The following is a 112,836-nucleotide window of genomic DNA, read 5'->3' as shown; positions in this document are numbered from 1 at the left end:
GCGCAGCAGCACAATCTGCCGGTTACCTCGGATTTCGAAGCCGTCCGCCTGCTCCGCCTGAAAGGGATTGATCCCTTCAAGCGTTCCAACATGCTGGAACTGGTGGTCCCACAGAACAAGGCCCGGCCAGAGGGCGCTCCGGACCCCGGCGCGATCCAGCTGCCGCAGACCGTGCCCGCCGCCAAGACGACCCTACCCTCGACCGAGCTGAGCCCGGCAGAGCGTCGCAACAAAGAAATCCAGGAAATCCAGCGCGATATCGCCAAGCGGCGGCGGCGCAAGCTGTGGCTGCTCTTGGGGCGGCTCAGCTTTTTCGTGATGCTGCCGACGCTGATCACCGGATACTATTTCTATGCCGTGGCAACGCCGATGTATTCGGCCAAGTCCGAATTTCTGGTGCTCAAGGCCGACAGCGCCGGGTCGATGAGCGGTCTGCTGTCGGGCACGCAATTTGCCACCAGCCAGGATTCCACTGCGGTACAAAGCTTCCTGCAATCCAAGGAAGCCATGCTGCGGCTGGATGAAGAAGTCGGCTTCAAGGCGCATTTCACCCAGGACTGGATCGACCCGATCCAACGTCTGGACCCAGCCGCAAGCAACGAACAGGCTTACAAGATCTACTCGCGCAACGTCAAAATCGGCTATGATCCGACCGAGGGCGTGATCCGGATGGAAGTCACCGCGGCTGATCCGGTGGTCTCTGCGGAATTCTCGGACCGGCTGATCTCCTATGCGCAGGAAAAGGTAAACCACCTGTCCGAACAGAAACGATCCGATCAGGTGGGCGAGGCAGAGGCCGCGCTCGAACTGGCGGAGACGAAACGCCGTCAGGCTCAGGAACATCTGGTGCGGCTGCAGCAAAAAGGCGCGGTTCTGGATCCCGAAGGCGTGATCCTGTCACTGCGCTCGCAGATCTCCACCTTTGAGGTCCAGCTGCAGGAGAAGGAGCTGGAACTGGCCGCCCTGATGGACAACACCCGCCCCAACCAGGCCAAGGTGGCCGGTGCAGAGGCTGATATCTCCCGTCTGGAGGCGTTGATTCAGCGGCTCAACGACCGGATGACCGATGCCGCTGCTGGCGAAAACTCGCTCGCCAGCCTCAGCGTGCAGATCCAGATGGCTCAGGCTGATCTCGCAACCCGCGATCTGATGCTGCAATCGGCCTTGCAGCAAGTGGAAACCACCCGCATGGAGGCCAACCGCCAGGTCCGTTACCTGACCACCGCGGTTGAACCGGTTCCCAGCGAGGAACCATCCTATCCGCGAAAGTTCGAAAATACAATTTTGGCTTTCCTGATCTTTTCCGGTATTTACCTGATGTGCTCGCTTACAGCATCCATTCTCCGGGAACAGGTATCCTCTTAACGCTATGAAACACATCAAAATCGCCGGGCTGACGATCGGCAATGACTGTCCTCTGACAGTGATTGCCGGTCCTTGCCAACTGGAAACCGCCGACCACGCCCGCATGATCGCAGGCAAAATGAAAGAGGCCTGCGCGGCCGCCGGGGCGCAATATGTGTTCAAGGCCTCCTACGACAAGGCCAACCGGACCTCTTTGTCCGGCAAGCGCGGCCTTGGCCTCGACGAGGGGCTGAAGGTTCTCAGCGATATCCGCCGTGAATTCGACGTGCCCGTGCTGACCGATGTGCACACCGAGGAACAATGCGCCGTTGCCGCCGAAGCCGTGGATATCCTGCAGATTCCCGCCTTCCTGTGCCGTCAGACCGATATGCTGCTGGCAGCGGGCAAGACCGGCAAGGCCGTCAACATCAAGAAGGGGCAGTTTCTGGCACCCTGGGACATGGCCAATGTGGTGGCCAAGGTGGAAAGCACCGGAAATGAGAACATCCTGCTGACTGAACGGGGCGCCTCCTTTGGCTACAACGCGCTGGTGGCGGATATGCGCTCGCTACCGATCATGGCGCAGACCGGCTATCCCGTGGTGATGGATGCCACCCATGCGGTGCAGCAACCCGGTGGACAGGGCGGCTCTACGGGGGGCAAGCGTGAATTCGCCCCTGTCATGGCCCGGGCTGCCGTTTCCCTAGGCATCGGTGCGGTTTTCATCGAGACCCACGAAGATCCCGATAGCGCCCCCTCGGATGGCCCCAATATGATCTATCTCGACCAGATGCCGAAACTGATCGAGACGTTGATGGCCTTTGACCAGCTCGCCAAGGCAAACCCGATTTCGATTTGATGCCCGAAAGTGAATTTAATGACTAAACCGATCTCCCCCGTCACCCCGAACACCTGGTCCTTCCTGCGCGATCCGATGATCACGCCGACCGGTTTTCGCGAATATGACGCCCGCTGGAAATACCCCGAGGAAATCAACCTGCCCGGCATGACGGCCCTTGGCCTTGGCCTTGGCACCCAGATCCACAAACGCGGGATTGAGCCGGTGATCGCGGTCGGCAACGATTACCGCGACTATTCGCTGGCGATCAAGCAGGCGCTGATCCTAGGCCTGATGCAGGCCGGCATCCGCGTCAAGGACATCGGCCCGGCGGTCTCTCCCATGGCCTATTTCGCGCAGTTCCATCTGGATGTGCCTGCCGTCGCCATGGTCACCGCCAGCCACAACCCGAACGGCTGGACCGGCGTCAAGATGGGCTTTGAGCGCCCGCTGACCCACGGCCCGGATGAAATGGCCGAGCTGCGTGATATCGTCCTCAATGGCAAAGGCGTGGCCCGCGATGGCGGCTCGTATGAATTCGTCGATGGCGTCAAGGAAGCCTACCTTGATGATCTGGTCGGCGACTTCAAGATGACCCGCAAGCTGAAGGTGGTCTGCGCCACCGGCAACGGCACCGCGTCGGCCTTTGCCCCAGAGCTGTTCGAGCGGATCGGCGTCGAGGTGGTCCCCAGCCACAACGATCTGGACTACACCTTCCCCAACTACAACCCCAACCCCGAAGCCATGGAAATGCTGCACGACATGTCGGACAGCGTCAAAGCCTCGGGGGCGGATTTCGCGCTTGGATTTGATGGCGATGGCGACCGCTGCGGCGTGGTGGATGACGAAGGCGAAGAGATCTTTGCCGACAAGGTTGGCGTCATCATGGCGCGGGACCTCAGCAAGATCTATCCGAACGCGACCTTTGTCGCTGATGTGAAATCCACTGGCCTTTTTGCCTCGGACCCCGAGCTGCAGAAAAACGGCGTCAAAGCCGATTACTGGAAGACTGGCCACAGCCACATGAAACGGCGCGTGAAGGAAATCGGCGCCTTGGCGGGGTTTGAAAAATCCGGTCATTACTTCCTCGCCGAACCGGTGGGTCGCGGCTATGACTGCGGCATGCGCGTGGCGGTCGAGATCTGCAAACTGATGGACCGCAACCCGGACATGAAGATGTCGGATCTCCGCAAGGCGCTGCCCAAGACCTGGTCGACCCCGACCATGTCCCCCTATTGCGCCGATACCGAGAAATACGACGTATTGGAGCGCCTTGTTGCCAAGCTGGTGGCCAAGGCTGAGGCTGGCGAAAAAATCGCAGGCCGCGCCATCAAAGAAGTCGTCACCGTCAATGGCGCCCGCGTGATCCTGGACAATGGATCCTGGGGGCTGGTGCGCGCCTCCTCCAACACGCCGAACCTGGTGGTGGTTTGCGAAAGCAGCGACAACGAAGAAGAGCTGCGCGCGATCTTTGCCGATATCGATGCGGTGATCCGCACCGAACCGCTGGTCGGGGACTACGATCAGACGATCTGACCAAGTTGTTGACTGACTGAAGGTCTTTTGCCCGGGCCATGGCCCGGGCGACCGCCGCGCCCAGCTTTGGTGGGCGCGGCTTTTTGATTTCTGCACAAGAGCGCCTTCCGGCCAGGCTCAGTTACCCTGCAACAGCCGCAGCAGCTGGTCCTTGGCTTCCTGCTCAATCCGGTCCTTGATCACCTCGTTCAGGTCCTGCTCCGGCGCGATCTCGGTCTCCAGCTCCTCGCTCAGCTTTTCGCGCACACGGTCCTTGGCTTCCTGCTCGATCTCGTCGATCTGCGGCTGCAGGGCGGATTTCAGATCGGGCCGGATCTTTGGCGCGCTCCACGGTCCGGTGATAGCAACCGGGATCGACAGCCCGGCGCCGCCATCCGCTCCCTGCAGTGTGGGCGTGAAACGGTAATCCAGATCCCGCGCGCCCAGACCGATCCGGCCTGCACCTTCGGCCCTGAGCCCCTTGATGATGACCAATAGATCGTTGTTCTGCAGGTTGCCGTTTGCGATCGTGTAGCTGCCAGTCAACTGTTCAAACACCGTGCTGCCGCCATTGCCCGAGCCGGAGCGCATCAGGTCCTCAAGGTCGAAACCGGTGAAAAAGCCTTTGCCTGCCTCCAACCAGCCCTTGCCGTTGAGCGAGCGCATGATCGCATCCACCGAATTGCCAACGCCCAGGTATTCGATCTCTCCCAGCGCGGCGCCATGCAAGCGGTCATAGCCCGCCGGCTGCCCAAGAGCCTGTTCCAGCTGGATATCGTTGAAGGACAGCTTGCCGCCCACCGACAGGCCGTTGCGGTTGTTGGCCACGACCTGCCCGGTCACCTGCCCGCCGAACATGGTGGCAGGCTGCGCCTTCAGCACCGCGCGGGCGCGGTCCAAGCTGAATGTCAGCTTGCTTTCGCCAAGGTTATAGCCCGCTGCCGACAGGCTCTGGAAGGTCAGGACAGCGGTGCCGTTGAAGGCTGACAGGGCCGAGGCATCAATCTGCTCCTTGGGCCAACCATCGGGCGCACTGCCCGCCCCCGGTCCGCTGCTCTCGACCGGCGAGTCCAGCCCCGGAAAGGACAGCGCCCCGGCCGACAGCTGCGCCGTCACCTCGGGCACATCCGCCATGACAAGATCGGCAGCCCCCTGCAAGGTGTTGCCATCCAGATCCAGTGACAGATCGCGCAGGGCAAGCCGCCCATCCGGCGTATAGGTGGCATCGGCGCCGAGCACCGCAGCCTGTCCCAGCCCCTTGGGGAGAGAGACCTCACCACCGCCCAGCGCCGCAATGAAACCGGCGCTATCCGTGGTTTTCAGCGTCACCCGCCCCGATCCTGCGCCATCGATCCCGGCCCGGCCGTCGAACATCAGCACGCCGCCGGGCCCGCTGACAGTCCCCCCGACCGAAGACACCCGCCCAGTGAGGAATTCCGCAAATGTGCCGATCTCTGCCTTCACCTGAACCGGCGCCTCGACCGGGCGCAACGTCATCTCCATATCCACGGTGCCGCCGGGATCCGGCCAGCTGAGCGCCAGATCGATGGCCTTCATCTCAACCGGGGTGCCGCCATGCGGCGCATAGCGCAACGAGGCCCCGGTCAGGGTCAGCTTTTCGATCTGAACCGCCAGATCGCTGCCCGCTTGCGGGGTGGCGTCTGTGTCCGCACCCGGGGTCCCCTCGCGTGACATCACCCAGTTCCCGGTACCATCAGCGCGGGTCGACAGGTTCAGATGTGGCAGCAAGGCGGTGACTTCGGTCACCCGCACCTTGCCGCGCAGCAGATCGGCGGGGGCAATCCCGATGGACATCCGCGCCGCGCGCAGCATCGGCTCGGGTCCCGCCCACTCGGCATTCGACAGGGTCACGCCTTCGGTTCTGACCCCAAGCACCGGCCAGAGGCTGAAGCCCACCTCGCCCTGAAACTCAAGCTTGCGGCCGGTCTGCGCCTCGAGCTGCTGCGCCGCCAGCGCCGCGACTTTCTCTCCCGGCAACATGAAGACCACCCCGATCAACACGGCAAGCGTCAGCAATATTGCCGAAAGAACCCGAATGATCAGCCGCATAGCACCCTCCGCTGCCTGTTTCCCCCGAGGATACAGTGCGCCCCGCAAGGCGCAATAGTCGGTTGGCCCGGACTATGTCGCGGACAGACTTCACCATTGCCGCATCGGAAATTTCATCAGCGGACAGCCCCCGGCACAAGCCACGGAGCCTATTGAACCAAGAACCAGCCCAGATGTGAGCGGACACCTACTCGCCAGCGACCAGTGCCCCCCAAAGGTCATATTCCCCGGCCTCGTCAACTTCGACGGTGACCAGATCGCCCACCTTCAGGCCTTTGGTGTCCTCGTCGATGAACAGGTTACCGTCGATCTCGGGCGCGTCGGCCTTGGTGCGGCAGGTGGCGATGCCGTCTTCATCGATGTCGTCCACGATGACTTGCATGGTCTGGCCGACCTTGGCCGCCAGCTTGGCCTCGGAAATCGCCTGCGCCTTTTCCATGAAGCGTTCCCAGCGCTCCTGCTTCACCTCTTCGGCCACGTGATCCGGCAGATCATTGGAGCGCGCGCCGTCGACGTTTTCGTATTTGAAACAGCCAACCCGGTCGAGCTGCGCCTCATCCATCCAGTCGAGAAGATGCTGGAACTCCGCCTCCGTCTCCCCCGGGTAGCCGACGATGAAGGTGGAGCGCAGGGTGATCTCCGGGCAGATCTCGCGCCAGGCACGGATTTCGTCCAGCGTTTTTGCCGCCGCTGCGGGGCGTGCCATGCGTTTCAACACATCCGGGTGGGCGTGCTGAAAGGGGATGTCCAGATAGGGCAGAAGCGCGTTGTCCGGGTCCGCCATCAACGGGATCAACTCGCGCACATGGGGGTATGGGTAGACATAGTGCAGCCGCACCCAAAGGTCCGATGCAGGCGCCAACTGCCCCAGCGCGCGGGACAGATCGGTGATATGGCTGCGGATCTCGCCCTCTTTCCAGGGGTTCACATCGTATTTGCGGTCGAGCCCATAGGCCGAGGTATCCTGACTGATCACCAGAAGTTCGCGCACGCCTGCATCGACCAGCTTCTCCGCCTCGCGCAGCACGGCGTGGGCGGGGCGCGAGGCCAGCCGCCCGCGCATGTCCGGGATGATGCAGAACTTGCACTTGTGATTGCAGCCTTCCGAGATCTTCAGATAGCTGAAGTGCCGGGGCGTCAGGCTGACGCCGGTGGCGGGCAGCAGATCGACAAAGGGATCGGGCGCAGGCGGCACCGCGGCGTGTACGGCATCCAGCACCTGTTCATACTGGTGTGGACCGGTGACGGCCAGAATGCGCGGATGATGTTCGCGGATATAATCCGGCTCGGCGCCAAGGCAGCCAGTGACGATGACCTTGCCATTTTCCTTCAGCGCCTCACCAATGGCGTCCAGACTTTCGGCCTTGGCACTGTCGAGGAAGCCGCAGGTATTGACGATCACCGCATCGGCGCCCGCGTAATCGGCAGAGATGCCGTATCCTTCGGCGCGCAGCCGGGTCAGGATGCGCTCACTGTCCACCAACGCCTTGGGGCAGCCGAGCGACACCATGCCAAGGGTCGGCTGGTCTTTACGCGGGGCATCACCGAACTGGGCTTTCGGGGCGAGGTCGGGGCGGAGGTCTGGCGGATTGCTGGTCATGGCTGCGCATATAGTACGCGCGTGTGGCTTTGGGAATGGATGTTTTCAGCGGGAGCACCGCCTCTTTGGCCTTGACCAGTGAGCGCCCACAGGCATTCTCCAGCCTTGTCTGCGGCCTCAGGCCTCTGCTTTTTCCTTCTCGGCCCGCAGGTGCAGCAGGACCTTGGCATTCTTGCAGCAGCCGGGTGCCTCTTCGGCCTTGTCATGGGCAGCGAGCCAGCGTTCGCAAGTCTCGATACCCTCGCAGGCCCGGCAGCGGTTGACCATATCCGCCCAGTCCTCGGAACTGATGCGGCCTGCCTCAAAGGCCTCGACCAGATCGGCCTCGGTGGTTTTGCCCATCAGCCCCAGAAGCCTCAGGTGATACAGCGCGTCCCCCAATGGATGCATGTCTTGATCCTCCCCAAAGGCTGCCAGATCAGGCAACCGGTTCGCGCAGATATCCCAGCAGATCGCGGTTGCGGCAATAATCAGGAGTGTCTACCGCCGCATCTGCACGCGCAGGCGATTGCAACCATTTCTGGCAGGTCTCCGGATGGGCGCAGCGGGTGCAGCGCAGCACCGCTTCGGCGATTTCATCGAAATTCAGCCGCCCGGCGATGGCCTCTTCCTGAAGATCCAGCCCAACCGCCTGCCCCATTTCATCAAAAAGGGCCGCGTGCGTCTTCAGTTTAGCTTTGTCCTTGATCCCGCAATCATCCATCGCGCGTTCTCCTGGCTGCGTGTCACGCCAGAAAATACCACAGGCCCGGCCCCGGACCTTGATGCAGGTCAATCGCGTGACGCGGGCCTAGGCGGGGTTCAGATAGGCGCGCACCGCGTCCTGAACCCGGCGAAAGCGGTCGCCGCCCAGTTTCTTGCCGCCATACCAGCGGGTGACGATGATCAGATGATCTTGCAGCCCTTCCCGCTCCATCATCCGCAAGATCACCATTCCGGCGCCGCTCTCTCCGTCGTCGGCCTTGAGCGCGCCCGTCGGCAGCATCGCCGCCCAGGTGTTATGGGTGGCCCTGGCGTAGGCGCGGTCGGTTTTCAGTGCCGCCAGCACGGCGTCGACTTCGGCGCGCGATGTCACCCGGGCGCCGGTCACCGCATAGCGTGATCCCCGGTCGGTCAGGACCACGCCCAGTTTTTTCATCTCGGGCGCTGCATCTGCAGGTGATTGCGCCATGATCAATTGAGCCCGTAGCGGGTGATGGTCTGCTGCACCACGCGCACCCGGTCCGGATTGGCCGGATGGCTGCCAAGGAATTTGTCGCCAGGATCCGGCAGGCGATAGAAGAACTGCACGCCAACGCTGGGCCGGTATCCGGCCTGATGCGTAATGATGGTGCCGAGCTGATCCGCCTCCAGTTCGAATTCCTTCGAATATCCGCGCGCGCCGACGATAGCGCCCAGATCCTGCGCGTTGGAGATATCCGCCGCACTGCCTCCGGCAAGGGTGGCAAGCCCGGCCAGCAACACGGAACCCGCCACTGCGTTCTGCTGCTGGCGGGCCAGATGCGCGCGGATATGGTGCGCGGCCTCGTGCGACATGACAAAGGCCAGCTCATCCGCGTTGGCGATCTGCCCCAGCATAGAGCGGGTGAAGGTGATTACCGGGCGGCCGGACTGCGACAGGCTCTGGTAGGCATTCGGCGGCGCCTCGGCGTCGGGGTCGATCCGGATCAGATAGTCGCAATTCATGCCACTGGTCTGCGCCCGGCAGGTGCGTTCGGCCACCGGTTCAACTCGGCTGGCGACGGTGGCAAAGGTTGCCCGAGCTTCGGCTGGCGAAAGGCCAGACACCTGCGCCCCGGGTGTTGCCGGAGCAACCGCTCCGCCACCGGGCGGCGGGGCACCGGGAACGCCGCAGGCGCTCAAAACACTGAGTGCGCAAAGCGAGACTGTTTTCAGAATGGAGCGCATCGGCCTGTCCTTGACGTCATCGCCCGATCATAGGCCGGGACCCAACCGAGGTTCAATCGCAGACAGCCGGATTCTGCAGCCAGTCTTGCAGCCGTCAGCAGAGGTTCGCGTCACATTTCTGGTGCCCGCGCAAACACTTGCCAATCACAGCACCAAGGTGGCAACATCGGGATATGTTTACCATCGAACACGAATTCGACTCGACCGTCGTTACCCTGGTGGATGAGGGCGAGCGCCCTTTGCTGGAAGATGTGACTATCAACGCCTTTGCGGAATGCGTGACTGTGGAGCAATTCGATCCTCGCACCGACAGGGTAGAGAAGATCACCCTCTCCTACAGCCAGCTGCGCGATCTGGCCGCTGCGCTGGACCTGCCCGAAGGCGTTTATCGCCTGGTTCCGGATGAGGCCACGCCGCAGGATCCCGCATCTGGTTCATGAGCCGCGATAGACGAAAACCTTGTCCCGTGATGTGGCGCCCCGGCGCAGCTCCAGAGCAGAGGGCGCAACCCCCATGGCCCGGGCCAGTAAATCCGCGACTGCGGCATTGGCCTTGCCGTTTTCCGGCGCCACGGTGACCGAGACCTTCAGCCCGGCCTCGGTCCGGGTGATCGCGTTGCGCGCCGCCTTTGGCGTGGCCCGCACCTGGATCTCCAGCCCCGCAACGGCCAGGTCCGCAAGGTCCGGTAGATCTTTCTTCTTTGGTTTTCCCATGTCGATTTGATGCCCTGCCGCCCCTCAAAACACCAGCACCAATTGCAATGCTGCAACGGTCCGAAACAAGCTGCTGTACAGCAGGTCAGGATCGCTTCAAAATACGTGAGGTTAAGTTACGCGGTTCGCACCGCCTGAGATGTGTTTGGTTGGGCCTGCGCGGCTCCTGTGTATTCGGTGTTACCTCCTATGGACAAAAAATCGATCATTCTTGATTTCCTGAATGCCGCCCTCGGAGATCCCGGTGACTTCGATTTGGGTCGGTATTTCACCGAGGAGGCGACCTTTTGCGGACCTGTCACCGGAGGCCAGATCATTCCAATGATGGAATGGGTCGAATTCAAACTCGTTGTACAGGGCCTTGTCGGACCGTCTTCCTTTGAGGTTATGAATGCGATCGAACAGGACGACTGGATCTCGATGCGCATTCGCATTTCAGCCAAGTGCCTTTCGACCGCGGAAATGATTGTCGCCTACGATTGTCTCATGGCGCGGTTTGAAGGGGACCGGATTGCTGAATACATCGGTCACATGGATTACTTCACCTTCTTCCAGGACCTTGGCTTGATCCCGCCCGGCTCGTTGCATGCCTGCCTCAGCGGCCAGCGCATGGTCTGGGAATAATTGCTGCCGCACCGCGCGCCGCGATAATCACCGAACCGCCCCTTGAAAAACACGCGCCAGCCAGCATATAAAACCTTGATGTAAAAAGGTTTCACATATGCCAGAACAGAATGCTGCCGCCCTTGATTTCCTTCTGAACCGCCGCTCCCGCCCCGCGAAGACGTTGGTCGCACCGGTCCCCAGCCGGGACGAGTTGCAGGTTCTGCTGACCGCCGCCGCCCGCACGCCCGATCACGGCAAGCTGGAGCCCTGGCGCTTCATCGTCATCGAAAGACCCGCCATGGCACGGCTTGCAGAGCTAACCACAGCCGCAGGTGAGCGGCTGGGAAAATCGCCCGAGGATATCGCCAAGGGGCGCAGCCAGTTCGAGCTTGGCCAACTGGCCGTCGCGGTGATTGAGGTGCAGACCGACAGCCCCAAGATCCCGGCCATCGAACAAACCTATTCCGCGGGCGCTGTCTGCCTTGCGCTGCTCAATGCGGCGCTGGCGGCAGGATGGGGGGCGAATTGGCTCTCTGGCTGGGTCAGCCACGACCGCCAATTCTGCGAAGAGGCCCTGTCGCTGGCGCCGCACGAACGCATCGCCGGCTTCATCCATATTGCCACCGAAGGTACCAAGCCGCCGGAACGCCCGCGCCCGGATCTGGAGCGCATCACCAGCTGGATCGACGCATGATCTTTGACGCTTTTTTCAAGACTCTGGCCCAGACCGGCGATCCGCGCTTTCGCAGGGTTCTGTTTTTGGGTGTCGGACTGACCTTTGCGCTACTGATCGCAATATATGTGCTTTTCTTCTTTCTGGTGCAGTGGCTGGTCGGCCCGCAGGTCACCCTGCCCCTGTTCGGGGAGGTGACGTGGCTGGACGATATCCTGTCCTTCGGGTCGATCCTTCTGATGATGGGGCTGTCGGTCTTTCTGATGGTCCCGGTCGCCTCGGCCATCACTTCGATGTTTCTGGATCAGGTGGCACAGGCGGTTGAGGACAAGCATTTCCCTCAGCTCCCCCCTGCCTCTGATCCAACGATCGTGGAGGCGCTGCGCGACACGGTCAATTTCCTTGGCGTGCTGATCGCCGCGAACCTGTTGGCGCTGGTGCTTTATCTGATGTTCCCGCTCATCGCGATGTTCATTTTCTGGGGGCTGAACGGGTTCTTTCTGGGCCGGGAATACTTCACCCTGGCCGCCGCCAGACGCATCGGAATGCCCGAGGCCCGCAAGATGCGGCGCAAGCACATGGGAACCATTTGGATCGCAGGCACGTTGATGGCGATGCCACTGTCGGTGCCGCTGGTGAACCTGGTGATCCCGATCCTGGGCGCGGCCACCTTCACCCATATTTTCCACAGCCTGTGGCGCAGGGCCTGACGGCGAACAGATCAACGGTCCGGGGGCATCCCCCCGGGCCGCGTTTTCTCAAGAGGCGCTATTTTGGATCGGGCAGCCGGTCGAACCAGTCGAAATCATTCACGCTGATCACTCCGGATAGGATTATTCCTGCCACGATGGCCCAGATCACGAAGGCCGCGATGGTGGTGATCACCGCCTTTTGCTTCAGATAATGGTTTTCGGGGGCGCCAGCATGGGTGCCGGGCACGATCTCCCCCTTGTCACCTTGTGTCTCAAGCCGGATCGGAATGACGATCAGGAAGGTCATGAACCAGATCACCGCATAAAGCACCAGTCCCGATGTAATTCCCATAGCGCACCTTTATTGTATATCCGCGCGCCGACGTCCGGCGCTGGCCTCAGGTAGCCTCAAACCTGCTCCAGTTCCACCAGGCAACCGTTGAAATCTTTGGGGTGCAGGAAAAGAACCGGCTTGCCATGGGCACCGATCTTCGGCTCGCCAGAGCCCAGAACCCGCGCACCCTGCGCCTTCAGGTGATCCCGCGCAGCCAGGATATCCTCAACCTCGTAGCAGACGTGGTGAATGCCACCAGCGGGGTTCTTTTCCAGGAAGCCATTGATGGGCGAGTCATCCCCCAGCGGGTAAAGCAGCTCAATCTTGGTGTTGGGCAGCTCGATGAAGACAACTGTGACACCATGATCGGGCTCATCCTGCGGTGCGCCGACCTTGGCGCCCAACGCATCACGGTACTGAGCCGAGGCCGCCTCAAGGTCGGGCACGGCAATCGCGACATGGTTCAAACGACCGATCATGATGTGTATTCTCCTCTCAAATCCTGTTCGACTTCCTTATGCTGAGACCAGCCAATGGGGGCAAGTGCGCCAATGCGCACGGCGCGCTACCGGGCGGCTGCGGAGAACACCGGGCAACCGCAGGCAATCATGGAGAAAACCCGCAGCCTTGGCATCTCCTGCATCGCGTTAACCTCTAATTAGCCTCAAATCCATAGCGTCAGTCAGTATCCCGCAAGGAGTATGAGTAATGGACGATTCGGAACTGTTTGCAGCCGCCCACCGTCTCCCGACGAAACGGCGCCCTCTTCTTGGTCTGACCATTCTGGTGGTCGAGGACAGTCGCTTTGCCTGCGAAGCGCTGCGCCTGCTCTGTTTGCGCAGCGGTGCCCGTATCCGGCGCGCCGATTGCCTGAAATCCGCCCGCCGACACCTGAAGGAATACCGCCCTTCCGTCGTGATTGCCGATGTGGGGCTACCGGATGGCTCCGGCACGGAACTGATCGCCGAGATCAATCAGGGATCACCGCGGGTTTCCGTCATCCTTGGCATTTCCGGCGACGAAAGCCTTGAAGAAGAGACGCTCAAGGCTGGCGCCGACGGCTTCCTCGCCAAGCCGATCACCTCGCTGGCGGCATTCCAGCATGCGATCCTGTCGCGCCTGCCCGCCGACCGGCAGCCCGCCAGCCTGCAGGACCTGTCGGATGAAACCATCGAGCCGGATTTCCTCGCCTTTCAGGACGATATGGCCCATGCGGCAGATGTTCTGAACGAAGACCATGAAGGCAACACGCTGGACTATCTGACGCAGTTCATTGGCGGTGTTGCACGCAGTGCAGGCGACAAGCCGCTCGCCAATGCCGCGGCAAGCCTTGCCCAGGCCCGCATGGCTGGCCGCCCCATTGGCCCGGATACAGCAATGCTGGCGGGAATGGTGCAGGAACGTCTCGAACGGAAAATCGCGATCTGACATGCTCGAAGTTATTCTGATCGGCTCGGCCACGCTGGCCATCGTGCTCTATCTGCAGGCGCGCCAGGCCGCCCGCGAAATCCGCCAGAACCGCGATCGCAGCACGCGGGAACAGATGGTTATCTACCGCCACGAGCATTGACCTCTGCACGGCGAAACAGGCCCCGGACCCCGGGGCCGCTATCGCCGCCTGAAGCGGTTCTATCCTTTTGACCCGACCAGCGCGGCGCACCCTTCAGGGTCACCGCAGCAGGCCAAGATCATCCTCCATCCGCAGCCCCGGAAACACGGTTTGCTCCAAATCGGCCACCCCTACCCCGGTCAGGCCGCGCAGGATCCAGGCCGCGGGTGCACGCACGTCCGCCGTCGGCATCAGGTCACGCCGGTCATAGAGCGCGGCTTCCTCCAACCCCGGCCAGCGCCCGTAGATCCGGCCGCCGCGGATCGCCCCTCCCGCCAGCAGCATCGCGCCACCGGTTCCGTGATCGGTGCCACCGGTGCCGTTCTCCCGCGCTGTGCGACCAAATTCCGTCATCGCGACCACCGCCGTCTTGTCCCAGACATCGGCGCCGACACCGGCCTTTAACTCCAGCACGGTGTCGGACAACCGGCCCAGCGCCGATTTCAACGCCCTGTCCTGCCGGTTATGCGTATCCCACCCATTGATCGAAAAGGCCGCAATGCGAGTGTCCGCGCGCAATTGCTGCGCTGCGTAGGCCGCAATCTTCAGATGAGCCTTGCCCCGCGCGGGCGTTGGCATGGTCATGCCGCCCGCCATGCTCATTTCCCCGTCCTGCATGTCCTCCTCCCCAGACAGCGGCAGCCCAGGCGCCTCGCGGGAAAGCTCCAGCGCCTCTGACAAGGCGCCGTGAAACAGCGGATCATCCTCCATCAGCAGCCCGGCCAGACGTTCGGCCTGCGGGCTCATCATCAGAGCGGCATCCGGAGACCAGTCCGCCACAGGCGCCGCACCATTCAGAAGCTTCATCTCTCCCTGCCCCAAGGCAAAAGCGGTGCGCGCCTCGATCCCGCTTTGCTGCTGCAACAAGCGGTTCAGCCAGCCATCGCGCGCCTGTTCCAGCCCCGGCGTGCCCGCCTCCAGCAGGTCCTGACCGTCGAAATGGCTGCGCTTGTCCCGGTAAGGTGTCGAAACCGCGTGGACAAAGGCCAACTCCTCGGACCGCCACAGCGGCATCAGCGGCGACAGGGCCGGATGCAGGGCAAAGAACCCATCCAGATCCAAACCGCCGTGGTCCGGGCCGCCGCGCAGTTTCTGCCGCAGAGCGGGATAGGCAGGATCGCCATAGGGCTGCACCACGTCCAGCGCGTCCATGCCGCCGCGCAGGATGATCACCACCAGCCGCCGGTCCCAGGGGGCCGAGGCAAAGCTGACCGGCGTCAGCAGCGGGCTGGCGGCCAGCGAACAGCCAAGCGCTGCGCCGCGTGCAAGGAAGCTTCTCCGGGAATGTCTCATGATCAATCCTCCTGCTAACGGCGCTGAAAGGCCGGGGCGCTCAGCACCAGAGCGACCCCTTCGGCCCGGGTTTCGGCTGCCGAGGCGGCAAATAGGACATTGCCATCGGCAAAACTGCCTAGGGCTATTCCGGCAAATCCGCGTGGATCGGGAAGATCGGCCACTAGCCGCTGCGGCGCCGCAAAAGCCCAGCGCAGGCGGGCCGACAGGCCCTGCGGCGTGATCCAGGCGGCATCATCCTCGCTCCATCCATCCGGCCCGGCAGGATCTTCCCATTTCTGTCCCATCAGCGTCAGCGGCGCCGCAAAAATCCGATTGAGCTGCCCACGCTTGAGCCCCGTCACCCGGTCTGCGTCCACCGGCAGCGCCCGGCAGGCCGACGCCACGAAATCAAAGGGCGGCTTTACATTTCGCAGCTCCGGCGCCCAGGCGGCGGGATGCTCCAGCAAGGCGGCGTAGACATCCGGCAGGTAACCACCAGACTGACGGAACCGCTCTGCCACATGCTCAACCAGATCCGCGTCCGGCTGGTCCGAGGTGAAATGCACCGCCAGTTTGCGGGCAATGTGCCGGGCCGTGGCCGGATGACGCGCGAGATCACGCATCGCCTGCAGCACCGGCTCCAACCGCCCTTTCTCTGCGCCATAGGAGCGGCCAAGTACCTGCTCGCTGCCGGGCTCTGCCAGGCCTGGGCGGAAGTTAAACCCTTCTTTGCGATTGAAACTGAGCCCGGTAAAGAGCTCTGCCAATTGCCGCACATCCGTCTGACTATAGGGGCCATCCACCCCCAGCGTGTGCAATTCCAGCACCTCGCGGGCGAGGTTTTCATTGAGACCGGCACTACGTTTGCGCCGCTGCGCGACAGGGCTGTTCGGTCCGACCGAGCTTTTCTGATCCAGATAATGCAGCATCAACGGGCTGGTCACCACCGCGATCAGCAGATCTTCGAACCGGCCCGCAACATGAGGGCGGATCGCGGTCTCGGCATAGGGGGTTGCCAGATGCCGAAAGGCACCCCGCCGCCCCTTGGCGGTGAAATGATCCGACCAGAACAGGGTCAGCCGCTCCCGCAGGCCGTCAGACGTACCGGCATAGCGCAGCAGACGCTGGGCAAAATTTTGCAAACGGTCCGTTCGTTTCTGCTGCCGAAAGGTGCGGTAGCGCGCGTCCGCCGCCTCATACTCCGGCTGACCGCGCAGCTTGCGCCGTTCTCTTGCGAGCGCCTGAAACGTCACTGAATCGGCAAAGGCCGCATCAAAATCCTGCACCGGATAGGCGCGCGCCATCTCATCGGCGCCGGTCAGGCGCTGCAACATCGCCTCGGGCGATTGCGGCGGTGCCAGCCGGGGTGACAACCCGCAGCCAAACCGGATCTCGGCCAGTTCAGGATCAAACCGCATCTGTCATTGCTCCGGCCCCATTTTCATTTCGGGATCAACAGGTCTCGATCTCCACAGTAGGCCAGAACCTCCGTAGCACCCACACCCATCACTTACTGATACGCGAGGATTTGCCGGTTCCGTCGCAGCAGGAACAAAAAAACCCGGAGACCATGCTCCGGGCTTTTTGAATTGTCTTGGCAAGGCTCTTAGGCCTTACTGATCCTGCGGAATGACGCGCAGTCCCAGTTCCATCAGCTGCTCCGACATCGGCTCGGACGGGGCCGACATCATCAGATCTTCAGCGCGCTGGTTCATCGGGAACATGATGACCTCGCGAATGTTGGCCTCATCCGCCAGCAGCATCACCATGCGGTCGATACCGGCAGCGCAGCCACCGTGCGGCGGGGCACCATATTGGAAGGCGTTGACCATACCGCCAAAGCGCTTCTCGACCTCTTCCTTGCCATAGCCGGCAATTTCGAAGGCCTTGAACATGATCTCCGGCTTGTGGTTCCGGATCGCGCCCGAAACCAGCTCGTAACCGTTGCAGGCGAGGTCATACTGATAGCCGAGCACCTTGAGCGGGTCGCCCTCCAGTGCTTCCATCCCGCCTTGCGGCATGGAGAAGGGGTTGTGCTCGAAGTCGATCTTGCCAGTTTCCTCGTCTGCCTCGTAGATCGGAAAGTCAACGATCCAGGCAAAGGCGAAACGGTCCTTGTCGATGAGACCCAGTTCTTCGCCGATGACAGTGCGGGCGCGGCCTGCAACGCTTTCAAAGGACTTGGGCTTGCCGCCCAGGAAGAAGGCCGCATCGCCCACGTCGAGACCCAGCTGCTGGCGGATCGCCTCGGTGCGCTCGGGGCCGATGTTCTTGGCCAGCGGACCGGCGGCCTCATTGCCCAGAACGATCTCGCCCGCCTTGATCTTGGCGTTGACTTCCTTGACGGAAATACCCTGCTCCTGCGCGATGGAATCCGCCGACTGCTTGCGCCAGAAGATATAGCCCATGCCCGGCAGACCTTCCTGCTGGGCGAATTTGTTCATGCGGTCGCAGAACTTGCGGCTGCCGCCTGTGGGGGCCGGGATGGCGCGCACTTCGGTGCCTTCCTGCTCCAGCAGTTTGGCGAAGATGGCAAATCCGGAGCCGCGGAAATGTTCCGAGCAATCCTGCATCTTGATCGGGTTGCGCAGGTCCGGCTTGTCGGTGCCATACCACTTGGCGGCATCCTTGTAGGAAATCTGCGGCCATTCGCTGTCGACCTTGCGACCACCGCCGAATTCCTCGAACACGCCCTGCATCACCGGCTGGATGGTGTCAAAGACATCCTGCTGGGTGACAAAGGACATTTCCATATCGAGCTGGTAGAAATCGGTGGGCGAGCGGTCAGCCCGCGGATCCTCGTCCCGGAAACAGGGCGCGATCTGGAAATATTTGTCAAAGCCCGAGACCATCATCAGCTGCTTGAACTGCTGCGGCGCCTGCGGCAGCGCGTAGAACTTGCCCGGATGCAGACGGGAGGGCACAAGAAAGTCGCGCGCGCCTTCGGGCGACGACGCGGTGATGATCGGGGTCTGGTATTCGTTGAACCCCTTGTCCCACATGCGCTTGCGGATCGACTGGATCATGTTCGAGCGCAGAACCATGTTGTTCTGCATCTTCTCCCGGCGCAGGTCGAGGTAGCGATAGCGCAGGCGAGTTTCCTCGGGGTATTCCTGCTCGCCAAAGACCATAAGCGGCAGTTCCTCGGCTTTGCCGAGAACCTCGATATCGCGGATGAAGACTTCGATCTCGCCTGTCGGGATCTTCGGGTTCACCAGGCTTTCGTCGCGCGCCAGCACATTGCCATCGATGCGGATACACCATTCCGAACGCACCTTTTCGATCTCCGCAAAGACCGGGCTATCGGGGTCAGCCATGACCTGGGTGATGCCATAGTGGTCGCGCAGGTCGATGAACAGCAGGCCGCCGTGGTCGCGGACCCGGTGGACCCAGCCAGACAGGCGCACGGTATCGCCCACGTTGGATTTGTTCAGTTCGGCGCAGGTATGGCTGCGGTATGCGTGCATTGGCTGACCTTTCGTGTCGCGGGTCGTCTCTCGGGGCATCTGTCCGGGCGGACCATCAATCGGGATATGCGCCAAAGCGGCGCGGAATTCGTCCGGGCTGGTACACTAGGTTGCGGCTCTCTTGTCAAGCAAACAGGGCGCATTCGCCCCGTCAGATGCCCGTTTTTGCCCTCTCGCCACGTCGGCGCAAAGGCTCCCGCCCCCTCTGCGCCCCATCGCTGCGCGATCCGGCCAGACGAGTTGGGCGTGGCGCCCCGCCTTCGGCGCGGCGCGGGCGGCGCCGTGGTGCCACCCCAGCGCGCCGCCCGGGGCTCTTGTCCGCGGGAGCGCCCCCGTCCTTTTCAGATCAGTTTCAGACCAGCTTGGCCGGGATCAGCCCGCGCAGGGAATTGCCCATATGAATGGATTGCGCCCCCTTCAGATCCTCAAGGCTCAGCACCGCCTCGGCGCATAGACCGCGCTCCAGCATCTCCTGCCGCAAGATGCCGGGCAGAAGGCCGCAGCCGAGAAGCGGCGTCACCACCTGCCCACCTGCAAGCGTCACAAAGATATTGGTAATAGTGCCTTCGCAAACCTCAGCGCGCTGATTGAGGAAAACCAGCTCGTCGATGCCTGTCGGCAGAGCTGCCCGGGCGCTGTCATAAAACGCGCGGCGGGTGGTCTTGTGCCGTAGCCACGGGTCGTCGGCATCAAGCCGGATGTCTGCGATGCCCAGCCGCCACTCTGCTGGGGGTTCCCCCAGTGGCGCAGTGGTCATGTCAAATCGCCCCTCCACGTCGAGCGTCAGCCGACAGCGCAGCGGCGTATCACTGGCGAGGTCTGCCAGCATCATCTCCGCCTGCCCGGGATCGAAGGGAATGCCAAACGCCGCCGCGCTGCGCCCCATCCGGGACAGATGTCGATGCAGCCGCCGCCCACCCTCGCCCGGATACCAGCCCAGCGTTTCGATCAGGCGGAAAGCGGGATCACCCTTGATGGTGTCGCAGGTTGCGTCATCTGGGCGAACCGGGCTTTCCATAGCGCTTCCTCATATTCTGATGCGGCGGTGCTGTCCCAGACCACTCCGCCGCCCACGTTCAGTGTTGCGCGGCCGTCCTCCAGCATCACCGTACGGATTGCAACATTGAACGACGAGGCGCCATCCGGGGCGGCCCAGCCGATAGTGCCGCAGTAGATGTCACGCGGCCAGGGTTCCAGATCCGCAAGGATCTCCATCGCGCGGATCTTGGGGGCGCCGGTGATCGACCCGCAGGGGAACAGCGCCGCGAAGATCTCTGCCAGCCCGGCATCCGGCCGCAATCGCGCCCGTACCAGCGACACCATCTGATGCACGGTGGCGTAGCTCTCGACCGCGAACAGTTCCGGCACATGCACCGATCCGGTCTCCGCCACGCGGCTGATGTCATTGCGCAGAAGATCAACGATCATCAGGTTCTCGGCCCGGTTCTTTTCGTCCTGACGCAGGAAGTCACGGCGACGCGCGTCCTCAAGCGGATCGTCGCTGCGCGGCTGGGTGCCTTTCATCGGGCGCGTTTCTATGAGGCCCGAGGCGTCGGTGCGGAAGAACAGCTCGGGCGAGCGCGACAGAAGGTCCGGCAGCCCGTCCTGTTCGACCAGCACGCCGTGGCCCACTGTCTGTCTCGCCTGCAAAGCAGCATAAAGCGCCTCTGCGCTGCCATGGGCTTCGGCATCGATGGGAAAGGTCAGGTTGGCCTGATAGATGTCGCCCTTGCCGATGTTGCGGTTCACCTCGGCGAAGGCCTCGGCGTAGCGAACATAGCTCCAGCGTGGCGTGATATCCCCAAGCCCAGCTCCGCCCGGCAGCACGCCGGGCAGCGCCCGTCCGCCCCCCCGGGCGGGCGCTTCGCTTTCCGCCCGCGGACGAGCGCTGCCCTCAATGTCCTGCTGCCGCGGCTCCTCATAGACCCCAAAGCAGATCAACGGCAGCAGCCGCCCATCCGGCATCCGGGACGCCAGCTTTGGCTCCAGCGCGTAGCCCAGTTCATACGTGGCATAGCCCGCCAGCCAATGCCCGGCCCGCCGCGCCGCATCGAGCGCCGCCAGCGCCGCGGGCACCTGGTCTGCCTCTTCCGCACGGATCACACGCAGCGGCTGATCGAAACACGTCCTGGCCCCCGTGGGCCCCTGATCAAAGCGAATCCGCACCGGGTCTGTCTCCTAAAGCTCTCGCCTCCTCATATACGCGTTCGCAATGCGCACAAAGGGGGCGGATGCGGCATTTTCCGATCCGTTTCCGATCCCCCTTGCACCTTTTCGCGCCATCCCTATAACGCAGGACAATTTGGGCGCATGGGGGCGCCCGGTGACTCGACCCACATTCCGCACGCACAATCGAAGGAAGCTAGGCCATGCCAAAAAGAACCGACATCCAGTCGATCATGATCATTGGTGCGGGGCCCATCATCATCGGGCAGGCCTGCGAATTCGACTATTCCGGCGCACAGGCCTGCAAGGCGCTGCGTGAAGAGGGCTACCGGGTGATCCTGGTGAACTCCAACCCGGCCACCATCATGACCGATCCGGGCCTGGCCGATGCCACCTATATCGAGCCGATCACGCCCGAGGTCGTCGCCAAGATCATCGAAAAAGAACGCCCTGATGCGCTGCTGCCGACCATGGGCGGGCAGACGGGTCTCAACACTTCTCTGGCGCTCGAAGAGATGGGTGTGCTTGAGAAATACGGCGTCGAAATGATCGGCGCCAAGCGCGAAGCCATTGAAATGGCAGAAGACCGTAAGCTGTTCCGCGAAGCGATGGACCGGCTGGGCCTGGAAAACCCCCGCGCCACGATCATCACCGCCCCCACCCGCGACAATGGCTCTGCCGACCTTGAGGCAGGTGTGCAGCTGGCCCTCGACGCCCTTGATGAAGTCGGCCTGCCCGCGATCATCCGCCCCGCCTTTACGCTCGGCGGCACCGGCGGCGGCGTGGCCTATAACCGCGAAGACTACATCCACTACTGCCGCTCCGGCATGGATGCCTCGCCCGTGAACCAGATCCTGGTCGACGAGAGCCTCTTGGGCTGGAAAGAGTATGAAATGGAAGTGGTCCGCGACAAGGCGGACAATGCGATCATCGTCTGCTCGATCGAGAACGTCGATCCCATGGGCGTGCACACCGGTGATTCGATCACCGTGGCCCCTGCCCTGACGCTGACCGACAAGGAATACCAGATGATGCGCACCGCCTCGATCGAGGTGCTGCGAGAAATCGGCGTGGAGACCGGCGGCTCCAACGTGCAATGGGCAGTGAACCCCGCCGATGGCCGCATGGTGGTGATCGAGATGAACCCGCGGGTGTCGCGCTCTTCTGCGTTGGCCTCCAAGGCAACCGGCTTCCCGATTGCCAAGATCGCCGCGAAACTGGCGGTGGGTTACACGCTGGACGAGCTGGACAACGACATCACCAAGGTGACGCCCGCGTCGTTCGAGCCCTCCATCGACTATGTCGTCACCAAGATCCCGAAATTCGCCTTTGAGAAATTCCCAGGTTCTGAACCCTACCTCACCACCGCGATGAAATCCGTGGGCGAGGCGATGGCCATCGGCCGCACCATCCACGAGAGCATGCAAAAGGCGCTGGCCTCGATGGAATCCGGCCTCACCGGTTTTGACGAGGTCGAGATCCCCGGCATGACCGTGGGCCTCTGGGACGAGGCCACCGGCGATGACAAGGCGGCGGTGATTAAGGCGATCAGCCAGCAGACCCCGGACCGCATGCGCACCATTGCCCAGGCGATGCGCCATGGGCTCAGCGATGATGAGATCCAGAACGTCACCAAGTTCGACCCCTGGTTCCTGTCCCGCATCCGCGAGATCGTCGACGCCGAGCGCGAGGTGCGCAAAAACGGCCTGCCGATGCGCGAGGACCAGTTGCGGGCGCTGAAGATGCTCGGCTTTACCGATGCCCGTCTTGGCGCCCTGACGGGCCGGGACGAGGACAACGTGCGCCGTGCCCGCCAGAACCTGGGCGTCAACGCCGTCTTCAAGCGGATCGATACCTGCGCCGCCGAGTTCGAGGCGCAGACTCCCTATATGTATTCCACCTATGAAACCCCGATGATGGGCGAAGTGGAATGCGAGGCACGCCCCTCGGACCGCAAGAAGGTTGTGATCCTGGGCGGTGGCCCGAACCGGATCGGCCAGGGGATAGAGTTCGACTACTGCTGCTGTCACGCCTGCTATGCGCTGACGGACGCGGGCTATGAGACGATCATGATCAACTGCAACCCCGAAACAGTGTCGACCGACTATGACACCTCGGACCGGCTGTATTTCGAACCGCTGACCTTTGAACACGTGATGGAGATCCTGCGTGCCGAGCAGGAAAACGGCACCCTGCACGGTGTCATCGTGCAGTTCGGCGGTCAGACCCCGCTGAAACTGGCCAATGCGCTTCAGGACGAGGGCATTCCGATCCTCGGCACCACGCCCGACGCCATCGATCTGGCGGAAGACCGTGAACGCTTCCAGGATCTGGTGAACAAGCTGGGCCTCAAGCAGCCGCACAACGGCATTGCCTCCACCGATGAACAGGCGCTGGAAATCGCCGAGGAAATCGGCTTCCCGCTGGTCATTCGCCCCTCTTACGTTCTGGGTGGCCGCGCGATGGAGATCGTGCGCGACATGGACCAGCTGAAACGCTACATCGCCGAGGCAGTGGTGGTGTCCGGCGACAGCCCGGTTCTGCTCGACAGCTATCTGGCCGGTGCCGTGGAACTGGATGTGGATGCGATCTGCGACGGCAAAGAGGTGCATGTGGCAGGCATCATGCAGCACATCGAAGAGGCCGGCGTGCACTCGGGCGACAGTGCCTGCTCCCTGCCGCCCTATTCGCTGTCCAAGGACGTTATCGAAGAGATCAAGACCCAGGCCCATGCGCTGGCCAAGGCGCTGAACGTGGTTGGCCTGATGAACGTGCAGTTCGCGATCAAGGACGGCGAGATCTTCCTGATCGAAGTGAACCCGCGCGCCAGCCGGACCGTGCCCTTTGTCGCCAAGGCCACCGACAGCGCCATCGCCTCGATCGCGGCGCGCGTCATGGCGGGCGAGAAGCTTTCGGCCTTCCCGCAGCGGGCGCCTTATGAGCCCGATGCAGGCTACGACGTCGACGTGCCGATGGCCGATCCGATGACCCTGGCAGACCCCGACATGCCGTGGTTCTCGGTCAAGGAAGCGGTGCTGCCCTTTGCCCGCTTCCCCGGCGTCGATACGCTCCTGGGGCCGGAAATGCGCTCCACCGGCGAGGTGATGGGCTGGGATCGCTCCTTTGCCGGCGCCTTCCTCAAGGCGCAGATGGGTGCCGGGATGGTGCTACCGTCGGAAGGCCGTGCCTTCATCTCGATCAAGGATGCCGACAAGGGCGCCACAATGCTGGAGGCCGCGCGCACCCTGATCGAACAAGGCTTCACCCTGGTCGCCACCGGCGGCACCAAGGCATGGCTGGACGGGCACGGTGTGGCCTGCGAGGCGGTGAACAAGGTCTACGAGGGACGCCCGCACGTGGTGGACCTGCTGAAAGACGGCCATGTGCAGCTGTTGATGAACACGACCGAAGGCGCTCAGGCGGTCGAGGACAGCAAGGAAATGCGCTCGGTCGCGCTGTATGACAAGATTCCCTACTTCACCACCGCCGCCGGTGCCCATGCCGCCGCGCTGGCGATCAAGGCGCAGGCCGAAGGGGACGTTCAGGTCAAAAGCCTGCAGGGATAATCCCGCGATCAGATAGAAAATTGTCAAAGCCCCGGGTTTTCCCGGGGCTTTTTCGTTCCATCCCGGACATCGGTGCCACAAGTGCTCTCCCGCCTGTTTGTGCAGGGCTGATTTGCCGGGCGATCCTGCCACCCCGCTAAGCACGGCCCGAAAATCCCGCGCAATCAGGGCGGCCGTGTTGATTCAGATCATAGCCTTTGCTGCATCGCAGCGTACCCTGTGCCAGCAATGACCGGAGCGATCCGGCGCGTTCTTTGGTGCCAGCGGCTGAGGTGTCTGCGATGAACACGGAAAACAAGGCGGCCGAGGGCCAGGAAACGGGCATTCCGAACCGCCCCGCTCCCCTGCCCGAGGCCATGCCTGCAGAGGTTTCACAGAAACCGGAGCACGATCCTGCCGCCGAGATTGGCGACTTGCTCGACAAGGAAGCGCGCTCCAAACTGGCAAAGCTGACCGGGGGTCTTTCTCCGGCGGCGATCATGCGGGTTGTCGGCGATTGGTCGATCCATCTTGCCGTGTCCCCGGGCAAGCAGATGAACCTGTGGAACAAGGCCGTATCAGGGGCAGCGGACTATGGTCGCTATTTGTTTGAAACCTCTCTTGGTTCTGACGCGGTCAAACCCTGCGTCCCGCCTGCACGCCGCGACCGGCGCTTCAGCCATGACGCCTGGCAGAAGCAACCCTTCAACGCATTTCAGCAGGCGTTCCTCTTGCAGCAGGAGTGGTGGCATGAGGCGACCACCGGCGTTCGCGGCGTCAGTTGCGAGGATGAACGCGCCGTGTCCTTCATTGCGCGCCAGATGCTTGACGCAGTCTCGCCTGCCAATTTTCCGCTGACCAATCCTGAAGTGCTGCAAAAGACGAAGGACGAAGGTGGCATGAATCTGTGGCGCGGCATGGAAAACCTGCGCGAGGACATGCAGGATCTGATGGCGGGCAAACCTCTCCGCCCGGAAACGGATTTCCACGTGGGTAAAAACGTGGCGGTGACGCCGGGAAAGGTGGTTTACCGCAACCATCTGATCGAACTGATCCAATACGAACCCACCACCGACAAGGTGAAACCCGAACCGCTGCTGATCGTTCCGGCATGGATCATGAAATACTACATCCTTGATCTGTCGCCCGAAAATTCGATGGTGAAATACCTCACCGAGCAGGGCTACACGGTATTCATGATCTCCTGGCGCAATCCAGGATCCGAAGATGCTGATCTCGGACTGGAGGATTACCGCAAGAAGGGACCGATGGCGGCGCTGGACGTAATCCAGGACATTACCGCCGCCAAGAAGATCCACGCCGCGGGCTATTGCCTGGGCGGCACCCTTCTCAGCCTCACCGCCGCAGCCATGGTGCGCGATGACGATGACCGGCTTGCCAGCATGACGCTGTTCGCCACGCAGGTGGATTTCACCGAAGCGGGTGAGTTGACGCTGTTCATCAACGAAAGCCAGGTCGCCTTTCTGGAGGACATGATGTGGCAGCAGGGATACCTGGATGCGGGTCAGATGTCCGGCGCCTTTCAACTGCTGCGCTCGAACGATCTGGTCTGGTCGCGGCTTCAGAAGGATTACCTGATGGGCGAGCGGCCGGAGTTGAATGACATGATGGCCTGGAACGCCGATGCGACACGGATGCCTTACCGGATGCATTCGGAATATCTGCGCAAGCTGTTTCTGAACAACGAACTGGCCACCGGAAAATACGAGGTCGGCGGCCATCCGGTGTCGCTTGATGATCTGCGGTTGCCGATCTTTGCCGTCGGCACCGAAACCGATCATGTGGCGCCGTGGAAATCGGCCTTCAAGATCGACGCGCTGACCAGTTCCCCGGTCACATTCGTGCTGACCAATGGCGGGCATAATGCCGGTGTGGTTTCCGAACCCGGTCACCCCCGGCGCCACTATCACGTTCACACCAGTTGCGACCGGGACCGCTATCTGCCCCCCGATGAATGGCGCGAAGTGGCCGAGCGCAAGGAGGGATCCTGGTGGCCGGAATGGGTGGCCTGGCTTGAAACCCGGTCGGGAGACCCCACTGCGCCCCCCGCGATGGGAGAGGCGCTTTGCCCGGCGCCAGGCACCTACGTGCTCATGGAGTGACGCCACCGCCCCCGACCGGGTTAGCGGGGAGATATTGCGGCACGGCGCGCTTTGCCCGATTGTAGCGGATAATTGATATCACGAGGCACTGATGCAGTATTTCGAGAGCAAGACCTTTGATCAGATCACCCCCGGCGACAGCGCCGAGCTGACTCGCGCTCTGCGTGATGACGATATCGGCCCCTGTGTCGACCTGCCTGAAGGCAGTAACGCGGCTGCGCCGAACGATGGGATTGCGGCGGGCGCCTGGGGCAGTGCGCTGATTTCCGAATTGCTGTCCACCGAATTGCCCGGTCCCGGCACGGTCTGCCTGTCTCAATCGCTGCGCTTCCTTGCCCCGGCCCGCCTTGGCGAGATGATCACCACGCGCATCACGGTGCGCGAAACCGATCCCGAAACCCGGCATGTGATGCTCGATTGCCTCTGCACCGATAGCGCCGATGCCGCCCTTGTCGAAGGCACGGCAGAGGTGATCGCACCGGACAAGCCCCTGCGCGTGCCGCGCTCCGGTCGCCCCTCGGGCCAGCTGAGCAAGCCCGGCGCAGGGTTTGATGCGCTGATTGCCGCCACGCAGCCCCTTGATCCGATCGTGACCGCTGTGGTGCACCCCTGCGATGTCGCCTCGCTGGAGGGCGCGTTAGAGGCACGGGACAAGGCGCTGATCACGCCGGTTCTGATCGGTCCGGCCCCGCGCATAAAGGCGGCCGCCTCCGAGGCTGGTCTGGATCTGGCGGGGGTCGAGATCGTGGATGCCCCGCACAGCCACGCCGCAGCTGACATGGCGGTCTCACTGGTGCGCACGGGCAAGGCCGAGGCCCTGATGAAAGGCGCCCTTCACACCGATGAGGTCATGTCGGCAGTGGTCAACAAGGCCACTGGCCTGCGCACCGAACGCAGGATGAGCCATGTTTTTGTTCTGGATGTGCCAAGCTACCCCAAGCCGCTGATGATTACCGATGCGGCCATCAATATCTTTCCCGACCTGCTGACCAAGGCGGATATTCTGCAGAATGCCATCGATCTGGCGCAGGCGCTTGGTGTTGCCGCGCCGAAGGTTGCCATCCTGTCGGCGGTTGAAACCATCACCCCCAAGATCCCCTCGACGGTCGAGGCGGCGGGCCTGTGCAAGATGGCAGAGCGCGGCCAGATCACCGGCGGGATCCTTGACGGGCCGCTGGCCTTTGACAACGCGATTTCCCGCGCGGCGGCGCAGGCCAAGGGGATCACATCGGATGTCGCCGGGGACGCGGATATCCTGCTCGCCCCTGATCTGGAGGCCGGCAATATGATTTCCAAGCAATTGCAGTACCTCGCCGGCGCCGAAGCCGCGGGTCTGGTTCTGGGCGCGCGGGTGCCGATCATGCTGACCAGCCGGGCGGATGGCGCACTGGCTCGGGTCGCCTCGGCAGCTCTGGCGCAGCTGTTTGTGCGGCATCAACAGGCAAGGATCGCACCATGAGCGAAGCAATCCTCACCCTCAACGTCGGCTCCTCCTCGGTCAAATACGCGCTCTACGCTGCCGCAGGCAACGGCCCTGCCATGACCAAGGGCCATGTCGACCGCATTGGCCTTGGCCCGGTCCATCATGTCGATGGCATCTCAGAGCCGCTCCCCCTGCCTGCCGACGCAGATCACGAGCAGGTGCTGGATTGGCTGGTCCGCCACCTGCAGGAGCAAAGCGCGGAGTTGAAGGTCATCGCCGCCGGGCACCGGGTGGTCCATGGCGGTCAGCGTTTTGCGGATGCCACAAAGGTCACCGCCGACGTACGGGGTGAGTTGGAGCGGCTGGCACCATTGGTTCCGGCGCATCAGCCGCATAACCTTGCCGGAATCGACGCCTTGCAACGGGCCTGGCCCGGCATCCCGCAGATCGCCTGTTTCGACACCGCCTTTCACCGCACCACGCCGAGGATCGGGCAGATCTTTGCCCTGCCCCGCGCGCTCACAGATGCGGGGGTGCTGCGCTATGGGTTTCACGGACTTTCCTACGAATTCATCGCTTCGCAGCTGCCCACCCACCTTGGGAAGCGTGCCGATGGCCGGGTTCTGGTGCTGCATCTGGGCCATGGCGCCAGCATCTGCGCCATGAAGAACCGCAAAAGCATCGCCACCACCATGGGATTCACAGCGCTGGACGGGTTGGTGATGGGCAAACGCTGCGGCGAGCTGGACCCCGGCGTGCCGCTCTACCTGATGCGCGAAAAGGGCATGAGCCTAGAGGAGGTCGAGGCTCTGCTTGGTGGGCAATCGGGGCTGCTCGGTGTCTCGGGCCTCAGCGATGACATGCGCGATTTGCTGGAGAGCGATAGCGCCGCCGCACAAGAGGCGGTGGAGCTTTTTGTCTATCGCGCCTGCAAGCAGATCGGTGCGCTGGCGGCCGCAGCGCAGGGTATCGATGCCTTGGTCTTTACCGGTGGCATGGGCGAAAACGCAGCCGAGATCCGTGCCCGGATCGTTGAGGGCTGCGGCTGGCTGGGGGCCACCCTTGATACAGAGGCCAACGCCCGCAACGACACCCGCATTCACGGTGTGGACAGCACGGTCGGCGCCTATGTCATCGCCACCAATGAAGAGCGCGTTATCGCGGACCACGTCCGCACATTTCTGTCGGACGCACAGGCTGGTGCCGACGCCTCTGGACATGCAGCACAGCCGGGGATGAAAGATGTTTTCTAGCAGATGGATCATAGCCGGTATCGCGGTCCTGGCGGCCGGCGCCGGGCTTTATTACTACACCGCCAACGGCAATGGTGAGCTGCCCTATGGCATTACCTCGGGCAACGGTCGCATTGAGGCGGTTCAGGTCGATATTTCCAGCCGGATCGCCGGGCGGGTCGCCACGGTCGAGGTGAAAGAGGGTGATCTGGTCGAGACCGGCCAACTGGTCGCCACCATTGAAACCCGCGAGTTGGAGGCGCAACTGTCGCGGGCAAAGGCGGAATACGCATCGGTGGAAAGCCAGGTCGCAGCCGCCGAGGCCGCCATTGCGCAGGCCGAGGCGCGGTTGCTGCTGGCCGATCAGGAGCTGGAACGCACCCGCGAGCTGGTGTCCCGCGGGGTCGCAACTGCCGAAACCCTCGACGTACGTCTCAGCGATCACAAGGTTGCCGAGGCCAACCTCACCGTGGCCAAAGCATCGCTTCTGTCACAGCAGCGCGCGGTGGATGCGGCGCGTTTCGCCATTGAGGAAGTGCAGACCTACCTCGACGATGCCCGCCTGACGGCACCGACCCTTGGACGGGTACTCTACCGACTGACCGAGCCTGGAGAGGTCATCGGCGCAGGCGGACGCGTCCTGACCATGGTCGATCTCACCGAGGTCTATCTGGAGTTTTTCCTGCCCGCCACCGAGGCGCATCTCCTGTCCATCGGCAGCGAGGCCCGCATCCGGCTTGATATCGCCGATGTGGTGATCCCGGCCAAGGTCAGTTTTGTCTCACCAGTGTCGCAATTCACGCCCAAACAGGTCGAAACCGCCAGCGAACGGCAGGACCTGATGTTCCGGGTGCGGGTCCGGGTGCCACAACCGCTGGTCGAAGCGAACATTGACCTTGTGAAGACCGGGATCCGCGGCGTGGCCTATGTGCGTCTGGCCAGCGAGACCTTGCCGGATTGGCCGGAGTTTCTGAACAACATCCCCCCCGAACTGACCGCGCAAGAGTAAGGGCCCGGCCATGGAGGATCAAAGCCAGCCCGTCGTCCGCGCTGCCAATCTGATGCAGCGCTACAAGGACGTGGTCGCGCTTGCGGATGTGACGCTCGACATCCCGGCTGGCAAGGTGGTTGGCCTGATCGGGCCGGACGGGGTTGGAAAATCGACGCTGCTGGACCTGATCGCCGGTGCGCGGGTCATGCAGACCGGCACGCTGCAGGTGCTGGGCGGCGACATGCGTAAGGCGGGCCACCGGCAGCGGATCGGTCCGCGCCTTGCCTATATGCCGCAGGGGCTGGGCAAGAACCTGTATCAGGACCTGAGCGTTCAGGAGAACCTCGATTTCTTTGGCAAGCTGTTTGGACAAAGCCGCGCTGAACGCAACCGCCGGATCGCGCGGCTGACCCGGGCAACCGGGCTTTTTCCCTTTCTGGATCGCCCCGCCGGAAAACTCTCGGGGGGGATGAAACAGAAACTGGGCCTGTGTTGTGCGCTGCTGCATGATCCAGACCTGCTGATCCTGGATGAGCCCACCACCGGGGTCGACCCCCTGTCGCGGCGCCAGTTCTGGGACCTGATTGCCAAGATCCGGCAGGAACATCCCGGCATGAGCCTTCTGGTTTCGACCGCCTATATGGAGGAGGCCGAAGAATTCGACTGGCTGGTGGCGATGGATGCAGGCCAGGTTCTGGCCACCGGCACGGCAGAAGAACTGCGCGCCAGAACCGGCACCGACAGTCTTGAGGCCGCCTTTGTGCGCCTGCGGCCCGGCGGGGAGGGCCGCGAGTTGCCGGAGCTGGTCATTCCGCCGCTGCAAACCGATGGCGAGCGCCCCGCCATCGTGGCCCGCGGCCTGACCCGGAGGTTCGGCGATTTCACCGCCGTGAGCAACGTAAGTTTCGAAATCCGCCCTGGCGAAATCTTCGGCTTCCTCGGCTCCAACGGCTGCGGCAAGACCACCACCATGAAGATGCTAACCGGCCTGTTGCCGATGTCCGAAGGTGAGGCCTATCTTTTTGGTAAGCCGGTGAACGCCAAGGATCTTGCGACCCGTAAACGCGTCGGTTTCATGAGCCAGGCTTTCTCGCTCTATGGCGAACTTACGGTGGCGCAGAACCTCGCCCTGCACGCGCGGCTGTTCCAGATCCCCAGCCAGCAGGCCACGGCGCGCATCGCGGCGCTGGCCGACCGGTTCGAGCTATCGCATGTGATGGATACACGCTCTGGCGGGCTGCCGCTTGGTATCCGGCAACGTCTGTCGCTGGCGGTAGCGGTGCTGCACGAGCCGGAAATCCTGATCCTGGACGAGCCGACCTCGGGCGTCGATCCCGAGGCGCGGGACAGGTTCTGGGAGTTCCTCATCGAGTTGTCCCGCCACGACAAGGTGACGATCTTCATCTCGACCCATTTCATGAATGAGGCGCTGCGCTGTGATCGCATCTCGCTCATGCATGCGGGCGAAGTGCTGGTCCATGACACGCCGGACAATCTGGTTGAGGCCAAGGGCGCAACCTCGCTTGAGGACGCCTTTGTGGCCTATATCGAAGACGCAACCGGAGAAGGCGAGAGCGCCGATAGCGTGGCCCTGCAGGACGGAGGCGTGCCAGACGCCCATGATCCCCCGGTCAGGCTTGGCCGGTTCAGCCTGTCCAGATTGCTGGCCTACAGCCTGCGCGAAACGGTCGAGGTGATCCGCGATCCGATCAGGCTGGCCTTTGCCTTTCTCGGATCGGTGATCCTTTTGGTGGTGCTGTCCTACGGTGTCTCGATGGATGTGGAGGATCTGACCTTTGCCGCGCTGGATCAAGACCAGTCTCCGGCCAGCCGTAGCTACTTAAGCAGTTTCACCGGGTCACGGTATTTTCTGGAACAGCCGGATCTGTTGAACCGGGAGGATCTGATCCGCCAGATGGCGGCAGGCGAGGTCAGCGTCGCCGTCGAGATCCCACCGAATTTCGGCCGTGATCTGGCGCGGGGCAACACGCCCGAAGTTTCGGCCTGGCTGGATGGGGCCAATACGATGCGGGCCGGAACCGTCGAGGGCTATATCACCGGTGGGCACGCCATTTATCTGCGCGATCTGATGCTGGAGGCCGGTGTCGATCCGCAGGAACAGTCCAGTTTCACCATCGAAAACCGCTACCGCTACAATCCGACCTTTGCCAGCATCCGGTCAATGGGGCCGTCGATACCGGCCATGCTGCTGATGCTGTTTCCTGTCATCCTGATGGCCGTCAGCGTGGCGCGGGAAAAGGAAATCGGAACCATCACCAATTTCTATGTCACCCCCACCAATCGCATCGAGTTCCTGGTGGGCAAGCAATTGCCCTATGTCGCTATTGCCATGTGCAACTACCTGGTGCTGACGCTGATGGTCATATTTGTACTGGATGTGCCGCTGAAAGGCTCCTTGTCCGCGATAACGCTCGGGGCCTTGTGCTATGGCTTTGCGGTCACCGCCTATGGCCTTGTCGTGTCCTCGCTGGTCAAAACGCAGGTCGCCGCGGTTTTTGCGGCGGCGCTGCTCTCGCTGATGCCGACCATGCAGTATTCCGGCATGATCCAGCCGATTTCGACCCTGTCGCCCGAGGCGCAGATGATCGGCTCGGCCTGGCCTGCCTCCTATTTCATGCATCTGAGTGTCGGCGCCTATACAAAGGGGCTGGGCTGGGCGGCGCTGAGCCATGACATTGTGAAACTGAGCCTGTTTTTTCCGGTCTTTCTGGCCATTGCAGTGCTGTTGCTGCGCAAGCAGGAGAAATAGCATGAAGGCGCTTCACCATATCTTCTGGCTAGGCACCAAGGAGTTACGCACGGTGCTGATGGATCCGGTGATGGCGGGGCTGATCCTCTTCGTGTTCACCTTCATGGTCTATATGGATGCCACCAGCCTACCGGAGAACGTCAATAACGCCTCTATCGCCATTGCGGACGAGGACAATTCGCAGCTGTCGCGCCAAATCGCCAACGCCTTTTACCCGCCCTATTTCCAGACCCCGATCCCCATAGATGCGGAAGAGATCGGCCCCGGGCTGGATCAGGCGCGGTTCCTCTTTGCGCTGGTCATCCCCCCCGATTTCGAAGCACAGCTGCGCAAAGGCAGCCAGCCCGAGATCCAGCTGCATATCGATGCAACCGCAGTAATGCAGGCCGGGCTGGGCGATGGATACATTCAGGCGATCATCCAGACCGAGGTCAGCCGCTATCTGGCGGGCCGCGATCCGTCCGCCGGAGCGCCGGTCGATCTGGTGCTGCGGCGGGCCTATAACCCCAATGGCAGCCAGGTCTGGTTCAATGCCTTGAATGGCATCCTGAACTACCTGACCATGGTCGCGATCATGCTGACCGGCGCCGCCCTGATCCGCGAGCGCGAGCATGGCACCATCGAACATCTTCTGGTGATGCCCCTCACCGCTTTTCAGATCGCCCTGGCCAAGATCTGGGCCAATGGGCTGATCATCATCAGCGTCTTTGCTCTATCGATGCTGGTGGTGTTCGAGGGCCTGCTGCAGGTGCCAATGGTCGGCACGCACGCACTGCTTTTTGCGGGCACAGCGGTTTACCTGTTTGCAGCGGCGGCCATCGGAATTTTCCTTGGAACCATCGCCCGGACCATGGCGCAATTCGCCCTGCTGATCATGATGACGATCATGCCGATGATGATGCTCTCCGGCGGCATGACCCCGATCGAAAGCCAGCCTGATATCGTGCAGCCCTTCACCTGGCTGCTGCCCTCGCGCCACTACATGGCCTTTGCCGAGGCCGTGGTGTTCCGCGGGGCGGATCTGTCGATTGTCTGGCCCGAACTGGTGACGATGGCTTGCCTGGGCGCGGTGTTCCTGTCCGGCAGCCTGATGGCATTTCGCCGGGCACTGGGAACCAGCGTCTGAACCGGAGGGCGTCTACCCGGCCCCCCTGCTCCTAAACCTTGCGCCCCAATAGCGGGGCAGCGCGTGTCAGCGTCCGATCACCGACAGGAGGTCGGGATTGATCACCAGATTGCGCACGCCATGGGCGTGGTCTTCGTCAAAGGTGTTGTAGTCCAGCCATCTGGCGACCGACTGGATGCTGACCTTGGCCACCTTGGGGCGCACCGCCCAGGTGACCTGAAAGGGCGATCCCTTCTCGTTATAGGCAGGCCCGGTGGTTGAACCCGCATAGACGACCGGCCGCCCGGTATCGGTTGGCATGTTTACCGCCTGGGTCAAGCCGTTTTTCTTTTGTAAGCGCGTGACTTTGGTGAAATCGAGCGCGGTCTCATCGTTGACCAGCACAAAGACCTGCGCCTCCACCCGCAGCTGCGGGTTCTTGATGGCCTCGCTGAGGCAGGAGCCAAGCGTCGGGCCGGGATCGACCCGCGCGGTGGTGTGCACGAAATGCACCTCAATCGTGTCGCCGGGCACCAGACTGCCGTGTTCGGTGGCTCCGACCTCTTCATGGTACGGCGCAAGTTCCGTCACGCTCAGCTCACCGGAATATTTGTAGCCGCTGCCATAGCCGTGACCATCGCCGTTGCCAGCATAGGTGGTGAATTCCCCGCCCCGGTGTTCGGCGCTTTCGTGGAAATGGATGTTGCAGAGGTTCATTTCGTTATAGGGTGGTGCGGCTTCGAAACTGACCTTGTTGCTGCCGCCCATGCTGTCGATATCGCGCGGCGCCTGCGGGCCGAACCCGGCAAACAGCGTGTTTTCCGACAGGGCCTGACGTTGCTCTGCGATCACCGCATCGGGGACCACGTGCATCTCTTCACCGTGCCCGGTCGATGTCGCATGAACGCCGCCTGCCAACAGGAAAAAGGATGAAACGGTAACCGCACGCAAATATGCTCGTGTCATGAAGAACTCCCTCGCCGATTGCTGGACCTTCGCACGCTTCTGTTCAGAATATCATTCTTAACAAAAGTATTGAACAAGGGGTTAGCGGAGCATTTTAAAGACATCATGCCGCAGCACCGTCAACTCTCTACGGCACGGAGAGAGGTTTGACCTGTGCGGCGCTTTGGGGTCAGCTGCCGTGATCGAGCAGCAAAACCAAAGGAGCGCCAAAATGCGCGTGATGATTACTCTTCTGACCCTGATGACACTCAGTGCCTGCGATGTACCCTTCGTGCCGCTGATCTGACGCTGCGCAACCGGTGCGATCCGCGCAGATGCAAAAAGGCCCCGGAAATATCCGGGGCCTTTTGAGTTTGGTACCAGACCGTCAGGTCAGGCTGCAGAGGCTTCCCGTTTTTCATCGCGTGCAAAGAAGATCAGGTAGAACACCGGCGCCGCCACCAGCGTCAACACGGTGGCAAAGGCCAGACCGCCCATAATCGTGATCGCCATCGACACGAAGAAAGCATCGCTCAGCAGGGGCGCCATGCCAAGGATCGTGGTGATCGCGGCCAGCATCACCGGACGCAAACGCGACACCGACGCCTCGACAATCGCCTCGCGCAGCGGCCGCCCTTCGGCGCGCACCAGATCGATTTCCTCGACCAGGACGATGCCGTTCTTGATCAGCATGCCCGACAGGCTGAGGAGCCCAAGAAGCGCGGTAAAGGTAAAGGGCAGACCGGTGCCCAGAAGCCCGATGACCACGCCGTTGACCGACATCGGCACCAGCAACCAGATGATCACCGGCTGACGGATCGCATTGAACAGCAGGACCGAGATCAGCACCATGATCAGCAGGGACACCGGAAGCTGCGCGCCAAGGCTCTTGTTGGCGTCGGCCGAGCTTTCGTGCTCCCCGCCCCATTCCATCCGGTAGCCCGGCGGCAGGGCGATCTCCTCGATGCTGTTCTGCACCTCATTGAACACTGTTGCAGCAGTGACATCCGGCGCGATATCCGCCCCCACGGTCAGGGTAAACACCCGGTCGCGGCGATGCATCAGGGTGTTCTGCACCTTGATCTCGACCCCGTCGATCATTTGTTCCAGAGGCATGAAACGGTTCGACGAGGTGGAGAAGACCAGCTGATCCATGATGTTGAACTGATCCTCCGGCGATCTGCGCAGGATGATCGGGATCTGCCGGTCGCGTTCACGGAACATGCCGGCCGTCACCCCGTCGGTGGAGAACTGCAAGGTGCCCGCGATGTCCTCGCGGGTAATCCCCGCCGTCTGTGCCCGGTCTGTGGCATAGATCGGCTCCAGCACCAGTTCCTGTTCACGCCAATTGTGCCGCACGCTCAGGATACTGTCAGAGCCATCTTTCAGCCGCACCATGGCTTCCTCCCCCAGCTGGCGCAGAACCGCCGGATCGGGACCCGAGAAACGAACCTGAACGGGATCACCGCCGCCTGGGCCAAAGACCAGACGTTTGGTGCGGAATTCCGCCTCGGGGAAATTGCTGCGCCCAAAGGCCTCAAGATCGGCCTGAAGCGCCGGGATTTCCTGCAGGCTGCTCGCGCGGATGATCAGGTGACCATAGCTGGGGTTCGCCTTTTCCGCCGAATAGGTCAGCATGAAACGGGTCGCCCCCTGCCCCACAAAGGCCGCGGTTGATTCCACATCGGGACGCTCGGCCAACCAGTCTTCGACCCGTTGCAGCTGCGCCGAAGTGGTGTGAATCGAGGTGCCCTGCGGCAGTTTCAGATGCACGAAGAACAGCGGCGTGTTGGAGTCGGGAAAGAACGCCTGTTTGACCTGTCCAAAGCCTATGTAGCACACGGTCGTCAGGGCGATCAGCCCTACCACCACCAGCCAGCGCAGTTTCAGTGCCAGACGCAGGCTGGCGCCATAGGCGCGGAAAATCAGTCCGCCGTATTCGTCGCCACCGCCACCAGTGCCGCGTTTGAAGAAATAATGCCCCAGCAACGGCGTCACCGTCAGCGCCAGAAGCCAGCTCAGCAGCAGCGAAATGCCGATCACGGCAAACAGCGAGAAGAGGAATTCACCGGTGGAATCCGGGCTGAGGCCGATACCGGCAAAGGCCATGATCCCGATGACAGTCGCGCCCAGAAGCGGGATCTGCGTCTTGCTGGCGGCCTCATGCGCGGCCTCGCGCGAGTTCTTGCCTCGCAGCATCGAGATCTGCATGCCCTCGGCAACCACGATGGCATTGTCCACTAGCATCCCCATGGCAATGATCAGCGCGCCCAGGGAGATCCGCTCCATCTCGATGCTGAAAAGGTTCATGAACAAGAGCGTCCCGACCACGGTCAGCAGCAAGGTCACGCCGACGACAATGGCCGCGCGCATGCCCATGAACAGCGCCAGAACCACCACCACGATGGCGACGGACATCGCCAGGTTCACCAGGAAGTCATTCGAGGCCTGCTCGACCACCACGTGCTGCTGATAGATCGGCTGCAGCGACACGCCATAGGGGATGTCACTGTCCAGCTGCGCCAGCTTGGCATCGACGTTCTTGCCCACATCCACGATGTTTTCCGACGCGATACCGGCCACCCCAAGAGTAAAGGCCTCGGCCCCGTTGTAGCGCACGATCAGATCGGGATCAGCAACCCGGCCGCGGTGGACCTTGGCCATGTCGATCACGTTGATCACCTCGCCCTGTACCCCAACAGAGAGACCGGCGATTTCCGAAACACTGTCCGATCCTTGCGGCGCCAGAAGCCGGGTGTCGGCATCGCCCGCATCCAGTTTGCCCGCCGGGCGAACCGAGTTGGAGGTGGCGATGGCATTGGCAATCGCCGTCAGTGGTACATTCAAGTTGACCGAAATCGGCAGGTCGGGTTCGACATAGATCGCTTCGTCCGGCAGGCCGGAGACATCTACATCGGCAACCCCATCAACCGTCAGCAGCTCCCGCCGCAGGAAAGTTGCCAGTTCATGCTTTTCCGCATCGCTGAATCCGTCTGCGGTGACGGCATAGAACAGGCCGAACACATCCCCGAAGGCATCGTTCACGAAGGGCTGACTTGTGCCTTCGGGCAGGGACAGGGCCGCATCGCGGATCTTCGCGCGCAGTTTGGTCCAGACGGCGGGAAGCTCGCTGCCGTCATAGGTCGATTTGATTTCAACTTCGATCAGGGATTGGCCCGGCTGGTTGATCGAGGTGATGATATCGACCTCGGCCATTTTCTGGATCGCAGACTCCAGCGGTTCAGAGACCTCCAGCGCCACCTGCTCTGCCGTGGCGCCCTGATACTGGGTCACGATGACAGCCTGTTTGATGGTAAAGGCCGGATCCTCAAGCCGTCCCAGCGACAGGAAACCCCAGATGCCCCCGAAAAGGGCGATCAACATGATCAGCCATGTATAAAGCGGTTTTTCGATTGAGCCGCGTGCAATATCCATCTGCCCGCCCTCAGTTCGCGAAACCGGCAAAGCGGCGTACCGCCTGCCCGTCCGACAGGGCGGTGCCGCCCGCCAGAACCACCTCTTCACCGCCAGTCAGACCTTCGGTGACGGTGAAATCGCCATCCTGCGTCGGCGTCACAGTGACAGGCCGCCAGGCGACCGTGCCATTGTCGGCCCCGGTGGGGCTAAAGACCATCACACCAGTCTGCCCTTCGGGGGACACCACGATGGCCGTTGCCGGCAGGCGGATCGCCGCAGCACCGGTATTGACCAGCACCCGCACCGAAACCGAGGCCCCGGGCAGGATCTGCCGATCCTTAGGAGGCGCCAGACGGAAGGTCACCCGGTAGGTCTGCCCAACGCTGCTCGCCTCGGCATCGAATTCAAGAATTTCAACCGGATAGGTGGCGTCCCAGCCCGGGAAGGAGGCCGTGATATCCACCTTTTCATCTGCATTTGCCTGCTGAAACAGGATTTCAGGCACATCCACCTTGATGTGCAGTTCAGACATATCGTGCAGCCGGACGATGGGCGTCCCGGCGCTGACCGTGGTGAATTTCTCGACCTCGCGGCTGGAGACCAGCGCATCGAAGGGCGCCGTCAGCGTCGCATGCTGCAAGGCGTATTCCGCATCCCGCAGGGCGACCCTGGCCAGACCAGCCTGGGTTTCCGCATCATCGATGGACACCTGGCTGACCGTCCCGGTCAGTTTCTCCATCCGTGCCACCGTGCGGTCCGCCTGCGCCTTTTGCAGCCGGGCCTGTTCCAGTTTCAGCTCAAAAGGTTCCAGGTCCAGTTGCGCAACAAGCTGCCCTTCGGGCACCACGGTGCCCTGCGCCACCGGAAACTCCAGCACCTGACCGCCCACCTGAAAGGCAAGGTCGACGGATTGTTTCGCCGCCACCTGACCAAAGAACTGGCGCTCAACCAACACGCTGCCCGCCTGCGTTTTCAGCAGCTTGACCGGTTTGGCCGTCTCTTGCGCCGCCAGCGGCCCTACCTGCACCAGGGCCGAGAGGGCGAGCGCGGGCAGGATCAGCCGTGACACTCGGTGGAAGATTTTCATTCTCTGTCTCCTTTCGGATCCGGGCATCCCAGCGGGGCGCCGTTTCCTGTACTCGTATCATGTATTTTTTCACATAGCGCCGCGAACTGCGCGATCTCGTCAGTTGAAAGGCCAGAGACCTGGCGGAACAGTCGGCGGGCCTCCTCGTCCAGCTGGCTTCGCACGGCGCGGCCCTGGTCGGTCAGATGCAGCAACAGCGCCCGCCGGTCATCCGGGTCGGGCAGCCGCTGCACAAGACCCATCTCCTCAAGCCGATCCGCTGCCGCGGTGACGGACGGGGGGCCAGTCAGCAACAGTTGTGCCAGCGCCCCCATGCGCCGGGGCCGGTCCAGCCGGATCAGGATCCGGCTTTCCAACCGCCCGATCCGCGGCGCCTGATCCATACGCTCAACCGCATCGTCCAGCATCCAGTAGAGCGCATAAACGCCCATCAGAGACCGGATCTCCGGCGATAGCTGCAAGGTGTCATCGGTCATGAGGCCAGGCCCGGTTGCAAAGAGGGTGTGCACCAGCGGATCGCCGTGGTGCGGGATTCGCAGCAGATTACTTCAGCGAATGAACTTTTCATGTGAAGAAGTTCACATTCCCCGAACACTGCCCCACTGTTCCTGCTTGCCCCTGCGGCAGCTTGCGGCTGACCTTGACCTTCCGCACGCAAAATGCCCAGATATACGGCACTTTGCGAACTCGGGATCCGTTACCATGCACACAGCCGCCATAACCGGCACCGGGGTCTTCACCCCGTCTCAGATCATCACCAATGCCGAGCTGGTCGTGGCGTTCAACGCCTACGCCGACCGCATGAACGAAAAGAACGCCGAGGCTATCGCAGCGGGCGAAATGGCCCCGATGCAGCACTCCTCGGAAGAGTTCATCGTCAAGGCCTCTGGCATCGAGCAGCGCTATGTGATGGACAAGACGGGAATTCTCGACCCCGAGGTCATGCACCCGCTGCTGCGCCAGCGCAGCGATGACGAACCGGGCATCATGGCGGAAATGGCCGTCGATGCGGCGACCAAGGCTCTGGCACAGGCTGGCAAGACCGCGGGCGACGTAGACGCCGTGATCTGTGCGGCCTCCAATATGGAACGCCCCTACCCCGCGGTGGCAATCGAGATCCAGAAACTCCTCGGCATCGACGGATTTGCATTCGACATGAACGTCGCCTGTTCCTCGGCCACGTTTGGCCTGCAGGTGGCCGCGGATATGATCCGCTCGGGCAGCATCCGCTCGGCGCTGGTGGTAAACCCCGAAATCTGCTCGGGGCATCTGGAGTGGCGCGACCGTGACTGCCACTTCATCTTTGGCGATGTGGCGACCGCAACCCTGGTCGAACGAATCGAAGACGCCAAGGGGCCGCATTTCGAAATCCTGTCGACCCGCTGTGCCACCGAATTTTCCAACAATATCCGAAACAACAACGGCTTCTTGCGCCGCTCGCGCCCCGACGGGGTTGCGGACCGCCGCGACATGCAGTTCATGCAGAACGGCCGCAAGGTGTTCAAGGAAGTGCTGCCCATGGTCAGCGAGCACATCAGCACCCATCTGGCTGACAGTGGCATTGCCAGTGACGATCTGAAGCGCCTGTGGCTGCATCAGGCGAACAAGGCGATGAATGATTTCATTGGCAAAAAGGTTCTGGGCCGCACCCCGGAGCCCGGCGAGCAACCCAATATCCTGCAGGACTATGCCAATACATCATCGGCAGGCTCGATCATCGCCTTTGCGCAGAATTCCGATGACATGGCCGACCAGGAGATTGGCCTGATCTGTTCCTTCGGCGCCGGCTATTCGGTCGGCTCGGCGATCCTGCGCCGCCATATGGGCTGAAAACGGAAAAGGCCCCGCAGTCCGTCGGGGCCTACCAGCGGGACTACTGCCCCGCAATGAAACGTCCGAGAGCGTCAGTTGCTCTCTTCTTCGAGATGCAATTTCATATCCAGAAGGACCTGCTGCAACAGGACCGTTTCCCGCAGCAAGCGCTTGGCCTCATTGACGGTGATGATGCCATCAGCGATGGCTTCCTGATATTCGCTCATCAGGGTTGCAAACCGCTGGCTCAGCGCGATCACGTCGGCATTCACCCCTCCTGTGCGCCCGACACTTTCCACGCCCGAATCGTCGGAGTGATTATAGGACAGCGTGATGTTCTTCAGATCCGCGAGCGCCGAGGTCACATGCGGAAAAGAAGCAGCCCCCTCCAGCTTGGCCACGGAATCCACCGGCATGAACCGTTCCGTATGTTCGGCATTGTCTGAATAGTAACGACCCAATGTCGCCTTGGACTTGCCTGTAATCTGACAGGCGGCCTCTATGCCAACGTCCTTAACCAGCGCTTCGGTATGCTTTTTCAGGTACCTGCCGATCTCTGCCATGTAAATCTTGCCTCATAAGCCGCCCCGGGGCGGGGAATGAACTTGTTAATTTCCCATGAAGTCCTTTTAAACGAATTGCAATACTAGCGCCATCCCTTGGGTTTTCAGGGATTTAACGAGTGGCCCAGATGCTATTGTGCATCTTTGTTTGGGGTTGAAGCAAACTTTGTGAGTGAGGTTGCGCTTCAATATGAGTGGGAGAGGTCAAGCATCCGTTTCGGGTGTACGACATATCCTTCTTTAGGCGTCCTCCCCAGTGGCGCGTGCCTGTATCCATCCCTAGGGTCTATTTCGACCCGGACTGGTCGGGCTGCTGTGGGGGGGCGTATTTTGGACATCAGGGTTCGAATCCTGTGATCTGCACTGCCCTCTGCATCCCCACGATCCGGGATTATTTTGCGGTTCACTCAGCCATTGCCAAAGGGTAAACCGCACGCATGGCAAAGCTCTATTTCAACTACTCCACCATGAATGCCGGTAAATCCGCCGTGCTGCTTCAGGCCTCGCACAACTACCGCGAAAACAACATGGACACCTACCTTCTGACCGCACGTGTCGATGACCGGGCAGGCAAGGGCCGGATTGCTTCGCGGATTGGCATCAGCGCCGAGGCCGATGTGTTCGGTGCGGGCGAGGACCTGTTCGCAAAAATCAAATTACGCCTGTCACGAGGCAGCGTTGCCAGTATTTTTGTGGACGAAGCACAATTCCTATCACCTGATCAGGTCTGGCAACTGGCTCGTGTGGTCGATGATCTGGGGGTACCGGTTCTGTGCTACGGGCTGCGGGTGGATTTTCAGGGCAACCTGTTTCCCGGATCCGCCACACTCTTGGCGCTAGCCGATGAAATGCGCGAGGTGCGAACCATCTGCCATTGCGGCAAGAAGGCCACCATGGTGATCCGGCAGGACGATCAGGGCCGTGCGATCACCACGGGTGATCAGGTGCAGATCGGCGGCAATGAAACTTATGTCTCGCTCTGCCGCCGTCACTGGCGCGAAGCGGTTGGGGACGGCTCAAAAGCCTGACCGTTCCCGAGTGGCTCAGACGGGGTTGGGCAGTTTCTGCCCGGCGATGAAGGCCGCGACATTGTCCAGCACCATATGCCCCATGTTGCTGCGCACCTCTTCGGTGGCCGTGCCCAGATGCGGCAGCAGGGTGACGCGATCAAGCGCGCGCAGCACCTCGGGCACCTCGGGTTCGAATTCATAAACATCAAGGCCTGCCCCGGCGATGCGCTGCTCTTGCAAGGCGGTGATCAGGGCCGCTTCTTTCACGATCTCGCCGCGGGCGATATTGATCAGATGCGCGTGAGGCTGCATCGCCGCAAGCACCGCTTCATCCACCATATGCCGGGTGTCGGCGCCACCGGGCACGGCAACCACCAGGAAATCGACCTGCGCGGCCATCTCTGACAGGTTGGCGCAGCGGGTGACGGGGAAACCCGGATCCTTGTCGCTGCGGGCGGTGTAGAGGACCTTCATGCCAAATCCGAAATGGCAGCGCTGCCCGATGGCGGCCCCGATGCGGCCAAGGCCGACGATGCCGACGGTCTTGCCCGTAACATGCTGACCCAGCATCTGGGTCGGGTGCCAGCCTTCCCAGCTGCCATCGCGCACGAGCCGCTCCCCCTCGCCTGCGCGGCGGGCCGACATTAGCAGCAAGGTCATCGCGATATCGGCAGTCGCATCGGTGACCGCGCCCGGCGTGTTTGTCACAGCAACACCGGCGGCCCGGGCGGCCTCTACGTCAATATGGTTGTAGCCAACGCCGAAATTCGCCAGCAGCCGACACCGCGGCGCAGGCACCGCGGCAAAAATCTCGGCATCGAACCGGTCGCCCAGCGTCGGCATGACCACGTCATAATCCCGCAAGGCACGCTGCATTTCCGCGCGGCTCAGCACGCCCGTATCGGGGCGGATATCCACATCGAACTCTTCCCGCGCGCGGGCCTCGACAGCCGCTGTCATCGGCCGGGTAATCCAAAGTTTCATCGCTCAGTGCATCCTTCCGCCCAGCGGCACCGGACCATCCGGCCCGATCAGCCGGATCTCCCCGGCCTCATCCGGCAGGCCAAGCACCAGAACCTCTGACATGAACTTGCCGATCTGGCGCGGCGGGAAATTGACCACCGCCACAACCTGTTTTCCCACAAGCATTTCCGGCGTGTAATGCGCAGTCACCTGGGCCGAGGTTTTCTTCTCACCGATCTCATCGCCGAAATCGATCCACATCTTGATCGCCGGTTTGCGGGCTTCGGGATAGGGTTCTGCCCGCACCACGGTGCCGACGCGGATGTCGACCTTCAGGAAATCATCAAAGGAAATCTCAGCCACCGGACAGCTCCTTGGATCGGTTTGCAGCAGCGGCAACCGCCCGGCTCAGCAGGGGCGGGAAACCGCTGTCCTTGTCCATCAGCACCTCAAGCGCCGCCTGGGTGGTGCCATTGGGGCTGGTCACGTTCACCCGCAACTGGGCGGGATCTTCCGCGGCCGCCTCGGCCAGCGCCCCTGCGCCCGCCACGGTGGCCTTGGCCAATTTCATCGCCAGATCGGCGGGCAGCCCCTGCGCCTCACCTGCGGCGGCCAGTGTTTCGATCAGGTGGAACACATAGGCAGGCCCGGAGCCGCTGACGCCGGTGACCGCATCCATCTGATCCTCGGACTGCAGCCGCACCGTCTGGCCGATCGCGGACAAGAGGGTTTCGGCCAGATCCATATCGGCGCCGCTGCTGCGCCCGTTGCCGATCAGGGCAGTGATGCCGCGCCCGATGGCGGCGGGTGTATTAGGCATGGCGCGCACGATGGGGGTCTTCTCTCCCAGCATCGCCTCGTAGCTGGCACATGAGATACCGGCGGCAACCGAGATGAACAGGGTATCGCCATTGCCCAGCGCCTGAAGCCCCGGCAGTGCATCGCCCATCATCTGCGGCTTTACAGCGATCAATACGATGGCTGGGTTCTGCGGCAGGCCGCCGTTGATGGTCACGCCGGTCTGTTTCAGCCAGTCCGAAGGATAGGGATCCAGAACCCAGACCGACGACGCGGGCAACCCGCCGTCCAGCCATCCGGCCAGCATCGCCGAGCCCATCTTACCGCATCCCAAAAGGACCAGCCCGCGATCCGCGATATCCGTCATGTCCATTGTCCCTGCCCCTGTGCTGTTACATCAGTTTCAGGGCACAGGTTTACGCGCGGCCATAAGCCTCTGCAATGGCGACCTGAAGAGATTCCTGAGGCGTGCGCCCGGCCCAGGTGGTCAGCTGAATGGCCGGGTAGTAACGCTCGCAATTCGACACAGCGGCCTGGATCATCGCGTCGATCTGCTCGGCGCTGGCCGATTGGCCGCCCGACAGGATCAGGCCATAACGATAAAGCATCAGCTTGTGCTCGGCCCAATAGGTAAAGGCCCCTGCCCAGCACTGATCGTTCATCCGGTTGAGAAGGTCGTAGAGCAGCGGCAGCTTGTCCTCAGGCGGATCCATTTCGAAACTACACACCAGCCGCAGGGTTTCCTCGTATCCCGACCAGGCCAGGGTTACCGAATAGGTGCGCCATTGCCCCTCGACGGCCATGGCGATCTGATCATCGCCGATCCGGTCAAAATCCCAGTCATGATGGGAGGCAACGTTCTCAACGATGTCTATGGGGTGGATGTCGTCTTCCAGATGATGCTCGGATAGGGCCATGATGCCACCTCTCTGGTATCTAGCATACGCACCTCTTCGGGTCCGCTAGAGCTAGCTTTGCGCTCAAAGGACCGGGGAGGCAACCCCGCTCCCATACTAGATATGGTGGACACCCGGATAGGCGCTGGCAACCCTTTATTTGGGGATATCTGCAATAAGTTGTGGATGAAGCGGAAAGCCACCCAAAATATCGGCAAAGCTGTGGATAAGGTCCCGGGTGCAAATCAGGCGGCCCAATCAAGGCGCCGCGTTATTTGGCCGTCACTGCCGGGACGTGCCGCCTGCACCGGCCCCAAGCGGGTTTTTCGCCCGCGCAGGCGCATGCATATTCTGGATGGGTCCGGTCTTTAATCTTCAGTCTTCAGTTTTTGGCAGAGGCCTCAAGCGCATCGAGGCGGGCTTTCAGCGCTTCGTTTTCTTCGCGGGCCTTCTGCGCCATGGCACGCACCGCGTCAAATTCTTCGCGTGTCACGAAATCACGGTCGGCCAGCCAGCGGTCGATCATGCTCTTCATCGCGGTTTCAGCTTCTTCGCGGGCGCCGTGGGCCACACCCATGGCATTGGTCATCAGCTGGGAAATATCGTCGAGGATCTTGTTGCGGCTCTGCATCGTCTTCTCCGTATCAGGCTTATGCCCTATATGGGCAACCAAAGGGCCGCGGGCAAGCCGTTGACTTCCCTTCCAGAGCAAAGGCATTCAGTCGCACATGCACGCAATGATCCAATTCCCCGACCTGTCGCCCGAAATCTTCTCGATCACCATCGGATCTTTTGAGTTCGCGCTGCGCTGGTACGCGCTGGCCTACATCGTCGGGATCCTGATCGCCTGGCGGCTGGCAGTGGCGGCCCTGCGACAGCCCGCACTCTGGCCCGCGAGCCAGCCACCGATGCGCCCGCAGCAGGTCGAGGATCTGCTGACCTGGATCATCATTGGCGTGATCCTTGGCGGGCGGCTGGGGTTCGTTTTGTTCTACCAGCCGGGATACTACCTCTCCAACCCAGCCGCGATCCTGCGGATCTGGGAAGGCGGCATGGCCTTTCACGGCGGGCTGATCGGCGTGGTGCTGGCGGCCTGGATCTTTGCGCTGCGCCACGGTGTACCCCGGCTGCAGATGGCCGATCTGGTGGCCTTCAGCGTGCCGCCCGGGCTGATGCTGGGACGGTTGGCCAATTTCATCAATGCGGAACTCTGGGGGCGGCCAACGGATCTGCCCTGGGGCGTCTCCTTTCCGGGACAGGCCGCGCAGGACTGTGGGCAGGCCCTTGGCGAAATTTGCGCGCGGCACCCGTCGCAGCTTTATGAGGCGCTACTGGAAGGCGCGCTGCTGGCGACATTGCTGCTGTGGCTGGCCTGGCGGCGCAGGGCCTTTCACCGGCCCGGATTGGTGCTGGGGCTGTTTCTGGCGGGCTATGGCATGGCGCGGTTCCTGGTGGAATTCGCCCGTCAGCCCGATGCGCAGTTCGTGACCCCCGGCAATCCGCTCGGCCTTGCCTGGCATGTCGGCGGCTACGGGCTGACCATGGGACAGCTTCTGTCGCTGCCGATGATCGCGCTGGGACTGGTCTTTGCCATCGCCGCCCTGCGCCGCCAGAGGATCACGGCATGAGCCTGCTGGATCACCTGATTGCCCGCATCGATGTCGACGGGCCGATGAGCCTGGCCGATTACATGGCCGAGTGCCTGCTGAACCCCCGCTTTGGCTATTATACCACCCGCGATCCGCTGGGCGCTGCCGGGGATTTCACCACGGCGCCGGAAATCAGCCAGATGTTCGGTGAGCTGCTGGGCCTGTGTCTGGCGCAAAGCTGGCTGGATCAGGGCGCGCCTGCGCCGTTCACCCTGGCCGAGCTTGGCCCTGGCCGTGGCACCCTGATGGCGGATCTGTTGCGCGCCACTCGCGCGGTGCCCGGTTTCCACGCCGCGCTGGAGCTGCATCTGGTGGAGGCCTCCCCCACCCTGCGCGAGGCACAGGCCAAGGCGCTAACAGGGTTTGAACCGATCTGGCACGACACCATCGACAGCCTGCCACAGCAGCCGCTATTTCTGGTTGCCAATGAGTTCTTTGACGCCCTGCCCGTGCGCCAGTTCCTGCGCGGCGGCAGCGGCTGGCGCGAAAAACGCATCGGCATGCAGAACGGCACGCTGACCTTTGGCCTCGGCCCGGTAACCGAACAGCCCGCGCTCAGCCACCGGCTTGAGGACACCCGCGAGGGCGATCTTGTCGAACTCTGCGAAGGCGCGGCCCCTGTCACCGCTGTAATCGCTACACGTATCGCAGCGCATGGCGGCGCGGCGCTGATCGTGGACTATGGCGATTGGCGCTCGCTTGGCGACACGCTGCAAGCGCTGCGCGATCATGCGCCCTGTGATCCGCTGGAGGCACCCGGCAGCGCAGACCTGACCACCCATGTGGATTTTGAGGTTCTGACACAGGCGGCACAGGCGCACGGCTGCACGGCCACGCGGCTGACCCCGCAGGGCGTGTTTCTGGAGCGGCTGGGCATCACCGACCGCGCCCGCGCCCTTGCCGCACCGCTAGAGGGCGATGCACTCGACAATTTGATCGCCGCACATCGGCGGTTGACGCACCCCGAGGAAATGGGAAACCTGTTCAAGGTGCTGGGTCTCTACCCCGGCAACGCGACACCACCACCGGGGCTTCAGTCATGACGCTGGAAATACTGACATCGGATCTTCTTGGCCCCGTGCGGCATGGGTTCTTTACCCGCCGGGGCGGCGCATCCTCCGGCATTTTCGAGGGACTGAACTGCGGGCTTGGATCTTCGGACCAGCGTGAAGCGGTCGAACTGAACCGCGCCCGCGTTGCTGCCGCAATGGAGGTCGCCCCGGAGAGGCTGGCCCGGGTCAATCAGGTGCATTCCCCCGACGTCGTGGTAATCGAAGAGGTTGGCAACAGCCCGGACAGAGCCGATGCCATGGTCACCCGCACACCGGGTGTCGCCCTGTCGATCCTGACGGCAGACTGCCAGCCGGTGTTGTTTGCTGACCCCGAGGCCGGAGTGATCGGCGCCGCCCATGCCGGCTGGCGCGGGGCGCTGGACGGGGTGCTCTCTGCGACGGTGGAGGCGATGGTGGATCTAGGCGCAACCCGCAGCAATATCCTTGCCGTCATCGGCCCGACCATTTCGCAGCGCGCCTATGAGGTTGGCCCCGAGTTCTTCGACGACTTCATGGCCGAGAACCCGGAGAACGCGCGCTTCTTTGCCAATGGCGAAGGCGACCGCTTGCTGTTCGACCTGCCCGGTCTTGGCCTGCATAAACTGCGCAGCGCCGGGGTTGCGGAGGCGGAATGGACCGGCCACTGCACCTATAGCGATCCAAAGCGATTTTATTCCTATCGGCGTGCCACCCACGAAAAACAGGCTGATTATGGCAGGCTGATTGCCTGTATCCGCCTGTAGGAAAAAGAAAACACTCGCGCCCCGATCCCTTTTGAAAATTCCCGGAGATCCCCGGCAGCCCGATTGTAACCGCCCCGGCCCCGCTTTGCCGGGGCTTTTCCATGCCCGCGCCACAATAACGTCGCATTGATTACCGATACCTGCGCTCAGACAGACATCGTTCAGAATGGACCCGGCAGGAGCAATAATGACAGCACGAACCCGTTTTATCGCTTCCATTGTTGCAACTGCCAAAAGCGAGAAAAGCAAATTGCCCTGGCACCGCGGCGTGGCGCGACGTGCGTCAATAGAGCGCCGCCGCAGCACCCGCAGTGACCCGAAGGCGTTGAAAAGCGCCTGAGTTAGGGCGGAAGACTTGCCCTTACTTCCCGGCGGATTGCAGCCTCTGGACGTCTTCCCTGTGTTCAGAAAATGCAAAGAAAGACCGGCCTGGGCAGGATGCGCGGAGCGGGGCTCTTCCGTGTAGAGGTTTGCTTAAACTCTTGCGGTCACCTTCCCGCCCAGTCCGGCACTCCGGTCCGGCGCAGGTGCAAAAAACGACGGTGCCTGATCAAACAGTCCGAATGCCCCGCAGCCGCGGGGCTGTGGTTCCGAAGTCGAATTGAGAAAGGCCCTGACGTTATGAACACGCCTCACTCGCTGCACCAGGCCGCTGCATCGGCAGCCGAAGCCACTGCCCTGCTTCAGGATCCCGCCGCGCTGCGCATGGTCACCAAACCGCAATTGCGCCGGTTCGAGGTCAGCGCTCTTTTGTCCAACGGAACCGTCGCGGAAACCCGTCACATCGCGCCGGCCCTGCCACTGTTCGAAAACGCCTTTTGTGCCTTTACCCGCGGAACGCTGGTGCAGACCGATATGGGCCCCGTCGCCATTGAGGACCTCTGGCCCGGTGACATGATCGCAACGCAAACCGGGGAATATCAGCCGTTGATCTGGAAAGGTTCCACCAGCCTGGTTCCAGCGCGCGCCGATTCCAAGGGACAGACCCATCCGCTCACCAGCTTCATGGCTGACAGTTTTGGAATGCAAAAACCCATGTCCTGCGTCGTGGCCGGTCCCGCCGCGCGGCTGCTGTGCACGCCGCCGCATATGCGCCGGGATGCAAGTGACAAGAAGTTGCTGACGCCGGTTCAGGATTTCCAGGACGGCATGAATATCTTTGAAACCTCACCGCCGACCGTGGTTGATATGTTCCATCTCTGCCTGCCGCAGCACGCGGTTATTCAGGTGGGGGGGCTGGAATTTGAAACCTATCATCCCGGGCCGAATGCGTTGAAACTGGTCAGCTATCCGATCAAGACGCTGTTCCTAAATCTCTTCAGCCACGCAGATGCGATTGCGGATTTCGGCCCGCTGGCCTTTGAGCGCGCAGACGCCGCTATCTGAACAACCTGTCAGCATCCCCTGTCGGCGACCTGGCACAGGTCCGGTCAGGGTTCCAGCGCCAGACGGTCTTCGAGAACGTCGAACGGCACGCCCGGCTCGTCCTTGGCACCGCGGATCACCAACGATGTCTTGACGCTTGCCACGTTCGGCGTGGTCAGCAACTCTCCGGTCAGGAAACTCTGAAAGGTGCTGAGATCGGGTGAGACGCATTTGAGGATGAAATCCACCTCGCCATTCAGCATGTGACACTCGCGCACCAGCGGCCAGCCGCGGCATTTTTCCTCGAATGCGCTCAGCTCTGCCTCGGCCTGGCTTTCCAGCCCCACCATGGCAAAGACCTGAACCTCAAAGCCAAGCTCCCGGCTGTTGACCTCGGCATGATAGCCCCGGATCAGGCCTGCTTCCTCCAATGCACGCACCCGGCGCAGGCAGGGCGGCGCGGAAATTCCGACGCGTTTGGCCAGTTCTACGTTGGTCATGCGCCCATCGGCCTGCAGTTCCGACAAAATCTTGCGATCAATCGGATCAAGGCGTGTAGTGACCATTGTGGAAGCTCCCGTCAGTTTGCGTTTCTTATATCAGCGCCGCGAAAGCGCGCAATATTATTTCACTGCGCCGCAATAATCTTTGCCCTCCGCAAGATCAAGCTGCCTCGGATAACAGCTGCGTCACGAAGGTGATGCCGGGGGTTTAAGCGCCTCTGGTCTGTCGCTATATCCTGTGGCTGACGGCGGATTGCCCGCCAACCTGCGGATTTGGGGATATGAGATGAGCGATACGCGTCACACCAAGGTACTGATCATCGGGTCGGGTCCGGCCGGATATACTGCGGGGGTCTATGCCTCCCGCGCGATGCTGGAACCCATTCTGGTGCAGGGCATCGAACCGGGCGGCCAGCTGACCACCACCACCGAAGTGGAAAACTGGCCCGGCGACACCGAGGTTCAGGGACCGGACCTGATGGTGCGCATGCAAGACCATGCCAAGGAAATGGGCTGCGAGATCATCGGCGACATCATCACCGATCTGGACCTCAGCCAGCGCCCCTTTACCGCCAAGGGCGACAGCGGCACCACCTATACCGCAGATGCCGTGATCCTGGCGACCGGCGCCCGCGCGAAATGGCTGGGCCTGCCGACCGAGGACAAATTCAAGGGCTTTGGCGTCTCTGCCTGCGCGACCTGCGACGGCTTTTTCTACCGGGGCCAGGAAATCGTGGTGATCGGCGGCGGCAATACCGCCGTTGAAGAAGCGCTGTTCCTGACCAATTTCGCCTCCAAGGTCACGCTGATCCACCGCCGCGATGAATTGCGCGCCGAAAAGATCCTGCAGGACCGGCTTTTGAAGAACCCCAAGATCGAACCGCTGTGGTTTCATCAGTTGGAAGAGGTCGTCGGCACTGATGCGCCGCTCGGCGTTGAAGGCGTCAAGGTCAAGAACGTGCAGACCGGCGAAATCTCGGAAATCCCCTGTAAGGGCGTCTTTGTCGCCATCGGCCACGCCCCGGCAACCGAACTGGTCAAGGATGTGCTGGAGCTGCATAACGGCGGCTATGTGAAGGTCAAACCAGGCTCCACCGAAACCTCGGTCCCCGGTGTTTTCGCGGCCGGCGATCTGACTGACCACAAATACCGTCAGGCCGTGACCTCTGCCGGGATGGGCTGCATGGCGGCCCTGGATGCCGAACGGTTCCTGGCCGAACAGGAATAACCAACGCCGAGGTCCTGCGGGCATACCGCCGCAGGCCGGGCCCGATGCCGAAAACAGCCGCACGCCCCCAAAGGGCGCGCGGCTTTCCTTTTGCAGAGCCTTGACCCGGATCGCGGCATCCCGTCACAGTCACCGCAGGCTACACGGGGGAGAGCAGCCGGTGACGCATGTGCTGTGGCAGGGCAACTGGATAATCCGCACCCGGATGGTGACCGGGCTGGTCCTGTTCACCTATGTGTTCTTCCATTTCATCAACCTGGGCCTGGCGCTGTTCTCTCCTGCGGCGGTGGAGGCCATGCAGAGCGCTCGCCAGATCATCACCCGCAGTGTGCTGGGCGGTGTCATTCTCTATAGCGCGCTGATCCTGCATGCCGGGCTAGCCCTGTGGCAACTGACCCGGCGACGCAGCTGGCGGATGACCTGGAACGAGGCGGTGCAGCTGGGGCTTGGCCTTCTGATCCCATTGCAGCTGTTGCGACACATTACCTACACCCGCTACGCGCATGAGCTTCACAACGTCAACGATGAGATGGGCTTCATCCTTGTCCTGATGTGGAACTCGCCATCGATCTGGTGGCAGGCACTGCTGTTGCTGGCCGTCTGGATCCATGGCTGCATGGGGCTGCACTACTGGCTGCGGCTGACGCGCTGGTGGCGCCGGACACAGACTTATATGATCGGGCTCGCGGTCTTCATCCCCACCTTTGCCCTGGCCGGCGCGTTGAGCGAGGGACGCCGGATCTACGATCTGTTTGTTGAGGGCAGTCAGCGGGCGGCACTGATGGCAAGTTACAACTGGCCCGACCAACCGACATTCGTAAGCCTCCGAGAGAATGAAAACCTCTGGATCGGCCTGTTTTTGGCGCTTCTTGTGCTGACCGGAACCGCCGTGCTGCTGCAAAAGGCATTGCGCAAGCGCCGGGCGGTTCGGATCACCTATGTGAACGGTCCTGTGGTGAGCGCCGAAAAGGGGCTGACCCTCTTGGAAATGTCCCGCGCCAGCGGCGTGCCTCATACCTCTCTCTGCGGCGGCAAAGGGCGCTGCACCACCTGCCGGGTGGTTGTCGAAGACGGATTGGATGCGCTGCATCCCCCTTCTGATGCTGAGGCGCGCAGCCTTGCCGCCGTGCGGGCCAGCAGCACCATGCGGCTGGCCTGCCAGATCCGGCCTACCGCACCGCTGACCGTCTGCCGCATGTTCCGGCCCGACGGGCGGACCACACGGGCCCACGCCAGCCAGGGGCAAGAACGCAGGCTCGCCATCCTGTTTCTCGACATCCGCGGCTTCACCAGCCGTACCGAAGGTCAGTTGCCTTATGATGTAGTGTTCCTGCTGAACCGGTTCTTCGATGCCATCGTACCCGCGATCACCGGGGCCGGCGGCCACGTGGACAAATACCTCGGCGATGGGCTGCTGGCGGTCTTCGATGCCCCCTCCCCGGCTCGTTCCGCCCGCGCGGCGCTGAATGCAGCGGCCGCGATTGGTACGGCGCTGCGGACGTTCAACGCGCGACTGGAAGAAGAAGAAAGCCCGCCGGTCCGGATCGGCATTGGCCTGCATCTGGGCGATCTTGTTCAGGGCGAAATCGGCTCTGCCGATCACGCCCCGCGCACCATCATCGGCGACAGCGTCAATGCTGCCAGCAGGCTTGAGGCCGAGACCAAAGCCCTGGGCGTTGAACTGCTGGTCTCTGCCGCCGTGCTGGACGCTGCTGGTTTTACCGCCCCCGAGAGCGCGCTACAATCGTTCCAGCTGCGCGGCGTCGCCGAACCGGTATCGGCGATTGCGACCCTGCGGGCAGAGGATCTGTTCGATCTGCTGACTGCGCAGCACGAGCAGCACCATAACCAGCACGCATAGGGCAGAACGATATTCCATGATTGCCTGCGCGGTGCGAAACGACATCCGTTTGTGAAGGAATAGGCACACATCGTCCTTTTTTCCCCAGCTCGCTAGACATTCAAGAAACCTTTGGGCTATTGCGCGGCCTTAAGCCGTCCGCGACACGGGCGCCCCCTCCCGCGCAAGTGAAGAGAGAATTCACATGACTATGTTGAGTAATTTGGCTCCGATCCCCGAGCTCTATGTATCTTATGACTCTGCCCAGAAGCTGAAGGTCGAGGCCGGTGAGCTGAAAAGCCACGATCTGAGCCCGCGCCAGATCTGTGACCTGGAGCTGCTGATGAACGGCGGTTTCAACCCGCTGAAAGGCTTCCTGACCGAGGAAGACTATGACGGCGTTGTCGAAAACATGCGCCTGGCGGACGGCACGCTTTGGCCGATGCCGATCACCCTGGACGTGAGCGAAGATTTCGCAAGCACGCTGGAAGTGGGCGAAGACATCGCCCTGCGCGATCAGGAAGGCGTCATCCTGGCCACCATGACGGTCACCGACCGCTGGGAGCCCAACAAATCTCGCGAGGCCGAAAAGGTCTTTGGCGCCGATGACGAGGCGCACCCGGCCGTGAACTACCTGCACAACCACGCAGGCAAGATCTACCTCGGCGGTCCGGTCACCGGTATCCAGCAGCCCGTGCACTATGATTTCCGTGGTCGCCGCGACACCCCGAACGAACTGCGCGCCTACTTCCGCAAGCTGGGCTGGCGCAAGGTCGTGGCCTTCCAGACCCGCAACCCGCTGCACCGTGCGCACCAGGAACTGACCTTCCGCGCTGCCAAGGAAGCGCAGGCCAACCTGCTGATCCACCCGGTTGTTGGCCTGACCAAACCGGGCGATGTCGACCACTTCACCCGCGTGCGCTGCTACGAGGCGGTGCTGGACAAATATCCGGCCTCGACCACAACCATGTCGCTGCTGAACCTGGCCATGCGTATGGCAGGCCCGCGTGAAGCCGTCTGGCACGGGCTGATTCGCGCCAACCACGGCTGCACCCACTTCATCGTTGGCCGCGACCACGCCGGCCCGGGCAAAAACTCTGCCGGCGAAGATTTCTACGGCCCCTATGACGCGCAGGACCTTTATCGTGCGCATCAGTCGGAGATCGGCTGTGAAATGGTCGACTTCAAGCACATGGTCTATGTGCAGGAGCGCGCCCAGTACGAGCCCGCAGACGAGATCGCGGACAAGGATGACGTAACCATCCTCAACATCTCCGGCACCGAACTGCGCCGCCGCCTGGCCGAAGGCCTGGAAATCCCGGAATGGTTCTCCTTCCCCGAGGTAGTGAAGGAACTGCGCCGCACCAAGCCGCCGCGCAGCCAGCAGGGCTTTACCGTGTTCTTCACCGGCTTCTCCGGTTCCGGCAAGTCCACCATCGCCAACGCGCTGATGGTCAAGCTGATGGAAATGGGTGGCCGCCCGGTGACGCTGCTGGATGGCGATATCGTGCGCAAGAACCTGTCTTCGGAACTCGGCTTCTCGAAAGAGCACCGTGACCTCAACATCCGCCGTATCGGCTATGTTGCCTCCGAGATCACCAAGAACGGCGGCATCGCCATCTGTGCGCCGATCGCGCCTTATGCAGCGACCCGCCGCGCCGTGCGCGAGGATATCGAACAGTTCGGTGCCTTCATCGAAGTGCACGTCGCGACCTCGATCGAGGAATGCGAACGCCGTGACCGCAAGGGGCTCTACAAGCTGGCGCGCGAAGGCAAGATCAAGGAATTCACCGGCATTTCAGATCCCTATGACGTGCCCGCGAACCCCGAGCTGAGCGTCGAGACGGAAAACGTCGATGTCGACAACTGTGCCCACCAGGTTCTGCTGAAGCTGGAAAGCATGGGGCTGATCACCGGTTGATCCCTGACTGACCCCACTCTGATTTCTGTTGAAACGGCCCGCCCTTTGGCGGGCCGTTTTGTTTTACCTGAACGCCGCGACCAAAATGGATCTTTTTTGCAAGTAAATTTATCCCTACACAGGTTCAATATTTCGTGTTCTGGAGCCCAAGTATGGTTACGCCCGTTAAGGCACATGTGTTTACCGACACCACAGCGCAGTCTTTTCTGAAGCAGGCGCCGGGGCAGCAGCCCTGCATTGGTTCGGTAGCCTTTACCTTTGGCACCGAGGTTCCGGACGACACCGATGTGCTCATCGCTTTCAACCGCTCTTCCTACACCATCAAGACGCAGGTTCCGAAAGAGCGGACGATTTTCATCGCTGCCGAACCAGATGTCATCCACCCCTATAGCTGCCGGTTCCTAAACCAGTTCGGATTGGTTCTGACGACGACGCAAAAACCGCTGGATACGGAAAAACGCAACCGGGCGGTCTGCTGGTACTGGTGGGCAGGCTTTGATTTCTCGGACAACGGCAATCATCGTGGCTATGACTGGTTCAAGACGCTGACCCCGCCGCAGAAACAGGACAAGATTGCCATCGTCACCTCAACCAAGGTGCACACCGAATATCACCGCAAACGGATGCGGTTTGTTGAAACCCTGATCGACGAGATTCCCGAGCATATCGAACTCTTCGGGCGCGGTTTCAAACCCATTGGCGACAAGGCAGACGCCCTGCTGCCCAACAAGTACAACCTCGCCATCGAGAATGGCGAAGGGCCGCATGTCTGGACCGAGAAACTGACCGACCCCTGGCTGTGCTGGTCCTTCCCCTTCTACGCAGGCTGTTCCAACGTGGACGATTATTTCCCGGTGGACAGTCATGAGACTCTGAATCTGGACGATCCGGTGGCCGAGGCCCGGCGCATGGTCCAGGAAATCCAGAACGGCCGCTGGGAAGCCGCACAGGACGCCATCGCCGCGGCGCGTGAAAAGGTGCTGGAGCAGGAAAACATCATGGTGCTAATGGCCAATCTCGCAACCGAGGCCGCGGCCCGTCCAGTTAGCGTACAGCCCAACCGCCCCCGCTATATTTGGTCCGAACGTTCCCTGTGGCCCGAGAAAGGCTGCCGGGGCAGTCTGACGGACTGGACCCTACGCAACGCGATCCTGCTGTTCGAACCGCAAGCCGAGCTGAAGAGCAAGGGCCTGCGCCACTGGTACGAAAAGAAAAAATCCACCCGAAGGGCCCGCAAGGAAGCCAGAGCCGCAAACGCGCGCTAAGGAGCATTGCCGCCTTAGAGGCTGTCGCGCAATGCCTCGGCCGCGCGGAGGAACAGATCGCCATAATGCGCCGCCGCAGGTTTGGCGGCGCGCAGGGCAGGCAGACGCCGGGTATAATCCTCCGCACTGATACTGCGGACCGCCCGCTCCATATCCGCCAGATCATTGCAGAGGATCATGCCCTCAGTGTCGAAGAAATCCCCAATATTCGGACAGCCCCAGTAGATCGGCACAGTCTCGCAGAGGATCGCATCGATCAATTTCTCGGTGAAGCAATTCGGCTCCTGCACATTTTCGATAACCACCGAATAGCGGAAGGGGGCAAGACCCTCTGATTTATGCTCGAAAGGCGCGTAACCACGGCCCAAAATGCGCGCATCGGGCACGTTTTTCTGCAGGTATTCAACCAGTTGATGCCGCAACTTGTGCCCGGGATGGTCGCGTTTGGCCGAGGCGATCAACGACAGATCTAAGGTCTTTTCAAGATCCAGATCCTGCCATTCCGGCACCCAGGTGGTTCCAAAGGGCAGGAACAGCCCGTTGGGCAATCGCGCGAGAAGATCCGGATCATAGGTAAAAACGCGGAAGAACCGCCGATGGCTGAGCCGCAGCAGACGGTGGTGGGACGCCGACATGATCTTCGGCTCCATCACCATCAGCGACAGCTGCGCGCGGCAATACCAGTTTAGCTGAAAATGCATCGCCGTCTTGGCAAAGACGATCAAATGATCCGCCGCGGTCAGATCGCCAACGCTGCCGCCCTGCAGCCGGTCGGGGCAGCCCAGTGGCCAGTGCAACTGCGCCAGCGGCATCTGCGGCAGCCCCCGATCAAGTTTCTGGCCGTAAGGCAGGATAGCAATCGCAGGCTCAGTCATGGCAACCGCTCCAGCATGGGAGGCAAGAGAACTCAGAACTCAATCACATGCTCCCATTTACAAATGCAGCGGAAGATCGACCTCTCCCCGCATCAGAACAAATCCCTCTCCGGCAACTTTTACCCCCGTCAGCGCCTCTGCCGGTCCCACGCGGGTCACACGCGCCTGCCCCGGCCGCCCCAGCCCGTGCCCCTGTTCAGCCACGAAGCTGTCCTTAGGCATCAGCCCGTGCTTCCACAGATAGGCCGCCATCGCGCCGGTTGCTGAGCCAGTAAAGGGATCCTCCGGTGGGCTCGGCGGCGCCATCAGCAGGCGGGAAAAGGTATCCCCCGCCTCTGTGGCGCCATCCAGCGTCACCAGAAAAGGCTCCATCATGTCGATCCCGTCAGCGCCGAGCTGTGCCGTCAGCCGGGCAAGGGCATCAAGATCCAGCCTTGCTGCCTCTAGCGCGGCGCGGTCCTTCAGCACGGTGACGCAAAAGGGCAAGCCGGTCGACACTTTCTGCGGCTCACCGATAATGGCTTCGGGCGGCAGGGACACTGCTGCCGCAACCAGGGCCGGATCCGGCTGCGGGCCGAACTCTGGCGCCACCTGCGTCATCTCGATCAGGTCGCCCTCGATCTGCACCGGAACACTTCCCGCGCCGGTTTCCAGCGTCACCGAGGTGCCGTTGATCAGCCCGCGATCCTTGAGCGCGGCAACGGTGGCGATGGTAGGATGGCCGGCAAAGGGGATTTCGCGGCTGGCCAGGAAATAGCGCACTTTGAAATCCGCCACCTGCGACGGCCCGGTAAAAGTGCATTCGACCAGGGCAGTCTCCCGCACGAAGGCGGTGCAGACCTCCACCGGCAGGCTGGCCCCCTCATGCACGACCGCGCAGCCATTGCCGCCAAAGGGGCGATCCGAAAACGCATCCACCCAGTCAAAAGAAAACGATGTCATGATATCAGATGCCCCAAACCGCTGTTTTACCGGGACGTTACCGGCGCAGAGAGCAATGATCCAGCCGCGAAAGCCCGTTGGGGACACGACTTGCGGCTCAACAGCCGTTTTGGACCGTTATTCTCCCGCTCTCTCGCGGGAGGTTTCTGGAAGCTATCCAAAGGCACGACTGCCCCGCCACAGCGGGGCAATCCGGGGGGGCGCATTCGCGCCCCTGAAGGAGTTGTTCAGTGCACCGTCACCGGCGACAGGTCATTCTGGCGCGCCAGAACAAAGGCCATGCGGCGGTCTGCCACCAGCGCCAGCTGTTCGCCTTCGGCGTCGTGCACCGCGTAAAGCTGCTTGTGTCCCTTGGCACCGGCCTGCACATCCTCGGGCAGGTCCGCAACATCAACCGCCTTGACGTAGACGATCCGCTTGCCGGTTTCGTTGAAATCAAATGGTGTATGCATGTCTCTTACCCCTTTCGAATATTGATGGTCTGAACCACGGTTTCCGGGCGGGCACGGGTCAGGTCCACGTGCAGCAGACCATTCTCCATCAGCGCCTCGCCCACTTCGACCCCGTCGGCCAGCACGAACATGCGCTGGAACTGACGCGCGGCGATGCCCCGGTGCAGGAAGACGCGGCCATCGCTGTCGTCGCGCTGACGGCCACGGATGACCAACTGGCGGTCCTCGACGGTGATGGAAAGATCCTCTTCGGCAAACCCGGCCACGGCCAGGGTAATGCGATAGGAATGATCCGAGGTCTGCTCGATATTATAAGGGGGATACCCCTCGTTGCCGGATTTGGCCGAGCGTTCCAGAAGGCGTTCAAGCTGCTCAAACCCCAGCATATGCGGGTAAGAGCCCAAGGTAAGTTTCGACACGTGTTACGTCCTTTGTTCGAAAGCGACGGATAGTCTTGCGGCCCCAACAGGCGACCGCTCTTACAGAATATGGTAAGTTCTTTTGATTACTCAAGAGCGTGGACGCATAGGCCTAGCCGAAAAGCCGTTAACGAAGTATCTTGAACCCCGCATCTTTCACCAGCCTCCGAGTCGCCAATGAACGCCCCTACCGATATCTCGATGAAGACCGACGACGTCCTCAAGGTTGAGCTTGAGGTGTTCCGCAGGCAGCACCGGGATCTGGACGAGGCGATTACCGCCCTGCAGGAACGCGGCACCGCAGATCAGCTGACCATCCGGCGGCTGAAAAAGCAGAAACTGGGCCTCAAAGACAAGATCGCCCTGATCGAAGATCGGCTGACACCGGACATCATCGCCTGATCGCCTTGGCGGGCTGACAGACGCCCGGTCGCCGACCTCTTCCAGCCGACCCGCCTCTTGCTTCTGGCGTCAAAGTGCGCCCGCCGATCAATCCAGTTCAAGCCACCCAAATCCTCCCGCGCCTTTTGCAGGTTGGCAGCCATGCTGCCGCAGGCAAAACCCTTGGGCCCGGCAGCGCGCATGGGCGCGCTGTGGTCACGCAAATCGGTAGCCTGGGCCCCCGGGCGTTTCCGTGCCGACACAGCCTTATTTTGCCCGCATTGCCGCATTGCACCATGCGCGTCTTCGACTATAGTGCGCGCTCCTTCCACCCCAGCAGGTCCAATGCAGGCCTGCGGCATGACAGGACCGGATCACATGCCTGAAACCACCGCTGACATCAAAGTGGGCATCATCATGGGCAGCCAGTCAGACTGGCCCACCCTGAAAGAGGCCGCCACGATTCTGGATGAACTGGGCGTGCCCTACGAGGCAAAAATCGTGTCGGCGCACCGCACCCCTGACCGGCTCTGGACCTATGGCAAGAGCGCGGCAGAGCGCGGTTTGCAGGTCATCATCGCAGGCGCTGGCGGCGCGGCACATCTACCCGGCATGGTCGCATCGAAAACCCGCGTTCCGGTGGTGGGCGTCCCGGTGCAGACGCGGGCGCTGTCGGGCGTGGATTCGCTTTATTCCATCGTGCAGATGCCCAAGGGCTTTCCGGTTGCCACCATGGCCATCGGCGCCGCTGGTGCGGCCAATGCCGGGTTGATGGCCGCTGGCATCCTCGCCCTGCAGGATCCCGCGCTTGCCACCCGTCTGGACGACTGGCGCGCAGCCCTTTCTGCCTCGATCCCGGAGGAACCCGTCGATGACTGATCCTTTGCAGCCCGGCGCAACAATCGGAATTCTCGGCGGGGGTCAGCTGGGGCGCATGCTGTCAGTTGCGGCCTCCCGCCTTGGCTTCAAGACGCATATTTTTGAACCCGGCGCCAACCCGCCCGCAGGCGATGTAGCCCACAAGGTCACAACCGCACCTTATGAGGATGAGGCCGCGCTGGCCGCCTTTGCCGCCTCGGTGGATGTGATCACTTATGAGTTCGAAAACATCCCCACTGCGGCGCTGGATGTGCTGGAGCAGCACCGCCCGATCCGCCCGGGGCGCGAAGCCCTGCGTGTGTCGCAGGATCGGCTGACGGAAAAGGCCTTCCTGCAGGATCTAGGCCTGCAAACCGCCCCCTTTGCCGACATCCCAGATCAGGTCGCACTGGATGCGGCGCTGGCAGAGATCGGCGCGCCTGCAATCCTGAAGACGCGGCGCTTTGGCTATGATGGCAAGGGGCAGGCGCGGATCATGGCCGCCGAGGACGCCGCCCCCGCGCTGGCCTCGCTCGCCGGTGCGCCTGCCATTCTCGAAGGGTTTGTCAATTTCACACATGAAGCCTCGGTGATTGCCGCGCGCAGCCCTAGCGGCGAGGTCGCCTGTTTCGATCCCGGCGAGAACGTGCACCGCGACGGCATCCTGCACACCACTACCGTGCCTGCCCGCCTCAGCCAGAGCCAACGCATGGATGCGGTGCTGATGGCGGCGAAGATCCTGAACGCGCTCGATTATGTCGGCGTCATGGGGGTCGAGCTCTTCGTCACCCCCAAAGGGCTGGTGGTCAACGAGATCGCGCCGCGCGTCCACAACTCCGGTCACTGGACCCAGAACGGCTGCGCGGTGGATCAGTTCGAACAGCACATCCGTGCAGTGGTCGGCTGGCCGCTGGGCGACGGTCAGCGGCACAGCGATGTGGTGATGGAGAACCTGATTGGCGACGACGTTACCCGTATCCCCGATCTGGCGCGGGAGCGCGATTGCGCCTTGCATCTCTATGGCAAGGCCGACGCCAAACCCGGGCGCAAGATGGGCCATATCAACCGGGTCATCCGCGCGCAGAAATAACACTTCGCCAGCCGCACGCATCCGAAATTCGCCAATGGCGGGTTTCGGGCGCAGCATCGAGGGCCCGCCAGCCGGGCGTGAGAGGCTGCGCTCCCCCTTGCCCGGATAAGGGTTAGCCCAGAAATCGCGCTGCGATCTCGCCGCTCATATAGCTGACGCGCCCGCCCGACAGGGTGGCCGCAACCCGCTGGTTGTCTTTCTCAAGGACCACCACATCGGCGCGTTTGCCTGGCGCCAACTCTCCGCGATCCTCCAGCCCCAGAACTTCGGCAGGGCCCTTTGACACCAGATCCCAGGCACCAACCAGATCCAGCAGCCCGCTACGGGCCAGCATCAGCGCAGCGCGGCGCGGGCTGGGATAATGATAGTCCGAGGCGATCGCATCACAGAGCCCCATGGCGATCAGCTCAACCGCAGACACGTTGCCCTTATGCGAGCCGCCCCGCACCACGTTTGGGGAGCCCAGAATGATATGATCGCCCCCGGCCCGGGCCGCCTCTGCCGCTTCCAATGTTTCCGGAAATTCGCTGATCCGCACACCGCGATCCCGCCATTCGGTCCGCATGGCCGCGTTTTGGTCATCATGGCTTCCAAGACGCACGCCCATAGTGCCAAGTTCGGCGCAGATTGCATCTAGGGCAGCAGGCACCTCATCCGATCTGGCGTGCATATCCTGCAGCATCTGCCAGTGGACCTCCGGGTTGCGTCCCGCCTTCAGCGCCTGCCCCACAAGCCGGGGCGGCTTCTTTCCCGCTGCCAGCCGGTCATGCGGCAGGTGATCATTGAAAACGACATAGCCCACTCCGGCCGCCGCAATACGCTGAGGCAGGCCCGCGTAGTCATCCAGCATATGAGTCTCGAACCGCAGCTGTGGTAGGATATCCGTCACTACCCGGTCCCGCACAGCAGTGATCGCAGCAAAGACCTGGTCGGCATAGTCCGGCGCGCGCAGCCCGCCTTCCCAGCTGTGGAACTGCGCCAGAACCGCCGTGGTGATACCGTTGGCAGCCAATTCTGCCTCGGCAGCGATCACGCCCTCGTCCATCTGCTTCATCGCGCCGCGCCGGGGGGCGAGATGGCGTTCGAACCCGTCGCCGTGCAGGTCGATGATGCCCGGCAGTACCAGATAGCCAGACAGATCCACCGCGCGACCGGCGCGATCCGCGACGATTGCCCCCTCCCCGAGTGAGAGTTCCGCGCTCGGCACCAGCCCCTCAGGCAGCAGCACATCGGCGCCCTGCAGCGTCAGTTCAAGTGTCATCAGCTCCCCCCGGCTCCTTTGCCGCCTTGTCGGTACACGCGCCCTCATCGCACAGGCCGTCGGGCAGGCCAAGCACCGCATCAAGCCAGGTGATCTCGGGATCGAACCGGCCATGCTCCAGAAAATGTAGCGCCTGGGCGATGACCAGCGGATTGTTCATCATGAATGTATGGGTGACCGGGAGCACGATGTGATCGGCCATCCCTTCGAGCCGGGTGCTTTGAACCGAAACCTTGCCATCGTCCTGACCGGGAATGAGACTGGACCACACCGGATTGAGCGAGCGGTTCCCCGCTATAATCCCCAAGGGGAAATCCGCAGGCGGCAGCCGGTTCGGCAGGCTCTCCGGCCCGGTGCCCAGCTGCAAACCCGCCGGTCCGTGCAGCAGGCCAAACACCTCCCAGTCGCCCAGTTCGTCCACCAGTTCGCTACCATGGTTCGGAGGCGCTAGCATGACAACGCGGCCCAGATTTTCCGGTCGGTTGTCCTGCAGCCATTGTCGCACCAGAATGCCGCCCATCGAATGGGTAATCAGATGCACCCGCTGATCGCCGCAGGCCGCAAAGGCATCAGGCAGCGTCTGTTCGGCCAGCACGGCCACAGGTTCCTCGGTCGAAGGATAGCCCGGGCTCTGCACGGTGATGCCGCGCCCCTCCAGAACCTGTTCCATCACCGAGAAGGACGATTCCGTGCGAGCCAGCCCGTGCAGCAGGATGGCGCAATCCGCCAGAGCGGGCAGAGGCAGCAACAGGGACAGCGCTGCAAGAACAGGGGACAGAAGACGTTTCATGCAGATCAGATAGACATGCACCGCGCCAGCGAAAAGCCCCTATCGCGCACGCGGCGCGCTCCAGATCACCAAGGCGATCCCGCCAAGGACAGCACAGGTTCCCAGCGCCAGCCGCAGCCCCACGGGTTCAGCCAGAAAGACAAAGCCTCCCAGAATGGCAATGATCGGGACGCTCAGCTGGATCGTCGCAGCGACCGCAGGCTGCAATTCGGGCAAAACGCGGTACCAAAGCGCATAGCCCATCCCCGAGGTGACAGCGCCGGATATCACCGCCAGCAGGACACCTTCGGAAGAGGCATGCAGCGATGCCGCCGCAAACAGGGCAAAGGGCAGCATCAGCACGGTAGCGACCACAAAATTCATCGCGCTGGCCCGCAAAGGATCGCCCGCGCCGCGCCCAAGCAGGGTATAGGCCGCCCAGCCCAGACCGCTGAGCGTCATCAGCGCAGCAGCCCCCGGCGGCACCTGCACCGGGCCACTGGGCCAGACCACATAGGCGAGACCCGCAAACGCCACCAAGGCCCCCAATACCTGACCAGCCGTTGTCCGACTGCCACGCAGCGCGCCCCAGCCGAACATGGAAATCTGCACCACGCCAAACAGGACCAGCGCGCCAAGACCAGCATCAAGCCCCTGATAAGCGAGACAAAATCCAATCATATAGAGGGTCAGAGCCGCCCCGCCCAGCAGGGCGTCTTTCCATGCTGCGACCGGCGTCTCCGCCGCCCCCTTGCTTCGTGACCGGGCCGCTTGCAGCGCGACCAGAAGCACCAGGGCAACGGCGCCAGAAGCCAGGCGCAGCAGGCCAAAGCCCATCGCATCCATATAGCCCCAGCCGATGGCCATGCGGCCCAGAACCGAATTCGCCGCAAAGGCAATCAGGACGAGCAGAACCAGAACAACGAGTTTCATCACCGGCCTCCGTTTCAGGCCGGAAAGACCCGCCTATCAGTTCAGAATACGCAGGTCGGTATCACCGTATCCGCAGGTGTAGCAACAGTCATTGCACCTTTGTGAATTGTTGAGACCAACGCCCCAATACTTGTTGCTGTCGCCGCGCACCCAGGCGCCATAGCAGATCGTCTCGCCGGTCTCACAGCTGAGGCTATATTCGCGGACATCGTAGTCGTCGACGATATAGACCTGACCGTCTCCGGGCCAGGCACGGCGATAGTCCTGACTGTAGAATTCCAGACTTACGATATGCGGATAATCGCTGCGGATCGTCCATTTCAGACTGTCCGCCTTTGCTGCCTCGACAGCTCCAAAAGTGGCAGCAACAACCGCCAGCAGTGCCAATCCCTTCATCACGTCCCCCAGTGCACAATTTTTTGAACGGGTTCAGCGTACGGGACAACTTCGAAGAAAATCAAAATACTTCGGTATTGGCGCAGGTCTGGAGCGAAAAACAGGCAAGGAGGCACACTCGCTCCCCCCAAAAAAAGAAAAAGGGGCCGCCCGAAGGCGACCCCCAAATCATCCGGTTGGATGGCGTGACTTACATCATGCCGCCCATGCCGCCCATGCCGCCCATGTCGGGCATGCCGCCGCCAGCTGCGCCATCTTTCGACGGCTTGTCAGCAACCATGGCTTCGGTGGTGATCAGCAGGCCTGCGATCGAGGCTGCGTCTTCCAGCGCGGTACGGGTCACTTTGGCCGGGTCGATCACGCCGAAGGAGAACATGTCGCCATATTCTTCGGTCTGAGCGTTGAAGCCGAAGTTCTTGTCGGAGCTTTCGCGGACCTTACCGGCCACAACCGCACCGTCGACACCTGCGTTCTCGGCGATCTGGCGCAGCGGCGCTTCGATAGCCTTGCGCACGATCACGATACCGGCGTTCTGGTCGGAGTTTGCACCTTCCAGACCTTCCAGTGCCTTGCCGGCCTGAACCAGAGCAACACCGCCACCGACGATCACGCCTTCCTGCACGGCTGCGCGGGTCGCGTTCAGAGCATCATCCACACGGTCTTTGCGCTCTTTCACTTCGACTTCGGTCATGCCGCCGACGCGGATCACAGCAACACCGCCTGCCAGTTTGGCAACGCGCTCTTGCAGCTTCTCACGGTCGTAGTCCGAGGTGGTTTCTTCGATCTGGGTGCGGATCTGAGCAACGCGTGCTTCGATCTCGGCCTTCTCGCCTGCACCGTCAACGATGGTGGTCTCGTCTTTGGTGATCTCGACTTTCTTGGCGGTGCCCAGCATGTCCATGGTCACGGACTCGAGCTTCATGCCCAGATCTTCGGAGATGACCTGACCACCGGTCAGGATCGCGATGTCCTGCAGCATAGCCTTGCGGCGGTCGCCGAAGCCCGGTGCCTTGACAGCTGCAATTTTCAGGCCGCCGCGCAGTTTGTTGACAACCAGAGTTGCCAGCGCTTCGCCTTCGACGTCTTCCGCGATGATCAGCAGCGGTTTCTGCGATTGGATGACCTGCTCCAGCAGCGGAACCATCGGCTGCAGGGAGGAGAGTTTCTTCTCGTGCAGCAGGATCATGCAGTCGTCGAGATCTGCGATCATCTTGTCCGGGTTGGTGACAAAGTAGGGCGACAGGTAGCCACGGTCGAACTGCATGCCTTCGACCACGTCGGTCTCGGTTTCCATGCCTTTGTTTTCTTCGACGGTGATGACGCCTTCGTTGCCGACTTTCTGCATCGCGTCTGCGATCTGCTGGCCGATTTCGGCTTCGCCGTTCGCGGAGATGGTGCCAACCTGAGCGACTTCAGCGGAGTCGTTCACCGGGCGAGCCATTTCTTTGATACCTTCAACGACTTTGGCGGTTGCCATGTCGATGCCGCGCTTCAGGTCCATCGGGTTCAGACCAGCAGCAACCTGCTTCAGGCCTTCGCGCACGATCGCCTGGGCCAGGACGGTTGCGGTGGTGGTGCCGTCACCGGCTTCGTCGTTGGTGCGGGAAGCAACTTCCTTCACCATCTGGGCGCCCATGTTTTCGAACTTGTCTTCCAGTTCGATTTCCTTGGCAACCGAAACACCGTCTTTGGTGATGCGCGGTGCGCCAAAGGATTTGTCCAGAACCACGTTGCGGCCTTTGGGGCCCAGGGTCACTTTGACAGCATCAGCGAGAACGTTCACGCCGTTCAGCATCTTGTTGCGGGCATCGGTGTCGAATTTGACGTCCTTAGCAGCCATATCTGTTTCTCCTCGAGAAAATCTGTAGTTGTCAGCGATAAAGGGGGATCAGAGAAGCCGGTGGGCTTACTCGATGATGCCCATGATGTCGCTTTCTTTCATCATCAGCAGCTCTTCGCCGTCGACGGTAACTTCTGTGCCGGACCACTTGCCGAACAGGATGTTGTCGCCGGCTTTGACGGCCATTGCGATCAGCTCACCGCTGTCCTTGCGGGCGCCTTCGCCGGTGGCGACAACAACGCCTTCGGACGGCTTTTCCTTGGCGCTATCGGGGATGATCAGCCCGCCAGCGGTTTTCTCTTCGCTTTCGGTGCGGCGCACCAGCACACGGTCATGAAGCGGTTTCAATGCCATCTTTGCAGCTCCTTAATAGGCTCAAAGGTTGTTGTATCTGGTCTGCCCCTGCTCCCCGCAGAGGCGTTATCACTCACACCGGGTGAGTGCTAACGGAGCAATAGCTAGGCAGCGGCCTGCGCCGAGTCAACAGGTTTGATGCAAGAAAATTGACCCATCCGGCGTGGAAAATCAGACTGCCGCAACGCAGCAATCTGAAGCAGCCCTGCGGACCTGTTCAAGAAAGGCTGTGATCCCAGTCTGCTAACCCGCTGCGCCCCTGTTCACTAAGCTCGTAGATGCCCTTCTCGACCTTGGTGAACCAGCCATAATGATTGTCCCGCATCAGCGTCGTGGCCCGCCCAACGCCGGTTGTATGCGCTACCTCAGCCCCCTTGCAGGCACCGTGCTGCGCCAGATGCGCGGCACAGACCAGGGCATCCTGCCGATAGGCGGTGACGATTCCGTGGCGGGTGGCGCCACCGGAATTCGGATCCCCGCGCAGCCGGTCGAACTCCCGCAGCAGGCGCTGTTTGCGGACCTTGGATTTGCGCGGTGCATAGGGGCCGGGATCGCATTGCACTTCGGCCCGGCCATCAGCCAAAACAGTGATCAATCCAAGGCCAAGACGCCGACATAAGGACAGGTTGTCCTTCAGCATCCGCCGCGCCTGTTTACCCTTTGGTTTTGGCACCGCGATATAGACCAGATCTGTCACGGCCTGCCGGGACACGGCCTGATGGAACAGCGACAGGGAAAACCGCAGCTTCAGCTCGACGATCACCGGATCCTCATCCCCGCGCCGCGCCACCACATCGGCGGCACCGACCTCTCCCTTCACCTCATAGCCCTGCCGTTCCAGCAGCGCCTTGATGGGGGGATACAGCTGTTCTTCTTTTTCCATGCCCGCAGCATAACCAGCAATGACCGCGAGAAAAACCACATCAAGCCAGATCGCGTCCTGCTTGTCGTGCGTGCCGCCCGCCCATAGCATGAGGGCCACAGACAAAAGGACATACCATGCGCGCCTTCCTCCTTCTTTTTCTCTGCCTGCTGCCCGGTGGGGTGTTTGCGGCCTGCGGCGGCAACGACCTTCGCCTGACGCTGAGCCCGGCCGAGCGCGAACAGATCCAGGCCGACCTCGCCGATGTGCCCTTCAAGGAAGGCAACCACTGGATTGCGACCAAAGGCACCCGCCGGGTGCATGTGATTGGCACGATGCATCTCAATGATCCCCGCATGGAGAAGATCACCAAAGATCTGACACCACTGATCACCAGCGCCGACACGCTAATGCTTGAAGCGACGAGCGCAGATCAGACCGCCATGCAGGAACAGATGGGGAAAACCCCATCCCTGTATCTGATCACCGAAGGCCCCTCCCTGATCGACCGCATGGGAGAAGAGGACTGGGCGCTGCTCTCTGAACGCAGCGCGGCGCGTGGCATTCCGCCCTGGATGGCCGCCAAGATGCGCCCCTGGTTTCTGTCACTGTCGCTTTCCCTGCCGCCGTGCCTCAAACAGAAGGAGCAAATCAAAGACGGCATGGACCGGCGTCTGGAGATGCTGGCGCATGAAAACGGTGTTGCGACGGCATCACTCGAAGACCCGCTGACGGTGATCGAAACGCTGAACCTGCACCCGCTGGACGAACAGGTCCGGCAGATGCGCGCCACATTATCGATGTACGGAAACGGCAGCCCCGATGATTACCATACCATGGCGGAAAGCTATTTCGACGAAGAGGCTCGTTTCTATCTCGCCTTGGCCAAGCAGCGTTTTAAAGCCGACACCAAGCTGCCCGCCGCCGAGGCCGAGGCTCTCTGGGCCGAGGCGATGCATCTCCTGATCCGCGAGCGCAACCACAACTGGGTCCCGGTGATCGAGGCTGCCGATGGCGACCGCATCGTCGTTGCCGTCGGGGCGCTGCATCTTCCGGGACCCGATGGCGTGCTGAACCTTCTGGCCAAACAGGGATATCATCTGCAACGCGCCGCGTTCTGACACCTGACTGGCGTACCCTGCATTCAGGTGATACGGGTTCCTGTGCGACCTTTCGCCCAAAACCGTGTCCCCGGCGCCTCCTGCATGGCCGCCCCGCAACAGCTGCAACGCTGGCGGGGTGACAAACCTCCCTGCCCTGTTATAAGGCGCGCAAAATCGCCCGCTATGTATAGGACTGCATCATGACCACGCTTGTTTTCGGCCACAAGTCTCCCGACACCGATTCCACCGGCTCCCCCATCGTCTGGGCCTGGTACCTGAACGAGATCAAAGGCATCGACGCCGCGCCCAAACTGCTGGGTGAACCCAACACCGAAGCCGCCTTCATGCTGCAGCGCTGGGGCCTCGAGAAGCCCGAGATCATGGCGGATGTGGCCGACGATCAGGCCGTTGTCATCGTGGACACCAACAACCCGGCCGAACTGCCCGCCAACATCAACGGCGCCGACGTTCAGGCCATCATCGATCACCACAAATTGGTTGGCGGTCTGGAAACCAAAGGCCCGATCGACATCACCATCCGTCCGCTGGCCTGCACCGCAACAATCATGCACGACCTGATCGGCGATGACATGGCGAAGATGCCCGAAGCCATCAAAGGCGCCGCGCTGACCTGCATCCTGTCCGACACGCTGGAGTTCCGCTCGCCCACCACCACCGATCACGACCGCGCCGTCGCCGAAAAACTGGCCGCTGATCTGGGCATCAACATTGCCGACTACGCAGCCGAGATGTTCGCCGCGAAATCCGATGTGTCCTCCTTCTCCGATGCCGAGCTGATCCGCATGGACTCCAAGGAATACGAAGTCGACGGCACCAAGTTCCGCGTTTCGGTTCTGGAAACCACCGCGCCGGGCGTCGTTCTGGACCGCAAGGCCAGCCTGATGGACAGCATGACCACCGTCGCCAGCGAAGACGGCGTGGATCAGGTGCTGCTGTTCGTTGTCGACATCCTGAACGAAGAAGCCACCCTGCTGGTGCCGAACGATCTGGTCAAAACCGTCGCCAAGAAAAGCTTTGACGCCGATGCGACAGGCGACACCGTCGTTCTGCCCGGCGTGATGAGCCGCAAGAAGCAGATCATCCCGAACCTCAAGGTCTGAGTTCGAGCACATTTTCCTATGAAAAGGCGCCCCTTGGGGCGCCTTTTTTCTTAACTCGCCAATCCATCGAAACAATGCACACCGTCGGGAACGTGGTGGAATGCCTGTTTCTCGGCCAGGTACAGCGCTACTTTCGGGCCGCCGAACCGTGCCGGATCGTCAAGCGTTCCGATTTTCACAATCACCGCCTCCAGACCGTCGCGGTGGTTGGCCACATGCGTGCCGCAGCTTTCGCAGAAGTCGCGCGTCACCATCGCATCGGCTGCATCACGCCGGAACTGTCTCGGGGTCCCTTGGGTGTAACTGAACCCCTGTTTCGGCATCACCATGAACAAATTCGGCGCGCCGCCCGAATGGTGCTGACAAGACCGGCAGTGACATTGCCCCTTCATCAACGGCCTGCCTTCTACCTGGTAGCGTAGCGTACCGCAGAAACACCCACCTTCCATTTTCATCACGTCTCTCCTTCTGGCTTTGCCACAAGATGGACAGGGGCACGTCGGCATCATAGTGTCGCATTTGACATCTTTCAGGCCAAAATGGACAAATGCCCACTATCGACACCATCATCCTTTGCCCCGATCCCTGCCAGCGCTCCAGTCTCGCGATCTCGGGCGACATGCTGGAGGCGGCCAACCGGGTTGCCCGTATAAACGGAAAGCCCCCCTTTTTCACGGTCAGGCAACTCACTCCGAGTCAGGCACTTGCACCGGATGCTTCGGCACAGCTTGTGATTCTGCCGGGGATGGGTCTTGCGACCGAACGCGAGGTGCGTGAGACGACACAAACCGTCCAATTCGCCACGCTGACTGACGCTCTGGTCAAACTGGCCGCGCCCGGAACGATCATTGCCGGGTCCTGTTCGGGCTGTTTTGCTTTGGGACAGGCAGGGTTGCTGGACGGTCGGGTGGCCACGACAACATGGTGGCTGGCCCCTTTGCTGAAGACCATGTACCCAAGGGTCCGATTGAACAGCCGTGACATTGTAGTGGAGGATGGCCCACTGGTCACCGCCGGGGCTGCATTCTCACACATCGACTTGTTGTTGCACCTGATCGAACGCTTTGCCGGTTTCGCCGTTGCCGAAGACTGTCGTCGTTTCATGATGGCTGATAGCCGCCCCAGCCAGTTGCCTTATCTTTCGGTTGGCACTTTGCTGTCCGCAGCTCCCGATCTGCAGCAGGCCGAACTCTTCTTACGTCGCAACATCAGGCGACAGGTGAGCATTGCCGAACTGGCGGCGGCCTGCGGCATGTCTCCGCGCACCTTTTCCCGGCACCTGCAACGCGTTACCGCGATGACCCCGACAGCCTTTGTTCAGATCCTAAGGGTCACGGAAGCAATCCGTTTGCTCCGAACCCGGGGCCTGACCGCCGATGAGATCGCAGCTCGTGTGGGTTATGCTGATGCAACCGCGCTACGCCGCGTAATGCGGAAAAGAACCGGTCGGACCCTCGACAGTTTTCGGGAGGAACAATACCCGTAACCACGGCGCGGTAGATTGACCAGCGGCGCCCGGCGCCACTGGTCCAATAGGTTCAGCCGCGACCACCGCCATGGCCACCACCGTGTCCGCCACCATTGCCAGCGCCACCGCCATTTCCTCCGCCGCCATTTCCGGCGCCACCTTGACCACCACCACCGTTGCCGCCGCCATGGCCACCGCCGCCATTTCCGGCACCACCCGCGTCGGCACTATGACCGCCACCGCTACCCTGGCCAGTGTCACTGCCCGCGGTGCCCAGCTTGCCATGCGCGCTCCGGGTCATGACGCCGTTCATCTCATCCTCGCCCGGGGTGTCTTCGGAAACCGCCTGATTTTCATCGTGATACTGGGACAGGACCTCGTCGTCCTCTTCCGCCCAGGGGTTTGCATGCGATGCGAGCACCGGATGGGCCGATGCCACAAGGACGGCCACGGCCATTGCCGGTGCAAGTCGTTGAGTGAAGGTTTTGTATGTCATTGCTATGCCTTTTCAGATCACTTGTCGTGTTCGCACGCACACACATTGTGTTTTTAGAATGTTTAATAAACCCCTACCCACCCATATCTTGTTCCGCCTAGGCGAAGACTCGCCACCAGGTCCTGTCTTGCGCCGAAACCCGCCGCACCGGGCACGGGGAATTCAAGCTGGCGCGGGGATGGGAACTCGGGCATATCTGGCGCCGTATTGCCGCGCCCGCAGGTTCACAGAGGAAAGGACCCGATCATGACCCGCATCATCGAAACGCTTGCCGAGGTTTCCGATCCCTACCGGGCGCTGTTCGTGGACCTTTGGGGCTGTGTGCACAACGGCATCACCGCCTACCCCGAGGCCGTTTCCGCCCTTCAGGCCTACCGCCAGCGTGGCGGCATCGTGGTACTGCTCACCAACTCTCCGAAACCGCGGGCCGGTGTGGCTGAGCAGCTGGCGCAATTCGGCGTGCCGCAGGATGCCTATGACACCATCGCGACCTCCGGCGACTCCGCGCGGGCCGCGATGTTCACCGGGGCCGTGGGAGAGAAGGTCTATTTCATGGGGGAATGGCAGCGTGATGCGGGGTTCTTTGAACCTCTTCATGTGATCGACGCACCTGTCGAAATCACGCGCGTCCCGCTGCAAGAGGCAACCGGCATCGTCTGCTGTGGCCCCTTTGATCCGATGGCAGATCCCGACGTGAACCGGGCTGATTTTCTCTATGCCAAGCAGAAGGGCATGAAACTCCTCTGCGCCAACCCGGATATCGTGGTGGACCGGGGAGAGACCCGTGAATGGTGCGCCGGGGCGCTGGCGCGGCTTTACACGGAAATGGGCGGGGAAAGCCTGTACTTCGGCAAACCGCATCCGCCGATCTATGACCTGGCCCGCCGCCGCCTGGCAGAGCTGGGACAGGACATTGCCGATGGCGATATTCTGGCTATCGGCGACGGCCCACACACCGATGTTTCGGGTGCCATGGGGGAAGGAATTGATTCCCTCTTCATCTCGGGCGGGCTTGCGGCATCGGAAACCAAAACGTCGCACCAACCGGAACCAGAGGCACTAACCGCATACCTGACAAAGGAAAACAGCGCACCGACCTTTACCATCGGCCGCCTGCGGTAGACCAGAAAAGCCTTGATTTTCTGCAACTGCAAAGTAATAAAGTTGCAGAACAGGGCGCCCCATGCGTCCAAAAATTTCAAAGGCATCTACCCGAGCCAGTCAACCCGGAGGGGCGCATGTTGGATAACCTGCCACGCGGAACCATCTGCATCGAAGACATTGAAATGGGCATGGTCCGCTACCTGCGGAAGGTGGTGACGGATGAGGACATCCAGAAATTCGCCGATGTCTCGACCGACCATAACCCGGTCCATATGGATGACGATTATGCCCGCGACACCATCTTTGAAGGCCGTATTGCCCATGGGATGCTGACCGCCGGTCTGATTTCCGCCGTCATCGGGGAGCAGCTGCCCGGCCATGGCACCATCTACATGAGCCAATCACTCAAATTCCTCGCACCTGTGCGCCCCGGCGACATGGTGCTGGCCGAGGTCGAAGTGACCGACATCCAGATCGACAAACGCCGGGTCAAACTCGATTGCCGCTGCATGGTCGATGGCAAGAAGGTTCTGGTCGGCGAAGCCATGGTGATGGCGCCCTCGCGCAAGTTCGACTGACCAGGCACGGCCCAGTCCGCAACGGCAGCACATCGCGCGCTTGCAAGCCCCGCCACAGGGCGCTAGGCAGGCGCCATGCGCATCATCCGTGACTATCAGTTTGTAGAAGAGCGGGATCGCGGCGCCTCCGCCGCGATCGGGAATTTCGACGGCGTTCACCGCGGTCACCGCTCGGTCATCGATCTGGCCCGCAAGGCGGCGCCGGAGGCCCCTCTGGGCGTGGTCACATTTGAACCGCATCCGCGCGAATTCTTTGCCCCCGCCGCGCCGCCCTTTCGCCTGATGTCCGCCGCCGCGCGCGCATCGCGGCTGGAAAAACTCGGCGTGGACAAGCTCTATCAGCTGAATTTCAACGCCGCCCTGTCCGGGCTGACCCCGGAAGATTTTGCCAGCAAGGTACTGGCCGAAGGTCTGGGTCTGAAACACGTGGTGGTGGGCGCCGATTTCTGTTTCGGCAAGGGGCGCGCCGGCACCGCCGAGGATCTGATCCGCTTTGGGCAGAATCTGGGCTTTGGCGTCACCATCGCGCCGCTGATGGAGTATTCCGAACATACCGTCTCCTCGACCGCGATCCGCCAAGCGCTGAGCGATGGCCGCCCTCGCGACGCCGCGGCGATGCTTGGGCACTGGCACCGCATCGAAGGCACTGTGATCGGCGGCGAACAACGCGGCCGTGACCTGGGCTTTCCCACTGCAAACATGTCCATTGATGGGCTGCACCCACCCGCATTCGGCGTCTATGCGGTGCTGGTCGATGTGCTGGACGGCCCGCACAAGGGCAGCTACCACGGCGCCGCTTCGGTCGGGGTGCGCCCGATGTTCGATGGCGATCATCCCAATATCGAAACCTTCCTGTTCGACTTCACCGGTGATCTTTATGGAGCGACCCTGTCCGTGGGGCTGGTGGAGTACCTGCGCCCCGAAATGACCTTTGACGGGCTGGAGGGGCTGATCGCGCAGATGGACGCCGATTGCGCCAAGGCCCGCGACATACTGGCAAACGCATGAAACGATCTGGTATCGAACGCTCCGGCCTGACCCCGCGCTTTTGGGAGAAAAAGCCGCTCGACAAGCTGTCTCAGAAGGAGTGGGAGGCGCTGTGCGATGGTTGCGGCAAATGCTGTCTCAACAAGCTGGAAGACGAAGACACCGGTGAAGTCGCCCTCACCCGCGTGGCCTGCCGCCTGCTGGACGATCAGACCTGCCGTTGCGCCCATTACGAGAACCGCCACCAGTTCATTCCTGAATGTATCGTGCTGAAGCCGGACAATCTGGACACCCACGCCTATTGGATGCCGCAGACCTGCGCCTATCGCCTGTTGTGGGAGGGCAAACCGCTGCCCGCATGGCACCCGCTGGAAACCGGCAGCCCGCACAGCGTGCATGAGGCAGGCGTATCCGTACAGGGCATGACCGTTTCCGAATTCGACACCCCCGAAGAAGACTGGGAAGACCATATCATCGAGGAGCCCATCTGATGTTTTTCGCCTCTGACAATTCCGGCCCTGTGCACCCCGAGGTTCTGGAGGCGTTGACAGAGGCAAACATGGGTTATGCCATGGGCTATGGCGCCGATGCTCAGATGGAGGCGGTGCGCCACCGCCTGCGCGATATCTTCGAAGTTCCCGAGGCAGCGATCTATCTGGTCGCCACCGGCACCGCTGCCAACTCCCTTGCGCTGGCAACGCTATCGCAGCCCTTTCAGACGATCTTTTGCAGCCCCGTGGCCCATATCCACGAGGATGAATGCAACGCCCCGGAATTCTATACCGGTGGCGCCAAGCTGACGCTGGTGCCGGGCGGCGACAAGATGAGTGCCGAGGCCCTGCGCCAGAGCATCGCGGGTGAGGAAGTGCGCGGCGTGCACGGACCGCAACGCGGCCCGGTCTCCATCACCCAAGTCACCGAACGCGGATCTGTCTATACCACCGATGAACTCTCCGCCCTCTGCGCCGTGGCCAAGGACTATGACCTGCCGGTGCATCTGGATGGCGCGCGTTTCACCAACGCGCTGGTGTCGCTGAAATGCTCGCCTGCGGACATGACCTGGAAAGCGGGGATCGATGTGGTGTCCTTTGGCGGTACCAAGAACGGGCTGATGGGCGTCGAAGCGGTGATTTTCTTTGATCCCAAACACGCCTGGGAATTCGAATTGCGCCGCAAACGCGGAGCGCATCTGTTCTCCAAACACCGCTATCTTTCGGCGCAGATGCTGGCCTATCTGCGCGATGATCTTTGGCTGTCCAGCGCACAGGCTGCCAATGATTCCTGCGCCTTCCTGGCCGACGGGTTGCAGGCCGCAGGTGCCACGCTGGAGATGCCGCAGGCCAATATGGTCTTTGCCGCCTTGCCCCGCGCCACTCACCAGCGGTTGCTGGATGCAGGCGCGGTCTATCACCTGTGGGATGGCCCGCTGGATGGTCCCGGGGATGAAATGGTCACCGCACGTTTCGTCTGCGACTGGTCGATCAGTCGGGACGAGATCACAGCCTTTCTGAACCTTCTGTAATCTGACCTGCGCCTCAGGCGCCCTGCCCTGTCAGCGCCGAGGCCAGCCGATCTGCCGCCCCTGCGGCAAAGCTGGTCCGCCTATGGGCAATCCCCATCCGGCGGCGCACATCCTTGGCGTCACGCAGCGGGCGCACCACGATCCGCTGCGAAGCACGGCCATGGGACATCGGCACCAGCGCCACACCCAGCCCGGCAGCGACCAGATCCAGCAGTTGGGCATCGTGCATGGCCTTGGCTGCAACAGGCAGAGCCTTTTCCGGGTCAGGATCCTGCAGAACCCCGCCGAACAGATCTGCCGAGGGGCAATAGGGACGCGCAATCATGGACACCTCAGCCAGATCCGCGAGGCTCAGTTCGGCCTCCCGGCTCAGCGCGTGCCCGACAGGCAGGGCTACGCCATAGCCTTCTTCCCACAAAGATCGGAACGGCATGCCCTGCGGCGCGCAGTCTTCGGCGCAAAGCACCACATCGGCAAGTGCCGCATCGTCAGTGAACTGCAGCACCGCGCCCTCCGCATCCCGGGTGATTGCCCGTAGCCCCTGTTCAAAGGGCGAAGTCAGCACATCCGCAAAGCAATAGAGACGCAGCACGGGCCGCACCCGCCGGGCCAGCCGATCCTCCATCTGGTTGAGGCTGTTCAACACCACCCCTGCCATCTGGTACAGCTCACGGCCCAGATCCGTCGGCACCAGCCCCGCAGCGCCCCTGTGAAACAACGGCCCCCCGTAATGCGCCTCCAGCCGGGCAATGGCGGCAGAGACCGACGGCTGGCGCACCTCGTTCAGCCGCGCCGCCGCGCTGAAGGTTCCGGTTTCATAAGCGGAGCGAAAATACCTGAGTGGCGCAAGATCATTCATAGGCATCAGCTATACCATGGATAGCCGATCCAGCAATTACCTATATCCCTACGGTCTGCCAGAAAGACCCCACTCGTTACATCAGCAAGAAAGTGGAGCTTACCATGAACATCCAAACGGGCACCCCGGCATCAAATGAACAATCTCAGGATCAGGTCATTGATCAGGTCCTGCGCCTGTTCGAGGCTGCGGATCCTGCAATCCTCGGACTTCTGGCCGAGGAGATCGATTTCCGCATCGATCACTACAAGGATGAGGCCGACACCAGCTGGCAGCAGGCAAATGGCGTGAGTGAGCTTGGCGGCCTGCTGGCCCGGCTCGGGACCGAGGTCTTCCCCAAGGGCACGCGTATTCTTGACCTCTCCACCACGCCGCTCGGCAATGGCTGGGCGATGACGCGTTTTGAGCAGGAGTTCTTCTACGGCGTGCGGGATGGTATGGTGCGCAGCGTCACCTATATCACCTCTCACGAGGAGGCCGGGAAGCTCGATTTCTTCAGAGAGACCGTCACCACAATCACCACATTGTGATAGAAACCGGGAGGTCCTAACGGCCTTCCGGCGCCGTTTCGCGGTCTGTATCGCTCCAAAAGGCACGAATCGCGGCTGCGGTTTCGGCAGGATGGGTGATCGACACCATATGCCCGGCGTCCACGATCACCCCAGATCGGGCGTTCGGTAGACGGCGCAGCAAACCGTCGTTGACCACGCCGATGACTGGGTTGGTTTCACTGCCGCGCAGCAGCAGGATCGGCAGATCGATCGCCTCAAGAACGCCCGGCGCCAGAACGCCCGGCCGGTCCTGATAGACCGCCGCATCGCAGGCCGGAACGATATGGATGGCCCGCGTCATCGCTGCGCGGGTGGTCTCGGGCAGATCCGGCCAGCGCGGCGCGCCCGAGCTCCAGCTGCGGTTGAACAGCCGTGCCGCCAGCGCCTCGTCCGCGGCCTCGTAGGCTTCAAGGAAGGGCCTGTTCTCCTCCTGAACCCGGGTGCTCATTTCCGGATCATCCTCCAGCGCGACCCGGAAAAGAACCGGCTCAACCAGGGTCAGGCTGCGCACCTGATCCGGGCGGGCCATGGCCATGCGCAGCGCCACTGTGGCGCCAAAGGAATGGCCGATCAGATCGATCGGCTCATCCATCGGCATCAACGATAGGCCTGCCGCCGTGTTGCGGTCCTGATAGTCACCCTGCCGGTCCCAGTCGGGGCTGCGGCCATGGGACAGCATGTCAAAGGCCGTGATGGTCACGGCCCCTTCCAGTGCCTCGCACAGACCGCGCCAGGTCCCGGAATGCGCCAGCGAGCAGTGCACCGCCAGCATCTGGCGGGGCCCCTCCCCGAAACTGCGGGAGAATACCGGTTGTGGCAGGTCGTGCGGCAGATCTTTCATCCAGGGCTTACTCCGACAGGTGCCGGTCCAGATCATCCAGCCGGTCCTGGCCCCAGAACTTGGCGCCATCACCGGTGACATAGAAGGGTGCGCCGAAAACACCAGCGGAAACCGCGTCTTCAAGGTTCTGACCGTACGTCTCAGCGCCCGCCAGAAGGCCACTGTCTGCCAAAGAGGCATCAAACCCCGCCGCCGTCAGGCACTCGCGGATCACGGCATCCTCGGCGATGTCCTTTTCCTCGGCCCAGCAGGCGCGCAGAATGCTCTGCACCAGGGCGCCCAGATCACCGCCCCCTGCGTTCTGCGCTGCGATGATCGCATAGGAGGACGGCGCCGCATTGGTGGGCCAATGTGCGGGCTTCAGGTTGATCGGCAGGTCCAGCTTCTTGGCCTGACGCTCCATCTCGATCAGGCGGTATTCCTGACGGGCCGGATGACGGTCCTTCGGAGCAGTGCCGCCGGTGCGCGGGAAAAGCGCCTGAATATCGAACGGTTTGTACGTAATTTGTGCATCATGCGCGGCGGCAAGCTGCTCGAGCCTGTTTCCCGCAAGATATGTGTAAGGGGACAGGGTCGAGAAGTAGAAATCAATTGTTGCCATGTCGCTTTTCTCCGGCTTTGAACTAGGCTGGAACCTAGGCGCATGCTAAGCGGGGTTCAATATCACGAATCTGACACATTGCCGTTGCTGCCCGGGGATATCAGCCAATGCCGACCATGAACGAACCCAAGCTTATCGCTGGGAACGCCAACCTCCCGCTCGCCAATTCCATTGCCCGCCGCATGAGCATGCACCGCGGCGTCGATCAGGGGCTGGTGGATGCCCGTGTCGAGCGGTTCAACGACGGAGAGATCTTCGTAGAAGTCTACGAGAACGTCCGTGGCGAGGATATGTTCATCATTCAGCCGACCTCAAACCCGGCCAATGACAACCTGATGGAGCTGCTGATCATCTCGGATGCGCTGCGCCGCTCTTCGGCACGCCGCACCACCGCTGTGATCCCCTACTTCGGCTATGCCCGGCAGGACCGCCGCACCAAGGCCCGCACGCCGATCTCGGCCAAACTGGTGGCCAATATGCTGACCGGCGCCGGGATCGAGCGGATCCTGACCATGGACCTGCACGCGGCGCAGATCCAGGGCTTCTTCGATATTCCCGTGGACAACCTCTACGCCTCGCCGATCTTTGCGCTGGATGTGAAGCACCAGTTCAAGGACAACATGGCCGATCTGATGGTCGTTTCGCCCGACGTAGGCGGTGTGGCCCGCGCCCGCGAGCTGGCGAAACGCATCAACGCCCCCCTGTCGATCGTCGACAAACGCCGTGAAAAGCCCGGTGAAGTGGCCGAGATGACCGTAATCGGGGATGTGACAGACAAGATCTGCCTGATCGTCGACGACATGTGCGACACCGCCGGCACGCTCTGCAAGGCGGCGCAGGTGCTGCTAGACAACGGTGCACGGGAGGTCCACGCCTACATCACCCACGGCGTCATGAGCGGCCCGGCAGTAGAGCGCGTCACCAACTCGGTGATGAAATCTCTGGTTCTGACAGACACCATCCAGCCGACCGAAGCGGTTTCGGCCGCGCCGAACATCCGTATCCTGCCGACCGCGCCCCTATTCACGCAGGCGATCCTCAACATCTGGCACGGCACTTCGGTCTCGTCGCTGTTCGAAGACAAGACCCTGATCCCGATCTACGAGTCGCTTTACAGCCACGTCTGACGGCCTGCGCGCCCCGCTGGGTGCAGCGACCGGAAGTCCGAAATAACACCGGCCCCGCGCGAGATCTTCGCCGGGGCCGTTTGATTACCGGGATGTGCTCAGCAGAGCTGCGCTCAGAGGCCGGTCAGTCCACCACCCAGTCATCCTCGAACGGCATATCGCCAATGGCCATCCAAGCTGCCCGTACCCGCGCCACGCGGCTGTCGGCCCAGGTGCGAAACACCACATCAAACCCGGTGGCGGTTATGTTCTCGGCAACCAGTTCGGCCCGCACGGCAGCCGAGGTATCCATGTCCCACATCGACATCGACACCTGCACCGCCGGCGGGCGGGCAAAGGCTTCGGAAAACCGTACGGTCTTGCGCCGCTCCCGGGCGCCCTCCCCTGTCCACATGCTGCCGCCGCTGTCGAACTCGGAAAACACCACAAGATCGCCCTGATCAATCCCGGTGCGCGGGTTTCGCAGTCTTTTCATGAATTTCCAATCCTCCGCTCGCGGGCAGCCTGACGCGCCCACAACCCTGAAGCGTCATAAAACCATCTGAGCGCAAAAAAGAAAACCGGCCCCATAAGGGCCGGTTTACAAAGTCTTTCTCGCTTGGCGCGGAACCTTAGAGGCTCATGTGGGTGCCAAGGGCCTCCATGTCCGCCAGTAGCTTCGCGGCTTCCTCGACGATGTCGTGGGGCTGCTCTTCTTCCTTAGCGGTCTTGTAGGTCTCACGTGCGTCCTCGATCAGCTCATCCAGGTGCGCACGGGTCATTTCATCCATCGGGATTGCCTTTTCGGCCAGAACCGAGAGCGCCTCGGAACCGATTTCGGCAAACCCACCGGTGACCACATACTCCGAAGTGCCTTGGGGGCTTTCGACCCGCAGGACACCCGGGCGCAGCGTGGTGATGGTCGGCGCATGCATCGGCATAGCCGTCATGTCGCCTTCCGCGCCGGGGATCTGAACCGCGCTCACCTGAAGCGAAGCAAGGCTCCGCTCCGGGCTCACGAGGTCGAATTGCATGGTATCAGCCATCAGGGCCCTCCTTAGGCCGCCTCAGCAGCCATTTTCTCGGCTTTTGCCTTCACCTCTTCGATGCCGCCAACCATGTAGAAGGCGCCTTCGGGCAGGTGGTCGTATTCGCCGGCCACAACTGCCTTGAACGAGGCAATGGTGTCTTCCAGCGGAACCTGCACACCATCAGAACCGGTGAACACTTTCGCAACGTCGAACGGCTGGGACAGGAAGCGCTGGATCTTACGGGCACGGGCCACGGTCAGCTTATCTTCCTCGGACAGTTCGTCCATACCAAGGATCGCGATGATGTCCTGCAGCGACTTGTAGCGCTGGAGGATCTGCTGAACGTCGGAAGCCACTGCGTAGTGCTCTTCGCCAACGATCTGCGGGTCCATCAGGCGCGACGAGGAGTCGAGCGGGTCCACAGCCGGGTAGATGCCCAGCTCGGAGATGGCACGGTTAAGAACCGTGGTCGCATCGAGGTGAGCAAAGGTGGTTGCCGGTGCGGGGTCGGTAAGGTCGTCCGCGGGAACGTACACAGCCTGGATCGAGGTGATCGAGCCGTTCTTGGTGGAGGTAATACGCTCCTGCATCGCACCCATGTCGGTCGCCAGCGTCGGCTGGTAGCCCACAGCGGAGGGGATACGGCCAAGCAGAGCCGAAACCTCGGAACCGGCTTGGGTAAAGCGGAAGATGTTGTCCACGAAGAACAGAACGTCGGTACCGGACTGGTCACGGAACTGTTCCGCCAGGGTCAGACCGGTCAGCGCAACACGCGCACGGGCTCCCGGAGGTTCGTTCATCTGACCGTAAACCAGCGCAACCTGCGATTCCGACAGGTTGTCAGGCTTAATCACGTTGGATTCGATCATCTCGTGGTAAAGGTCGTTACCTTCACGGGTCCGCTCACCAACACCGGCGAACACGGAGAAGCCCGAGTGCACTTTTGCGATGTTGTTGATCAGTTCCATGATGAGAACGGTCTTGCCCACGCCGGCGCCGCCGAAGAGGCCGATCTTACCACCCTTGGAGTAAGGCGCCAGAAGGTCGATGACCTTGATGCCTGTCACCAGGATTTCCGACTCGGTCGACTGTTCGTTGAACTCAGGCGCCGCCGCGTGGATCGGACGGGTTTCTTCGGCTTTCACCGGGCCCTTTTCGTCAACGGGCTCGCCGACGACGTTCAGAATACGGCCCAGGGTCGCGTTACCAACGGGGATCGAGATCGGCGCGCCGGTGTCGGTGACTTCCTGACCGCGAACCAGACCTTCGGTTGCGTCCATTGCGATGGTACGGACGGTGTTTTCGCCCAGGTGCTGCGCAACTTCCAGAACCAGATTCTTACCGTTGTTGTCGGTGTTGAGGGCGTTCAGGATCGCGGGCAGGTCATCGTCGAACTGGACGTCGACAACGGCGCCGATGATCTGAACCACCTTGCCTTTTGCATTTGCCATTTGTTGGTCTCCGGTTGTCTCTTAGAGCGCCTCGGCGCCCGAAATAATTTCAATCAGCTCGTTGGTGATCACGGCCTGGCGGGAACGGTTAAACTCGATGGTCAGCTGGTCGATCATATCGCCCGCGTTGCGTGTCGCATTGTCCATCGCGCTCATCCGGGCACCCTGTTCGGATGCGCCATTTTCCAGCAGAGCCGAAAAGATCTGGGTGGATACGCCACGGGGCAACAAGTCGGCGAGAATCGCCTCTTCGCTGGGTTCGTAGTCATATACCGCCGAGGCTTCTTCGGCTTCGCCGCCCTCGTAAGAGGCCGGAATGATCTGCTGTGCCGTCGGCACCTGTGTCACGACGTTGACGAACTCCGAGTAGAAGATCGTCGCGACGTCGAATTCACCAGCGTCAAAGCGGGTCAGGATGTCCTTTGCGATGCCCTGCGCATCGGCATAGCCAAGACGCTTGACTTCGCTCAGGTCAACGTGACCGACAAAATCGGCTTCAAAGTCGCGGCGCAGCGCGTCGCGGCCTTTTTTGCCAACGGTCAGGATCTTGACCGTCTTGCCTGCCGCTTTCAGCTCGGCTGCCTTTTGACGGGCCAGCTTGGCGATGTTGGCGTTGAAGCCACCACACAGACCACGCTCGGCCGTCAAAACGACAAGCAGCTGTACCTGATCGCTTCCGGTGCCACGAAGCAGCTTGGGCGCTGCTTCGCTGTCGCCGACCGAGGCTGCCAGAGATGCCATAACGGCGTTGAACCGCTTGGCATAGGGACGGCTGTCTTCGGCAGCTTCCTGGGCGCGGCGAAGTTTCGCCGCGGCCACCATTTGCATGGCTTTTGTGATCTTACGAGTGCTTTTGACACTCGCGATCCTGTTTTTCAGGTCCTTGAGATTTGGCACTGCCTTATCTCCTTACGCGAAGTCGGCAGCGAATTCGTCGAGTACCGCCTTCATTTTTTCGACCGGCTCACCCTTTTTGAATTTGGGGTCTTCGTCGGTGATCCACTGCAGGAAGTCAGCCTTCTTGCCGCGCAGGAAGCTCAGCAGTTCGGCTTCGTACCGGCCAACGTCCTTGACGTCGACGTTGTCGAGGTAACCGTTGGTGCCAGCAAAGATGATGCAGACGATTTCCGAGTTGGTCAGCGGCGAGTACTGCGGCTGCTTCATCAGCTCGGTCAGGCGCGCACCACGGGCCAGCAGCTGCTGGGTTGCTGCGTCGAGGTCGGAACCGAACTGCGCAAAGGCCGCCATTTCGCGGTACTGAGCCAGCGACAGTTTAACCGGACCGGCAACCGAGGACATCGCATCGGTCTGAGCCGAGGAGCCCACACGCGAAACCGACAGACCGGTGTTCACAGCAGGACGGATGCCCTGGTAGAACAGTTCGGTTTCCAGGAAGATCTGACCGTCGGTGATCGAGATCACGTTGGTCGGAATAAACGCGGACACGTCGCCGCCCTGGGTTTCGATGACGGGCAGAGCGGTCAGCGAACCGGAGCCGAAGTCTTCGTTCAGCTTCGCGGAACGTTCCAGCAGACGGGAGTGCAGGTAGAAAACGTCACCCGGGTAAGCTTCACGTCCCGGCGGACGACGCAGCAGCAGGGACATCTGACGATAAGCAACCGCTTGCTTGGACAGGTCATCATAGATGATCAGGCCGTGCTTGCCGTTGTCGCGGAAGTATTCTGCCATCGCGGTTGCGGCATAGGGTGCCAGGAACTGCAGCGGAGCCGGGTCGGACGCGGTTGCGGCAACCACGATCGAGTATTCCATCGCGCCGCTTTCTTCCAGCTTCTTAACCAGCTGGGCAACGGTGGAACGCTTCTGACCGACAGCAACGTAGACGCAGTACAGTTTCTTGGACTCGTCGTCGCCTGCGGCGTCGTTGTAGACTTTCTGGTTCAGAACCGCGTCAAGAGCAACGGCGGTCTTACCGGTCTGACGGTCACCAATGATCAGCTCACGCTGGCCACGGCCGATCGGGATCATCGCGTCGACCGATTTCAGGCCGGTTGCCATCGGCTCGTGAACCGATTTACGCGGGATGATGCCCGGTGCCTTGGAGTCGGCAATGCCGCGCTCTTTGGCGTTGATGGGGCCCTTGCCGTCCAGCGGGTTGCCCAAACCGTCAACAACGCGGCCCAGCAGTTCGGGGCCAACGGGAACGTCCACGATCGAGTTGGTGCGCTTGACGGTGTCACCTTCTTTAATGTCGCGGTCCGAACCGAAGATCACGATACCGACGTTATCGGCTTCGAGGTTCAGCGCCATGCCCATGATGCCGCCCGGGAACTCGACCATTTCGCCGGCCTGGACGTTGTCGAGGCCGTACACACGGGCGATACCGTCACCGACGCTCAGCACGCGGCCGATTTCGGCCACCTCTGCTTCTTGACCAAAATTCTTGATTTGGTCTTTCAGGATCGCAGAAATCTCTGCTGCTTGGATACCCATTTATCCGACCTCTTTCATTGCATTCTGTAGGGAGTTGAGCTTGGAGCGGATCGAGCTATCGATCATCTTCGAACCCACTTTAACGACAAGACCGCCAATGATGCTCTCATCGACGGTTGCATTGATGGTAACCTTCTTGCCCACGCGCTCGGCCAGAGTCTTGGCCAGCTTTTCGCTTTGGGTCTTGGTCAGCGCCTTGGCCGAGGTGACCTCTGCAGTCACTTCGCCACGTGCTTCAGCCAGGCTGGCGCGCAGGGATTCGATCAGAGCCGGCACCACGAACAGGCGGCGTTTCGCAGCCATCAGCGACAGGGTGTTGCGCAAGGTGGGGTCCAGCCCCATCTTGGTGCTGACCGCATCGATTGCGGCGGCCTGCTCTTCGCGCGTCACCAGGGGCGAGCTGATCAGGTTTTGAAGGTCTTCGCTGTCAGCCAGGGCAGCTGCCAGGTCATTGATGCTGGTCTCAAGGCTGTCGAGCGCCTTGTTCTCGTCAGCGATCTCAAAGACCGCTGTGGCATAGCGCGCGGCGATGCCTGCAGAAATCGAAGCTGGTTCGGACACGTCCACCCTTCCGATATTATTTTGGCCCCGGTCTGCATACCTGCGTCAGGCAGCACCCGGGGGTGTGAGTCAGCCCACCAGCGTGGCAGGCCATCGAAATCAGCGTGGATGTAGCAGAGCGTTCCCAACCTATCAACTGCCTATAACGGTAACGGCAAAATGACCGAGTTAAGTGTTTTCAATACCTTAGCTGAACTGCGGCCCTTTGCCCCCGCAACAGGCTACAAAAAATGAACAAGTTCTTCATCGAATTGCGATTCCTGAGGGTCAAAAAACGGCATTTGTTCCCCCTTCGTGCAGTTTTGCCGCAGAATGAGCACGCCACGCCCCCGGCAGGGCACCTGCGGGAATCACCGTTAGCATTGCGCCCTGTGCATGGCTGCGGCCATCGGCACGGGGGACAGGGCGCGGGTCAGGCCGGTTCGGCCACCGGGTTCGACAGCCCTTCCAGCACCCGGATCGGGTTGCTGCGTTTGACGCGGGTCATCAGCCCCTTTTGCTGATGGGTCTGCTTGCTGACCTCGACCAGGATCACCCCCCCTGCCAGCACCGCCGGCAAGCGCCGCCCCATCTTTTCCAGCAGCGCTCCGGATTTCAGCCAGAACCGCCGGGAGCTCGGCAGTCGGTAAAGCGCCGCCGTATGCTGCTCGATGGTGAACTGGTGCAGCCGCAGCTGGTTTTCCAGCTGTGTCAGCGTGTAGGGGCGCCCATAGCCAAAGGGGGTTTTATCCGACCGCGCCCAGAACCCTGCTCTGTTCGGGACGATGAAAATCGCCCGCCCGCCGGGGCCAAGTGCGCGCCAGGCTTCCTCCAGCAGATCCGACGGGCGTTCAGAGGTCTCCAGCCCGTGCAGCATCACCAACCGGTCGACGCGCCCGGTTTCGATAGGCCAGCTGACCTCTTCGCACAGAACCGAAACATTCGGCATGCCCGCCGGCCATTGCATCACCCCCTGCGGCCCCGGCATCATCGCCATCACCCGCCGCGCATCCGACAGATAGGGACGCAGCAGCGGCGCGGCAAAGCCAAAGCCCACAACAGTCTGCCCCGTCGCATCGGGCCACATCTGCAACAGGCGCGCCCGGATTGCCGCCTGCGCGGCCCGGCCAAGGGTACTGCGGTAGTAGAAGTTCCTCAGATCCTGAACATCAAGATGCATTGCGGGCGCCTGCTGCTTGGGTCACTCTGGGGGCAGTCTAACAATGAAAAAGCGAATGACCATGCCCCTTGAGATCGTCACCGTTCCCTGCCTCTCTGACAACTACGCCTTCCTGCTGCATGACGCCGCATCGGGGCGCACCGCACTGGTTGACGCTCCGGATCCTGCCGCCATCACCGCCGCCCTGAAGAAGCGCGGATGGGGGCTGGACGAGATCCTGCTGACCCATCACCACTGGGACCATATCGACGGGACCAAGGAGCTGTGCAGCACCTTTGGCGCCTCGGTGACCGGCGCGGCGGCAGATGCGCACCGGCTGCCAGATCTGGATCGCGCTGTACAGGATGGTGAAAGCTTCGATTTGTTCGGTCACGAGGTTAAGGTGCTGGATGTTTCCGGCCACACCGTTGGCCACATCGCCTTTTACATCCCGGACAGCAACGCCGTCTTTACCGCTGACAGCCTGATGGCGCTTGGCTGTGGCCGCCTCTTCGAAGGCACGCCCGAGCAGATGTGGAACAGCCTGTCTCGCCTTGCCGCTCTGCCTCCCGAAACCGTGGTTTATTCCGGCCATGAATACACCCAGGCCAATGCCGCCTTTGCCATTACGATCGACCCGGACAACGACGCCCTAAAGACCCGCATCGCGCAGATCGACACCGCCCGCGCGGCGGGCGAGCCAACCGTGCCCTCCACGCTGCAACTGGAATTGGACACAAATCCCTTCCTGCGTGCCCATCTTTCCAGCGTTAAGGAATCTATGGCCATGCAGAACGCTGAAGACGTTGATGTCTTTACAGAAATCCGGCGCAGAAAGGACAATTTCTGACCTCTGGCGTGTATCATTTCCGGCTTAGCAACAAGAAATGTGACCGAAAAATAAAAGAAAGCGCTTGAAGCCGGCGGTCTATCAACCAAACTCTAATACTATGAGGCCATGGTTGAGAGTGGGGAAGGATGGTAAATACGCCGCCCCGCCCCCCTCAACCCAAGACAGAGGAGCACGCCCGTGCCTTCATTCTCGAGCACATTGGAACAAGCCATTCACGCAGCGCTGGCGCTGGCGAATGAGCGGCGACACGAATTCGCAACGCTGGAGCACCTGCTGCTGGCGCTGCTGGACGAACCCGACGCAGCCCGCGTAATGCGCGCCTGCAGCGTCGACCTCGGCGAATTGCGAACGGCCCTGGTGGAATTCGTGGATGAGGATCTGTCGAACCTGGTTACCGATATTGACGGCTCCGAAGCGGTGCCCACCGCGGCATTCCAGCGGGTGATCCAGCGGGCTGCGATCCATGTCCAAAGCTCGGGCCGCACCGAAGTCACCGGGGCCAACGTGCTGGTTGCGATCTTTGCCGAGCGCGAAAGCGACGCGGCCTATTTCCTTCAGGATCAGGACATGACCCGCTATGACGCGGTGAACTTCATCGCCCATGGTGTTGCCAAGGATCCCGCATTTGGCGAACCGCGCCCAGTTTCCGGCGCTCACGAGGCTGAAGAAGAACCACAGCCGCAGGCCGCCGAGGGCGAAAATAAAGAAAGCGCGCTGGCCAAGTATTGCGTCGATCTCAACGCGAAATCCCGCGAAGGCGACATCGATCCGCTGATCGGCCGCAGCCATGAAGTGGAGCGCTGCATTCAGGTGCTGTGCCGCCGCCGCAAGAACAACCCGCTGCTGGTTGGTGATCCCGGCGTTGGCAAGACCGCCATCGCCGAAGGTCTGGCGCGCAAGATCGTGCAGGGTGAGGTGCCGGAGGTTCTCTCCGAGACCACCATCTATTCGCTCGACATGGGCGCCCTGCTGGCCGGCACCCGTTATCGCGGTGATTTCGAGGAACGCCTGAAAGCGGTTGTGACCGAACTGGAACAACACCCCGACGCGGTTCTCTTCATCGACGAGATTCACACGGTGATCGGCGCTGGCGCCACATCTGGCGGCGCCATGGATGCCTCTAACCTGCTGAAGCCTGCGCTTCAGGGCGGCAAGCTGCGCACCATGGGCTCCACCACCTACAAGGAGTTCCGTCAACACTTTGAAAAAGACCGCGCCCTGTCGCGCCGGTTCCAGAAGATCGACGTGAACGAACCCACGGTCGAAGACGCCATCGAAATCCTGAAGGGCCTGAAACCCTATTTCGAGGAACACCACAGCGTCAAATTCACCACCGATGCGATCAAATCGGCGGTGGAGCTGTCGGCGCGTTACATCAACGACCGCAAACTGCCGGACAAGGCCATCGACGTGATCGATGAGGCCGGCGCCGCACAGCATCTGGTGCCCGAAGACAAGCGTCGCAAGACCATTGGCGTCAAAGAGGTTGAAGCCGTCGTCGCCAAGATCGCCCGCATTCCGCCCAAGAGCGTGTCCAAGGACGATGCAGAGGTGCTCAAGGATCTGGAGAAATCGCTCAAACGCGTTGTCTTCGGTCAGGACGATGCCATCGACGCGCTGTCCAGCGCCATCAAACTGGCGCGCGCAGGCCTGCGGGAGCCGGAAAAGCCCATCGGCAACTACCTCTTTGCGGGCCCCACCGGTGTCGGCAAGACCGAGGTCGCCAAACAGCTGGCCGATACGCTGGGTGTGGAACTGCTGCGCTTTGACATGTCGGAATACATGGAGAAACACGCGGTCTCCCGCCTGATCGGCGCGCCTCCGGGCTATGTCGGCTTTGATCAGGGCGGTCTTCTGACCGATGGCGTCGATCAGCATCCGCATTGCGTGCTGCTGCTGGATGAAATCGAAAAGGCGCACCCGGATGTCTTCAACATCCTGTTGCAGGTGATGGATAACGGGCAGCTCACCGATCACAACGGCCGCACCGTGAACTTCCGCAACGTGGTTCTGATCATGACCTCCAACGCCGGTGCCTCGGATATGGCCAAGGCCGCCATCGGCTTTGGTCGCGACCGCCGCGAGGGCGAAGACACCGCCGCTATCGAGCGGACCTTCACCCCGGAGTTCCGCAACCGGCTGGATGCGGTGATCTCCTTCGCGCCGCTGCCCAAAGAGGTCATTCTGCAGGTTGTCGAGAAATTTGTACTGCAGCTTGAGGCGCAGCTGATGGACCGCAACGTGTCGATCGAACTGACCCGCAAGGCTGCCGAATGGCTGGCCGAGAAGGGCTATGACGACAAGATGGGTGCGCGTCCTCTGGGCCGGGTCATTCAGGAGTACATCAAGAAACCGCTGGCCGAGGAACTACTTTTCGGCAAGCTGACCAAGGGCGGTCTCGTCAAGGTTGGCATCAAGGACGGCAAGATCGACCTGCGCCTTGAAGGCCCGGGCAAGCCCCGGATTTCCGGTAACAAGCCGCCGCTGCTGACCGCAGAATAATGTATCGCACGCTTTTCGCGCTGTTTTCATCGCTCGCCGCACCCGTTGCGGCGGGCGATTTCGCATTGGACTGGCCCATCGACTGCGTGCTGGGCGACAGCTGCCACATTCAGCAATACGTCGACCGGGATCCCGGCCCCGGGGCGCAGGACTTCACCTGCAACGGCCTGACTTATGACGGGCACAAGGGCACGGATATCGCTCTGCCCTACCTTTCGGACATGCAGACCGGCGTCACGGTGCGTGCCGCCGCAGACGGGATCGTTGCAGGGTTGCGCGATGGCATGCCGGATCAATACGCGACGAAGGCAAACGCTTCCGAGATCAAGGACCGGGAATGCGGCAACGGTCTGGTGCTGCGCCACGCGGGCGGCTGGGAAACCCAGTATTGTCATATGAAGCGCGGCTCGCTCCGCGTCGCCAAGGGCGACCGGGTGCCCGCTGGAACCGCCCTCGGCGAGGTTGGCCTCTCCGGCAAGACGCAATTCCCGCACCTGCATCTGTCGCTGCGCAAGGATGGCGCCGTTGTCGACCCCTTCCAGCCAGATAGCAGCGCCGCCTGCGGCACCGCATCCGGCGCCTCCCTGTGGGCGCAGCCAGTTGCTTATGAGGCTGGTGGATTCCTCGGTGCCGGGTTCAGCACCGGTGTTCCAGCCTATGACGCGATCAAATCCGGCGCCACTGCGGCGAAGGGAGAGATGCTGGCAAAGGATGCGCCTGCGATGGTGTTCTGGGCCTATGCCTTTGGTGGACGGGAGGGCGACACCCTTACCCTCACCATTGACGGACCGGGCGGCAAAATGTTCGATCAGAAGGCCACTCTGAAAAAGGATCAGGCGCAATTCTTCCGCGCTGCGGGCAAACGTCTGCGCCGGGCAGCCTGGCCTGCCGGGCTTTATACCGGGATTGCCCGGTTGATGCGCGACGGGGCAGAAGTGGACCGGATCATCCAGCCGATCCGGATCGACTGATCCGCGCCCTTTCGCCCCGCCCTAGCGTTCGGTGAACTTCAACTCGATCCGCCGGTTCTGGGCGCGGGCTTCTGGCGTGTCGGCAGTGTTGACGGGCTGATATTCGCCAAACCCATTCGCCGCCAGCCGCCCCGGCGGAATGCCAAGCGCATCAATCATGTAGCGCACCACCGACAGTGCCCGCCCCTGGCTAAGCTCCCAGTTATCCTTGAACTTCGGATGCCCCAGAAGGGTCGTGTTGTCGGTATGGCCATCGACCCGGATGATCCAGTTGATCTCTGGCGGGATCGCAGCGGCCACGCTTTGCAGGATACGGGCAACCTTGGCGATTTCCGCCTTGCCCGCCTCCGACAGCTCGGCGCTTGCCGGAGCGAACAGCACCTCGGAGGCAAAGACAAAACGGTCACCCTCGATCCGCACACCGTCCTGGCTGCCCAGAACATCCCGCAGCCGCCCGAAGAACTCCGACCGGTAGCGCTCCAGATCCTGCGCCTTGTCGGCCAGAGCTGCCGCCTCAGCCTCCAGCCGCTTGCGCTCCTGCTCTTCCAGTATCCGGCGCTTGCGCTCTTCCGAGGCGGCGCGGGCCAGCGCGGCGTTCAGATCCTGACCGAGGTTCTGTAACTGCACCTGCTGCGCTGCATCACGCGCCTGATAATCGTCCAGAATGGCCTGCAGGCTGCCCAGCTGTTCACGCAGGGCTGCGATCTGCTGGTTCAGCAGTGCCGCCTCGCGCTGCGCCTTGGTCGATAGCTGTTTCTGATCGGCAAGTGCTGCGCGGGCCTGCGCCAGCAGCGCGGCGCGTTCCTCTGCAAGGTTGCGCTGCCCCTCGGCGCTGGTCTCCGCCTCCTTCTGGGCATTGAGCGCAGCAAGCAAGCGCTGTTGCAGCACATCCGTATCGCTGGCCGCCGCGCGGGCGTTTTCCAGTGCTTCCAGCGCAGTCAGCAGACGTTGCTCCACCGCAGCCCGGTCCTCTGCAGTGGAACTGGCAGCGCTGCGGGCAGCGGCAAGATCAGCGCGGGCCTGCTGCAGTTGTGCCTCAAGCCCGGCCTGCAGGCTGGCAGCATCCGCCCGGACCTCGGCCAGCCGTTGTTCCAAGGCACGCCGCTCTGCTTCGGCCTGGTCTTCGGCCGCGCTCAGCGCCGCTTCCAGATCCGCCCGGGCTTTGGCGTGGTTTGCCTGAAGCTGGGCAAGCTGGTCTTCATACTGTGATCGCGTCTCGACCGAGGCCGCCTGCTGCCGCGCCAGTTCCGCTTCCAACTCGTCACGGGTGCGGGCGGCCTCTTGCCGGGCGGCCTGCAGATCTGCAGTCAGACTGGCGCGGGTTGTGTCGGCATCGGTCCGCACCCGGTCAAGTTCCGCCTCAAGGGCGCTGACCCGCGCCTCGGCCTCGGACTGGCTGACCTCCATCTGCGCCAGAACCCGGGTCAGCCGCTCGGCCAATTCGTCCCGTTCCCGCGATTGCGCGCGGGCGGCTTCCAGCGTGGCGAGCGCCTCTTCCAACTGGCTGTCCAGCTGCGCCTTGGCAGCCTCGGCGGCGGCCAGAAGGGTCAGCGTATCCTCGGCCCGCTGGCGCTGTGCCTCCAGCGACAGGGTCATGGCGGTCAGTTCGGCGTCAGCGTCTTCCAGTTTCTTGCGCAGGGCCTCAGCCGCCGCGGCTTCGGCCAGACGGGCAGTTTCTTCTTCGCTCAGCTGATCTTTCAGATCGGCCAGCTGAGCCTCTTGCGCCGTGCCTTCCGCCTGCAAATCAGCGATCATCGCCTCCAGCGCCTCGCGCCGGGCCGCAGCCAGCCTCGCCGCTTCGACACCGGCATCGATTTCATCACGCGCCTGCGCCAGCGCCAGGTTCAAGGCTTCCTGCTCGCTCAGCAACTCAGCCCTGTCCGCCTCCAGCTGTTCCCGCTCCGCGCTCAGATCCGCGATTTCCGCCGTTGCGGCCTCCTGATCGGCGATCAGGGCGGCTACCTGCGCCTCAAAGGCAGTGATGCGGCTACGCGCGGCCTCCAGATCGGCAACCCGCGCGTCCCGTTCAGAGGTGAGCGACGCAATCAGCGATTTCTGCTCGGCAATCTGTCCCTCGGCCTGCTGAAGTTCGTCCTGCGTCGTGCTCAGCGTTGCGGTGAGCGCGCCAAGCCGGGCGGTCAGAAGATTGTTCGAACGTTCTTCAAGCCCCAGCGCATTGGCCAGCGCCTGTACCTCGGACGAGAGTTCGTCCAGCTCGCTTTCCTGTCCGGTGATGGTCTCGCGCAGCACCGATTGCACCACCATGAAAATGGTCAGCACGAACATCAGCACCAGCAAAAGCCCGGTCATCGCATCGACGAAGCCCGGCCAGATCGAGGCCTGGAACCGTTGCCCAGTGCGCCGGGACAGGGCCATGGGTCAACCCTCGTCCTGAGAGGCGGCCTTGGCTGCGCGCTGGCCGCCCCGTGGCGGTGCAAAGGCCTTGACCATCAGGTCGATATCCTTGCGCAATTCGGCCAGGCTTTCCTGTCGACCGGCCGAAATTTCCTCAAGGATGCGCAGCATCTGCACGTCGATCGAGCGCAGCCGCATGCGGCTTTCGGCATCAAGGCCCACGTCGCCATGGGCGCGCATGATCTCGGTCAGGGTTTCCTGCCCGACAGCCACCCGCTCCAAGGCCGCGCTCAGCGTTTCATTCTGTTCCTGACGCTGGTTCATGTCGTTGATACTATCGACCAGCTGCGAGAGTTTTTCCTCGACCGCGACGCGGCCCTGTGCGGTTTCGGCGAACATGCCCTGCAGGGCATCCATCTGCTCGGCCATTGTATCCAGCACCTCGGAGACGATCCCGCTGTCCCCGGCCCCATCTTCGCCCGAAGAAAAGCTGACCCGGGTAAAGGAGGACAGCCACTCTTCCAGCTCGCGATAGAACCGGTTCTGGCCGTGCCCGGCAAAAAGCTCCAAAAGGCCGACGATGAGCGACCCGGCAAGCCCCAGAAGGGAAGAGGCGAAAGCAACACCCATGCCGCCCAGCTGCGCCTCAAGCCCCGTCATCAGCCGGTTAAAGATGGTCAGGCTTTCTTCGCCCTCCTGCGGGGCAAGGCTGCGAATGGTATCTACAACCGCCGGAACCGTGGTCGCCAGACCATAGAACGTGCCCAAAAGGCCAAGAAAAATCAGAAGGTTGACGATATAGCGGGTGATTTCCCGGTCTTCATCGATCCGCGTTGCCACGGAATCCAGGATCGAGCGGGTCGAGGAAGAGCCAAGCTGCATCCGCGCACCCCGCGACCGCAAGAGCGAGGCCAGCGGCGCCAGCATCGACGGTGGCCGGTCTTCGCCGCGGCTGCCGCCGCCGGCAAAGCTTTCGATCCAGCGCACCGAGCCGATCAGCTGCACGACCTGCCAGAAACAGGCCAGCACCCCGATCACAAAGACGAAAAGGATAAACCCGTTGAGCCAGGGGTTGGCCTGAAACACCGGCAGTACACGTGGCAGCGCAACAAAGGCGCCAAACCCGGCAAGCCCCAATGCAATCAGCATCAGAATGACCTGTCGGACCGGTTGGGAAAACTGGGGCCTGATCTTACCGTCTGGCTGCGCCATATTAAGGGGCTCCTGCCTCTTTCAGTGCTCGTGTCGCGCCTGAAGCCTACAGGGAAAGAGAGTGCAAGGCCAAGGCTTTATGCTGTGATCTGCCGCACGCGCCCCGCCAGCCAGTCCAGATCTTCATCATTCAGCCCGATCTCTGCCAGATGGCTTGCTGTATTATAGAGGTATTCGGTGTTGGGGCCCCGTCCGCCCACCGCATGGGCAATGATCCGGGCTTGTTCCTCGAGGCTCATCCCGCCGCAATACTGCACATGATGGGGATCGATCACATAGGTCACCGCAGTGACGAAATCCCCGGTGTGCAGCTCCACCTCCAGATCCCGCTCGACATAGGCCGAGGAGATCAGCTCACGCTCGCGCAGATAATCCAGCGTCTCGGTTTCAGCGCCGTTTTCCACCGCCAGAGCAAGGCCCGTGCAATGTGCCCCGGCGACCTCATCCAGTGCCAGAACCAGACCCGGTTTCTCTTCAGTGCCGCGATGGTGAACCGAACTCATGCAGAAGGAGCGCGCATAGCCCTGCAGCGTCGCGATCTCGCGGCGCGCGACGGGAAATCCCGGGTTCCACAACAGTGATCCGTATCCGAACACCCACATGGTCATGACAACTGGTCCTTTCTGATCCCTGTCTGTAAACAGCAAATCTGCTCCGGGCAAAAGAGGGTCTTTGGCATGCGCGTTGTGAAACTTCTGGTGGCTGCCGGGCTGGTGTGGAGCCTGTATTGGGCCGCCAGCGCCTGGGGCCTGCGCAGCGGTATTGCCCAATGGTTCAATGAGCAGGAGCGGCAGGGTTGGCTGGCGGAATACGCTGCGCTGGAAAGTTCCGGTTTCCCGACAGCCCACCGGACGCGCATCCTGCATCCAACGCTGGCCGACCCCGGCACTGGCGCCGCCTGGAGCGCGGATTGGATCAGCCTCTACAGCCTGCCCCTGAAGCCGCAGGAGGTGACGCTGCAGTTTCCCCCCGCCCCGCAGCGCCTGTCACACTATGATAAGACAGGAGTCCTGCAGGCTGCGGACATGCAGGCGGACCTGCAGCTCGCGCCCGGATCAGCCATGTCACTGGAACGGATGTCACTGCAGGCGGCAGAGTGGAAGATATCGCGGGCGGGTAAGGTCCTGCTATCCGCCCCTGCCTTTGCCCTGGACATGACCCGAACGGGGGACACGGAGAGCTATCGCATTTCGGCCCGGGCAGAGACGCTGACCCCCCGCGGCAGATTGCAACGGATGCTGATCTCAGCCGAAGAGCTGCCACCCAGCCTGACCGATGTCACGCTCGCGGCGGATGTCCTTTTTGACACCGCATGGGACCGACGCGTGCTGGAACTGCGCCGCCCGCAACCGCGCCGGATCACCCTGACGCAGGCAGAGGCGCATTGGGGCGCCCTTGCACTGCGGGCCAATGGCAGCGTGGATGTGGACGAGGCTGGCCGGATGAGCGGCAAGGTGGATATCAGGGCAGAGAATTGGCGTGGCCTGCTACGGCTTGCAGAACGCTCCGGCCTGCTCCCCGCCCGCCTGCGCAGTGGCACCGAACGGATCCTGGGGCTGCTGGCTCAGATGCATGGCCGCGAACAGGACCTCGACATTGCGCTGTCGATCACCGACGGGCAGATGTACCTTGGCCCTCTGCCACTGGGCGCCGCTCCGCGTATCACGCTCTACTGAAGGAGCCTGTCGGCATCCCTCATGGGTCTGACCTGGTCAGCGGCAGTAGGATCCACCCCGGTGGCGCGCCACATCCAGATGGAAGTGATCCTTGTGATAACGATCCGCGTCAGGCCCTAGTACCGTGCCAAAGGGCCCACAAGCCGCCTTCCAGATCTTGCGCAGTTTCCTGCGGGTGCGCCGCTTCTGCCAGCCTTCCAGAACGGTTATCGTCTCACCATCTTCCAGGGTGAAGCCGGAAATATCGATCGCCTTGCCCTTGCCATGCTCCGAGATGCGCGCGCCCGGACGGTTGTTGCGTGTGCGGCAGGAATAATGCGCAGCCACTCGCAGCGACACTACGCGGTTGCGGCGGCCAAATGCCTTTTCCACGTCCCGTTTGACCCAGCGGTTCAGCGATTTCGCCATATCGCAGGTCATCACCGATTTCTTGCTAAGCTGCACACCCGCGACCGAGGACACTCGGACCGCCGATTTCGCACCGCAGCCCGGTAGAGAGCCGACGACAGAGCCAACCGGCTCTCCCTGAATATCGATATCCCCGCAGACCGAGGTTTTACGCAGCTTGCGCCGCTTGAACAGCACCTGCTGAACAATGGCATCGGGGCGCAAGCTGGGGCGCAACGAACTGCCCGGCCCGACATCGGGCGACGTGACCACACCCAGCGCCGCCACGGCTAAGGTTTGCTCTGACATCGGCCGCCCTTGTGGTCGCATCAGCTCGGGCCCAGCCAAGGTAGAGACCTCAAGCTCGGGGCCCGGTGAGGCTGCAATGCCTGCCGGGCGCCCGGCCGGACGCAAGGACGCCTCGGGCGCCGTTGCAGCGGCGGCATCGGCCAACAAAAGGCCCAGCGCAAAAGCAGCCCGGGCGATCATGTCTTCTTTGCCCGTCCGAAATCCGGTGCATCCGTATCCTGCCCGGCCTTGATGATCCCGCGGCGGATGGCGCGGGTGCGGGTGAAATATTGGTGCAGATGCTCCCCGTCGCCGGTGCGGATCGCCCTTTGCAGGGCGAAAAGCTCCTCGGTGAAACGGCCCAGGATTTCCAGCGTCGCGTCCTTGTTGGTCAGGAACACATCGCGCCACATGGTCGGGTCCGAGGCTGCGATCCGGGTAAAGTCCCGGAAACCAGCAGCCGAATATTTGATCACCTCGCTGTCGGTCACGCGGCGCAAATCGTCAGCAACCCCCACCATAGTATAGGCAATAAGGTGCGGCGCGTGGCTGGTGACAGCCAGCACCAGATCGTGGTGATCCGCATCCATCTCATCGACATTGGCGCCCATCCCCTCCCACAGCTCGCGCAGGCGCTGCACGGCATCGGGGTCGGTGCCTTCGACGGGAACCAGAAGGCTCCACCGATTATCAAACAGTTCGGCAAAGCCTGCCTCGGGCCCGGAATGCTCGGTGCCCGCCAAAGGGTGCGCCGGGACGAAATGCACGCCATCGGGGATATGCGGCGCGACAGCCTCGATCACATGGGCCTTCACCGAGCCAACATCGGACACCGTGGCGCCGGGTTTCAGCACGCTCGCAATTTCCTGCATCACCGCGCCCATGGCACCGACCGGCACACAAAGGACCACCAGATCGGCGCCCTCCACAGCCTCGGCGGCGCTGTCGCAGACGCGGTCACAAAGCCCGATGCGCCGGGCGGTGTCCCGGGTTTCGGCGCTGCGAGCATAGCCCGTGACCTCACCCGCCAGACCGGCCCGCTTCATCGCCCAGAACATCGAAGAGGCGATCAGCCCCAGCCCGATCAGCGCGACTCGGTTGTAGACTGGCGCGCTCATGCTGCGCCCTGCCCGGCCTTGAAGGCCTTGACGGCAGCAGCAACGGCACGGCAGGCGGCCTCGTCGCCGATGGTGATGCGCAGCGCATTGGGCAGGTTGTAGCCCGCCACCCGCCGAACGATCAGCCCCTGCGCCTTGAGGTAATCATCACAGGCCTCAGCCTCGGCTTGGCTGGCAAAGCGCGCGAGGATGAAATTGGTGCAGGACGTATCCGAGGGCACCCCGAGTTCAGCCAGTGCCTCGGCCAGCCAACCGCGCCATTTGGCGTTCTCCGCGCGGCAGTGGTCGACATAATCGGTATCCCGCACCGAAGCCTCTGCCGCGGCCAGCGCGGTGGTCGAGACATTGAACGGTCCACGCAGGCGGTTCAGAACGTCGATGATCTCCTTCGGGCCATAGCCCCAGCCGATGCGCGCACCACCCAGCCCGTAGATCTTGGAGAAGGTGCGGGTCATGAACACATTGTCACGCTCGGCCACCAGCGAAGCGCCTGCATCGAAGCCTTCGACATATTCGGCATAGGCGCCATCCAGCACCAGCAGCGCGCCCTTTGGCAGGCCATCGGCCAGACGCGCCACATCGGCCGCGCCGATCATGGTGCCCGTGGGGTTATTGGGGTTGGCGATAAACACCAACTTGGTCCGCTCGGTGCAGCCTGCAAGCAGCGCGTCCACATCGGTCACCCGCTCATTCTCACGCACCTCGACCGGGGTCGCCCCTGCCGCCTGCGCGCTGATGCGATACATGGCAAAACCGTGCTCGGTATAAAGCACCTCGTCCCCCGGCCCCACATAGGCCTGACACAGAAAGGCGATGATCTCGTCGCTGCCAGCACCGCAGATGATCTGCGCCGGGTCCAGCCCATGCACCTCACCAATGGCGGCGCGCAGCTCAGCATGATCCGAGCTCGGATAGCGATGCATCGTCGCCGCAGCCTCGCGCATCGCTTCGATGGCGCGCGGGCTGGGGCCGAGAGGGTTCTCATTCGAGGAGAGCTTTACCGTGTTGCTCACCCCATCCACATGGGCAGCCCCACCCTGATAAAGGGCGATGTCCATAATTCCGGGCTGCGGTGTGATCTGGGTCATAAGAGGGACTCCTTGGTTCCGCCCCGTTCATACCTGCGCACAACGCAATCGAAAAGCCGCAAGATGCCCTCAACAGACGCAGTGCGCTTTTTGCGCCGCCTGTCGTCCTGTGGTCGCCGACCCTGGCCTGATCAGGCTGCCCTTGGCTGGAACCGCGCGGTCCCCGGGTCCGCCTCGTATCGCGCAGCCAGATCCTCGGCCCGAAGGGCCAGATCATTGACGCTGTCGATGATGTATCGCGCGGTTTTATCCCGCATCAGGTAGGAAAAATTCAGCCGCACCCAGCCGGGTTTGCGCAGCTCCTTTCCGGCCTGAAGATCCGCGAACAGCGCGTTTGAATCCTGCGCATCGATATCCAGAAGCCGATGCGCATAGGGACCTGCACAGGCGCAGCCGCCCCGCGCTTGAATGCCATAAAAGTCGCTCAACATCCGGGTGAACAGCTGCTGGTGCACAGGCCGCCCCGAAGCCCCTCGGACAGTGAAGGAAAACACCGGCAGGCACGGCGCAGTCGGATGGCCCAAAAGGGTCAGCTGCGGATTGCCCTGCCAGCCCTCCCGCGCCATGGCGCCGAAGCGGGCCTCCCGGCGGGCGATTTCAGCTTCACCCACGGCTTCCTTGATCAGAAACGCCAGCGCAGCGCGAATATCACCGATCACGTTCGGTGTTCCCGCCTCTTCACGCGCAGCCAGATCCGCGCTGTAGGCATGATCCCAAGGCGAGACAAAGCTGACCGTGCCGCCCCCGGGCCAAGAAGGGCATTTGCGGCGCACCGCATTGCCATTCACGATCAGCACGCCCGATGCACCGGGCCCACCGGGAAACTTGTGCGGCGAGACGACCACGGCATCCTTGCGCGCGCCCCCCTTGCCACCCATGTCGATCGGCAGATAGGGCCCGCCCCCGGCGCAGTCCCAGACCGCAAGCGCGCCATGGGCATGCAGCAGATCACTGACCGCATCCGCATCGGTCAGGATGCCGGTCACATTCGAGGCCGCCGAAAAACTGCCGATCTTCAGATCGCAGGCGGCATATTCGCTCAACGCCACCTGAAGGACCTCCAGATCAGGCCCGCCCTCCGCCGCTTCGGGGATCTCCACGACTGTTGCGCGGCTCTCCCGCCAGGGCAGAATATTGGAGTGGTGTTCATAAGGGCCGATAAAGACCACTGGCGCGCGGGCCTCATTCACGCCCAGCAGGCTGACCAGTCGGTTCAGACCAGCGGTGGCCCCCGACCCGGCAAAGATCACCGCATCCTCCTGTTTTGCCCCGGTGATCCGCGCGATTTCCGCGCGCGCCGCGCGGCGCAGGCGGGTCATATGGGCACCGCAATAAGAGGCCTCGGTATGGGAATTGGCGTAAAAGGGCAGAACGTCGGAGACGACGAAATCCTCGACCGACCGCAACGCCCGGCCAGAGGCGACATAATCGGCGTAGACCAGCGGTACCATTCCATCGGCGCCGGGGATCTGCACGCCCTCACCGATCAGCTCATCTGCCAGACGCCCTTCGCGGGCCGCATCCTTCAGGGTTTGTTTTATGGTGGCAAGGATCATCTGTTTCTCCGCTCTTCACCACAGAAACTTGACCCTCTGGAACTGGAAATACTCCGCCTAATTTTGGTTGACGGCACACAAATTTGTGTCATATGATCGCCAAATGACTAACAATCTAGATCATATTGATCGCACCATCCTGCGCTGCCTTCAGGGGGATGCCAGCCTGTCACAACGGGAACTCGCCGAAAAGGTTGGCCTATCGCAGAATGCCTGCTGGCGGCGGCTAAAGGCGCTGAATGACAACGGCGTGCTACAGGGGGCAACCGCGCGGATTGACCGCGCGAAACTGGGACTGGATCTGGTGGTCTTTGTCATGCTGCGCACGCGCCACCATTCTGCGGACTGGCTGGAGACCTTCCGCAGGCACGTTCTGACCATCCCCGAAGTGGTGGATTTTCATCGCATCGGCGGAGATTACGACTATCAACTGAAAGTTGTTACCGAAGATATGGCCAGCTACGACAAGGTCTACCAGCGCCTGATCGCGGGGGTGGAGCTGGACAGCGTCACCTCCTATTTCGCGATGGAAGCCATCGCCGAAGGACGCCCCCTGCCCCTGTGACTCACCGGGTGATCGCTCAGGGCGCAGGAAGGCAGGAAGGGCCCGGTGCGATCAGTGGCCGAAGGCGGCGTCAGGCATCCACTTCATCCGCGCGCCTTCCGCGCCCATGCGCATGTGAAGGCAAGCCGTGCCAAGGCGCTGAAAATACAAGGCATCCAGCGGATACCATCCGGCTACCGGCACCTCGACTTCGGTCATGACGGTGCTGTCACAGGTCTGCCGCCCATCGAACTGACCAACGATCTGCCCGCCGATTTTCGCCCGCAGCCCATCATTGGTCAGGAAATCGATATTGTAGACGCCGGGTTTGTCAAAGCGGACATAGCCGGTGATCCGGGCTACCACGTGCTGGGCCTGTTTCGACGTTAGGGTGATGTCGCCTTCGTTGGTATCCCGATGATCAAGGCCCTTCAGCGGGCGCCCGGCTTCGGACCCCTGTTTCAACGCCGCCGAAGCCTCGGACAGGGTGCGTACGTCCTGCGGATAGGCATAACGCACAGCAAGACCGGAGCGGACGCTACCCGGCTGCGGATCTGCTGGTTGCAGCTTGACAGGCGCAGCTGCCAGGGCCGTTGCCAGTGTCATTGAAGCTGCGGCCAGAAACGTGCCGAATACTGTTCTCATCTTGGTCACCTCAGTCTGATGGGCTGCGCATTCCCAATGCTCGGCCCCAAGCCTACAACTGGATACGCCAAATAGACAAATGAGAATCGGTCGCTCAGCACCATTTCGCCGCGTGAAGTTGGTAGCGGCGGGTCGTAACGACTGCCAAAATGGAAAAGGGGCTGCCCGAAGGCAGCCCCTGCGCAAATCCCGAAAGGGATCCGACTTAGTTTTTGGCGTAGAATTCGACGACCAGGTTCGGCTCCATCATCACCGGGTACGGGACATCGCCCAGGGACGGGGTGCGCACGAAGGTGGCTTTCATTTTGGAGTGGTCGGCTTCGATGTAATCCGGAACATCGCGCTCGGCCAGCTGAGTGGCTTCCAGCAGAACGGCCAGTTGCTTGGACTTGTCACGGACCTCGATCACGTCACCCTCTTTCACACGGTAGGAGGGGATGTTGACGCGCTGGCCGTTGACCAGAACGTGGCCGTGGTTGACGAACTGACGGGCAGCAAAGACGGTCGGCACGAACTTGGCGCGGTAGACGACGGCGTCCAGGCGGCGCTCCAGCAGACCGATCAGGTTTTCACCGGTGTCGCCTTTGACACGCTCGGCTTCACCGTAGATGCGGCGGAATTGCTTTTCGGTCAGGTCGCCGTAGTAGCCTTTCAGCTTCTGCTTAGCGCGCAGCTGGATGCCGAAATCGGACAGTTTGCCCTTGCGGCGCTGACCGTGCTGACCGGGGCCATATTCACGACGGTTGACCGGGGACTTCGGACGGCCCCAGATGTTTTCGCCCATGCGGCGGTCGATTTTGTACTTGGCAGACGTGCGTTTGGTCACGGCTGATCTCCTTTATTTATGGCTCCGCAATTTGATCCGAAAACCGGTTCCCACTTTTCGGATTGCAGACGCAAGCCCAGCAAACCAGATCAGCCAGAACGCAGCCGGGCAAACGGCGGCTATAAAGGGCGTTGTCCTCTTGCCTTGCGGCATGACAGGGATCCCCTTGCGGGGGCCACCAACACCAATGAAGCCGCGCTTATACAGGCAGCCCCGCCCGTGTCAACACCTGCGGACAACGGTTTCTGCCATTCAGGGAGCGAAACGGCCTAGGCCGCCTCGTGCCGCAGGATTGCGGCCTCAGATGCGGTCAGGTTGCGGCGGGCAAAGGCGCCATAGTCGAGCGGATTTTCATCAATCCCCGGCAACAGGGTCAGCAGCCGCTGCCGATCCCCTTCCGACAAGGCACTAAGAGAGGCATTGGCCGGATGAAAGCTTTCGCTTTCCACGCCATTTGCCCAGAGCACCTGATGCTCTTCGAACAACAGGTGAATATAGGTCACTTCGCGCAGCTGGGTATCCGGGGCAACGCTGGCCCCGTTGATCAGGTCTCGCGCGGCCACCAGCACTTCGGGCGTGTTGAACAGCGCCTGCACGCGTGCGCCCCGCAGCAGCAGGCGGTGTTCCGGGGAGACCAGAAGGTCTTCTTCGGGGCGGTCCAACGCCAGCGCCCCAGCGCGCACACGCACCGGACGCAGTGCGGGGTAGACGAACAGGCGGGCACCGCTCATCCGGCGTGCACCGATCCAGCGGATTGCCTGGGGACCGTTGTCACGGGTCTGTACCAGATCACCCGGGCTGAGCCGTTCAACCGGACATGTCCCGCCGGGCGTGTCGATCAGGGTCCCGGGTGTAAAACAGATCAATCCTGTGTCGGCGCCATTCTGCGGCTGCGCCCTCTGCCCCACATACAGTGAAAGGTGCACAACCCACAGCTCCGCATCCCGCGGCGGCAGCTCATCCACAAACATCAGCAGCGGCAGCCTGCCAGCCCCGACATCGATCAGCGTCGCGGTGTATTGACGGATCCCATCGGTGACGACAAAGCCCCTGTCCGGAACCGCATCCGCCTGATCCTCTGCTTCGGGGACTGCGCCGGTGTCCAGGGCAGCGCCCACCAGCCTGCGCACCGACCGCGCGGCCCTGCGCCGCAGATCCGTTTCACCCTCTGCCACTTCCAGACGCAACAACTCCGTCGGCCCGTCCAGGCGCAGGCTGTCCCCATGCCACGACCAGGCCGCCCCGATCCTCAGGGCATCGGTCGGCGCGGACGCCAGACCGTCCAATTCTGTTTGCGACCAAGAAATGACAAACGTGCCAGTAAAGCCCGTTTTCATTGCTCTTGCCTGCCTCGGTTTTTGTTATTGTGCAGAACGTACCAATGGCCGTTGTCCAGTGAAAGGTCAAAGTCCGGCCGCCGACTATCCTTGCCTACACAGCGGCAGCAAAGCCACAAATTCATCGTGAGTGCCATGATGGCACCGCACAACCTACCGCAGAAGCCGCCAGTTCTCACCGGTCATTCTCTCCCCCTGCCCGGCTGGATATCCTGTCCGGGGCGGCGTGCCATGCGCCAGCCCAGTAAGAGATACCAAAAGGTCAAAATTTCTGTCTGATTTTCCTTCGCCGATCCAAGATAAAACTCCCGCAAACTACCATTTTTATTGCAGTTTTTGCGCCACCTAAACTTTACTGATGCTCTATCATCAGATGGCGCCTAGAACCTTCGGGATGCGCGGTTTCTGACGCGACACAAAGCCCGCGCCCTCCCCTTTAACGCGAATAATTTGAGCGATTTCAATGCCCTGCCAATTGTCAAAAAAATGGATAGGAAAATCTACTGCCCTGCAGCGAAAACCCCTCCAGAATACCCTGCTTACGGCCACCCGCCGCCGCAGCGCGTTTTACAGATTGTTAGCCACTGTGGCGAATAGTGACAGGGTACCCCAATGTGTGTCAGGGGTTGAACGTCGGCCAAGCCCACTCCCGGGCGATCTGAAGTGCCATAGATCCCCGATGTTAGTTAGAAGGTGATCCGGTATGACGAATGACATTGACGAAGAAACCATCAGTTCCACAGTGCCTGAAGAGGTCCCTCAGGAAGCACAGCAACCTTTGACTGCGCTGACTTTGGATGACGATCCGATCGACCGATTGCGCTTGATCAAAACCTGCAAGAAGGCAGGACTGCAGATCGAGTTCACAGAGGTCGCGACCGTCGCCGACATGCGCCGGGAACTGGACCAGAACACATTCGATATTGTGTTCCTTGATCATAATCTGGGCATGGAAACCGGGCTGGATGCGCTGAAGGCGCTGATCGCCCATGAAGACCAGGCCGACGCAATCCCAATCATGCTGACCAGCGTCACCTCCCACCATACCGCGGTCGAGGCGATGCGAAACGGCTGCGCGGATTACATCGTCAAGGAAGAGCTGACAGTCTCAGCGCTGATCAAATCCGTGACGTCCGCAATCGAGCGGCGCATTTTGTTTTCCGCCCTGTCAGGAGCACAGGCCTTCCAGCGCTCGGTTGGCGAAGTGATCGAGCGGTTCATGCTGACCTGCGGCCCGGAAATGCGTGAGATCCTGAGCAAGACCCTGGCCACCCTGCGCGGCCTGAAAGCGATCGAGAAAGCAGACCAGACCCTGGATCCGGTCATCCTGTCGAACTTCACGCTGCTGGAACGTGGCTGCAAGGATCTGACGGTACTCGTCGATGATCTGGTGAGCGTGGTGGCTGCAGCCCGCGGCGTGCCCGTGCGCAAGCGGCCCTTGATCAGCAAATAATATGCATCAAGCCCTGTTCCGCTAATTTGGATTCTTGCGCGCCTGCAGTGCAGTGCCAAGGCGGTACCTGGCCGATAAACACCCGTTTGCCCGGATACAATTCCCGGAGCGACCAACGCGAGACATAAGCTAACGAACGAGAGCCCCGATGCCACACCGTAGGCGCGTCACACTGCGAACGCGGATAGCCCTGGTTGTCCTGTTGTCCACTGGGCTGGCACTGACGATCTTTTCCGCCTATGGCTATTTCCACTCCTTGGAAACGGTAAAAACAGCCACCCGCGAACGCATGAAGCGGGCCGGCGACATCTACGCACAGCGGATCGACAGCGTGCTCTACATGATGGAGCTGGATACTGGAATTCTCGCCTCTGTCCCGCAGGCGGTCGGCCTCGCAGGGCTGACGCGGACAGCCACTGCCCCTGCGCCCGACCAGACCGAGACCACAGTGACACCACCCACTGCCACACAACCCAGCGCGGTGCGGTTCAGCGACGAACAGCCCAACGTTCCGGGGGCCAGCGCTGCCCGATCCACCGAGGGTTGGACCGAGAGCGTATCGGACATTTTCCTGAAATTCCTCGGGACAAGGCCGAAATATTCGCAAGTCCGGCTCTTGGTGAAAGAAGGCAACTGGAAGGAACTGGTGCGGGTCAACCGCATTGACGAGGAGCTGATCGTCGTCCCCGCTGGCGAACTCCAGATCAAGGGAAATGAGCCCTATCTGCAGCCCATCAAAGAGCGTGGCGTCAGCGAAGTGTATTTTTCAGAAGTAACCTATAACCGGGAAAACGGCCGCGTCGTTGGGCCGCCCACCATCCGGGTGGTTCGACCGCTGCAGGACAGCGACGGGGACATCTTTGGTGCGATCGTCATCAACGCCGACGCTGAACCCCTACTGCAGAGCGCCGAACTCTCTGTTGCCCCCGGGTTTCAGGTCTACGCGGTCAGCAACAACTTCGATTACATCTCCTATCACGGCGAAGCCCAAAGCTCTCCACTCGCCTTTCATCAGGATCCGGACTGGCAGCCATCGCCCTATTCCGACCGGCTTACGTCCAACGATGAAGGAGCGTTTTTTGAAACCGGATCAAATGACATGGGATATCTCTCGGCCGTGCTGGGACAACAGAACGCGACGCCGTTCCGGCTGAACATTCTGACCATCGCCCCGCATGAGATCCTGATTGCCCCCGCATTTCAGGAGCTGCGCGCAACCGCCGGCCTGTCGATGCTGCTGGCCGCGATGGCAGCGCTAGCAGCCTCCTTTCCCGCATCGCGCCTGCTCTCCCCCCTGACCCGGCTCAACCACGAAATCCGCAGCAAGATTCAAAGCGCGGAACCGGTGGATTTCGAAACCAGCCGCAATGATGAGGTTTCCGATCTCGCGCTCAGCTTTTCGGAAATGATCAATACCAGAATTGAGGAAGCGAACCGGCTTGATGCCATCCTCAACGGCGCAGCGGACGGGATCATCACCATCGATGCCGATGGCACAGTCGAGGATATGAACCCTGCTGCGGAAGAGTTGTTCGGCTATACCGCGCAAGAGGTCGTGGGCCAGAATGTGACCATGCTGATGCCCACAGCAGATGCGAACATACACCATCTTCACGTGGCGCGCTCCCTGCTCACCGGGCACCCTAAACAGATGGCCAAGAACCGCGAAATCTTCGGCGTCCGCAAAGATGGCAGCCAGATCCCGCTTGGCATTGCGGTCAGCCACGCAGTCTATTCCGGCGGATCAAGATACATCGGGATGATCCGCGACATCTCCCCGCAAAAGGCCGCCGATGAAAAGGTGAACAGCCTGATCAGCGCCCTGAAACGTTCCAATGCGGAACTGGACCAATTCGCCTACGTCGCGTCGCACGATCTCAAGGCGCCACTGCGGGTGATCAACAATGCCGCTTCATGGCTGGCCGAAGATCTTGCCCCGCATCTGACCGAAGACACCCAGGAAAGCCTGGACCTGCTGCAAAACCGCGCCACCAGAATGGAGCGCTTGCTGGACGATCTGTTGCAGCATTCCAGGATTGGCCGGGAAAAGGCGAGCAGCACCTCCGTGACCGGAGCCGAGTTGCGCGAGGAGCTGACCGACCTTCTGGACATACCCGAGGGCCTCACAGTGCAGTTCTGCGACGCGTTCGACCAGATCAAGGTTCAGCGCCTTCCCTTGCAGATTGTTCTCCTCAACCTGATCAGCAATGCCATACGGCATCATGACAAATCCGATGGGCACGTCTGGATAGACCTGACGCACCGCCCCGAAGAGATTGAGTTCCGGGTCGCCGACGATGGCCCCGGCATTCCGCAGGAATACCAGGAGAAGGTATTCGAAATATTCCAGACCCTGAAACCCCGTGACGAGGTCGAAACCAGCGGCATGGGGCTCGCCTTCGTCAAGAAACATGCCGGGCTGGTCGGCGCCACGATCAAGATCGACTCGGACGGCAAATCCGGCACAACCTTTATCCTGCACTGGCCCACCGGGCCGGACACCACATCGTTGGAGAATTGATATGAACACCGTCGCCCTCCAATCCGAAAAAGCGCTTAATATCGTGCTAGTCGAAGACGATGATGGCGACGCCAAAGCCTTGCGACGCGCCTTTAAGAAAGCGAAGATTGCAAATCCGATTACCCGTTTCAAAGATGGGGTAGAGGCGCTGGCGTTTTTGCGTGGAAATCTGGAAACCACACCCCCCAAAACCTTTGTCGTTTTATGCGACATTAATATGCCGCGCATGAATGGTTTAGAATTACTGGGCAAAATCAGAGAGGACCCTCAGCTTCGCAAAACGCTTATTTTTATGTTGACCACATCGGATGATGAACGTGATATTGAAATGGCCTATCTGAACAATGTTGCAGGTTATATTGTCAAAGCCCGCGCCGGACATATGTTCTTGGATCTGATGACAACCTTGGACAACTATTGGCGCGTCGTCGAAATTCCGGAAATTTAGAGCAGGCACAAAAGGAAAATTTTCAAATGCTCGACATTATGATCGTGGACGATGATGAAGGTGATCGCAAGCTGGTCCGAAGGCTGCTGCGGGCTCCGGCGGGAAAGCGGTCATTCCGGGAAGCAAGCAACGGACAGGCGGCGCTGGATTACACGGAAGACAACATCGATGTCATTTTCCTGGACTACCTGCTGCCCGGCATGTCCGGTCTGGAGCTTCTGGAACATTTTTCAAAGACATGGCCAAAGGCGACGATTTTCCTGATGACCGGCCAGGGAGACGAGGAAATCGCCAAGAGCGCCATTCTGCAAGGCGCCTCGGATTACATTCCAAAATCGATCATGACCGAAACGGCGCTGAACCGGATGATCGAAAACGGCATAAAGCTCTCCAAGATGCGCTGGAAACTGGAAGAACACCGGCAGGAGCTGAGCCTGTTTTCAGATGTTCTGGTGCATGACCTGCGGGCCCCCGTCCGCGCCATCGAGTTTCTGAGCGAACAGATCATCGAGGATTTCGAGAGCGGCAATATGGATGAGGTGGCCCGGGAATTCGAAATGATGAAACTTTCGGTGAGGCGCATGTCCGAGCTGATCGAAAGTCTTGCCAGCCACATCAACCTGAATGGCCCTTCCAACCAGGAGAAGGTGTCCGTGGAAAACCTTTTTGAACGCGCCCAGATGGCTCTGGCCAAGGATATTTCGGAAAGCGGCGCCGAGGTGCGTTGGAAGGCCAACGGGCTGTCGGTGGATTGCATCGCGCCGCAGGTCGCGCAGCTGCTGCAGAACCTGATCGGGAACTCGATCAAATACGCTGGCCCTTCCAGCCCGGTCATTTCAGTCTCTGCCGCCGAAATTCCAAACGGGATCCAGTTCACGGTAGCGGACAATGGCGTCGGGGTGCCGGAAGATTTCCGCGACAAAATCTTCGAACCCTTCCGCCGTCTGCAGCAAACCGAAGAATTGCCAGGCACCGGGCTTGGCCTTGCCACCTGTCGCAAGATCGCCGAACGCCATGATGGAGAAATCTGGTGCGCCGCCGATACCGACGTCGGCACCACGATACATTTCACAATCAAACAGCGCCCCGAGGAAGAAGACGACTAGGAACGTCGCCCTATAGCGGGAGGCTCAGCAGGGTTCGCGGGCGGGTCTGTCCCGCCCCACCGTTCAGGCTGTCGTTACCGGTTCGCAGCTCAGAGCAAACTTCAACCAGCCCGCAAATTGGCAGCAGAGGTGCTCTCCGGCATGGCTTCGGCCTCAGCGCAACCGATTGTCGGCCTTCCGATATCAAATGATCCAATCAGCGTGTTCAGCCTGCCGACGTCCTCGGTCATGGAGAGCGCCGCCGCCGTCACCTGTTCCGCCATCGCCGCATTCTGCTGCGTCACCTGATCCAGTTGCGACACACCGACGTTGATTTCACCAAGACCAGTGGATTGCTGCTGCGCTGAATTAGCGACTTCCGACGTCAACTCAACCGTCCGGCCAATATCACCGCGGATCATAGTCAAAGCCTCGCCGGTATCATTAACCAGCGTCACTCCCCCCTCCACGTGGCCCGCACTGACATTGATCAGTGATTTGATTTCATTTGCGGAATCCGCTGACCTTTGCGCCAGCGCTCGCACTTCAGAGGCAACCACGGCAAAGCCTTTGCCGGTTTCCCCCGCTCTTGCGGCCTCCACCCCGGCATTCAGTGCCAGCAGGTTGGTCTGAAAGGCGATATCATCGATCACATTGATGATCTGCGAGATCTGATGCGATGAATCCTCGATATCCTGCATCTTTTGAATGGCGCTCTGAACCACCTCGCCCCCGCGCGCGGCCCCGTCTCTGGTGCTATGGACGATCTTGGTGGTTTCCGATGTCGCATCGGCCGACGCATGCATGCTCACGGTAATCTGCTCGACCGCAGCCGCTGTTTCTTCCAAAGTCGCCGCCTGGGATTCCGTACGCTGTGAAAGATCCTCTGCCGACTGGACCACCTCATTGGCGCGAATGTTCAACCGGGAGGCCGCATCCTGGATGGTATGCAGCACATCACGCTGAGTACAGATCAACCCATTGAAGGCCTTGCGCACCGGATCGTAGCGCTCAGGGTAGTCGCTTGCCTCCGGCCCGGGGATAAGCTGTGTCAGATCCCGCGCCGCCATCCGGTCGATACCCGCCGTCAGATGCGCAAAAGCCGTTTCCTGCTCTTCCTTTTCGGCAGAAAAATGCGCATCCAGAACCAGATGGGTGTCCAGCGAAAAGGCACGAGTCAGGGCGCTTATGATCTTTGGAACATTGTGCCTTCTAAACAGACCTAAAATACCCTGGTTCCGCTCCAGAAGAAGCTCCTGAATGTGCGAAACCGCCTGCGCATAGCCGGAAAGATAGAACAAAAATGGCAAGCCGATGCGGGGGTGGATTCGGCCGATCCGATAGGCACTTGCAAAATACTCTTCGCTAAACGCGCCCGACAACAACATCTCCCAGTGTTTTTGCTGCCCAAGCTTCGCCTGATCCATCAATTCCTGATTTGGAAAAAAACGCGCCATTTCAGGATCATCCATTACGACACCATAAAAACGATCCAAAACCTGAGGCAACAGCGGAACAACCAATTCTCCGCCCTCAACCAGATACTTTTTCACGACTTCATCAAAGCCAAACTTCGATAGCGCCTCTTCGTGCTCCTTTATCATAACAGCCTCGCAACCACTGAAAACATTAAAAGATTCGGCCCCAAGCGAGGCCACCAATCTCTCACTAAATGAAATCCATTAAAAATATGCAATTTTCTATTATTTTACGAACGCATTACGGGAGCGGGATCAGCTTAAACGCGATGCGGTCGGATGAACGGGCAAGAGTGCTAGCCCATGACAGGGCCAGGGTCGGTTCGCAACGCGCCAAACCGTTGCAACAGTGCACCCCTCCTCGACACTCCCCCAAAAACCGGGACCGTAACCGTGGCGATTTGGGGCTTAACGGGTGAGCCGAGTACTTAATCTGTCGAGAAAGGGCCGATGGCTGGGGTGGTAGGAAGCCTAGCCTTCCGAGTCTTTTCTTCCGCTTAGCCGACCCGTCGCCAAACCTGGGGCGGTTGCTGGGGCGGGACTGGTGCTGGTGGCGGGAATGGAGATACTTTGCCTTGGGCTATGCGGTTTCTGTGACCAGTGTGAGGGGAGCAGTCAGAGCTTGGGAGCGGGTGGGAAATAATCAAACAGCTCTGTGAAGTCTGAATAGGCAATGTAACTCGGAGCCTCGACCCTCTCCAAGCCAAAGGTATAAAAGTGCTTCCGCGCTGCTCTCCACCCTCTAACCAGACTGGGCATTCGAGTTTCTGGGCTCGACGGACCTCGCCAAGCGGAGGGATCAAGCCACTCTCCCGTTGCCAACTGGCGGTTGGATGGTAGAGGGCAGGATATGCCATACTTGCTGTTGAGGATTTGGTTGCGAGTTCGCATAGCTCGACGGACTAAGCTGAGCATTGACCTGCCCCCCGCAAAATCCCTCACCATGAAGTAGAGTCTGCCCAACCTATGTAGGAGCAGACAAATGCGTAAGAGCCGTTTCACCGAGGCGCAAATCATCGGGATGATCAAAGAGCAG

The 112,836-nt window shown here is 61.5% G+C and carries 108 protein-coding genes (1 of these 108 only partly in view); 49 read left to right on the top strand and 59 right to left on the bottom strand.

All coding sequences use genetic code 11. The annotated features are described in order from the left end of the window. The 3 genes in view from SM766_RS14650 to SM766_RS14640 are tightly spaced (at most 18 nt apart) and all read left to right on the top strand, a layout consistent with a single transcriptional unit that may run on beyond the window. Positions 1–1,365, top strand: partial view of a KpsE/RkpR family capsule polysaccharide export protein gene (locus SM766_RS14650; RefSeq protein WP_368948258.1) — the 3' portion only. 330 nt of this gene lie to the left of the window's left edge; the window shows 1,365 of its 1,695 coding nt (coding positions 331–1,695); its start codon lies beyond the left edge, outside the window; the stop codon is at positions 1,363–1,365. A gap of 4 nt (positions 1,366–1,369) precedes the next feature. Next, complete coding sequence (gene kdsA / locus SM766_RS14645) at positions 1,370–2,203, top strand: 3-deoxy-8-phosphooctulonate synthase (RefSeq protein WP_368948257.1); 834 nt, start codon at positions 1,370–1,372, stop codon at positions 2,201–2,203. A gap of 18 nt (positions 2,204–2,221) precedes the next feature. Then, complete coding sequence (locus tag SM766_RS14640) at positions 2,222–3,718, top strand: phosphomannomutase/phosphoglucomutase (RefSeq protein ID WP_368948255.1); 1,497 nt, start codon at positions 2,222–2,224, stop codon at positions 3,716–3,718. 117 nt (positions 3,719–3,835) lie between these two features. On the opposite strand, the gene SM766_RS14635 is transcribed toward SM766_RS14640, so the two are convergent. The 6 genes from SM766_RS14635 to SM766_RS14610 form a co-directional block, all read right to left on the bottom strand. Beyond that, positions 3,836–5,767 carry an AsmA family protein gene (locus tag SM766_RS14635; RefSeq protein ID WP_368948253.1) on the bottom strand — a complete coding sequence of 644 codons (1,932 nt, stop codon included), beginning with the start codon at positions 5,765–5,767 and terminating at the stop codon, positions 3,836–3,838. A 187-nt stretch (positions 5,768–5,954) separates the two neighbouring features. Then, entirely contained in the window at positions 5,955–7,367 is a 1,413-nt protein-coding gene (rimO, locus tag SM766_RS14630; RefSeq protein ID WP_368948252.1) for a 30S ribosomal protein S12 methylthiotransferase RimO, read from the bottom strand. Between the two features lie 117 nt (positions 7,368–7,484). Further along, the gene (locus tag SM766_RS14625) at positions 7,485–7,757 is read right to left on the bottom strand and encodes a DUF6455 family protein (protein WP_274868643.1); all 273 of its coding nucleotides are present in this window, start codon (positions 7,755–7,757) and stop codon (positions 7,485–7,487) included. A 28-nt stretch (positions 7,758–7,785) separates the two neighbouring features. Beyond that, the gene (locus tag SM766_RS14620; protein ID WP_368948355.1) at positions 7,786–8,055 is read right to left on the bottom strand and encodes a DUF6455 family protein; all 270 of its coding nucleotides are present in this window, start codon (positions 8,053–8,055) and stop codon (positions 7,786–7,788) included. Positions 8,056–8,157: 102 nt separating this feature from the next. Further along, positions 8,158–8,538 (bottom strand): YigZ family protein, encoded by a 381-nt coding sequence (locus tag SM766_RS14615; protein WP_368948251.1) that lies wholly within the window; start codon positions 8,536–8,538, stop codon positions 8,158–8,160. A gap of 2 nt (positions 8,539–8,540) precedes the next feature. Then, positions 8,541–9,275, bottom strand: a complete 735-nt coding sequence (locus tag SM766_RS14610) for a M48 family metalloprotease (RefSeq protein ID WP_368948250.1) — start codon at positions 9,273–9,275, stop codon at positions 8,541–8,543. 173 nt (positions 9,276–9,448) lie between these two features. Between SM766_RS14610 and SM766_RS14605 the strand changes: the two genes are divergently transcribed. Beyond that, a complete protein-coding gene (locus SM766_RS14605; RefSeq protein ID WP_065272939.1) occupies positions 9,449–9,715 on the top strand; it encodes a DUF8831 family protein in 267 nt (88 codons plus the stop codon). Here the strand turns inward: SM766_RS14605 and SM766_RS14600 are convergent. Next, positions 9,710–9,988: a DUF167 domain-containing protein gene (locus tag SM766_RS14600; protein WP_065272938.1), complete on the bottom strand. Its 279-nt coding sequence runs from the start codon at positions 9,986–9,988 to the stop codon at positions 9,710–9,712. The two genes, SM766_RS14605 and SM766_RS14600, sit on opposite strands and share 6 nt — an antisense overlap. A gap of 189 nt (positions 9,989–10,177) precedes the next feature. Here SM766_RS14600 and SM766_RS14595 point away from each other — a divergent pair, with 189 nt between their 5' ends. The 3 genes from SM766_RS14595 (at position 10,178) to SM766_RS14585 (ending at position 11,977) form a co-directional block, all read left to right on the top strand. Next, positions 10,178–10,612 carry a hypothetical protein gene (locus tag SM766_RS14595; protein WP_065272937.1) on the top strand — a complete coding sequence of 145 codons (435 nt, stop codon included), beginning with the start codon at positions 10,178–10,180 and terminating at the stop codon, positions 10,610–10,612. 97 nt (positions 10,613–10,709) lie between these two features. Next, positions 10,710–11,288: a nitroreductase family protein gene (locus SM766_RS14590; protein ID WP_368948249.1), complete on the top strand. Its 579-nt coding sequence runs from the start codon at positions 10,710–10,712 to the stop codon at positions 11,286–11,288. Beyond that, complete coding sequence (locus SM766_RS14585; RefSeq protein ID WP_368948248.1) at positions 11,285–11,977, top strand: EI24 domain-containing protein; 693 nt, start codon at positions 11,285–11,287, stop codon at positions 11,975–11,977. The genes SM766_RS14590 and SM766_RS14585 overlap by 4 nt, the downstream gene beginning before the upstream one ends. Before the next feature lie 58 nt (positions 11,978–12,035). Here SM766_RS14585 and SM766_RS14580 read toward each other — a convergent pair whose 3' ends face one another. Both SM766_RS14580 and mce read right to left on the bottom strand, forming a co-directional pair. Beyond that, positions 12,036–12,311, bottom strand: a complete 276-nt coding sequence (locus SM766_RS14580; RefSeq protein WP_065272934.1) for a DUF1467 family protein — start codon at positions 12,309–12,311, stop codon at positions 12,036–12,038. 56 nt (positions 12,312–12,367) lie between these two features. Next, on the bottom strand, positions 12,368–12,772 hold the full coding sequence (gene mce, locus SM766_RS14575) for a methylmalonyl-CoA epimerase (protein WP_065272933.1): 405 nt from the start codon (positions 12,770–12,772) through the stop codon (positions 12,368–12,370). Between the two features lie 229 nt (positions 12,773–13,001). Here mce and SM766_RS14570 point away from each other — a divergent pair, with 229 nt between their 5' ends. Both SM766_RS14570 and SM766_RS14565 read left to right on the top strand, forming a co-directional pair. Further along, complete coding sequence (locus SM766_RS14570) at positions 13,002–13,721, top strand: response regulator (RefSeq protein WP_065272932.1); 720 nt, start codon at positions 13,002–13,004, stop codon at positions 13,719–13,721. 1 nt (position 13,722) lies between these two features. Continuing rightward, a complete protein-coding gene (locus SM766_RS14565) occupies positions 13,723–13,863 on the top strand; it encodes a hypothetical protein (RefSeq protein WP_368948247.1) in 141 nt (46 codons plus the stop codon). Between the two features lie 99 nt (positions 13,864–13,962). Here SM766_RS14565 and SM766_RS14560 read toward each other — a convergent pair whose 3' ends face one another. From SM766_RS14560 to SM766_RS14540, 5 genes are all read right to left on the bottom strand, one after another. Continuing rightward, positions 13,963–15,195: a DUF1501 domain-containing protein gene (locus tag SM766_RS14560; RefSeq protein ID WP_368948246.1), complete on the bottom strand. Its 1,233-nt coding sequence runs from the start codon at positions 15,193–15,195 to the stop codon at positions 13,963–13,965. Positions 15,196–15,209: 14 nt separating this feature from the next. After that, positions 15,210–16,595 (bottom strand): DUF1800 domain-containing protein, encoded by a 1,386-nt coding sequence (locus SM766_RS14555; RefSeq protein ID WP_368948245.1) that lies wholly within the window; start codon positions 16,593–16,595, stop codon positions 15,210–15,212. 195 nt (positions 16,596–16,790) lie between these two features. Then, a complete protein-coding gene (gene aspS / locus SM766_RS14550) occupies positions 16,791–18,644 on the bottom strand; it encodes an aspartate--tRNA ligase (protein WP_065273765.1) in 1,854 nt (617 codons plus the stop codon). A gap of 352 nt (positions 18,645–18,996) precedes the next feature. Beyond that, on the bottom strand, positions 18,997–19,662 hold the full coding sequence (locus SM766_RS14545) for an aminotransferase class IV family protein (RefSeq protein ID WP_368948243.1): 666 nt from the start codon (positions 19,660–19,662) through the stop codon (positions 18,997–18,999). Next, positions 19,593–20,810, bottom strand: a complete 1,218-nt coding sequence (locus SM766_RS14540) for an aminodeoxychorismate synthase component I (protein ID WP_368948241.1) — start codon at positions 20,808–20,810, stop codon at positions 19,593–19,595. Before SM766_RS14540 ends, SM766_RS14545 begins: the two co-directional genes overlap by 70 nt. Positions 20,811–21,013: 203 nt before the next feature. Between SM766_RS14540 and carB the strand changes: the two genes are divergently transcribed. The 7 genes from carB to SM766_RS14505 all read left to right on the top strand — a co-directional run bounded on the left by carB (position 21,014) and on the right by SM766_RS14505 (position 34,020). Beyond that, positions 21,014–24,376: a carbamoyl-phosphate synthase large subunit gene (gene carB, locus SM766_RS14535; RefSeq protein ID WP_368948240.1), complete on the top strand. Its 3,363-nt coding sequence runs from the start codon at positions 21,014–21,016 to the stop codon at positions 24,374–24,376. Positions 24,377–24,732: 356 nt separating this feature from the next. Further along, positions 24,733–26,478 carry a PHA/PHB synthase family protein gene (locus tag SM766_RS14530; RefSeq protein WP_490363364.1) on the top strand — a complete coding sequence of 582 codons (1,746 nt, stop codon included), beginning with the start codon at positions 24,733–24,735 and terminating at the stop codon, positions 26,476–26,478. Positions 26,479–26,569: 91 nt separating this feature from the next. Next, positions 26,570–27,937, top strand: a complete 1,368-nt coding sequence (locus tag SM766_RS14525; protein WP_368948237.1) for a bifunctional enoyl-CoA hydratase/phosphate acetyltransferase — start codon at positions 26,570–26,572, stop codon at positions 27,935–27,937. After that, positions 27,934–29,154 (top strand): acetate/propionate family kinase, encoded by a 1,221-nt coding sequence (locus SM766_RS14520; protein WP_368948235.1) that lies wholly within the window; start codon positions 27,934–27,936, stop codon positions 29,152–29,154. Before SM766_RS14525 ends, SM766_RS14520 begins: the two co-directional genes overlap by 4 nt. Further along, entirely contained in the window at positions 29,144–30,142 is a 999-nt protein-coding gene (locus tag SM766_RS14515) for an HlyD family secretion protein (RefSeq protein WP_368948234.1), read from the top strand. The genes SM766_RS14520 and SM766_RS14515 overlap by 11 nt, the downstream gene beginning before the upstream one ends. A gap of 10 nt (positions 30,143–30,152) precedes the next feature. Continuing rightward, the gene (rbbA, locus tag SM766_RS14510; RefSeq protein ID WP_368948233.1) at positions 30,153–32,894 is read left to right on the top strand and encodes a ribosome-associated ATPase/putative transporter RbbA; all 2,742 of its coding nucleotides are present in this window, start codon (positions 30,153–30,155) and stop codon (positions 32,892–32,894) included. A 1-nt stretch (position 32,895) separates the two neighbouring features. Next, positions 32,896–34,020 carry an ABC transporter permease gene (locus SM766_RS14505; protein WP_368948232.1) on the top strand — a complete coding sequence of 375 codons (1,125 nt, stop codon included), beginning with the start codon at positions 32,896–32,898 and terminating at the stop codon, positions 34,018–34,020. Between the two features lie 66 nt (positions 34,021–34,086). Here the strand turns inward: SM766_RS14505 and SM766_RS14500 are convergent, their stop codons facing one another. The 4 genes from SM766_RS14500 to SM766_RS14485 form a co-directional block, all read right to left on the bottom strand. Further along, complete coding sequence (locus tag SM766_RS14500) at positions 34,087–34,965, bottom strand: delta-class carbonic anhydrase (protein ID WP_368948230.1); 879 nt, start codon at positions 34,963–34,965, stop codon at positions 34,087–34,089. Between the two features lie 372 nt (positions 34,966–35,337). Next, positions 35,338–38,379: an efflux RND transporter permease subunit gene (locus SM766_RS14495; RefSeq protein WP_368948229.1), complete on the bottom strand. Its 3,042-nt coding sequence runs from the start codon at positions 38,377–38,379 to the stop codon at positions 35,338–35,340. Positions 38,380–38,389: 10 nt separating this feature from the next. Continuing rightward, complete coding sequence (locus SM766_RS14490; protein WP_368948227.1) at positions 38,390–39,448, bottom strand: efflux RND transporter periplasmic adaptor subunit; 1,059 nt, start codon at positions 39,446–39,448, stop codon at positions 38,390–38,392. Continuing rightward, positions 39,445–39,924: a MarR family winged helix-turn-helix transcriptional regulator gene (locus SM766_RS14485; RefSeq protein ID WP_368948225.1), complete on the bottom strand. Its 480-nt coding sequence runs from the start codon at positions 39,922–39,924 to the stop codon at positions 39,445–39,447. The genes SM766_RS14490 and SM766_RS14485 overlap by 4 nt, the downstream gene beginning before the upstream one ends. A gap of 226 nt (positions 39,925–40,150) precedes the next feature. Here SM766_RS14485 and SM766_RS14480 point away from each other — a divergent pair, with 226 nt between their 5' ends. Beyond that, on the top strand, positions 40,151–41,278 hold the full coding sequence (locus tag SM766_RS14480) for a beta-ketoacyl-ACP synthase III (protein WP_368948224.1): 1,128 nt from the start codon (positions 40,151–40,153) through the stop codon (positions 41,276–41,278). 74 nt (positions 41,279–41,352) lie between these two features. Here SM766_RS14480 and SM766_RS14475 read toward each other — a convergent pair whose 3' ends face one another. Beyond that, positions 41,353–41,823, bottom strand: coding sequence for a hypothetical protein (locus tag SM766_RS14475; RefSeq protein ID WP_065272916.1), 471 nt, complete (start codon positions 41,821–41,823; stop codon positions 41,353–41,355). A 437-nt stretch (positions 41,824–42,260) separates the two neighbouring features. Between SM766_RS14475 and SM766_RS14470 the strand changes: the two genes are divergently transcribed. Next, positions 42,261–42,851, top strand: coding sequence for a thymidine kinase (locus SM766_RS14470; RefSeq protein WP_368948223.1), 591 nt, complete (start codon positions 42,261–42,263; stop codon positions 42,849–42,851). Between the two features lie 15 nt (positions 42,852–42,866). On the opposite strand, the gene SM766_RS14465 is transcribed toward SM766_RS14470, so the two are convergent. The 5 genes from SM766_RS14465 to SM766_RS14445 form a co-directional block, all read right to left on the bottom strand. Beyond that, a complete protein-coding gene (locus SM766_RS14465; protein WP_368948221.1) occupies positions 42,867–43,817 on the bottom strand; it encodes a 2-hydroxyacid dehydrogenase in 951 nt (316 codons plus the stop codon). Between the two features lie 3 nt (positions 43,818–43,820). Next, complete coding sequence (locus tag SM766_RS14460) at positions 43,821–44,159, bottom strand: tRNA-binding protein (protein ID WP_274832917.1); 339 nt, start codon at positions 44,157–44,159, stop codon at positions 43,821–43,823. Continuing rightward, entirely contained in the window at positions 44,152–44,967 is an 816-nt protein-coding gene (gene proC, locus SM766_RS14455; protein WP_368948220.1) for a pyrroline-5-carboxylate reductase, read from the bottom strand. The genes SM766_RS14460 and proC overlap by 8 nt, the downstream gene beginning before the upstream one ends. Positions 44,968–45,010: 43 nt before the next feature. Then, complete coding sequence (locus SM766_RS14450; RefSeq protein ID WP_065272911.1) at positions 45,011–45,511, bottom strand: type III secretion system chaperone family protein; 501 nt, start codon at positions 45,509–45,511, stop codon at positions 45,011–45,013. A 361-nt stretch (positions 45,512–45,872) separates the two neighbouring features. After that, on the bottom strand, positions 45,873–46,121 hold the full coding sequence (locus SM766_RS14445; RefSeq protein ID WP_065272910.1) for an accessory factor UbiK family protein: 249 nt from the start codon (positions 46,119–46,121) through the stop codon (positions 45,873–45,875). Between the two features lie 97 nt (positions 46,122–46,218). Here SM766_RS14445 and lgt point away from each other — a divergent pair, with 97 nt between their 5' ends. The 5 genes from lgt to SM766_RS14420 all read left to right on the top strand — a co-directional run bounded on the left by lgt (position 46,219) and on the right by SM766_RS14420 (position 50,320). Further along, positions 46,219–47,118, top strand: coding sequence for a prolipoprotein diacylglyceryl transferase (gene lgt / locus SM766_RS14440; RefSeq protein ID WP_368948219.1), 900 nt, complete (start codon positions 46,219–46,221; stop codon positions 47,116–47,118). Next, positions 47,115–48,182: a class I SAM-dependent methyltransferase gene (locus SM766_RS14435; protein WP_368948218.1), complete on the top strand. Its 1,068-nt coding sequence runs from the start codon at positions 47,115–47,117 to the stop codon at positions 48,180–48,182. Before lgt ends, SM766_RS14435 begins: the two co-directional genes overlap by 4 nt. Beyond that, positions 48,179–48,934, top strand: coding sequence for a peptidoglycan editing factor PgeF (gene pgeF, locus SM766_RS14430; protein WP_274839731.1), 756 nt, complete (start codon positions 48,179–48,181; stop codon positions 48,932–48,934). Before SM766_RS14435 ends, pgeF begins: the two co-directional genes overlap by 4 nt. Positions 48,935–49,121: 187 nt before the next feature. Then, the gene (locus SM766_RS14425) at positions 49,122–49,274 is read left to right on the top strand and encodes a hypothetical protein (RefSeq protein WP_274830135.1); all 153 of its coding nucleotides are present in this window, start codon (positions 49,122–49,124) and stop codon (positions 49,272–49,274) included. Positions 49,275–49,555: 281 nt separating this feature from the next. After that, the gene (locus tag SM766_RS14420; protein ID WP_065272906.1) at positions 49,556–50,320 is read left to right on the top strand and encodes a Hint domain-containing protein; all 765 of its coding nucleotides are present in this window, start codon (positions 49,556–49,558) and stop codon (positions 50,318–50,320) included. A 44-nt stretch (positions 50,321–50,364) separates the two neighbouring features. On the opposite strand, the gene SM766_RS14415 is transcribed toward SM766_RS14420, so the two are convergent. Next, positions 50,365–50,865 (bottom strand): Lrp/AsnC family transcriptional regulator, encoded by a 501-nt coding sequence (locus tag SM766_RS14415; protein WP_065272905.1) that lies wholly within the window; start codon positions 50,863–50,865, stop codon positions 50,365–50,367. 223 nt (positions 50,866–51,088) lie between these two features. Here SM766_RS14415 and trxB point away from each other — a divergent pair, with 223 nt between their 5' ends. The 4 genes from trxB to SM766_RS14395 all read left to right on the top strand — a co-directional run bounded on the left by trxB (position 51,089) and on the right by SM766_RS14395 (position 57,056). Next, on the top strand, positions 51,089–52,030 hold the full coding sequence (gene trxB, locus SM766_RS14410; RefSeq protein ID WP_368948216.1) for a thioredoxin-disulfide reductase: 942 nt from the start codon (positions 51,089–51,091) through the stop codon (positions 52,028–52,030). Positions 52,031–52,190: 160 nt separating this feature from the next. Then, positions 52,191–53,891, top strand: coding sequence for an adenylate/guanylate cyclase domain-containing protein (locus SM766_RS14405; protein ID WP_368948215.1), 1,701 nt, complete (start codon positions 52,191–52,193; stop codon positions 53,889–53,891). A 184-nt stretch (positions 53,892–54,075) separates the two neighbouring features. Next, positions 54,076–55,791: a bifunctional sulfate adenylyltransferase/adenylylsulfate kinase gene (locus tag SM766_RS14400; RefSeq protein ID WP_274830138.1), complete on the top strand. Its 1,716-nt coding sequence runs from the start codon at positions 54,076–54,078 to the stop codon at positions 55,789–55,791. A gap of 152 nt (positions 55,792–55,943) precedes the next feature. Then, positions 55,944–57,056 (top strand): hypothetical protein, encoded by a 1,113-nt coding sequence (locus SM766_RS14395; RefSeq protein ID WP_368948214.1) that lies wholly within the window; start codon positions 55,944–55,946, stop codon positions 57,054–57,056. A 14-nt stretch (positions 57,057–57,070) separates the two neighbouring features. Here SM766_RS14395 and SM766_RS14390 read toward each other — a convergent pair whose 3' ends face one another. The 4 genes from SM766_RS14390 to SM766_RS14375 form a co-directional block, all read right to left on the bottom strand. Beyond that, positions 57,071–57,931 carry a hypothetical protein gene (locus SM766_RS14390; protein WP_368948213.1) on the bottom strand — a complete coding sequence of 287 codons (861 nt, stop codon included), beginning with the start codon at positions 57,929–57,931 and terminating at the stop codon, positions 57,071–57,073. 57 nt (positions 57,932–57,988) lie between these two features. Then, positions 57,989–58,873 carry a PhzF family phenazine biosynthesis protein gene (locus SM766_RS14385; RefSeq protein WP_368948212.1) on the bottom strand — a complete coding sequence of 295 codons (885 nt, stop codon included), beginning with the start codon at positions 58,871–58,873 and terminating at the stop codon, positions 57,989–57,991. A 227-nt stretch (positions 58,874–59,100) separates the two neighbouring features. Next, entirely contained in the window at positions 59,101–59,325 is a 225-nt protein-coding gene (locus SM766_RS14380) for a DUF1150 family protein (protein WP_274830142.1), read from the bottom strand. Between the two features lie 5 nt (positions 59,326–59,330). After that, on the bottom strand, positions 59,331–59,744 hold the full coding sequence (locus tag SM766_RS14375) for an Hsp20 family protein (protein ID WP_197492324.1): 414 nt from the start codon (positions 59,742–59,744) through the stop codon (positions 59,331–59,333). A 177-nt stretch (positions 59,745–59,921) separates the two neighbouring features. Here SM766_RS14375 and SM766_RS14370 point away from each other — a divergent pair, with 177 nt between their 5' ends. From SM766_RS14370 to SM766_RS14360, 3 genes are all read left to right on the top strand, one after another. Then, positions 59,922–60,146, top strand: a complete 225-nt coding sequence (locus SM766_RS14370; protein ID WP_065272897.1) for a YdcH family protein — start codon at positions 59,922–59,924, stop codon at positions 60,144–60,146. A 357-nt stretch (positions 60,147–60,503) separates the two neighbouring features. After that, positions 60,504–61,004 carry a 5-(carboxyamino)imidazole ribonucleotide mutase gene (gene purE, locus SM766_RS14365; protein ID WP_065273762.1) on the top strand — a complete coding sequence of 167 codons (501 nt, stop codon included), beginning with the start codon at positions 60,504–60,506 and terminating at the stop codon, positions 61,002–61,004. Next, entirely contained in the window at positions 60,997–62,073 is a 1,077-nt protein-coding gene (locus tag SM766_RS14360) for a 5-(carboxyamino)imidazole ribonucleotide synthase (RefSeq protein WP_368948211.1), read from the top strand. The genes purE and SM766_RS14360 overlap by 8 nt, the downstream gene beginning before the upstream one ends. Positions 62,074–62,185: 112 nt before the next feature. Here SM766_RS14360 and SM766_RS14355 read toward each other — a convergent pair whose 3' ends face one another. The 7 genes from SM766_RS14355 to SM766_RS14325 form a co-directional block, all read right to left on the bottom strand. Continuing rightward, positions 62,186–63,337, bottom strand: a complete 1,152-nt coding sequence (locus SM766_RS14355) for an alpha-D-ribose 1-methylphosphonate 5-triphosphate diphosphatase (RefSeq protein ID WP_368948354.1) — start codon at positions 63,335–63,337, stop codon at positions 62,186–62,188. Then, positions 63,324–64,124, bottom strand: coding sequence for an alpha/beta fold hydrolase (locus tag SM766_RS14350; RefSeq protein ID WP_368948210.1), 801 nt, complete (start codon positions 64,122–64,124; stop codon positions 63,324–63,326). Before SM766_RS14350 ends, SM766_RS14355 begins: the two co-directional genes overlap by 14 nt. Before the next feature lie 39 nt (positions 64,125–64,163). Continuing rightward, the gene (locus tag SM766_RS14345) at positions 64,164–65,036 is read right to left on the bottom strand and encodes a DMT family transporter (protein WP_368948209.1); all 873 of its coding nucleotides are present in this window, start codon (positions 65,034–65,036) and stop codon (positions 64,164–64,166) included. A gap of 36 nt (positions 65,037–65,072) precedes the next feature. After that, a complete protein-coding gene (locus tag SM766_RS14340) occupies positions 65,073–65,432 on the bottom strand; it encodes a hypothetical protein (RefSeq protein WP_274830147.1) in 360 nt (119 codons plus the stop codon). Between the two features lie 190 nt (positions 65,433–65,622). Beyond that, positions 65,623–67,272, bottom strand: coding sequence for a chaperonin GroEL (gene groL, locus SM766_RS14335; RefSeq protein WP_065272892.1), 1,650 nt, complete (start codon positions 67,270–67,272; stop codon positions 65,623–65,625). Between the two features lie 66 nt (positions 67,273–67,338). Continuing rightward, positions 67,339–67,626 (bottom strand): co-chaperone GroES, encoded by a 288-nt coding sequence (locus SM766_RS14330; RefSeq protein ID WP_065272891.1) that lies wholly within the window; start codon positions 67,624–67,626, stop codon positions 67,339–67,341. A 217-nt stretch (positions 67,627–67,843) separates the two neighbouring features. Further along, positions 67,844–68,509, bottom strand: coding sequence for a DUF2161 domain-containing phosphodiesterase (locus SM766_RS14325; protein ID WP_368948353.1), 666 nt, complete (start codon positions 68,507–68,509; stop codon positions 67,844–67,846). Between the two features lie 116 nt (positions 68,510–68,625). Here SM766_RS14325 and SM766_RS14320 point away from each other — a divergent pair, with 116 nt between their 5' ends. After that, positions 68,626–69,609, top strand: coding sequence for a TraB/GumN family protein (locus SM766_RS14320; RefSeq protein WP_368948208.1), 984 nt, complete (start codon positions 68,626–68,628; stop codon positions 69,607–69,609). A 182-nt stretch (positions 69,610–69,791) separates the two neighbouring features. After that, positions 69,792–70,712 carry a manganese-dependent inorganic pyrophosphatase gene (locus SM766_RS14315; RefSeq protein WP_368948207.1) on the top strand — a complete coding sequence of 307 codons (921 nt, stop codon included), beginning with the start codon at positions 69,792–69,794 and terminating at the stop codon, positions 70,710–70,712. A 50-nt stretch (positions 70,713–70,762) separates the two neighbouring features. Here SM766_RS14315 and SM766_RS14310 read toward each other — a convergent pair whose 3' ends face one another. Continuing rightward, positions 70,763–71,167 (bottom strand): GFA family protein, encoded by a 405-nt coding sequence (locus SM766_RS14310; RefSeq protein ID WP_368948206.1) that lies wholly within the window; start codon positions 71,165–71,167, stop codon positions 70,763–70,765. A 92-nt stretch (positions 71,168–71,259) separates the two neighbouring features. Here SM766_RS14310 and SM766_RS14305 point away from each other — a divergent pair, with 92 nt between their 5' ends. Continuing rightward, positions 71,260–72,198 (top strand): GlxA family transcriptional regulator, encoded by a 939-nt coding sequence (locus tag SM766_RS14305; RefSeq protein ID WP_368948205.1) that lies wholly within the window; start codon positions 71,260–71,262, stop codon positions 72,196–72,198. Positions 72,199–72,250: 52 nt separating this feature from the next. On the opposite strand, the gene SM766_RS14300 is transcribed toward SM766_RS14305, so the two are convergent. Then, positions 72,251–72,676 carry a hypothetical protein gene (locus tag SM766_RS14300; RefSeq protein WP_368948204.1) on the bottom strand — a complete coding sequence of 142 codons (426 nt, stop codon included), beginning with the start codon at positions 72,674–72,676 and terminating at the stop codon, positions 72,251–72,253. Positions 72,677–72,922: 246 nt separating this feature from the next. Here SM766_RS14300 and SM766_RS14295 point away from each other — a divergent pair, with 246 nt between their 5' ends. The 5 genes from SM766_RS14295 (at position 72,923) to SM766_RS14275 (ending at position 76,867) form a co-directional block, all read left to right on the top strand. Next, positions 72,923–73,798 carry a TIGR01459 family HAD-type hydrolase gene (locus tag SM766_RS14295; RefSeq protein WP_274830153.1) on the top strand — a complete coding sequence of 292 codons (876 nt, stop codon included), beginning with the start codon at positions 72,923–72,925 and terminating at the stop codon, positions 73,796–73,798. 116 nt (positions 73,799–73,914) lie between these two features. Continuing rightward, on the top strand, positions 73,915–74,358 hold the full coding sequence (locus tag SM766_RS14290) for a MaoC family dehydratase (protein WP_065272884.1): 444 nt from the start codon (positions 73,915–73,917) through the stop codon (positions 74,356–74,358). 75 nt (positions 74,359–74,433) lie between these two features. Beyond that, positions 74,434–75,366, top strand: a complete 933-nt coding sequence (locus tag SM766_RS14285; protein WP_368948203.1) for a bifunctional riboflavin kinase/FAD synthetase — start codon at positions 74,434–74,436, stop codon at positions 75,364–75,366. Continuing rightward, entirely contained in the window at positions 75,363–75,836 is a 474-nt protein-coding gene (locus SM766_RS14280; protein ID WP_274830156.1) for a YcgN family cysteine cluster protein, read from the top strand. The genes SM766_RS14285 and SM766_RS14280 overlap by 4 nt, the downstream gene beginning before the upstream one ends. Beyond that, positions 75,836–76,867, top strand: a complete 1,032-nt coding sequence (locus SM766_RS14275; protein ID WP_368948202.1) for a threonine aldolase family protein — start codon at positions 75,836–75,838, stop codon at positions 76,865–76,867. The genes SM766_RS14280 and SM766_RS14275 overlap by 1 nt, the downstream gene beginning before the upstream one ends. 13 nt (positions 76,868–76,880) lie before the next feature. Here SM766_RS14275 and SM766_RS14270 read toward each other — a convergent pair whose 3' ends face one another. Continuing rightward, positions 76,881–77,726: a LysR family transcriptional regulator gene (locus SM766_RS14270; RefSeq protein ID WP_065272880.1), complete on the bottom strand. Its 846-nt coding sequence runs from the start codon at positions 77,724–77,726 to the stop codon at positions 76,881–76,883. 104 nt (positions 77,727–77,830) lie between these two features. Between SM766_RS14270 and SM766_RS14265 the strand changes: the two genes are divergently transcribed. Then, positions 77,831–78,256 carry a hypothetical protein gene (locus SM766_RS14265; protein WP_368948201.1) on the top strand — a complete coding sequence of 142 codons (426 nt, stop codon included), beginning with the start codon at positions 77,831–77,833 and terminating at the stop codon, positions 78,254–78,256. A 16-nt stretch (positions 78,257–78,272) separates the two neighbouring features. Here SM766_RS14265 and SM766_RS14260 read toward each other — a convergent pair whose 3' ends face one another. After that, on the bottom strand, positions 78,273–79,118 hold the full coding sequence (locus SM766_RS14260; RefSeq protein WP_368948200.1) for an alpha/beta fold hydrolase: 846 nt from the start codon (positions 79,116–79,118) through the stop codon (positions 78,273–78,275). Between the two features lie 7 nt (positions 79,119–79,125). Next, on the bottom strand, positions 79,126–79,719 hold the full coding sequence (locus SM766_RS14255; RefSeq protein WP_274837806.1) for a 2-hydroxychromene-2-carboxylate isomerase: 594 nt from the start codon (positions 79,717–79,719) through the stop codon (positions 79,126–79,128). Between the two features lie 107 nt (positions 79,720–79,826). On the opposite strand from SM766_RS14255, the gene SM766_RS14250 reads away from it, so the two are divergent. Beyond that, positions 79,827–80,846 carry a ribose-phosphate pyrophosphokinase gene (locus SM766_RS14250; protein WP_065272876.1) on the top strand — a complete coding sequence of 340 codons (1,020 nt, stop codon included), beginning with the start codon at positions 79,827–79,829 and terminating at the stop codon, positions 80,844–80,846. 124 nt (positions 80,847–80,970) lie between these two features. On the opposite strand, the gene SM766_RS14245 is transcribed toward SM766_RS14250, so the two are convergent. The 7 genes from SM766_RS14245 to SM766_RS14215 all read right to left on the bottom strand — a co-directional run bounded on the left by SM766_RS14245 (position 80,971) and on the right by SM766_RS14215 (position 87,478). After that, entirely contained in the window at positions 80,971–81,321 is a 351-nt protein-coding gene (locus SM766_RS14245) for an H-type lectin domain-containing protein (RefSeq protein ID WP_065272875.1), read from the bottom strand. 136 nt (positions 81,322–81,457) lie between these two features. Continuing rightward, positions 81,458–81,871, bottom strand: coding sequence for a F0F1 ATP synthase subunit epsilon (locus SM766_RS14240; RefSeq protein WP_065272874.1), 414 nt, complete (start codon positions 81,869–81,871; stop codon positions 81,458–81,460). An 11-nt stretch (positions 81,872–81,882) separates the two neighbouring features. Beyond that, positions 81,883–83,307 carry a F0F1 ATP synthase subunit beta gene (atpD, locus tag SM766_RS14235; RefSeq protein WP_274830162.1) on the bottom strand — a complete coding sequence of 475 codons (1,425 nt, stop codon included), beginning with the start codon at positions 83,305–83,307 and terminating at the stop codon, positions 81,883–81,885. A 21-nt stretch (positions 83,308–83,328) separates the two neighbouring features. Beyond that, on the bottom strand, positions 83,329–84,204 hold the full coding sequence (locus tag SM766_RS14230; protein WP_065272872.1) for a F0F1 ATP synthase subunit gamma: 876 nt from the start codon (positions 84,202–84,204) through the stop codon (positions 83,329–83,331). Between the two features lie 12 nt (positions 84,205–84,216). Continuing rightward, positions 84,217–85,758, bottom strand: coding sequence for a F0F1 ATP synthase subunit alpha (gene atpA / locus SM766_RS14225; protein WP_065272871.1), 1,542 nt, complete (start codon positions 85,756–85,758; stop codon positions 84,217–84,219). Continuing rightward, the gene (locus SM766_RS14220) at positions 85,759–86,319 is read right to left on the bottom strand and encodes a F0F1 ATP synthase subunit delta (RefSeq protein ID WP_368948199.1); all 561 of its coding nucleotides are present in this window, start codon (positions 86,317–86,319) and stop codon (positions 85,759–85,761) included. Positions 86,320–86,731: 412 nt separating this feature from the next. Beyond that, positions 86,732–87,478, bottom strand: a complete 747-nt coding sequence (locus SM766_RS14215; protein WP_368948198.1) for a methyltransferase domain-containing protein — start codon at positions 87,476–87,478, stop codon at positions 86,732–86,734. Positions 87,479–87,533: 55 nt separating this feature from the next. On the opposite strand from SM766_RS14215, the gene gloB reads away from it, so the two are divergent. The 3 genes from gloB (at position 87,534) to SM766_RS14200 (ending at position 91,783) form a co-directional block, all read left to right on the top strand. After that, positions 87,534–88,307: a hydroxyacylglutathione hydrolase gene (gloB, locus tag SM766_RS14210; RefSeq protein WP_368948197.1), complete on the top strand. Its 774-nt coding sequence runs from the start codon at positions 87,534–87,536 to the stop codon at positions 88,305–88,307. A gap of 180 nt (positions 88,308–88,487) precedes the next feature. Then, entirely contained in the window at positions 88,488–90,812 is a 2,325-nt protein-coding gene (clpA, locus tag SM766_RS14205) for an ATP-dependent Clp protease ATP-binding subunit ClpA (protein ID WP_065272868.1), read from the top strand. Beyond that, entirely contained in the window at positions 90,812–91,783 is a 972-nt protein-coding gene (locus tag SM766_RS14200) for a M23 family metallopeptidase (protein WP_368948196.1), read from the top strand. Before clpA ends, SM766_RS14200 begins: the two co-directional genes overlap by 1 nt. Before the next feature lie 21 nt (positions 91,784–91,804). Here the strand turns inward: SM766_RS14200 and SM766_RS14195 are convergent, their stop codons facing one another. From SM766_RS14195 to SM766_RS14185, 3 genes are all read right to left on the bottom strand, one after another. Beyond that, positions 91,805–94,159 carry a peptidoglycan -binding protein gene (locus SM766_RS14195; protein ID WP_368948195.1) on the bottom strand — a complete coding sequence of 785 codons (2,355 nt, stop codon included), beginning with the start codon at positions 94,157–94,159 and terminating at the stop codon, positions 91,805–91,807. 3 nt (positions 94,160–94,162) lie between these two features. Continuing rightward, positions 94,163–95,350 carry a biopolymer transporter ExbB gene (locus SM766_RS14190; protein ID WP_065272865.1) on the bottom strand — a complete coding sequence of 396 codons (1,188 nt, stop codon included), beginning with the start codon at positions 95,348–95,350 and terminating at the stop codon, positions 94,163–94,165. A gap of 77 nt (positions 95,351–95,427) precedes the next feature. Continuing rightward, complete coding sequence (locus SM766_RS14185; protein WP_368948194.1) at positions 95,428–95,958, bottom strand: gamma-glutamylcyclotransferase; 531 nt, start codon at positions 95,956–95,958, stop codon at positions 95,428–95,430. A gap of 69 nt (positions 95,959–96,027) precedes the next feature. On the opposite strand from SM766_RS14185, the gene SM766_RS14180 reads away from it, so the two are divergent. Beyond that, the gene (locus tag SM766_RS14180; RefSeq protein ID WP_368948193.1) at positions 96,028–97,026 is read left to right on the top strand and encodes a DUF2125 domain-containing protein; all 999 of its coding nucleotides are present in this window, start codon (positions 96,028–96,030) and stop codon (positions 97,024–97,026) included. A gap of 36 nt (positions 97,027–97,062) precedes the next feature. Here SM766_RS14180 and SM766_RS14175 read toward each other — a convergent pair whose 3' ends face one another. The 4 genes from SM766_RS14175 to SM766_RS14160 all read right to left on the bottom strand — a co-directional run bounded on the left by SM766_RS14175 (position 97,063) and on the right by SM766_RS14160 (position 101,463). Then, on the bottom strand, positions 97,063–97,902 hold the full coding sequence (locus SM766_RS14175) for an extensin-like domain-containing protein (protein ID WP_368948191.1): 840 nt from the start codon (positions 97,900–97,902) through the stop codon (positions 97,063–97,065). Then, a complete protein-coding gene (locus SM766_RS14170; RefSeq protein WP_368948190.1) occupies positions 97,899–98,819 on the bottom strand; it encodes a prephenate/arogenate dehydrogenase family protein in 921 nt (306 codons plus the stop codon). Before SM766_RS14170 ends, SM766_RS14175 begins: the two co-directional genes overlap by 4 nt. Continuing rightward, complete coding sequence (hisC, locus tag SM766_RS14165) at positions 98,816–99,907, bottom strand: histidinol-phosphate transaminase (RefSeq protein ID WP_368948189.1); 1,092 nt, start codon at positions 99,905–99,907, stop codon at positions 98,816–98,818. Before hisC ends, SM766_RS14170 begins: the two co-directional genes overlap by 4 nt. A 131-nt stretch (positions 99,908–100,038) precedes the next feature. Beyond that, positions 100,039–101,463 carry an aminotransferase class V-fold PLP-dependent enzyme gene (locus tag SM766_RS14160; protein WP_368948188.1) on the bottom strand — a complete coding sequence of 475 codons (1,425 nt, stop codon included), beginning with the start codon at positions 101,461–101,463 and terminating at the stop codon, positions 100,039–100,041. A 103-nt stretch (positions 101,464–101,566) separates the two neighbouring features. Between SM766_RS14160 and SM766_RS14155 the strand changes: the two genes are divergently transcribed. Beyond that, positions 101,567–102,028 carry an Lrp/AsnC family transcriptional regulator gene (locus tag SM766_RS14155; RefSeq protein ID WP_368948187.1) on the top strand — a complete coding sequence of 154 codons (462 nt, stop codon included), beginning with the start codon at positions 101,567–101,569 and terminating at the stop codon, positions 102,026–102,028. A 51-nt stretch (positions 102,029–102,079) separates the two neighbouring features. Here the strand turns inward: SM766_RS14155 and SM766_RS14150 are convergent, their stop codons facing one another. The 3 genes from SM766_RS14150 to SM766_RS14140 all read right to left on the bottom strand — a co-directional run bounded on the left by SM766_RS14150 (position 102,080) and on the right by SM766_RS14140 (position 104,815). Continuing rightward, entirely contained in the window at positions 102,080–102,652 is a 573-nt protein-coding gene (locus tag SM766_RS14150; protein ID WP_065272857.1) for a PA14 domain-containing protein, read from the bottom strand. Between the two features lie 205 nt (positions 102,653–102,857). After that, positions 102,858–103,478, bottom strand: coding sequence for a 30S ribosomal protein S4 (gene rpsD / locus SM766_RS14145; protein WP_065272856.1), 621 nt, complete (start codon positions 103,476–103,478; stop codon positions 102,858–102,860). Positions 103,479–103,747: 269 nt separating this feature from the next. Next, positions 103,748–104,815 (bottom strand): Hint domain-containing protein, encoded by a 1,068-nt coding sequence (locus SM766_RS14140; RefSeq protein WP_368948186.1) that lies wholly within the window; start codon positions 104,813–104,815, stop codon positions 103,748–103,750. A gap of 703 nt (positions 104,816–105,518) precedes the next feature. Here SM766_RS14140 and SM766_RS14135 point away from each other — a divergent pair. The 4 genes from SM766_RS14135 (at position 105,519) to SM766_RS14120 (ending at position 110,343) form a co-directional block, all read left to right on the top strand. Further along, positions 105,519–106,268, top strand: a complete 750-nt coding sequence (locus tag SM766_RS14135) for a response regulator (protein ID WP_274830175.1) — start codon at positions 105,519–105,521, stop codon at positions 106,266–106,268. A gap of 148 nt (positions 106,269–106,416) precedes the next feature. Then, on the top strand, positions 106,417–108,789 hold the full coding sequence (locus SM766_RS14130) for a sensor histidine kinase (protein WP_368948184.1): 2,373 nt from the start codon (positions 106,417–106,419) through the stop codon (positions 108,787–108,789). 1 nt (position 108,790) lies between these two features. Further along, positions 108,791–109,237, top strand: coding sequence for a response regulator (locus SM766_RS14125; protein WP_065272853.1), 447 nt, complete (start codon positions 108,791–108,793; stop codon positions 109,235–109,237). Positions 109,238–109,263: 26 nt separating this feature from the next. Beyond that, a complete protein-coding gene (locus SM766_RS14120) occupies positions 109,264–110,343 on the top strand; it encodes a sensor histidine kinase (RefSeq protein WP_368948183.1) in 1,080 nt (359 codons plus the stop codon). Positions 110,344–110,444: 101 nt separating this feature from the next. On the opposite strand, the gene SM766_RS14115 is transcribed toward SM766_RS14120, so the two are convergent. Next, positions 110,445–111,926 carry a methyl-accepting chemotaxis protein gene (locus tag SM766_RS14115; RefSeq protein WP_368948182.1) on the bottom strand — a complete coding sequence of 494 codons (1,482 nt, stop codon included), beginning with the start codon at positions 111,924–111,926 and terminating at the stop codon, positions 110,445–110,447. Positions 111,927–112,836: the final 910 nt, after the last annotated feature.

Source organism: Pseudophaeobacter sp. A-200-2 (genome assembly GCF_041008815.1).
GTDB classification, from domain to species: Bacteria; Pseudomonadota; Alphaproteobacteria; order Rhodobacterales; family Rhodobacteraceae; genus Phycobacter; species Phycobacter gallaeciensis_A.
The sequence above is the reverse complement of the archived record's forward strand: the minus strand, read 5'-3'. Positions and strand labels throughout refer to the sequence as shown.

Excerpts from the sequence above, each read along its gene's own strand:
- kdsA (WP_368948257.1), top strand. The coding sequence starts at position 1,370 with ATGAAACACATCAAAATCGCCGGGCTGACGATCGGCAATGACTGTCCT.
- SM766_RS14640 (WP_368948255.1), top strand. The coding sequence starts at position 2,222 with ATGACTAAACCGATCTCCCCCGTCACCCCGAACACCTGGTCCTTCCTG.
- SM766_RS14635 (WP_368948253.1), bottom strand. The coding sequence starts at position 5,767 with ATGCGGCTGATCATTCGGGTTCTTTCGGCAATATTGCTGACGCTTGCC.
- rimO (WP_368948252.1), bottom strand. The coding sequence starts at position 7,367 with ATGACCAGCAATCCGCCAGACCTCCGCCCCGACCTCGCCCCGAAAGCC.
- SM766_RS14625 (WP_274868643.1), bottom strand. The coding sequence starts at position 7,757 with ATGCATCCATTGGGGGACGCGCTGTATCACCTGAGGCTTCTGGGGCTG.
- SM766_RS14615 (WP_368948251.1), bottom strand. The coding sequence starts at position 8,538 with ATGGCGCAATCACCTGCAGATGCAGCGCCCGAGATGAAAAAACTGGGC.
- SM766_RS14610 (WP_368948250.1), bottom strand. The coding sequence starts at position 9,275 with ATGCGCTCCATTCTGAAAACAGTCTCGCTTTGCGCACTCAGTGTTTTG.
- SM766_RS14605 (WP_065272939.1), top strand. The coding sequence starts at position 9,449 with ATGTTTACCATCGAACACGAATTCGACTCGACCGTCGTTACCCTGGTG.
- SM766_RS14600 (WP_065272938.1), bottom strand. The coding sequence starts at position 9,988 with ATGGGAAAACCAAAGAAGAAAGATCTACCGGACCTTGCGGACCTGGCC.
- SM766_RS14595 (WP_065272937.1), top strand. The coding sequence starts at position 10,178 with ATGGACAAAAAATCGATCATTCTTGATTTCCTGAATGCCGCCCTCGGA.
- SM766_RS14590 (WP_368948249.1), top strand. The coding sequence starts at position 10,710 with ATGCCAGAACAGAATGCTGCCGCCCTTGATTTCCTTCTGAACCGCCGC.
- SM766_RS14585 (WP_368948248.1), top strand. The coding sequence starts at position 11,285 with ATGATCTTTGACGCTTTTTTCAAGACTCTGGCCCAGACCGGCGATCCG.
- SM766_RS14580 (WP_065272934.1), bottom strand. The coding sequence starts at position 12,311 with ATGGGAATTACATCGGGACTGGTGCTTTATGCGGTGATCTGGTTCATG.
- mce (WP_065272933.1), bottom strand. The coding sequence starts at position 12,772 with ATGATCGGTCGTTTGAACCATGTCGCGATTGCCGTGCCCGACCTTGAG.
- SM766_RS14570 (WP_065272932.1), top strand. The coding sequence starts at position 13,002 with ATGGACGATTCGGAACTGTTTGCAGCCGCCCACCGTCTCCCGACGAAA.
- SM766_RS14565 (WP_368948247.1), top strand. The coding sequence starts at position 13,723 with ATGCTCGAAGTTATTCTGATCGGCTCGGCCACGCTGGCCATCGTGCTC.
- SM766_RS14560 (WP_368948246.1), bottom strand. The coding sequence starts at position 15,195 with ATGAGACATTCCCGGAGAAGCTTCCTTGCACGCGGCGCAGCGCTTGGC.
- SM766_RS14555 (WP_368948245.1), bottom strand. The coding sequence starts at position 16,595 with ATGCGGTTTGATCCTGAACTGGCCGAGATCCGGTTTGGCTGCGGGTTG.
- aspS (WP_065273765.1), bottom strand. The coding sequence starts at position 18,644 with ATGCACGCATACCGCAGCCATACCTGCGCCGAACTGAACAAATCCAAC.
- SM766_RS14545 (WP_368948243.1), bottom strand. The coding sequence starts at position 19,662 with ATGGAAAGCCCGGTTCGCCCAGATGACGCAACCTGCGACACCATCAAG.
- carB (WP_368948240.1), top strand. The coding sequence starts at position 21,014 with ATGCCAAAAAGAACCGACATCCAGTCGATCATGATCATTGGTGCGGGG.
- SM766_RS14530 (WP_490363364.1), top strand. The coding sequence starts at position 24,733 with ATGCCTGCAGAGGTTTCACAGAAACCGGAGCACGATCCTGCCGCCGAG.
- SM766_RS14525 (WP_368948237.1), top strand. The coding sequence starts at position 26,570 with ATGCAGTATTTCGAGAGCAAGACCTTTGATCAGATCACCCCCGGCGAC.
- SM766_RS14520 (WP_368948235.1), top strand. The coding sequence starts at position 27,934 with ATGAGCGAAGCAATCCTCACCCTCAACGTCGGCTCCTCCTCGGTCAAA.
- SM766_RS14515 (WP_368948234.1), top strand. The coding sequence starts at position 29,144 with ATGTTTTCTAGCAGATGGATCATAGCCGGTATCGCGGTCCTGGCGGCC.
- rbbA (WP_368948233.1), top strand. The coding sequence starts at position 30,153 with ATGGAGGATCAAAGCCAGCCCGTCGTCCGCGCTGCCAATCTGATGCAG.
- SM766_RS14505 (WP_368948232.1), top strand. The coding sequence starts at position 32,896 with ATGAAGGCGCTTCACCATATCTTCTGGCTAGGCACCAAGGAGTTACGC.
- SM766_RS14500 (WP_368948230.1), bottom strand. The coding sequence starts at position 34,965 with ATGACACGAGCATATTTGCGTGCGGTTACCGTTTCATCCTTTTTCCTG.
- SM766_RS14495 (WP_368948229.1), bottom strand. The coding sequence starts at position 38,379 with ATGGATATTGCACGCGGCTCAATCGAAAAACCGCTTTATACATGGCTG.
- SM766_RS14490 (WP_368948227.1), bottom strand. The coding sequence starts at position 39,448 with ATGAAAATCTTCCACCGAGTGTCACGGCTGATCCTGCCCGCGCTCGCC.
- SM766_RS14485 (WP_368948225.1), bottom strand. The coding sequence starts at position 39,924 with ATGACCGATGACACCTTGCAGCTATCGCCGGAGATCCGGTCTCTGATG.
- SM766_RS14480 (WP_368948224.1), top strand. The coding sequence starts at position 40,151 with ATGCACACAGCCGCCATAACCGGCACCGGGGTCTTCACCCCGTCTCAG.
- SM766_RS14475 (WP_065272916.1), bottom strand. The coding sequence starts at position 41,823 with ATGGCAGAGATCGGCAGGTACCTGAAAAAGCATACCGAAGCGCTGGTT.
- SM766_RS14470 (WP_368948223.1), top strand. The coding sequence starts at position 42,261 with ATGGCAAAGCTCTATTTCAACTACTCCACCATGAATGCCGGTAAATCC.
- SM766_RS14465 (WP_368948221.1), bottom strand. The coding sequence starts at position 43,817 with ATGAAACTTTGGATTACCCGGCCGATGACAGCGGCTGTCGAGGCCCGC.
- proC (WP_368948220.1), bottom strand. The coding sequence starts at position 44,967 with ATGGACATGACGGATATCGCGGATCGCGGGCTGGTCCTTTTGGGATGC.
- SM766_RS14450 (WP_065272911.1), bottom strand. The coding sequence starts at position 45,511 with ATGGCCCTATCCGAGCATCATCTGGAAGACGACATCCACCCCATAGAC.
- SM766_RS14445 (WP_065272910.1), bottom strand. The coding sequence starts at position 46,121 with ATGCAGAGCCGCAACAAGATCCTCGACGATATTTCCCAGCTGATGACC.
- lgt (WP_368948219.1), top strand. The coding sequence starts at position 46,219 with ATGCACGCAATGATCCAATTCCCCGACCTGTCGCCCGAAATCTTCTCG.
- SM766_RS14435 (WP_368948218.1), top strand. The coding sequence starts at position 47,115 with ATGAGCCTGCTGGATCACCTGATTGCCCGCATCGATGTCGACGGGCCG.
- pgeF (WP_274839731.1), top strand. The coding sequence starts at position 48,179 with ATGACGCTGGAAATACTGACATCGGATCTTCTTGGCCCCGTGCGGCAT.
- SM766_RS14425 (WP_274830135.1), top strand. The coding sequence starts at position 49,122 with ATGACAGCACGAACCCGTTTTATCGCTTCCATTGTTGCAACTGCCAAA.
- SM766_RS14420 (WP_065272906.1), top strand. The coding sequence starts at position 49,556 with ATGAACACGCCTCACTCGCTGCACCAGGCCGCTGCATCGGCAGCCGAA.
- SM766_RS14415 (WP_065272905.1), bottom strand. The coding sequence starts at position 50,865 with ATGGTCACTACACGCCTTGATCCGATTGATCGCAAGATTTTGTCGGAA.
- trxB (WP_368948216.1), top strand. The coding sequence starts at position 51,089 with ATGAGCGATACGCGTCACACCAAGGTACTGATCATCGGGTCGGGTCCG.
- SM766_RS14400 (WP_274830138.1), top strand. The coding sequence starts at position 54,076 with ATGACTATGTTGAGTAATTTGGCTCCGATCCCCGAGCTCTATGTATCT.
- SM766_RS14395 (WP_368948214.1), top strand. The coding sequence starts at position 55,944 with ATGGTTACGCCCGTTAAGGCACATGTGTTTACCGACACCACAGCGCAG.
- SM766_RS14390 (WP_368948213.1), bottom strand. The coding sequence starts at position 57,931 with ATGACTGAGCCTGCGATTGCTATCCTGCCTTACGGCCAGAAACTTGAT.
- SM766_RS14385 (WP_368948212.1), bottom strand. The coding sequence starts at position 58,873 with ATGACATCGTTTTCTTTTGACTGGGTGGATGCGTTTTCGGATCGCCCC.
- SM766_RS14380 (WP_274830142.1), bottom strand. The coding sequence starts at position 59,325 with ATGCATACACCATTTGATTTCAACGAAACCGGCAAGCGGATCGTCTAC.
- SM766_RS14370 (WP_065272897.1), top strand. The coding sequence starts at position 59,922 with ATGAACGCCCCTACCGATATCTCGATGAAGACCGACGACGTCCTCAAG.
- purE (WP_065273762.1), top strand. The coding sequence starts at position 60,504 with ATGCCTGAAACCACCGCTGACATCAAAGTGGGCATCATCATGGGCAGC.
- SM766_RS14360 (WP_368948211.1), top strand. The coding sequence starts at position 60,997 with ATGACTGATCCTTTGCAGCCCGGCGCAACAATCGGAATTCTCGGCGGG.
- SM766_RS14350 (WP_368948210.1), bottom strand. The coding sequence starts at position 64,124 with ATGAAACGTCTTCTGTCCCCTGTTCTTGCAGCGCTGTCCCTGTTGCTG.
- SM766_RS14345 (WP_368948209.1), bottom strand. The coding sequence starts at position 65,036 with ATGAAACTCGTTGTTCTGGTTCTGCTCGTCCTGATTGCCTTTGCGGCG.
- SM766_RS14340 (WP_274830147.1), bottom strand. The coding sequence starts at position 65,432 with ATGAAGGGATTGGCACTGCTGGCGGTTGTTGCTGCCACTTTTGGAGCT.
- groL (WP_065272892.1), bottom strand. The coding sequence starts at position 67,272 with ATGGCTGCTAAGGACGTCAAATTCGACACCGATGCCCGCAACAAGATG.
- SM766_RS14330 (WP_065272891.1), bottom strand. The coding sequence starts at position 67,626 with ATGGCATTGAAACCGCTTCATGACCGTGTGCTGGTGCGCCGCACCGAA.
- SM766_RS14325 (WP_368948353.1), bottom strand. The coding sequence starts at position 68,509 with ATGGAAAAAGAAGAACAGCTGTATCCCCCCATCAAGGCGCTGCTGGAA.
- SM766_RS14320 (WP_368948208.1), top strand. The coding sequence starts at position 68,626 with ATGCGCGCCTTCCTCCTTCTTTTTCTCTGCCTGCTGCCCGGTGGGGTG.
- SM766_RS14315 (WP_368948207.1), top strand. The coding sequence starts at position 69,792 with ATGACCACGCTTGTTTTCGGCCACAAGTCTCCCGACACCGATTCCACC.
- SM766_RS14310 (WP_368948206.1), bottom strand. The coding sequence starts at position 71,167 with ATGAAAATGGAAGGTGGGTGTTTCTGCGGTACGCTACGCTACCAGGTA.
- SM766_RS14305 (WP_368948205.1), top strand. The coding sequence starts at position 71,260 with ATGCCCACTATCGACACCATCATCCTTTGCCCCGATCCCTGCCAGCGC.
- SM766_RS14300 (WP_368948204.1), bottom strand. The coding sequence starts at position 72,676 with ATGACATACAAAACCTTCACTCAACGACTTGCACCGGCAATGGCCGTG.
- SM766_RS14295 (WP_274830153.1), top strand. The coding sequence starts at position 72,923 with ATGACCCGCATCATCGAAACGCTTGCCGAGGTTTCCGATCCCTACCGG.
- SM766_RS14290 (WP_065272884.1), top strand. The coding sequence starts at position 73,915 with ATGTTGGATAACCTGCCACGCGGAACCATCTGCATCGAAGACATTGAA.
- SM766_RS14285 (WP_368948203.1), top strand. The coding sequence starts at position 74,434 with ATGCGCATCATCCGTGACTATCAGTTTGTAGAAGAGCGGGATCGCGGC.
- SM766_RS14280 (WP_274830156.1), top strand. The coding sequence starts at position 75,363 with ATGAAACGATCTGGTATCGAACGCTCCGGCCTGACCCCGCGCTTTTGG.
- SM766_RS14275 (WP_368948202.1), top strand. The coding sequence starts at position 75,836 with ATGTTTTTCGCCTCTGACAATTCCGGCCCTGTGCACCCCGAGGTTCTG.
- SM766_RS14270 (WP_065272880.1), bottom strand. The coding sequence starts at position 77,726 with ATGAATGATCTTGCGCCACTCAGGTATTTTCGCTCCGCTTATGAAACC.
- SM766_RS14265 (WP_368948201.1), top strand. The coding sequence starts at position 77,831 with ATGAACATCCAAACGGGCACCCCGGCATCAAATGAACAATCTCAGGAT.
- SM766_RS14260 (WP_368948200.1), bottom strand. The coding sequence starts at position 79,118 with ATGAAAGATCTGCCGCACGACCTGCCACAACCGGTATTCTCCCGCAGT.
- SM766_RS14255 (WP_274837806.1), bottom strand. The coding sequence starts at position 79,719 with ATGGCAACAATTGATTTCTACTTCTCGACCCTGTCCCCTTACACATAT.
- SM766_RS14250 (WP_065272876.1), top strand. The coding sequence starts at position 79,827 with ATGCCGACCATGAACGAACCCAAGCTTATCGCTGGGAACGCCAACCTC.
- SM766_RS14245 (WP_065272875.1), bottom strand. The coding sequence starts at position 81,321 with ATGAAAAGACTGCGAAACCCGCGCACCGGGATTGATCAGGGCGATCTT.
- SM766_RS14240 (WP_065272874.1), bottom strand. The coding sequence starts at position 81,871 with ATGGCTGATACCATGCAATTCGACCTCGTGAGCCCGGAGCGGAGCCTT.
- atpD (WP_274830162.1), bottom strand. The coding sequence starts at position 83,307 with ATGGCAAATGCAAAAGGCAAGGTGGTTCAGATCATCGGCGCCGTTGTC.
- atpA (WP_065272871.1), bottom strand. The coding sequence starts at position 85,758 with ATGGGTATCCAAGCAGCAGAGATTTCTGCGATCCTGAAAGACCAAATC.
- SM766_RS14215 (WP_368948198.1), bottom strand. The coding sequence starts at position 87,478 with ATGCATCTTGATGTTCAGGATCTGAGGAACTTCTACTACCGCAGTACC.
- gloB (WP_368948197.1), top strand. The coding sequence starts at position 87,534 with ATGACCATGCCCCTTGAGATCGTCACCGTTCCCTGCCTCTCTGACAAC.
- SM766_RS14200 (WP_368948196.1), top strand. The coding sequence starts at position 90,812 with ATGTATCGCACGCTTTTCGCGCTGTTTTCATCGCTCGCCGCACCCGTT.
- SM766_RS14195 (WP_368948195.1), bottom strand. The coding sequence starts at position 94,159 with ATGGCCCTGTCCCGGCGCACTGGGCAACGGTTCCAGGCCTCGATCTGG.
- SM766_RS14190 (WP_065272865.1), bottom strand. The coding sequence starts at position 95,350 with ATGGCGCAGCCAGACGGTAAGATCAGGCCCCAGTTTTCCCAACCGGTC.
- SM766_RS14185 (WP_368948194.1), bottom strand. The coding sequence starts at position 95,958 with ATGACCATGTGGGTGTTCGGATACGGATCACTGTTGTGGAACCCGGGA.
- SM766_RS14180 (WP_368948193.1), top strand. The coding sequence starts at position 96,028 with ATGCGCGTTGTGAAACTTCTGGTGGCTGCCGGGCTGGTGTGGAGCCTG.
- SM766_RS14175 (WP_368948191.1), bottom strand. The coding sequence starts at position 97,902 with ATGATCGCCCGGGCTGCTTTTGCGCTGGGCCTTTTGTTGGCCGATGCC.
- SM766_RS14170 (WP_368948190.1), bottom strand. The coding sequence starts at position 98,819 with ATGAGCGCGCCAGTCTACAACCGAGTCGCGCTGATCGGGCTGGGGCTG.
- hisC (WP_368948189.1), bottom strand. The coding sequence starts at position 99,907 with ATGACCCAGATCACACCGCAGCCCGGAATTATGGACATCGCCCTTTAT.
- SM766_RS14160 (WP_368948188.1), bottom strand. The coding sequence starts at position 101,463 with ATGATCCTTGCCACCATAAAACAAACCCTGAAGGATGCGGCCCGCGAA.
- SM766_RS14155 (WP_368948187.1), top strand. The coding sequence starts at position 101,567 with ATGACTAACAATCTAGATCATATTGATCGCACCATCCTGCGCTGCCTT.
- SM766_RS14150 (WP_065272857.1), bottom strand. The coding sequence starts at position 102,652 with ATGAGAACAGTATTCGGCACGTTTCTGGCCGCAGCTTCAATGACACTG.
- SM766_RS14140 (WP_368948186.1), bottom strand. The coding sequence starts at position 104,815 with ATGAAAACGGGCTTTACTGGCACGTTTGTCATTTCTTGGTCGCAAACA.
- SM766_RS14135 (WP_274830175.1), top strand. The coding sequence starts at position 105,519 with ATGACGAATGACATTGACGAAGAAACCATCAGTTCCACAGTGCCTGAA.
- SM766_RS14130 (WP_368948184.1), top strand. The coding sequence starts at position 106,417 with ATGCCACACCGTAGGCGCGTCACACTGCGAACGCGGATAGCCCTGGTT.
- SM766_RS14125 (WP_065272853.1), top strand. The coding sequence starts at position 108,791 with ATGAACACCGTCGCCCTCCAATCCGAAAAAGCGCTTAATATCGTGCTA.
- SM766_RS14120 (WP_368948183.1), top strand. The coding sequence starts at position 109,264 with ATGCTCGACATTATGATCGTGGACGATGATGAAGGTGATCGCAAGCTG.
- SM766_RS14115 (WP_368948182.1), bottom strand. The coding sequence starts at position 111,926 with ATGATAAAGGAGCACGAAGAGGCGCTATCGAAGTTTGGCTTTGATGAA.